The organism is Streptomyces sp. NPDC027189 (assembly GCF_055566975.1).
The window spans coordinates 1-115,343 of record NZ_JBVHRI010000010.1 but is presented as its reverse complement, the minus strand read 5'-3'; the positions used below and the strand labels follow the sequence as shown (position 1 = coordinate 115,343).

Annotated in this window: 92 protein-coding genes and 5 pseudogenes (1 of these 97 running past the window's edge); 48 read left to right on the top strand and 49 right to left on the bottom strand. The window is 71.0% G+C overall.

The window, feature by feature from the left end; all coding sequences use genetic code 11:
• Positions 1-241: the 3' end of an SIR2 family NAD-dependent protein deacylase gene (locus ACZ4RZ_RS24505; RefSeq protein WP_467747547.1), read on the top strand. Its footprint begins 485 nt before the window's first position; 241 of the gene's 726 nt are visible here — the last part of the coding sequence; its start codon lies beyond the left edge, outside the window; its stop codon occupies positions 239-241.
• Between the two features lie 28 nt (positions 242-269).
• Here ACZ4RZ_RS24505 and ACZ4RZ_RS24500 read toward each other — a convergent pair whose 3' ends face one another.
• The 3 genes and pseudogenes from ACZ4RZ_RS24500 to ACZ4RZ_RS24490 form a co-directional block, all read right to left on the bottom strand.
• Positions 270-761 (bottom strand): methylated-DNA--[protein]-cysteine S-methyltransferase, encoded by a 492-nt coding sequence (locus ACZ4RZ_RS24500; RefSeq protein ID WP_467747545.1) that lies wholly within the window; start codon positions 759-761, stop codon positions 270-272.
• A 19-nt stretch (positions 762-780) separates the two neighbouring features.
• A complete protein-coding gene (locus tag ACZ4RZ_RS24495) occupies positions 781-2,262 on the bottom strand; it encodes an AlkA N-terminal domain-containing protein (RefSeq protein ID WP_467747544.1) in 1,482 nt (493 codons plus the stop codon).
• A 138-nt stretch (positions 2,263-2,400) separates the two neighbouring features.
• Positions 2,401-4,403, bottom strand: a pseudogene (locus ACZ4RZ_RS24490) (heavy metal translocating P-type ATPase).
• Positions 4,404-4,460: 57 nt separating this feature from the next.
• Here ACZ4RZ_RS24490 and ACZ4RZ_RS24485 point away from each other — a divergent pair.
• The 3 genes and pseudogenes from ACZ4RZ_RS24485 to ACZ4RZ_RS24475 form a co-directional block, all read left to right on the top strand.
• Positions 4,461-4,823 carry an ArsR/SmtB family transcription factor gene (locus tag ACZ4RZ_RS24485; RefSeq protein ID WP_467747542.1) on the top strand — a complete coding sequence of 121 codons (363 nt, stop codon included), beginning with the start codon at positions 4,461-4,463 and terminating at the stop codon, positions 4,821-4,823.
• 25 nt (positions 4,824-4,848) lie between these two features.
• Positions 4,849-6,003, top strand: a complete 1,155-nt coding sequence (locus ACZ4RZ_RS24480; protein WP_467747818.1) for an MFS transporter — start codon at positions 4,849-4,851, stop codon at positions 6,001-6,003.
• Positions 6,004-6,209: 206 nt separating this feature from the next.
• Positions 6,210-6,746: pseudogene (locus tag ACZ4RZ_RS24475) on the top strand (transposase); the annotation flags it as partial.
• Positions 6,747-6,803: 57 nt separating this feature from the next.
• Here ACZ4RZ_RS24475 and ACZ4RZ_RS24470 read toward each other — a convergent pair.
• From ACZ4RZ_RS24470 to ACZ4RZ_RS24460, 3 genes are all read right to left on the bottom strand, one after another.
• Positions 6,804-7,466 carry a maleylpyruvate isomerase N-terminal domain-containing protein gene (locus ACZ4RZ_RS24470; RefSeq protein ID WP_467747540.1) on the bottom strand — a complete coding sequence of 221 codons (663 nt, stop codon included), beginning with the start codon at positions 7,464-7,466 and terminating at the stop codon, positions 6,804-6,806.
• A 458-nt stretch (positions 7,467-7,924) separates the two neighbouring features.
• Entirely contained in the window at positions 7,925-8,854 is a 930-nt protein-coding gene (locus ACZ4RZ_RS24465; RefSeq protein WP_467747816.1) for a M48 family metalloprotease, read from the bottom strand.
• Positions 8,855-8,859: 5 nt separating this feature from the next.
• Positions 8,860-9,231 carry a BlaI/MecI/CopY family transcriptional regulator gene (locus ACZ4RZ_RS24460; RefSeq protein WP_467747538.1) on the bottom strand — a complete coding sequence of 124 codons (372 nt, stop codon included), beginning with the start codon at positions 9,229-9,231 and terminating at the stop codon, positions 8,860-8,862.
• Between the two features lie 97 nt (positions 9,232-9,328).
• Between ACZ4RZ_RS24460 and ACZ4RZ_RS24455 the strand changes: the two genes are divergently transcribed.
• The 4 genes from ACZ4RZ_RS24455 (at position 9,329) to ACZ4RZ_RS24440 (ending at position 12,791) form a co-directional block, all read left to right on the top strand.
• Complete coding sequence (locus ACZ4RZ_RS24455) at positions 9,329-10,018, top strand: DedA family protein (protein WP_467747536.1); 690 nt, start codon at positions 9,329-9,331, stop codon at positions 10,016-10,018.
• Positions 10,015-10,653: a phosphatase PAP2 family protein gene (locus ACZ4RZ_RS24450; RefSeq protein ID WP_467747535.1), complete on the top strand. Its 639-nt coding sequence runs from the start codon at positions 10,015-10,017 to the stop codon at positions 10,651-10,653. The genes ACZ4RZ_RS24455 and ACZ4RZ_RS24450 overlap by 4 nt, the downstream gene beginning before the upstream one ends.
• A gap of 9 nt (positions 10,654-10,662) precedes the next feature.
• On the top strand, positions 10,663-11,325 hold the full coding sequence (locus ACZ4RZ_RS24445) for a response regulator transcription factor (protein WP_467747533.1): 663 nt from the start codon (positions 10,663-10,665) through the stop codon (positions 11,323-11,325).
• A gap of 161 nt (positions 11,326-11,486) precedes the next feature.
• Complete coding sequence (locus ACZ4RZ_RS24440) at positions 11,487-12,791, top strand: sensor histidine kinase (RefSeq protein WP_467747814.1); 1,305 nt, start codon at positions 11,487-11,489, stop codon at positions 12,789-12,791.
• Here ACZ4RZ_RS24440 and ACZ4RZ_RS24435 read toward each other — a convergent pair.
• The 4 genes from ACZ4RZ_RS24435 to ACZ4RZ_RS24420 all read right to left on the bottom strand — a co-directional run bounded on the left by ACZ4RZ_RS24435 (position 12,772) and on the right by ACZ4RZ_RS24420 (position 16,445).
• Complete coding sequence (locus ACZ4RZ_RS24435; RefSeq protein WP_467747531.1) at positions 12,772-13,605, bottom strand: COG4705 family protein; 834 nt, start codon at positions 13,603-13,605, stop codon at positions 12,772-12,774. The two genes, ACZ4RZ_RS24440 and ACZ4RZ_RS24435, sit on opposite strands and share 20 nt — an antisense overlap.
• 113 nt (positions 13,606-13,718) lie before the next feature.
• On the bottom strand, positions 13,719-13,949 hold the full coding sequence (locus ACZ4RZ_RS24430) for an ATP-binding protein (RefSeq protein ID WP_467747529.1): 231 nt from the start codon (positions 13,947-13,949) through the stop codon (positions 13,719-13,721).
• A gap of 25 nt (positions 13,950-13,974) precedes the next feature.
• Positions 13,975-14,946, bottom strand: a complete 972-nt coding sequence (locus ACZ4RZ_RS24425; protein WP_467747527.1) for a lysylphosphatidylglycerol synthase domain-containing protein — start codon at positions 14,944-14,946, stop codon at positions 13,975-13,977.
• On the bottom strand, positions 14,943-16,445 hold the full coding sequence (locus ACZ4RZ_RS24420; RefSeq protein WP_467747525.1) for a hypothetical protein: 1,503 nt from the start codon (positions 16,443-16,445) through the stop codon (positions 14,943-14,945). Before ACZ4RZ_RS24420 ends, ACZ4RZ_RS24425 begins: the two co-directional genes overlap by 4 nt.
• Positions 16,446-16,641: 196 nt before the next feature.
• Between ACZ4RZ_RS24420 and ACZ4RZ_RS24415 the strand changes: the two genes are divergently transcribed.
• Positions 16,642-17,025: a BlaI/MecI/CopY family transcriptional regulator gene (locus tag ACZ4RZ_RS24415; RefSeq protein ID WP_467747524.1), complete on the top strand. Its 384-nt coding sequence runs from the start codon at positions 16,642-16,644 to the stop codon at positions 17,023-17,025.
• Positions 17,022-17,921, top strand: a complete 900-nt coding sequence (locus ACZ4RZ_RS24410; protein WP_467747523.1) for a M48 family metalloprotease — start codon at positions 17,022-17,024, stop codon at positions 17,919-17,921. Before ACZ4RZ_RS24415 ends, ACZ4RZ_RS24410 begins: the two co-directional genes overlap by 4 nt.
• A gap of 58 nt (positions 17,922-17,979) precedes the next feature.
• Here ACZ4RZ_RS24410 and nicT read toward each other — a convergent pair whose 3' ends face one another.
• Positions 17,980-19,071: a Nickel transporter NicT gene (gene nicT, locus ACZ4RZ_RS24405; RefSeq protein ID WP_467747522.1), complete on the bottom strand. Its 1,092-nt coding sequence runs from the start codon at positions 19,069-19,071 to the stop codon at positions 17,980-17,982.
• Positions 19,072-19,197: 126 nt separating this feature from the next.
• Complete coding sequence (locus ACZ4RZ_RS24400; RefSeq protein WP_467747520.1) at positions 19,198-20,055, bottom strand: COG4705 family protein; 858 nt, start codon at positions 20,053-20,055, stop codon at positions 19,198-19,200.
• 165 nt (positions 20,056-20,220) lie between these two features.
• Here ACZ4RZ_RS24400 and ACZ4RZ_RS24395 point away from each other — a divergent pair, with 165 nt between their 5' ends.
• From ACZ4RZ_RS24395 to ACZ4RZ_RS24385, 3 genes are all read left to right on the top strand, one after another.
• Positions 20,221-20,841 carry a TetR/AcrR family transcriptional regulator gene (locus ACZ4RZ_RS24395; RefSeq protein WP_467747519.1) on the top strand — a complete coding sequence of 207 codons (621 nt, stop codon included), beginning with the start codon at positions 20,221-20,223 and terminating at the stop codon, positions 20,839-20,841.
• Positions 20,842-21,122: 281 nt separating this feature from the next.
• Positions 21,123-21,836 carry an SDR family NAD(P)-dependent oxidoreductase gene (locus ACZ4RZ_RS24390; protein WP_467747517.1) on the top strand — a complete coding sequence of 238 codons (714 nt, stop codon included), beginning with the start codon at positions 21,123-21,125 and terminating at the stop codon, positions 21,834-21,836.
• Positions 21,837-21,907: 71 nt separating this feature from the next.
• Complete coding sequence (locus ACZ4RZ_RS24385) at positions 21,908-22,279, top strand: YybH family protein (protein ID WP_467747516.1); 372 nt, start codon at positions 21,908-21,910, stop codon at positions 22,277-22,279.
• A gap of 10 nt (positions 22,280-22,289) precedes the next feature.
• On the opposite strand, the gene ACZ4RZ_RS24380 is transcribed toward ACZ4RZ_RS24385, so the two are convergent.
• The 4 genes from ACZ4RZ_RS24380 to ACZ4RZ_RS24365 all read right to left on the bottom strand — a co-directional run bounded on the left by ACZ4RZ_RS24380 (position 22,290) and on the right by ACZ4RZ_RS24365 (position 27,200).
• Positions 22,290-22,799, bottom strand: coding sequence for an O-acetyl-ADP-ribose deacetylase (locus ACZ4RZ_RS24380; protein WP_467747514.1), 510 nt, complete (start codon positions 22,797-22,799; stop codon positions 22,290-22,292).
• The gene (locus ACZ4RZ_RS24375) at positions 22,796-24,205 is read right to left on the bottom strand and encodes a phytoene desaturase family protein (protein WP_467747512.1); all 1,410 of its coding nucleotides are present in this window, start codon (positions 24,203-24,205) and stop codon (positions 22,796-22,798) included. The genes ACZ4RZ_RS24380 and ACZ4RZ_RS24375 overlap by 4 nt, the downstream gene beginning before the upstream one ends.
• A 177-nt stretch (positions 24,206-24,382) precedes the next feature.
• Complete coding sequence (locus ACZ4RZ_RS24370; RefSeq protein WP_467747510.1) at positions 24,383-25,228, bottom strand: inositol monophosphatase family protein; 846 nt, start codon at positions 25,226-25,228, stop codon at positions 24,383-24,385.
• A 151-nt stretch (positions 25,229-25,379) separates the two neighbouring features.
• On the bottom strand, positions 25,380-27,200 hold the full coding sequence (locus ACZ4RZ_RS24365) for a gamma-glutamyltransferase family protein (RefSeq protein ID WP_467747508.1): 1,821 nt from the start codon (positions 27,198-27,200) through the stop codon (positions 25,380-25,382).
• Between the two features lie 178 nt (positions 27,201-27,378).
• Between ACZ4RZ_RS24365 and ACZ4RZ_RS24360 the strand changes: the two genes are divergently transcribed.
• Positions 27,379-28,497 (top strand): lipoate--protein ligase family protein, encoded by a 1,119-nt coding sequence (locus ACZ4RZ_RS24360; protein ID WP_467747812.1) that lies wholly within the window; start codon positions 27,379-27,381, stop codon positions 28,495-28,497.
• Between the two features lie 30 nt (positions 28,498-28,527).
• Here ACZ4RZ_RS24360 and ACZ4RZ_RS24355 read toward each other — a convergent pair whose 3' ends face one another.
• The 3 genes from ACZ4RZ_RS24355 to ACZ4RZ_RS24345 are packed head-to-tail and all read right to left on the bottom strand — an operon-like array spanning position 28,528 to position 30,972.
• Positions 28,528-29,160: a DUF4232 domain-containing protein gene (locus tag ACZ4RZ_RS24355; protein ID WP_467747507.1), complete on the bottom strand. Its 633-nt coding sequence runs from the start codon at positions 29,158-29,160 to the stop codon at positions 28,528-28,530.
• Positions 29,161-29,194: 34 nt separating this feature from the next.
• Positions 29,195-29,863, bottom strand: coding sequence for a response regulator (locus tag ACZ4RZ_RS24350; RefSeq protein WP_467747505.1), 669 nt, complete (start codon positions 29,861-29,863; stop codon positions 29,195-29,197).
• On the bottom strand, positions 29,860-30,972 hold the full coding sequence (locus tag ACZ4RZ_RS24345) for a sensor histidine kinase (RefSeq protein WP_467747504.1): 1,113 nt from the start codon (positions 30,970-30,972) through the stop codon (positions 29,860-29,862). Before ACZ4RZ_RS24345 ends, ACZ4RZ_RS24350 begins: the two co-directional genes overlap by 4 nt.
• Positions 30,973-31,412: 440 nt before the next feature.
• On the opposite strand from ACZ4RZ_RS24345, the gene ACZ4RZ_RS24340 reads away from it, so the two are divergent.
• From ACZ4RZ_RS24340 to ACZ4RZ_RS24330, 3 genes are all read left to right on the top strand, one after another.
• The gene (locus ACZ4RZ_RS24340; protein WP_467747503.1) at positions 31,413-32,414 is read left to right on the top strand and encodes a carboxymuconolactone decarboxylase family protein; all 1,002 of its coding nucleotides are present in this window, start codon (positions 31,413-31,415) and stop codon (positions 32,412-32,414) included.
• The gene (locus ACZ4RZ_RS24335; RefSeq protein WP_467747501.1) at positions 32,411-33,247 is read left to right on the top strand and encodes a class I SAM-dependent methyltransferase; all 837 of its coding nucleotides are present in this window, start codon (positions 32,411-32,413) and stop codon (positions 33,245-33,247) included. Before ACZ4RZ_RS24340 ends, ACZ4RZ_RS24335 begins: the two co-directional genes overlap by 4 nt.
• 142 nt (positions 33,248-33,389) lie before the next feature.
• A complete protein-coding gene (locus ACZ4RZ_RS24330; RefSeq protein ID WP_467747500.1) occupies positions 33,390-34,055 on the top strand; it encodes a hypothetical protein in 666 nt (221 codons plus the stop codon).
• A 72-nt stretch (positions 34,056-34,127) separates the two neighbouring features.
• On the opposite strand, the gene ACZ4RZ_RS24325 is transcribed toward ACZ4RZ_RS24330, so the two are convergent.
• From ACZ4RZ_RS24325 to ACZ4RZ_RS24285, 9 genes are all read right to left on the bottom strand, one after another.
• Positions 34,128-35,654 (bottom strand): NCS1 family nucleobase:cation symporter-1, encoded by a 1,527-nt coding sequence (locus tag ACZ4RZ_RS24325; protein WP_467747499.1) that lies wholly within the window; start codon positions 35,652-35,654, stop codon positions 34,128-34,130.
• A 152-nt stretch (positions 35,655-35,806) separates the two neighbouring features.
• The gene (locus tag ACZ4RZ_RS24320) at positions 35,807-36,826 is read right to left on the bottom strand and encodes a TIGR03842 family LLM class F420-dependent oxidoreductase (RefSeq protein WP_467747497.1); all 1,020 of its coding nucleotides are present in this window, start codon (positions 36,824-36,826) and stop codon (positions 35,807-35,809) included.
• 18 nt (positions 36,827-36,844) lie between these two features.
• Complete coding sequence (gene hydA / locus ACZ4RZ_RS24315) at positions 36,845-38,245, bottom strand: dihydropyrimidinase (protein WP_467747495.1); 1,401 nt, start codon at positions 38,243-38,245, stop codon at positions 36,845-36,847.
• Between the two features lie 141 nt (positions 38,246-38,386).
• On the bottom strand, positions 38,387-39,229 hold the full coding sequence (locus ACZ4RZ_RS24310) for a nitrilase-related carbon-nitrogen hydrolase (protein WP_467747493.1): 843 nt from the start codon (positions 39,227-39,229) through the stop codon (positions 38,387-38,389).
• A 145-nt stretch (positions 39,230-39,374) separates the two neighbouring features.
• Positions 39,375-40,931 (bottom strand): PucR family transcriptional regulator, encoded by a 1,557-nt coding sequence (locus ACZ4RZ_RS24305; RefSeq protein WP_467747492.1) that lies wholly within the window; start codon positions 40,929-40,931, stop codon positions 39,375-39,377.
• Between the two features lie 26 nt (positions 40,932-40,957).
• On the bottom strand, positions 40,958-42,208 hold the full coding sequence (locus tag ACZ4RZ_RS24300) for an aspartate aminotransferase family protein (protein WP_467747810.1): 1,251 nt from the start codon (positions 42,206-42,208) through the stop codon (positions 40,958-40,960).
• A 29-nt stretch (positions 42,209-42,237) separates the two neighbouring features.
• On the bottom strand, positions 42,238-43,080 hold the full coding sequence (locus ACZ4RZ_RS24295; RefSeq protein WP_467747491.1) for a nitrilase-related carbon-nitrogen hydrolase: 843 nt from the start codon (positions 43,078-43,080) through the stop codon (positions 42,238-42,240).
• A 160-nt stretch (positions 43,081-43,240) separates the two neighbouring features.
• Positions 43,241-44,842 (bottom strand): hypothetical protein, encoded by a 1,602-nt coding sequence (locus ACZ4RZ_RS24290; protein WP_467747489.1) that lies wholly within the window; start codon positions 44,840-44,842, stop codon positions 43,241-43,243.
• 199 nt (positions 44,843-45,041) lie between these two features.
• Entirely contained in the window at positions 45,042-45,296 is a 255-nt protein-coding gene (locus ACZ4RZ_RS24285; protein ID WP_467747488.1) for a helix-turn-helix domain-containing protein, read from the bottom strand.
• Positions 45,297-45,328: 32 nt separating this feature from the next.
• On the opposite strand from ACZ4RZ_RS24285, the gene map reads away from it, so the two are divergent.
• A complete protein-coding gene (gene map, locus ACZ4RZ_RS24280) occupies positions 45,329-46,096 on the top strand; it encodes a type I methionyl aminopeptidase (protein ID WP_467747487.1) in 768 nt (255 codons plus the stop codon).
• A 15-nt stretch (positions 46,097-46,111) separates the two neighbouring features.
• On the opposite strand, the gene ACZ4RZ_RS24275 is transcribed toward map, so the two are convergent.
• Both ACZ4RZ_RS24275 and ggt read right to left on the bottom strand, forming a co-directional pair.
• Entirely contained in the window at positions 46,112-46,564 is a 453-nt protein-coding gene (locus ACZ4RZ_RS24275) for a DUF4240 domain-containing protein (RefSeq protein WP_467747486.1), read from the bottom strand.
• A gap of 84 nt (positions 46,565-46,648) precedes the next feature.
• Positions 46,649-48,448, bottom strand: a complete 1,800-nt coding sequence (gene ggt / locus ACZ4RZ_RS24270; protein ID WP_467747484.1) for a gamma-glutamyltransferase — start codon at positions 48,446-48,448, stop codon at positions 46,649-46,651.
• Between the two features lie 104 nt (positions 48,449-48,552).
• Here ggt and ACZ4RZ_RS24265 point away from each other — a divergent pair, with 104 nt between their 5' ends.
• Both ACZ4RZ_RS24265 and ACZ4RZ_RS24260 read left to right on the top strand, forming a co-directional pair.
• Complete coding sequence (locus tag ACZ4RZ_RS24265) at positions 48,553-49,449, top strand: hypothetical protein (protein WP_467747483.1); 897 nt, start codon at positions 48,553-48,555, stop codon at positions 49,447-49,449.
• A 236-nt stretch (positions 49,450-49,685) separates the two neighbouring features.
• Entirely contained in the window at positions 49,686-51,260 is a 1,575-nt protein-coding gene (locus ACZ4RZ_RS24260) for an alpha/beta fold hydrolase (protein ID WP_467747481.1), read from the top strand.
• Positions 51,261-51,310: 50 nt separating this feature from the next.
• Here ACZ4RZ_RS24260 and ACZ4RZ_RS24255 read toward each other — a convergent pair whose 3' ends face one another.
• From ACZ4RZ_RS24255 to ACZ4RZ_RS24235, 5 genes are all read right to left on the bottom strand, one after another.
• Positions 51,311-52,201: an amino acid ABC transporter permease gene (locus ACZ4RZ_RS24255; RefSeq protein ID WP_467747479.1), complete on the bottom strand. Its 891-nt coding sequence runs from the start codon at positions 52,199-52,201 to the stop codon at positions 51,311-51,313.
• Positions 52,198-52,842, bottom strand: a complete 645-nt coding sequence (locus ACZ4RZ_RS24250; protein WP_467747477.1) for an amino acid ABC transporter permease — start codon at positions 52,840-52,842, stop codon at positions 52,198-52,200. Before ACZ4RZ_RS24250 ends, ACZ4RZ_RS24255 begins: the two co-directional genes overlap by 4 nt.
• A gap of 16 nt (positions 52,843-52,858) precedes the next feature.
• A complete protein-coding gene (locus ACZ4RZ_RS24245) occupies positions 52,859-53,764 on the bottom strand; it encodes a glutamate ABC transporter substrate-binding protein (protein WP_467747808.1) in 906 nt (301 codons plus the stop codon).
• A 35-nt stretch (positions 53,765-53,799) separates the two neighbouring features.
• Positions 53,800-54,543, bottom strand: coding sequence for an amino acid ABC transporter ATP-binding protein (locus ACZ4RZ_RS24240; protein WP_467747475.1), 744 nt, complete (start codon positions 54,541-54,543; stop codon positions 53,800-53,802).
• 134 nt (positions 54,544-54,677) lie between these two features.
• Positions 54,678-55,118, bottom strand: a complete 441-nt coding sequence (locus tag ACZ4RZ_RS24235; RefSeq protein ID WP_467747473.1) for a DUF6278 family protein — start codon at positions 55,116-55,118, stop codon at positions 54,678-54,680.
• Between the two features lie 266 nt (positions 55,119-55,384).
• Here ACZ4RZ_RS24235 and ACZ4RZ_RS24230 point away from each other — a divergent pair, with 266 nt between their 5' ends.
• From ACZ4RZ_RS24230 to ACZ4RZ_RS24190, 9 genes are all read left to right on the top strand, one after another.
• Complete coding sequence (locus ACZ4RZ_RS24230; RefSeq protein WP_467747471.1) at positions 55,385-56,740, top strand: radical SAM protein; 1,356 nt, start codon at positions 55,385-55,387, stop codon at positions 56,738-56,740.
• A gap of 59 nt (positions 56,741-56,799) precedes the next feature.
• Positions 56,800-56,958, top strand: coding sequence for a hypothetical protein (locus tag ACZ4RZ_RS24225; protein ID WP_189192006.1), 159 nt, complete (start codon positions 56,800-56,802; stop codon positions 56,956-56,958).
• 133 nt (positions 56,959-57,091) lie between these two features.
• Positions 57,092-58,588: a coproporphyrinogen-III oxidase family protein gene (locus tag ACZ4RZ_RS24220; protein WP_467747470.1), complete on the top strand. Its 1,497-nt coding sequence runs from the start codon at positions 57,092-57,094 to the stop codon at positions 58,586-58,588.
• 4 nt (positions 58,589-58,592) lie between these two features.
• On the top strand, positions 58,593-59,309 hold the full coding sequence (locus ACZ4RZ_RS24215; protein WP_467747468.1) for an alpha/beta hydrolase: 717 nt from the start codon (positions 58,593-58,595) through the stop codon (positions 59,307-59,309).
• A 44-nt stretch (positions 59,310-59,353) separates the two neighbouring features.
• Complete coding sequence (locus ACZ4RZ_RS24210) at positions 59,354-60,136, top strand: class I SAM-dependent methyltransferase (protein WP_467747466.1); 783 nt, start codon at positions 59,354-59,356, stop codon at positions 60,134-60,136.
• Position 60,137: 1 nt separating this feature from the next.
• Positions 60,138-61,022: an SAM-dependent methyltransferase gene (locus ACZ4RZ_RS24205; protein WP_467747465.1), complete on the top strand. Its 885-nt coding sequence runs from the start codon at positions 60,138-60,140 to the stop codon at positions 61,020-61,022.
• A gap of 22 nt (positions 61,023-61,044) precedes the next feature.
• Positions 61,045-62,328, top strand: coding sequence for an MFS transporter (locus ACZ4RZ_RS24200; RefSeq protein WP_467747463.1), 1,284 nt, complete (start codon positions 61,045-61,047; stop codon positions 62,326-62,328).
• Complete coding sequence (locus ACZ4RZ_RS24195) at positions 62,312-63,940, top strand: FAD-dependent oxidoreductase (protein ID WP_467747461.1); 1,629 nt, start codon at positions 62,312-62,314, stop codon at positions 63,938-63,940. Before ACZ4RZ_RS24200 ends, ACZ4RZ_RS24195 begins: the two co-directional genes overlap by 17 nt.
• A 197-nt stretch (positions 63,941-64,137) precedes the next feature.
• A complete protein-coding gene (locus tag ACZ4RZ_RS24190) occupies positions 64,138-64,704 on the top strand; it encodes a TetR/AcrR family transcriptional regulator (RefSeq protein ID WP_467747459.1) in 567 nt (188 codons plus the stop codon).
• 68 nt (positions 64,705-64,772) lie between these two features.
• On the opposite strand, the gene ACZ4RZ_RS24185 is transcribed toward ACZ4RZ_RS24190, so the two are convergent.
• From ACZ4RZ_RS24185 to ACZ4RZ_RS24175, 3 genes are read right to left on the bottom strand one after another with little or no spacing between them, the layout of a single operon-like run.
• A complete protein-coding gene (locus ACZ4RZ_RS24185; RefSeq protein WP_467747457.1) occupies positions 64,773-64,982 on the bottom strand; it encodes an acyl-CoA carboxylase epsilon subunit in 210 nt (69 codons plus the stop codon).
• Between the two features lie 15 nt (positions 64,983-64,997).
• The gene (locus ACZ4RZ_RS24180) at positions 64,998-66,572 is read right to left on the bottom strand and encodes an acyl-CoA carboxylase subunit beta (protein WP_467747455.1); all 1,575 of its coding nucleotides are present in this window, start codon (positions 66,570-66,572) and stop codon (positions 64,998-65,000) included.
• Complete coding sequence (locus ACZ4RZ_RS24175; protein WP_467747454.1) at positions 66,569-67,654, bottom strand: 3-oxoacyl-ACP synthase III family protein; 1,086 nt, start codon at positions 67,652-67,654, stop codon at positions 66,569-66,571. The genes ACZ4RZ_RS24180 and ACZ4RZ_RS24175 overlap by 4 nt, the downstream gene beginning before the upstream one ends.
• Positions 67,655-67,836: 182 nt before the next feature.
• Here ACZ4RZ_RS24175 and ACZ4RZ_RS24170 point away from each other — a divergent pair, with 182 nt between their 5' ends.
• Together ACZ4RZ_RS24170 and ACZ4RZ_RS24165 are read left to right on the top strand one after the other, a co-directional pair.
• Positions 67,837-68,442 (top strand): TetR/AcrR family transcriptional regulator, encoded by a 606-nt coding sequence (locus tag ACZ4RZ_RS24170; RefSeq protein ID WP_467747452.1) that lies wholly within the window; start codon positions 67,837-67,839, stop codon positions 68,440-68,442.
• Between the two features lie 274 nt (positions 68,443-68,716).
• A complete protein-coding gene (locus tag ACZ4RZ_RS24165; protein WP_399079212.1) occupies positions 68,717-69,346 on the top strand; it encodes a TetR/AcrR family transcriptional regulator in 630 nt (209 codons plus the stop codon).
• A gap of 148 nt (positions 69,347-69,494) precedes the next feature.
• Here the strand turns inward: ACZ4RZ_RS24165 and ACZ4RZ_RS24160 are convergent, their stop codons facing one another.
• Positions 69,495-70,556, bottom strand: coding sequence for a PhlD (locus ACZ4RZ_RS24160; RefSeq protein WP_467747450.1), 1,062 nt, complete (start codon positions 70,554-70,556; stop codon positions 69,495-69,497).
• Positions 70,557-71,137: 581 nt separating this feature from the next.
• On the opposite strand from ACZ4RZ_RS24160, the pseudogene ACZ4RZ_RS24155 reads away from it, so the two are divergent.
• From ACZ4RZ_RS24155 to ACZ4RZ_RS24140, 4 genes and pseudogenes are all read left to right on the top strand, one after another.
• Positions 71,138-71,392 (top strand): annotated as a pseudogene (locus ACZ4RZ_RS24155) (WhiB family transcriptional regulator); the annotation flags it as partial.
• 302 nt (positions 71,393-71,694) lie between these two features.
• Positions 71,695-72,696: an alpha/beta fold hydrolase gene (locus ACZ4RZ_RS24150; RefSeq protein ID WP_467747448.1), complete on the top strand. Its 1,002-nt coding sequence runs from the start codon at positions 71,695-71,697 to the stop codon at positions 72,694-72,696.
• 38 nt (positions 72,697-72,734) lie between these two features.
• Positions 72,735-73,937 (top strand): glutamate 5-kinase, encoded by a 1,203-nt coding sequence (gene proB, locus ACZ4RZ_RS24145; protein WP_467747806.1) that lies wholly within the window; start codon positions 72,735-72,737, stop codon positions 73,935-73,937.
• A gap of 307 nt (positions 73,938-74,244) precedes the next feature.
• Positions 74,245-74,388 carry an FAD-dependent monooxygenase gene (locus ACZ4RZ_RS24140; protein WP_467747446.1) on the top strand — a complete coding sequence of 48 codons (144 nt, stop codon included), beginning with the start codon at positions 74,245-74,247 and terminating at the stop codon, positions 74,386-74,388.
• 36 nt (positions 74,389-74,424) lie between these two features.
• On the opposite strand, the gene ACZ4RZ_RS24135 is transcribed toward ACZ4RZ_RS24140, so the two are convergent.
• The 5 genes and pseudogenes from ACZ4RZ_RS24135 to ccrA all read right to left on the bottom strand — a co-directional run bounded on the left by ACZ4RZ_RS24135 (position 74,425) and on the right by ccrA (position 79,315).
• Positions 74,425-74,589, bottom strand: a complete 165-nt coding sequence (locus tag ACZ4RZ_RS24135; RefSeq protein WP_467747444.1) for a hypothetical protein — start codon at positions 74,587-74,589, stop codon at positions 74,425-74,427.
• 15 nt (positions 74,590-74,604) lie between these two features.
• A pseudogene (locus ACZ4RZ_RS24130) lies at positions 74,605-75,888 on the bottom strand (glutamate-5-semialdehyde dehydrogenase); the annotation flags it as partial.
• 155 nt (positions 75,889-76,043) lie between these two features.
• The gene (locus tag ACZ4RZ_RS24125; RefSeq protein ID WP_467747442.1) at positions 76,044-76,211 is read right to left on the bottom strand and encodes a hypothetical protein; all 168 of its coding nucleotides are present in this window, start codon (positions 76,209-76,211) and stop codon (positions 76,044-76,046) included.
• A 24-nt stretch (positions 76,212-76,235) separates the two neighbouring features.
• Positions 76,236-77,939, bottom strand: coding sequence for a 3-hydroxyacyl-CoA dehydrogenase family protein (locus ACZ4RZ_RS24120; RefSeq protein WP_467747440.1), 1,704 nt, complete (start codon positions 77,937-77,939; stop codon positions 76,236-76,238).
• The gene (ccrA, locus tag ACZ4RZ_RS24115; RefSeq protein ID WP_467747438.1) at positions 77,936-79,315 is read right to left on the bottom strand and encodes a crotonyl-CoA carboxylase/reductase; all 1,380 of its coding nucleotides are present in this window, start codon (positions 79,313-79,315) and stop codon (positions 77,936-77,938) included. Before ccrA ends, ACZ4RZ_RS24120 begins: the two co-directional genes overlap by 4 nt.
• 262 nt (positions 79,316-79,577) lie before the next feature.
• Here ccrA and ACZ4RZ_RS24110 point away from each other — a divergent pair, with 262 nt between their 5' ends.
• From ACZ4RZ_RS24110 to ACZ4RZ_RS24090, 5 genes are all read left to right on the top strand, one after another.
• A complete protein-coding gene (locus ACZ4RZ_RS24110; protein WP_467747436.1) occupies positions 79,578-80,921 on the top strand; it encodes a cation:proton antiporter in 1,344 nt (447 codons plus the stop codon).
• A 143-nt stretch (positions 80,922-81,064) separates the two neighbouring features.
• Complete coding sequence (locus tag ACZ4RZ_RS24105; RefSeq protein WP_467747434.1) at positions 81,065-82,480, top strand: citrate/2-methylcitrate synthase; 1,416 nt, start codon at positions 81,065-81,067, stop codon at positions 82,478-82,480.
• 101 nt (positions 82,481-82,581) lie between these two features.
• Positions 82,582-83,721, top strand: coding sequence for an acyl-CoA dehydrogenase family protein (locus ACZ4RZ_RS24100; RefSeq protein ID WP_467747433.1), 1,140 nt, complete (start codon positions 82,582-82,584; stop codon positions 83,719-83,721).
• The gene (locus ACZ4RZ_RS24095) at positions 83,718-85,193 is read left to right on the top strand and encodes an amino acid adenylation domain-containing protein (protein ID WP_467747432.1); all 1,476 of its coding nucleotides are present in this window, start codon (positions 83,718-83,720) and stop codon (positions 85,191-85,193) included. Before ACZ4RZ_RS24100 ends, ACZ4RZ_RS24095 begins: the two co-directional genes overlap by 4 nt.
• A 105-nt stretch (positions 85,194-85,298) precedes the next feature.
• A complete protein-coding gene (locus tag ACZ4RZ_RS24090) occupies positions 85,299-85,829 on the top strand; it encodes a flavin reductase family protein (RefSeq protein ID WP_467747431.1) in 531 nt (176 codons plus the stop codon).
• Between the two features lie 584 nt (positions 85,830-86,413).
• Here the strand turns inward: ACZ4RZ_RS24090 and ACZ4RZ_RS24085 are convergent.
• Together ACZ4RZ_RS24085 and ACZ4RZ_RS24080 are read right to left on the bottom strand one after the other, a co-directional pair.
• A complete protein-coding gene (locus ACZ4RZ_RS24085; RefSeq protein ID WP_467747429.1) occupies positions 86,414-87,190 on the bottom strand; it encodes a thioesterase II family protein in 777 nt (258 codons plus the stop codon).
• A 58-nt stretch (positions 87,191-87,248) separates the two neighbouring features.
• Positions 87,249-88,001, bottom strand: a complete 753-nt coding sequence (locus tag ACZ4RZ_RS24080; RefSeq protein ID WP_467747427.1) for a 4'-phosphopantetheinyl transferase family protein — start codon at positions 87,999-88,001, stop codon at positions 87,249-87,251.
• A 244-nt stretch (positions 88,002-88,245) separates the two neighbouring features.
• Between ACZ4RZ_RS24080 and ACZ4RZ_RS24075 the strand changes: the two genes are divergently transcribed.
• The 7 genes from ACZ4RZ_RS24075 to ACZ4RZ_RS24045 all read left to right on the top strand — a co-directional run bounded on the left by ACZ4RZ_RS24075 (position 88,246) and on the right by ACZ4RZ_RS24045 (position 109,231).
• Positions 88,246-88,515, top strand: a complete 270-nt coding sequence (locus ACZ4RZ_RS24075; RefSeq protein WP_189192031.1) for an acyl carrier protein — start codon at positions 88,246-88,248, stop codon at positions 88,513-88,515.
• Between the two features lie 84 nt (positions 88,516-88,599).
• Complete coding sequence (locus ACZ4RZ_RS24070) at positions 88,600-89,958, top strand: NAD(P)/FAD-dependent oxidoreductase (RefSeq protein ID WP_467747425.1); 1,359 nt, start codon at positions 88,600-88,602, stop codon at positions 89,956-89,958.
• Between the two features lie 237 nt (positions 89,959-90,195).
• Entirely contained in the window at positions 90,196-98,895 is an 8,700-nt protein-coding gene (locus ACZ4RZ_RS24065) for a type I polyketide synthase (protein WP_467747423.1), read from the top strand.
• Positions 98,895-104,303: an SDR family NAD(P)-dependent oxidoreductase gene (locus ACZ4RZ_RS24060; protein WP_467747421.1), complete on the top strand. Its 5,409-nt coding sequence runs from the start codon at positions 98,895-98,897 to the stop codon at positions 104,301-104,303. The genes ACZ4RZ_RS24065 and ACZ4RZ_RS24060 overlap by 1 nt, the downstream gene beginning before the upstream one ends.
• A 77-nt stretch (positions 104,304-104,380) precedes the next feature.
• Positions 104,381-106,048, top strand: a complete 1,668-nt coding sequence (locus ACZ4RZ_RS24055) for an NAD(P)/FAD-dependent oxidoreductase (RefSeq protein WP_467747420.1) — start codon at positions 104,381-104,383, stop codon at positions 106,046-106,048.
• Positions 106,049-106,587: 539 nt separating this feature from the next.
• On the top strand, positions 106,588-108,255 hold the full coding sequence (locus ACZ4RZ_RS24050) for an NAD(P)/FAD-dependent oxidoreductase (protein ID WP_467747418.1): 1,668 nt from the start codon (positions 106,588-106,590) through the stop codon (positions 108,253-108,255).
• Between the two features lie 286 nt (positions 108,256-108,541).
• Positions 108,542-109,231 carry a TetR/AcrR family transcriptional regulator gene (locus ACZ4RZ_RS24045; RefSeq protein ID WP_467747416.1) on the top strand — a complete coding sequence of 230 codons (690 nt, stop codon included), beginning with the start codon at positions 108,542-108,544 and terminating at the stop codon, positions 109,229-109,231.
• A gap of 144 nt (positions 109,232-109,375) precedes the next feature.
• On the opposite strand, the pseudogene ACZ4RZ_RS24040 reads toward ACZ4RZ_RS24045, so the two are convergent.
• The 3 genes and pseudogenes from ACZ4RZ_RS24040 to ACZ4RZ_RS24030 all read right to left on the bottom strand — a co-directional run.
• Positions 109,376-110,128: pseudogene (locus ACZ4RZ_RS24040) on the bottom strand (DMT family transporter); the annotation flags it as partial.
• Positions 110,129-110,549: 421 nt separating this feature from the next.
• On the bottom strand, positions 110,550-112,298 hold the full coding sequence (locus ACZ4RZ_RS24035; RefSeq protein ID WP_467747415.1) for an MFS transporter: 1,749 nt from the start codon (positions 112,296-112,298) through the stop codon (positions 110,550-110,552).
• Positions 112,299-113,144: 846 nt separating this feature from the next.
• Entirely contained in the window at positions 113,145-113,732 is a 588-nt protein-coding gene (locus ACZ4RZ_RS24030) for a TetR/AcrR family transcriptional regulator (RefSeq protein ID WP_467747413.1), read from the bottom strand.
• Positions 113,733-114,144: 412 nt separating this feature from the next.
• On the opposite strand from ACZ4RZ_RS24030, the gene ACZ4RZ_RS24025 reads away from it, so the two are divergent.
• Positions 114,145-115,343: 2-oxoacid:acceptor oxidoreductase family protein (locus tag ACZ4RZ_RS24025; RefSeq protein WP_467747412.1), on the top strand; the 1,199-nt coding region annotated here is incomplete at its 3' end.

Here is a 115,343-nt window from a genome sequence, read left to right as displayed (position 1 = left end):
CGACCCGGTGGTGCTGGGTGAGGCGGCCGCCATCACCAAGGCCTGCCAGGTGTTCATCGCCGTCGGGAGCAGTCTGCAGGTGCAGCCCGCCGCCGGGCTCGCCGGCGTCGCCGCCGATCACGGGGCCCGGCTGATCATCGTCAACGCCGAGCCGACCCCGTACGACGAGCGGGCCGACGAGGTCGTACGGGAACCGATCGGCACCGCGCTGCCCGAACTGCTGCGCAAGTTGAGCGACTAGCGGGCTGAACAACTGGTGGGCCGAGCGGCTAGAAGAGGGCCGCTCCGCTCTCGAAATCCAGCAGCCGCTTCTTGCGGTCCAGGCCGCCTCCATATCCCGTGAGGCTGCCGTTCGCGCCGACGACGCGGTGGCAGGGCACGATGATGCCGATCGGGTTCTTGCCGTTGGCGAGGCCGACAGCGCGGGAGGCGCCCGGGTTGCCGAGGGCCTCGGCCAGTTCGCCGTACGAGCGGATCTCGCCGTACGGGATCTTCCGGAGCTGCTCCCAGACGCTGCGCTGGAAGGAAGTGCCGGCCAGGCGCAGTTCGAGCGTGAACTCCTTCAACTCGCCGGTGAAATAGGCCCGTAGCTGGTCTGTCGCCTCGTCGAAGAGCGTGTCGTCGCGCTCGCCGAAGTTCTCCTCGGGCGGGCGATGGCGCTGGCCGACCATGTAGAGGCCGCACAGGACGCCGTCGTCGGCGACGAGCGTCAGGGGGCCGTAGGGGCTCTCGATGACCGTGTGGACCGTGTGCTGTTTCACTGGACGTCCTTGAACGGGCTTATACGGGAAGGAAGTTGATCGGGTGGCTGTCGGTCGCCCACAAGTACTGGACCGCGTACGCGCGCCAGGGGCGCCAGGCCGCGGCGCGGGCGGTCAGGGCGACCGGGGTGGACGGGAGGCCCAACTCCTGGGCAGCGCGCCGGATTCCGAGGTCGGTGGGGAGGAAGGCGTCGGGGTCGCCGAGAGCACGCATGGCGATGACGTCGACCGTCCAGGGGCCGAACCCGGGAAGCGCCAGCAGCTTCGCACGTGCCTCCGCCCAGTCGCTCTCCACCCCCAAATGGAGTGTTCCTTCGGCGAGTTGGCGTACCAGCGTGGTGAACGTGGTGCGGCGGGTACGCGGCATCGCGAGTGACTCGGGATCGAGTGCGGCGAGCGCCGGGGCCGAGGGGAAGAGGTGGGTGAGGCCGCCCTCCGGGTCGTCGACCGGTTCACCGTGCGCGGCGACCAGACGGGCCGCGTGGGTGCGGGCAGCGGCCGTGGAGACCTGCTGGCCCAGCACCGCTCGCGCGGCGAACTCGGCCTCGTCGACCGTGCGCGGCACCCGACGCCCAGGTGCCTTGTCGACGAGCGGGGCGAGCAGCGGGTCGGTGCGCAGCTGGTCGTCGACCGCGACCGGGTCGGCGTCCAGGTCGAGCATGCGACGGCAGCGGCTGATGGCGACGGGCAGGTCGCGCAGATCACTGAGGGTGAGGCGGCACGCGATGTGGTCCGACCGCGGCGTCAGGGCGACGATTCCGTGCCCGTACGGCAGCCGCAGGGTCCGCCGGTATGCCCCGTCGCGCCACTCCTCGACGCCCGGAACGGCGGTCGCCGCCAGGTGGCCGAACAGGTTGTCGGGGTTGAGCGGGGCGCGGAAGGGGAGCCGGAGGCTCAGCACGCCCGGCGTGACTCCCGCCCGCTTCTTGGGCAGGCGGGCGCGCAGCTCGCTCGGCGACAGTGCGAAGACCTCGCGCACGGTGTCGTTGAAGGCTCGAATGGAGGAGAACCCGGCCGCGAAGGCGATCTCCGCCATCGGCAGCGGGGTGGTCTCGATGAGCAGCCGCGCGGTCTGCGCCCGCTGGGCCCGGGCGAGCGCCAGCGGTCCGGCGCCCAGCTCGGCCAGGAGCTGGCGTTCGATCTGGCGGGTGCTGTAGCCGAGCCGGGTGGCCAGGCCGGGGACGCCCTCACGGTCCACGACGCCGTCGCCGATCAGCCGCATCGCACGGGCCACCAGGTCGGCGCGCTGGTTCCACTCGGGCGAGCCGGGGCTGGTGTCCGGGCGGCATCGCTTGCAGGCGCGGAACCCGGCCTGCTGGCAGGCGGCCGCGCTCGGGTAGAAGGTCATGTTCTCCGGCTTCGGCGGCACGACCGGGCAACTGGGCCGGCAGTAGATCCGCGTGGTCAGCACGGCCGTGAAGAACCATCCGTCGAAGCGCGCGTCCTTGGCCTGGACGGCGCGCACGCAGCGCTCGGTATCCGTGTGCATCCCGTTCCGCATGCCTCAAGCATCGGGCACGCGCCGGGTCGGGGCTGGCGAGAATACGACATGTACCTCGCCCGGCCTGCGCCCGGCCCGCACGCCTCCTTCGCCATGATCAAGACCCGTACGTGTCAACAACGCTCGTGATCAATACACCTAGCCCGCGACCGTCTTCCGCCACGCGGACTCCCGCAGCAGCCGCAGTCCATTGAGGCCGACGAGGACGGTGGAGCCCTCGTGGCCCGCGACGCCGAGCGGGAGCGGGAGGTGGCCGAGGAGGTCCCAGAGGACCAGGGCGGTGATGAACGTTCCCGCGACCACGAGGTTCTGGGTGACCAGGCGGCGGGCGGCGCGGGAGAGCCGTACAACTGCGGGGATGGCCGCCAGGTCGTCGCGGACGACGACGGCGTCGGCGGTTTCCAGGGCGAGGTCGGATCCGGCTCGGCCCATCGCGATCCCCGCATGGGCGGCGGCCAGGGCGGGCGCGTCGTTGACACCGTCGCCGACGAACAGCACCTTGCGGTCGGCGAGTTGGAGTACGGCCTCGACCTTGTCCTGCGGCAGCAGGCCGGCGCGCACGTCGGTGATGCCGGTGGCGATGGCCACCCGGGCGGCGGCGAGCGGGTTGTCGCCGGTGAGCAGCGCGGGTGAGGCGCCGGTCAGGGCGGTGAGCGCGGCGACGGTCCCGGGGGCGGCGGGGCGGAGGCGGTCGGTGAGGGCGAGCGTGCCGACGGGCGTGCCGTCGCGTGCGACGAGGACCACCGTGCCGTCGTCGGCATTCGTGTGCGGGACCGGCCGTCCGGCCGTATCGGCACCGGCCTCGGTGTGCGACGCCGGACGGCCGGCCACACCGGCGTCGGTGTGCGGCTGCGGGCGGCCGACCGTGATGACGTGGCCGTCGATCCTGGCGGTGACACCGTGACCCGGCTTCGCCGTGAAGTCGGCGGCGGGTGCGAGGCGCAGGCCGCGAGCCCGGGCAGCGGCGACGACGGCGCGGGCGAGCGGGTGTTCGCTGGGGTGCTCGGCGGCGGCCGCCAGCGCCAGCAGGGCGTCCTCGTCCAGGCCCGAGCCCGGCGCCGGACGTACGGCCGTCACCTCGGGCGCGCCCTCGGTCAGCGTGCCGGTCTTGTCGAGGGCGACCGCGTCGGTCTCGCCCAGGCGTTCCATGGCGAGGGCCGACTTGACCAGGACGCCGTGCCGTCCGGCGGTGGCGATGGCGGAGAGCAGCGGCGGCATGGTGGCCAGCACGACCGCGCATGGCGAGGCGACGATCATGAACGTCATCGCTCGCAGGAGCGCGCCGGTGAGGTCCGCGCCGAAGGCCAGGGAACCGCGAAGACGGCGAGCGTGGCGGCCACCACGCCCACCGCGTACCGCTGTTCGATCTTCTCGATGAACAGCTGCGTCGGCGCTTTGGTCCGCGAAGCCTCCTCGACGAGAGTGACGATCCGGGCGATCACCGAGTCGGCGGGGTCGCGCTCGACGCGGACTCGCAGCGCCCCGGCGCCGTTGAGGGTGCCTGCGAAGACCTCGTCGCCGGGCGTCTTCACGATCGGCAGCGGTTCGCCGGTGATGGTCGCCTGGTCGGCCTCGCTGGTGCCGGCCAGTACCCGCCCGTCGGCGCCCATTCGTTCGCCCGGGCGGATCAGCAGTACGTCTCCGACGGCGAGTTGAGCAGTGGGCACCGACTCCTCACCGTCGGCGGTCACCCTGGTCGCCGTGGCGGGCGCGAGGTCGAGCAGACCGCGCACGGAGTCGGCGGTGCGGGCGGTGGCGAGGGCCTCCAGGGCTCCGGACGTGGCGAAGATGACGATCAGCAGGGCGCCCTCCAGGACCTGGCCGATCGCGGCCGCGCCGAGGGCCGCGACGATCATCAGCAGGTCGACGTCCAGGGTCTTCTCGCGCAGCGCCCGAAGCCCTTCGAGGGCGGGTTCCCAGCCACCGGCGGCGTACGCGATCGCGTAGAGCGGGCCGTACGCCCACCCGGGCGCGCCGCCGAGGTGCAGCGGGAGCGCGAGCAGGAAGGTGATGGTCGCGAGGAGCGCCCAGCGGGCCTCCGGCAGCGCGAGGACGTGGGTGCGGCGGCGCGGGGACGCCGGGGTACGGCGGCGGTCGGTGACGGGCGGCGGGGCGAGAGTGGAAGTCACACGGGGCACCATACAGGATCACATGAAGACTCATTCATATCTTCATGTGCGATGGGTAAGATACCGCCCATGGGTCATGGAGCCGTCACCACCGCGCAGGACGCCACCGAGCGCGTACGTCTGGACGCGGCCAACGTCGCGAAGGTGGCCACCACGCTCCAGGCGCTGTCGACCCCCTCGCGCCTGCTGATCCTCGCGCGGCTGCGCGAAGGGCCGCTCCCGGCAACGGAGTTGGCCGCCGCGGTCGGCATGGAGCAGTCCGCCTGCTCGCACCAGCTGCGGCTGCTGCGCAATCTGGGGCTGGTCGTCGGCGAACGGAGCGGCCGCTCGGTGGTGTACGCGCTGCACGACCACCACGTCGCCGAACTCCTCGACCAGGCGGTCTACCACGTGGAGCACCTGCGGCTCGGGCTCAGTGATACGGCCGAGTGAGGTGAAAGCGGCGCCCGCGCGGCAGATGTGGCCGCTGTACGCCGCCGGGTTCACCACCGCGTTCGGGGCGCACGGCATCGCAGCGAACCTGGGCGCGCACTCGGCGGACCGGGTCACCTCGCTGCTCGTCCTGGGCGGGCTGCTGGCCCTCTACGACGGGGCCGAGGTGCTGCTCAAGCCGGTGTTCGGCACAATCGCCGACCGGATCGGCGCCCGGCCCGTGCTGCTCGGCGGGCTCATCGCCTTCGCCGCCGCGTCCGCGCTGTACGTCGTGGCGGACAGGCCCGGCCTGCTGTGGGCCGCCCGGCTCGGTCAGGGGGCGGCGGCCTCCGCGTTCTCGCCCGCGGCCTCCGCGCTGGTGGCCCGGCTCAATCCGGCGGCCAAGCACGGGCGGGTGTACGGGAGTTACGGCTTCTACAAGTCCATCGGCTACACGCTGGGGCCGCTGTTGGGCGGTGTGCTCGTGTGGGCGGGCGGGCTGCGGCTGCTGTTCGGTGTGCTCACGGTGCTGGGTGCGCTCGTCGCTGTGTGGGCTCTGCTGTCTGTGCCGCGCGTGCCGCCGCTGCCGCGTGCCCGGCAGACCGTGCTCGACCTGGCGCGCCGTCTGGCCGACCCCGCCTTCCTCGCCCCGACGGCGGCACTCGCCGGCGCGACCGCCGCGCTCTCCGTCGGGGTGGGATTCCTGCCGGTCTCCGGTGCGGGCGCGGGCCTCGGCACCGTCGCGACGGGCGCCGCCGTGTCCGTCCTCGCCGCCTGCGCCGCGCTCGTCCAGCCGCGCGCCGGGCGGGCGTTGGACGCGGGTCGGCTGACCGCCCGCACGGGGATCGGCGCCGGGTTGCTGACCGCCGCCGCGGGGCTCGGCTGCGCGACGATTCCCGGGCTGACGGGCGTACTGCTCGCGGCGGCCCTGATCGGTGTCGGCACCGGCCTGATCACTCCGCTGGGCTTCGCCGCCTTGGCATCGAGCACACCTCCGGAGCGGCTCGGACAGACGATGGGCGCCGCCGAATTGGGGCGCGAGCTGGGGGATGCGGGCGGGCCGTTGCTCGTCGCGGGGGTGGCCACGGCGGCGACATTGACGTACGGGTACACGGTGCTCGCCGTGTTGCTGGCGGTGGGGCCGGCCGTGGGCGTGCTGCTGGGGAGCGGTGTGGGCCGTGGGCGTCGGGACCGCGGCTAGCGCCAACGCCATGGCTTTGGTCGGCGGCGTACTCTGCCGCCAGGGCTTCGTGGGTGGTGCCGGTGGCGGAGAGCGTCCTGGAGAGCGTTCACGGCCAGCGGCGCCCAACCTGCTGTGGCGGTTGTCGGCCAACCGGGTCCTGCCCGTGCAGGACCGACTGCCCGACGGCTCCTGGCTCAGCCGCCTGCATGCAGGCACCGACGGCTGCGGGCGCGGGCTGGGCCGGGCAGGGGCACCCCGATCGTGCGCCCGCCACCCACCACCGCACCCACTGGGTGCGCTACTTCCACGGCTGTTACTAGGTCGGCGACGACACCCTGTGGGGCGTCAACCCCAGTGGGGCGTCAACCGCTGCAAGAAGGGCGCCGCGAACGCGCCGGCCGCGCTGAAGTCGATCCGTGTCGCCCGACCCGACCCCAACCCGGCGGTGCACCGATCTACGTGATCCTGGACAACCTGTCCGCCCACAAGGGCGCCAACATCCGCCGCTGGGCCAGGAAACACCGGGTGGAACTCTGCTTTACCCGACCTGCGCCTCGTGGGCGAACCCGATCGAGGCCGACTTCGGCCCGCTGAGGCAGTTCACCATCGCCAACTCCAACCACACCGTGCAGATACGGGCCCTGCACGCCTGCCGACGTTGGCCAAATGCCAACACCCGCAACCGCGACGTGCCGGCCGCCGAGCGCAAGGAACGCGCTCGCATCCGAAGCGAGAAAGGCATCCGCCGGGGTGGCCGACCGCCCCAGCCGCGGCCTGACCACCAGTCCGACGAACCTCCCTCTGCCGCTGGAGACGTCTCAGTCCTGTGCCCGGGGTGTGCCGTGCCAGCGCCAGGTGGTCAGTCGAGGGCGTCCGGGTAGTTCGGCGCGTCCGGTGGCCCACAACAGGGTGGGCCAGGGATCGGTGGATTCCGGGGCGTCCGGAAACAGCCGAACGAGCACTCGCGCGCACAGATCGGCGGGTGGGCTCCAGGCGAGCCCGAGCCCTTGCGCCAGGTCGTGCGTGTGCACCAGCGTCTCCACGATCCCCATCGCGGCGAAGCCCTCGGGATCCGAAACGCCGAAGACGTGGTGAGCGCGGGCCTGCGGAGGCGTCGTGCGCACCATGGCGACCAGCAGCGCGCCGCTCGATTCCAGCACCTGCAACAGACCGACGGGCCCCGCCTCACGGTTCGCGTGAATGGCGTTCGCCGGGCCGCCGGGCCGCCGGCTCTCCCACACGAAGGGCACCTCGCCATCCAAGGGCGGTGTTTTGAGACCCAGTTGCGTAGCGTAGGCGAAGAGGTCGTCGCTGAGGTGCTCGACGGTCTCCCAGCAGTCCCATTCCAGCGAACCCGCCTTACCGTCCCACGCGGCCGGGGGCGCCTCGCGGAGGACTGCCACAGCGAGCTGCACGGCAAGGTCGAGGTCGTCCGCGGTGACAGGGGACGAGGAGAAGCCAATAGCGGCTGATCGGGACATGGCCGGACCGTACCGCGGCCGGACGGACCCGCGCCCTCCCTTTGATGATCAGAGAACGGGTCCCGGCGGACCGGCTGCGGCGGTTCAACGCCTCGTTACGAGACGGGGACCCGGGCGGGGATGCTGCTGTCGGCGACGGCGGCGGGCTGTCCGTCCAGGCGTTCGGTGCCGTGCCGCTGCTGGTGTTCAAAGCCGCCACCTTCATGGCCTCGGCGCTCTGCGCCGCCGCGATGGGGCGCCGCCCGGACCGGGCGCGGACTGCCACCACCGCCGGGGACCAGGCGCCGGTCCCGGCCGCAACGCGCGGGTCGCTGCGTGTGCGCCTTGCGGGGCCCTCACCGGCTCGAGCGCGAGCGGCTGGCCAAGGTGTTGGATGACCCGGCACACAATCGCGCCTGGCCGCGATCAGGGTGGCTCTCAGGGCGGCGGCCCACACCCGAAGCCGTCCGCCCGAGCCGTCAGCGGGGCTCCTCGCCTTGCGCGACCTCCACCTCGTGATGGAAGGCGAGTACGCCGGCCGCAGAGGCGCCGGCCGAAAGGGTCGCGCAGACGGCGAGGAGCAGGGCGATCCAGGAGGCGGCGCGGCGGTGGCTCGGGGGCGCGGCGAGGAGGGCGGCGACGCGCCGGGGGACGGGGCCGGTGGTGGCCGCGGGGGCGAAGTCGGGGCGGGCGGATTGGGACGCCCGGGTGGCCAGGGCGGCGCGGGCGATGGCGCGGGCGATCAGGCGCCGGTCCCCCACCGCGACGGCGGCGGCCTCGTCGGCGACGCGCTCGGCGGCGAGCGCGATGGCCGCCCGGACCGGGCGCAGACCGGGGTGGCAGTGCGCCGCGAGTTCGGCCGCGACGAGGAAGCGGTGGTGGCCGCCGGCGTTGTGGGCCCGCTCGTGGGCGAAGAGGGCCTCGCGTTCGTCGGGGCCGAGGCTGCGGAGCATCGCGGTGGTGACGACGATGCGGTGCGGGCGGCCCGGCAGGGCGTACGCGTCCGGGTGCGGCGACTCGACGACGCACAGGTCGCCCGCGGCGGGCCGGCTGTCGGCCTGGGTGCGGGCGGTGCGGAAGGCGCGGAGCTGGCGCAGGGCCGAGCGTCCGAGGGTCCACGCGCCGACGGTCAGGGCGCCGGTGGCGGCCGCCGCGGCGGGCAGGACGACCAGGTCGGACGCGGTACGCAGGGGGTGGATGAGGTCACCGAGGCCCGCGAACACGGGCAGCTTGAGCAGGCCCGTCAGGACCAGCGCGCCGAGCGCGGCGACGGACGCCCCGGCGAGCACCACGACCGCGAGGGTCAGGGCCCACAGCGCGGTCACGGGTACGAGACGGTCGAGGCAGCGGCGGGCCAGCGCCGGCACCGCGAAGGGCACCAGCAGCGGGATCAGCAGCAGGGCCGTCATCGCCGTCATTCCTCACCTGCTTCCAGCAGATCGCGCAGGAGACGCTCGTCGTCGGGGCTGAGCTGGGCCACGAACCGGGCCAGGGCCGTCTCGCGGTCGTCGTCCCGGTCGAGTTCGCTGTGCATGCGCCGGGCGGTGAGACCGTGCGGGTCCTGGACGGGGAAGTACGCGTAGCCCCGGCCCTGCCGCTCGCGGCCGACGATGCCCTTCTCGTGCAGCCGGGACAGGATCGTCGTCACGGTCGTACGCGCCAGGCCGGAGTCCAGCTCCATCTGTACACGCCCGGGTGTGAGCGGTGCCCCGGCGGCCCACAGTGCGGCCATCACACTGGCCTCGAGCTCGCCCGCCGGTCGGCGTTCGTCCTTCGCGCTGGTCATGGGAACGATCCTCACCCCGCCATCGTCTACAGTTCAGTAGACCGTCTACAGGATTGTAGTCACCCGGGTGCGTCTCGAACGTTCCCGCCCGTCCAGTATGAGAGGGCCCGCGACCATGGCCGCACCTTTGTTCACAGCGTCACAGCTCGCCGTGAATATTCTCAGCGCGCAGTCCCTGCTCGCCGCCTTCGGTGTGCTGGGTGTAGGCGTGGTGATGTTCGCGGAGACCGGGCTGCTGATCGGCTTCTTCCTGCCCGGTGACTCCCTGCTGTTCACGGCGGGCCTGCTGTGCACCGGATCGGGCCACGGCGGTCTGAAGCTGTCGCTGGTCCCGCTCCTGGTCGCCGCCGCCGTGGGCGCGCTGGCCGGATCGCAGTGCGGTTACCTGATCGGGCGGAAGGCGGGCGGGGCCCTGCTCGCCCGCAGCAGCTCGCCCCGTCTGCACGAGGGGGCCCAGCGCGCCGAGGAGCTGCTGGAGCGCTACGGATACGCGAAGGCGATCGTGCTGGCCCGCTTCGTGCCGGTGGTGCGTACGGTGCTGAACCCCATGGCGGGCGCGCTGCACGTGCCCGTGCGGACCTTCACCCTGTGGCAGGTGATCGGCGGACTCGTCTGGAGCATCGGCCTCACGCTGGGCGGATACGCGCTGGGCTCGTCGATTCCGAACGTCGACCGCTATCTGCTCCCGATGATCGCGCTGATCGTCATCGTGTCCCTGATCCCGCTCGCCGCCGAGCTGTACCGCTCCCGCCGGGCGGCCACCGCGGAGAAGGGAGCCCAGGGGTGATCCTGGCCTTCGACGGCTCCTCGATCGACGGCTCCGCCTACACATATGTGGTGAACCTCGCCCAGGACTCCCCCTCGTGGCTGGACAGTCTGGTGTCGGCCTGGTCGACGTACGGTCTCGGGCTGTTCGCCGTGCTCATGCTCCTGGGCTGGTGGCAGGCGCGCCGGGTGAGCGCCCGGGCCGCGCTGATCGCACTCGCCATACCGGTGATCGTGGTGGTGGCATACGCGGTGAACTCGGTGTTCAAACTGCTGGTGCGCGAGGACCGGCCCTGTCAGAGCCTGCAGGTGAAGACGCTGGAGGCGTGTCCGGCCCCCGGCGACTGGTCGTTCCCGAGCAATCACGCGGTCATCGCCGCCGCGGCCGCGGTGGCCCTGCTCTTCGTCTCCCGTCGCCTCGGCACTGTCGCGGTGGTAGCCGCCTGCGCGCTCGCCGCGTCCCGCGTCTGGGTGGGCCTGCACTACCCGCACGACGTCGTGGCCGGAGTCCTCGTCGGCACGCTGATCGCGATGCTGCTGACAACGGGACTGCACCGGGTCACCGAGACGCCGGCTCACCGACTCACCGGCTCGCGGCTGAGGCCTCTGCTGATAGCGCCACCACTCGCAGAGGCGACGCCGTACGAGACCAAGTGAGGGAGAGACATGCGGCACAAGATCCTGGTCGTCGAGGACGATCACGCTCTGCGTGACGTCCTGCTGCGCGGTCTGCGGGACGAGGGCTTCGACGCCGTGCCCGCGCAGGACGGCGCGACCGCGCTGCGGCTGGCCGGGGACGACGTCGACGCGGCCGTGCTCGACGTAGGGCTGCCCGACGCGGACGGACGGGACGTGTGCCAGGCGATCCGGGCCAACGGCTTCCTGTCCCCCGTCATCTTCCTGACGGCCCATCACCATCTCACGGACCGCCTGGCCGGCTTCTCGGCCGGGGGCGACGACTATCTGCCCAAGCCGTTCCATCTGACGGAGCTGGCCGCCCGGCTGCGGGCCGCCCTCAAGCGCACCGGCTCGGTTCCCACCGCGACCGCGGGTGACCTGATCCTCGACCCGGTGGGGCACAGCCTCACGGTCCGTGGCACCCGAGTCGGCCTGACTCCCACGGAGTTCCGCCTGCTGGCCGCGCTGATGGCGGCGTCCGGGGACATCGTGCGCCGACGGGAGCTGATCAGGGCGGGCTGGCCCGAGGGCGCGCAGGTCAGTGACAACACGCTCGACCAGTATCTGACCCGGCTGCGCCGCAAGCTCAGGGACAGCGGCAGCGAGCTGACCGTCACGACCGCGCGCGGTATCGGACACCGTCTGTCATGAGGGCATCCGTCTCCCGGAAGGCGTTCATCCCCCGGAGGGCATCCGTCTCCCTGAGGGCGTCCATCTCCCGGTGGTGGCCACACTCCTCCTGGCGAGTGCGCTCCCGGTGGTGGCCGCGTACGCTGCGCGGTCGGCTCTCCCTGGTCGCGCTGACCACCGCCATGCTGCTGATGGTGATCCTCACCGTCGCGTTCAACACCGTCGTACAGCGCCACCTCCAGCACCAGGCGGACGACGAACTGCGCACGCGGGCCGCCGCCGTCGCCGCGACCGTCGACACCAGCGGCCCCCGGGTGCGCGTCCCGGAGACGCCGGGCGAGGAGTTGCTCGACACGAACGTATGGATCTACGCGGGCGGCCGGCTCCTCGAAAAGCCTCCCTCCGCCGCCGCCACCGGCCCGTTGGCCCGCGCCGCCGACCGGCTCGCCACGCGCGGCGGCAGACAGTGCGTCACCGCCCACAGCCACGGCCCCGTCCGGCTGTGCTCACGACCGGTGCCCGGCGACAAGGGTGCCGCGACCGTCGTCACCGCACTGGACCTTTCCCCCTATCGCAGCTCCGCCGAGACTCTGCTCCTCGCCTCGATCGCGCTCGACGCCGTCATGCTCGCCTGCACGTACGCGCTGACGCGCCTGGCGGTGGGGCGCGCGCTGCGACCCGTACGCACCATGACCGAGCACGCCACGCAGTGGAGCGCCATAGCCTCCGAGGAACGCTTCGGGAGCGTGGTCCGGCCCACCGAACTGGCCCAGCTGGGCGGGTCGTTGGACGCGCTCCTGGACCGCATCCGCGCACTGCTGCGCCACGAGCAGCAGCTCACCCGGGAGCTGTCGCACGAACTGCGCAATCCGCTCGCCCGGATCATCGCGGAGCTCGACTGGTGGCAGGCCCGTCCCCGCTCCGCCGCCGACACCCGGAGCACGCACGAGGCCATCGCCGACGCCGCCCGGTCCATGCGCACGATCTGCGACACCCTCCTGGACGACGCGCGCGACAGCGCGGCCGCCGCGCCCGGCACCACCGACGTGCTGCCCGTGCTGCGGCGGCTCGCGGACCGCGCCGCCGCGACCGAGAAGACCGAGAAGACCGAGAAGGTGGAGGTCGTCGTCACCGGACGGGACGCCGAGTTGTCCGCCGGGGTGCCGGACGCCCTCCTGGAACGCATCGTCAGTCCCCTGCTCGACAACGCGCTGCGGCACGCGCGGGCGCGGGTCGAGCTCCGGGCCTGCGCCCGCCCCGGCGGCGTACGCGTCGAGGTCACGGACGACGGACCCGGCGTACCCGCGTCGTTCGCACCGCAGCTCTTTCAGCCGGGGCGCCGCGCCGATCCCGGGGACGGACACGGCGGAGCGGGCCTGGGGCTGCCGCTCTCGCGACGCCTGGCCCGCTCCGCCGGCGGCGAGGTGCACCACGACGAGCGGCACACCTCGGGCGCGAGGTTCGTGGTCAGCCTCCCTGCGGGGTGAGCCGCTCGGCCTCGGCGACGTCCCGGCGCGTCACCGAGAGGTACACGACCAGGCCGAGGATGACCGCGAGGAACAGCACGCTGGTGACCACGGTGCCGAAGCCCAGGCCGCCGTCGCCGGTCGGCTGCGAGAGGTAGTCGCCGATCGAGGCGCCCAGCGGGCGGGTGAGGATGTACGCGATCCAGAAGCTCAGCACGGCGTTCAGGCCGAGCGCGAAGTGCGCGACGGCGACCGCGGCGATGGCGAGGCCGAACAGGACGGCCGAGACCCAGTAGCCGAGGGCCATGCGTTCGGCGACCAGGTCACCGGCCGCGGTGCCCAGCGCGAAGGTGAACAGCACGGCCAGCCAGTAGTAGGCCTCGCGGGACAAGGTGTCGATGCTGTGGATGGACAGGGTCCGCTCGCGGCGGTACCAGACGAAGAAGACGACGGCGAGGGCGACGGCGAACACGGCGGTGCTGGTCTCCAGCGGCACGCCCAGGTTGTCGGTGAGGTTGTCGCTGATCAGGGTTCCGACGACGCTGATCAGAGCCACGGCGAGCCAGTAGACACCGGCCTTGTAGGTCCTCGTGCGGAACTGGACAACGAGGACCACCGCCAGCAGCGCGCTCATCAGCAGCGACACGCCGGTCAGGCCCAGGCCCAGCTTCTCGTTCAGGAGGTCCGCCGCGGTCTCGCCGACCGTCGTGCACAGCACCTTGATGATCCAGAAGTACGCGGTGACCTCGGGAACCTTGTTCCAGCGGATGCGGCGGCCGGGGGCGGCCTCGGTACGGCCGTACGCAACGGACGTCTCGGAAGTCTCGGATGTCATGGGACCGGACCCTGCCAGCCGATATCTGAATACATCCTGACTACCAGACCCGCCCTGGCTGCGGTCGTGGCCACCTGCCCGGCCCTGGCCCTCCGCGCGGTCCTGGGTCCTGGCTACCCGACCCTCTCCTCCTGGCGGACGGGGACGAGGAGGGTGAACGTCGTGGGGTCGCCGCTCGCCAGAAACAGCCTGCCGCCCAGCGAGACCGCCAGATCGCGGGCGAGGGCGAGACCGATGCCCGTACCGCCCGTGCCGTCGCCCGTGTGCCCGCGGGCGAAGAGGCGGCCCGGTTCGGTGTCGAGCCGCCACGGATCACCACCCTGCACGGGCACGGCTACCGTCACGAACTCACCTGAGCCGTACGGCGGTTCACAGCACCCGGCGGCGCACCAGCACCCCCAGCGCGACCAGCCCCGGAAGCAGCGGCAGCCATACCGTCAGCAGCCGGTAGCCGAGGACCGTCGATGCCGCCGCGCTGCCCGGTGCTCCGGCGAGGGTGAGGGCCAGGGCGAGTGCGGCGTCCAGGGAGCCGAGGCCGCCGGGGGTGGGCAGCAGGACGGCGGCACTGCTCGCGGCGAGGTACGCCAGTGCCACCTGGGCCGGGGGCAGCGGCAGGTCGATGGCCTGGGTGACGGCGATGACCACGGCGGCGTGCAGCGCGGCGAAGGCGAGCGAGCCGCCCCACAACGCGGCCGCCCGCGCGGGGACTTCGTGCACGGCGCGGACTTCCGTCAGCACGGCTCGGAGCGCGCGCCGCAGCGGCCCCGACAACAGGACCATGGCGGTGGCGACCACCGCGACGGCCACCGCCCATGCCGTCGCGGAGACGCGCGGGAAGCGGAGCGCACCGGGGCAGGCCGGCGCGAGCGCGGCGATCAGGCAGCCTCTGACCACGGTCCCCGCGGTGGCCTTGACCGCGAGAGCGGTCGCCGACCGGGTGACGGGCAGCCCGCACCGGGTCAGGAAGCGCAGATTGACGGCACCCGCCCCCAGACCGGCGGGCAGGACGTGGTTGGCGGCGGAGGCCGCGAACTGCACCGCCACCAGGCGCCGGGCGGGCAGCGACCGGGCCACCGCGCCCTGCTGGGCGAGGGCCGAACACGCCCAGGTCGCCAGGGTGGCGGCGGTCGCCACGAGTAGCCAGCCGCGGTCCGCGCCGGCCAGCCGGCCGGCTCCGGTCTCGATCAACGGCCAGTGGCGCCGGGCGAGATACACCGCGCACACCACCACACCGAGCGTGACCGCGGCGTGCCAGGAGACGCGTCTGCCGACGGACACCGGCCTCCTGGTGGACGGCGGCCCGTCGACGGTTGTCGAAGAGGCGCCGGGCGGGACGGTCATACCGCTCCGCCTCCCGCCCCTGGTGCGACATAGACACGCAGGTCACCGGCAGGATGCACGGCCCAGTCGCGGGCGTACGCGGGCGGCCGTCCTCCCGGGGTCGTGAGCACACCGACCGGCTCGCGCCGACCGGACCGCACGATGTCCGTCTCGGTGGTGTTGGCGTTGTGGCCACTGGTCGCGACGGAGGAGCAGCCGGCGTAGTACGCGATCGGGACGGCCTCGTACCCGGTCAGCAGGCAGGGCGGCCGTACGCCGAGCCGGTGCAGCTCGGCCGCCGTGGCCGCCCAGGCTCGGTGGGAGGCGGTGGTGCGCTGCACCGTGGCCCGCAGGACCGCGAATTGGACCGCCAGGTGCCCGGCGAGGCCGAGCGCCACCAGGGTCACGGCCACCGGGCGCCAGGCCCGGTTCGGGGTGGTGACCAGGTGGACGAGAGCATCGGCTACGGGGATCGCGAGGAGTGCGTAGACGGGGAGCAGGAAGCGCGGGGCGGCGTATCCGATCATGAACAGATACGGGATGCCCGACGTCGTGGCGCAGGCCAGGAGCAGCAGCGTGCGCCCGGCGCGCCGGGCCTTGACGGCGACGACCAGACCGAGGACGGCGAGCAGCGGCAGCACGAACCACCAGACCATCACCGCCGGGTTCGGCATCGCCCCGGTGCACGGGCGGCACAGAGCGCGTCCGCCCAGACTGCGCAGTTGGTCGCCGACGGCGAAGTTCCAGCCCAGGCCGCCCTGGATGCGGGAGGCGTCCGCGAGCCGTTGGCCCAGGCTGCCGTAGCTGACGTACGCCTCGGCGACCCACTCGCCCGCTCCGGCCGCCAGACCCGCGACGAGCGGGATCAGCAGCCGGGGACGACGCCATCCGCGGACGGCCACGACGAGGACAAGCAGCGGCAGGGTCGCCCAGACCGCGTCGGTGGGCCGCATCCACGCCATCAATGCGGCGCTCAGGCCCATCCCCCAAAGCGCCGCCCGGTCGGAACGGTCCGCCCGGGCGCGCAGGAAGCAGCCGACGCAGGCCAAAGCGCCGATCGCGACCCAGTAGTTGGGCATGGCCTGCGGACCGTAGAACAGGGTCACCCACAGCGTCGCGAACAGGGCGCCCGCCGACGTCAGCACCCGAACCGGGAACAGCCCTCGCCAGGCACGCAGCGCCAGGTACAGGCCGAGTCCGGACAGCAGGGCGAGGTAGATGCGCAGCAGCGTCGTGGACGACGACCAGGAGGCGATCGGCGCCACGAGCAGCGGGACGCCGCGGGCGCGCGGTGCGCTGAAGAACGCGGCGGGGGCGTGCGGGCTGACCTGGCTGACGTACACGGTCTCGTCCCAGCCGAGGCCCATTCCGGGGCCTACGAGGATGAGTTGAGCCAGGGTGAACGCGGCGGCCACCAGTGCCGGCCACTGCTCGCCGCGGAGGCGTCTCGAAGCGCGGGCAGTCGCGGGCGGGCCGTGGCGCCTGGCACCGACGAGCCGGACGTTCGAGGTCTTGGCCATCGTCCACCCTTCAGCCCTACAAGCTGTAGGGTTCCTCCACCCTACAAGACGTAGGGTGGAGGGGGGAGTCGGGAAACAAGGGGGAGTCGGAAAAACACGGCCAAATTACCGTGCACCGGACGGAGATGCAGTTCGGGAGTGGCATCCGGGGTCCAGCCCCCGTGGCCGCGCCCCTACGCGCTGTAAGGTGGCGAGCATGGCTGGCACAGGCCCCCACGGCAGAACGGAACGGCGCAGCGCCGGCGAGTTGGAGAGCGAAGTCCTCGCCGCCCTCTGGGCCACCGAGGACGCCCTGACGCCCGCCGAGATCCATGCGGAGATCGGCGGCGGTCTCGCCTACAACACCGTGCACACCATCCTCAAGCGCCTGTACGACAAGGGCCTGGTGCTCCGTGACGTGGACGGCCGGCGCGGCGCCTACCGGCCCGCCAAGAACGCGGCCGAGCTGACCGCCGCGGCCATGCACGAGGCCCTCGACCGCGGCCCCGACCCGATCGCGGCCCTCCAGCAGTTCGTCACCGGGCTGAGCCCCCAGGAGGAAGAGGCCCTGCGCGACCTCCTCGGGGGGAACGGGCCATGAGGATCGACGTCTACGCTCCGCTCGTCCTGTCGTTGCTGCTCCCGGCAGTCGCGCCACAGGTGGCCAGGCGGGTGTCGCCGGCCCTGGCGGCGCGCGTCCTCACCGTCGCCGCCGCGCTGACCGCGGCCGCCTCCACCTGGGCGCTGTTCCTGCTCGCCGCCACGCTGATCAACCGGGCCCCGTCGGTGGCCGCGGAGGCCAGCGAGGAAGGCCGCGCACTGCCCGAGCCCGTCCCGGAGACCATCGCCGTCGTGGCGGTCGCCGCCCTCGGCGTGATCGCCTTCCGGCTCTTCCATGCCGTACGAGCGCACTACGCGACCCGCCGGGTGCTGCTCCGGCTGTGCGAAGGGCACCCGCCCGACAGCGAACTCATCGTCGCCGCGTCCTCGACCCCCCACGCCTTCGCGATACCCGGTACGCCGGGCCGGATCCTGGTCACGGCCGCCATGCTCGCGGCGCTGGAGCCCGCGGAGCGGCGCGTCCTGCTGGCCCACGAACGCGCCCATCTCGTCCACCGGCACTCGGCGCTGGCCATCGCCGTCGCGCTGTCGGCCGCGGCCAACCCGCTGCTGGTGCCCGTGCGCACGACCGTCACGTTCCTGCTGGAGCGCTGGGCCGACGAGGTGGCCGCGGGCAGCGTCGGCGACCGTCGTACCACCGCACTCGCCCTGGCACGCGCCGCCCTCATCTCCCAGCGCGCCCGCGCGGGGTGCGCCCTGCACTTCTCCGAGCACGCCGTCACCCGCCGGATCGCGGCGCTGCAGACGGCTCCGCCGCCCGACCTGTGGCCCATCGGGGCGGCCGTCCTGGCGCTGGGCGCACTGTCGGCGCTCGGTGCGGTCGACGCGACCGGTGACCTGCTGCGACTGCTGGCCGAGACGCTGCCCGGCTGGTAAGCACGGGCCGCGGCCGTGGTCTTCGCGGGCTCGGTCGGCGGGCCGCTCCGCGGGACGGTCAGTCTGCGGGCTGTTCCGCAGGGCGGCGCAGGCCGGCCGTCCACTTCTCCTCGATGCGGCCGAGCTTCCACACCAGCAGGGCGACGACCCAGGTGGCGAAGAACAGGCCGACGATGACGAAGCCGATGACGTTCAGGTCGAGGGCGCCGACCCAGTCCCAGAACGCGCCGTGCAGATGCAGCTTCTCCGCGAGCAGGCCGAGGAGTTCGACCGTGCCGATGATCAGGGCGACGGCGACGGACAGACCGGTGATGGTGAGGTTGTAGTAGACCTTGCGCACCGGCTGGGAGAAGGCCCAGCCGTACGCGAAGTTCATGAACGAACCGTCGATCGTGTCGAGCAGCGACATGCCCGCCGCGAACAGCACGGGCAGGCACAGGATCGCGTACCAGGGCAGTCCTGACGCGGCGCCCGAACCGGCGAGGACCAGCAGGGCGATCTCGGTGGCCGTGTCGAAGCCGAGGCCGAAGAGCAGGCCCAGCGGGTACATCTGCCACGGCTTGGTGATCGACTTCATGACGCGCCCGAGGAGGCGGTTCATGAAGCCGCGGTTGTTCAGCTGCTCCTCCAGCGCCGCCTCGTCGAAGTGGCCGGAGCGCATCTGCCGGAAGACCTTCCAGATACCGGCCAGGATGACGAGGTTGATGGCGGCGATGACGTAGAGGAAGGTCCCGGAGACCGTCGTGCCGATCAGCCCGGTGACGTCGTGCAGTTTGGAGTTGTCGTCGCGCACCGGGCCGGCCAGCGCCTTGACGCCCAAGGAGAGCAGCAGCGTCAGTCCGAAGACGATGCTGGAGTGGCCCAAGGAGAACCAGAAGCCGACCGAGAGTGGACGCTGTCCCTCGTTCATCAGCTTGCGGGTGGTGTTGTCGATGGCCGCGATGTGGTCCGCGTCGAAGGCGTGCCGCATGCCCAGCGTGTAGGCGGTCACGCCGATACCGACACCGAACGACTTCGCGCCGAGGCTGTAGTGCTCCGGCGCGACGACGGCGACGAGCGTGAACCAGCCGATCACGTGCAGCGCGAGAATGAAGGCGCCCATCCCGCCGAGCCGGCCCCACTCCTGCCGCGTGAGCGACGTACGACGCATATTTCGGGCCTTCTTTCAGGGTGGGAGCCGCGCACTGCCACCCTGATGCTCACCCATATCACCTGCAATCTGTTCGCAGTAAAGCTTCGGCCAGCAGTTCCCCAGCCGCGCCAGCCACGTGACCGGCTACGACCGCCGCTCCTTGAGGTGGGCGTAGCCCATGAGGCCGACGAGGATCGCGAGGAGCACGGCAGAGGAGCCCACGGTTCCGAGGTCGAGGCCGCCCTTGGCGACCGGCTTGGTCAGGAAGTCGCCCGCGGTGGCGCCGAGCGGGCGGGTGAGTACGAAGGCGAACCAGAACAGGAGGACATTCGGCACGAACGGCACGCGCGTCAGCGCGAGGAGTCCCGCGAGCACCCCTCCCACGAGCAGCGCGCCGCCCGCGTAGCCAAGTCCTGAGCTGTCGGACAGGAAGTCGCCCATGGAGGTGCCGAGCGTGTTCGACACGAGGATCGCCGACCAGAAGAGGGCCTCGCCCCGGAAGGTCACGATGTCGCGGATGACGAAGGTCTGCCCGGTCAGCTTCCAGACGACGAAGATGGCGATGAGCAGCGAGATCAGGATCGCGGCACCCGCGGGATACCCGAGCCCGAGGCCCTGCGGACCCCAGCCGAGCGAGGTGGCGCCGGCGGAGAGGTACTTGGCACTGGCGTCCCGGTTCATGAAGTCGGACATCGTGGTGCCGGCCATGCTGGTCGACAGGATCACGGTCCAGTAGAAGAACGGGTTGTACCGCCGCGACTTCAGCTGTACTACCAGCGTGATCACGAAGATCAGAAACAGCAGGACAGTGGTGAGGAAGTAGCCCAGCTTGAGGGTCTGGGCAAAGAGGTCGCCCGCCGTCTCGCCGAGCGTCGTCGCGGCGATCTTCATGACCCAGAAGGCCAGGGTCACCTCGGGCAGCTTCTTCATCGCATACGCGCCGGGATCGGCGACATGCGGATCGGTGACACTCGGACCAGTGACGAGTTCCGACTTGTCCATTGTTCAGTTCTCCCGTGGGGGGTATGGCGCGCACGCCTTGAGCGGCGTGATCATCAACGTGGCAGCCGCTTCCTGAACGCATCCTGAACGCGTGGATCAGCCCATGGCCAACACCCCGGCCGGTCTGGTATGCGGGTGATAGTCGACCGGTCGTACACTCGCTTCATGGGACGGACCAGCGACGCCAGGGAGAAGATCCTCAGCGCCGCGCAATCGCTCATCGAGCTGCGCGGCTACTCGGCCTTGGGCGTGGCCGAGATCTGCAAGACGGCCGGCGTGCCCAAGGGCAGCTTCTACTACTTCTTCGATTCCAAGGAATCGCTCGCCCTGGCCGTGATCGACGAACACTGGTCCGGTCAGAAGCGCACCTGGACTCGCATCCTGAACAGCGACGAGGAACCTCTGCGGCGCCTGTTCCGGCTGTTCGAGGAGACGGAGGCCGCCCAGCGTGCCGACCAGCAGAGCTGCGGCACCGTCTCGGGATGCCTGTTCGGGAATCTCACCCTGGAGATGAGCAACCAGACCGAGGCGATGCGCACACGGCTGCAGGAGATCTTCGACGCGCAGGTCGAAATGGTCGAGGCGGTCATCGCCGAAGCCCTCGAGCGCAAAGAGGTGACCGCGACCGACACGCGGCAAGCCGCACAGGCGCTGGTCGCCCAGCTCGAGGGGCAGGTGCTGTTCGCCAAGCTCTACAACAACACCCAGCAGCTCAGCCCGCTGTGGGTGAACTGCCTGGCCCTGCTCGGTGCTCGCGCACCGCGCGACGCCGTGGCCAACGCCTGACCGATCGACTCCCTCGAGGGCCTGCCTCTCCCCTTCCTCCGGTAACTGCGCCGCGCTCGCTTCTCCCGTACACCGCCCGCAAGGCCCGCGCCCGGCCCGACCCTGCCCCACTGAGATGGACTGGAAGGCTGCGCCTACCAGGTGGGAGGCAGCCGGTCCTGGCCCCGACCCACTTGACCTTTGACTTCTGTGCGCGGAGACGCCTAGGGTCAAATAGTCGACCGGTCGGCTAGTAGCCGGATCGATCGAGAAACGCCCACCTCATCTCGGAGAAGGTCATCATGAGCTCTCAGGACCAGAAGGTCGCAGTCATCACCGGTGCCTCGCAGGGCATCGGCGCCGGCCTCGTCGAGGCCTATCGCAAGCTCGGCTACGCGGTCGTCGCCACCTCGCGCGGGATCGCCCCGTCCAACGACGTGGACATCCTGACCGTGCAGGGCGATATCGCCGACCCCGCCACCGCCGAGCGGGTCATCGCCGCCGGCGTCGAGCGGTTCGGTCGTATCGACACCCTGGTCAACAACGCGGGCATCTTCGTCGCGAAGCCGTTCACCGACTACACCCAGGACGACTACGCCGCGGTGGCCGGTGTGAACCTCGCGGGCTTCTTCCGCATCACCCAGCTGGCCATCGAGCACATGCTCGCCCAGGGCGCCGGCCATATCGTCAACGTCACCACCAGCCTGGTCGACAACGCCGACTCCAACGTGCCTTCCGTGCTTGCCTCGTTGACCAAGGGCGGCCTGCAGTCCGCCACCAAGTCCCTCGCCATCGAGTACGCGACGCGCGGCATCCGCACCAACGCGGTCTCACCGGGCACCATCAAGACCCCCATGCACTCCGAGGAAACCCATGAGGCTCTCGCCGCCCTGCATCCGGTCGGCCGGATGGGTGAGCCGAGCGACATCGTCGACGCGGTGATCTACCTGGAGAACGCCCCGTTCGTCACCGGCGAGATCCTCCACGTCGACGGCGGCATGAGCGCCGGTCACTGACCCCGCACGGCATCGCTCGCACGGCGCGGCCGCAAGGCCGCGCCTCCGATTCCACCGACAGGAGAACCCTGATGAACAGCACGACAGACAACGAAGCGATCCTGCGCGGCGTCCTCGACCCGTGGAAGTCCGCCGTCAACCGGCACGAACCGCAGCAGGTCGCCTCCCGGTTCACCGAAGACGCGATCTTCCAGGGACTGCACCCCTACAGCGTGGGAAGGCCTGGTATCGCCGCCTACTACGACTCCCAGCCCCTCGGGTTGACGGCCGAGTACCGGGTTCTCGAAACCCGACGCCCGGCCGACGACCTCGTTCTCGGCTACCTGAGCGTCGACTTCTCGTTCACCGACCGGCCCACCCTCAACGTCAACCTCGGCGTACTGGTGAAACGCCTGGAGGACGGCTGGTACATCAGCCACTACCAGGTCTCCAAGCTCGACTGACTCTCCCCGCTCAGCCGACCTGTGCGGCAAACGCCTCGTACGCCGGCTCGTCGAAGAGGACGAATCTGACCTCCTCGACCGCCGTCTCGGTGGCCCGCACGGTTTCCACCGCGATACGAGCGGCGTCGTCCATCGGCCACCCGTAGATACCGGCGGAGACGGCGGGAAACGCGACCGTACGAGCGCCGAGCTCGTCGGCCACCCGCAGCGATTCCCGGTAGCAGGAGGCCAGCAGCTCCGACCGGTCCTCCCCCTGGGCATATCGCGGGCCGACGGTGTGGATCACCCACCGCGCGTCCAGCTCGCCCGCAGTGGTGGCGACCGCCTGTCCGGTGGGCAGGCCCTTGCCGTAGTGGCCGGCGCGGAGTTTGCGGCACTCGGCGAGGATGGCGGGGCCGCCACGACGGTGGATGGCTCCGTCGACGCCTCCGCCGCCGAGCAGCGAGGAGTTCGCCGCGTTGACGATGGCGTCCGCGGTCTGCCGGGTGATGTCGCCCTGGACCAGCGTGATCGTGGTCATGACTGCCTCAGCCTCCTCCAGACGGCCTTCGCCGCGTTGTGCCCCGACATGCCGTGCACGCCGGGCCCCGGCGGGGTGGCCGCCGAGCAGAGGAAGACGGCCGGGTGCGGGGTGCTGTACGGGAACAGGGACAGTTTGGGGCGGAGCAGGAGCTGGAGCCCGGAGGCGGCGCCGCAGGCGATGTCTCCGCCCACATAGTTGGCATTGCGGGCGGCGAGCTCGGGCGGGCCCGCGGTCGCGCGCGCCAGTACGCGGTCGCGGAAGCCCGGCGCGAACCGCTCCAGCTGCCGCTCGATGGCGTCCGTGAGGTCCCCGGTCCAGCCGTTCGGAACATGCCCGTATGTCCAGAAGACCTGCTTGCCGTCAGGCGCTCTGGAGGGGTCCACGACGCTGGGCTGCACGGTGATCAGGAAGGGCGCGTCGGGGGCACGGCCCTCGCGGGAGGCCGCCCGCAGCGCGGTACTGATCTCCGCCCAGCTCGCCCCGATCTGCACGGTCCCGGCGGTGCGCGCCTCCTTGGCCGTCCAGGGCACGGGCCCGTCCAGCGCGTAGTCGATCTTGAAGACGCTCGCCCCGTACCGGTAGCGCTCGTAGTACCGTCCGAAGCCCGCGATCCGGGCCAGGGCGGTGGGCGAGGTGTCGAAGACATACGCGCGCGCGGGGGGCAGGTCGTCCAGGCGCTTGACCTCGTAGTCGGTGTGGACGGTGCCGCCGAGGTCCTTGAGATACGCGGTGAGCGCGTCGGAGATGGACTGGGAGCCGCCGCGCGCGACGGGCCAGCCACCCGCATGCGCGGCCAGCGCGAAGACCAGGCCGACGGCGCTGGTGGCGATGCCGTCGAGCGGGGCGATCACGTGCGCCACGAGCCCGGCGAACAGGGCCTTGGCACGCTCGTCACGGAAGCGTCGGGTCAGCCAGGTCGACGGCTGCAGTCCGGTGAGGCCGAAGCGGGCGAGGGTGACCGGGTCGCGGGGCAGCGCGGTCAGCGGCAGTGACATGAAGTCATGCGCCAGCGTGTCCCACCTCGGCAGGAACGGCGCGACGAGCCTGCGGTACGCGCCGGCGTCACGCGGTCCGAACGAGGCGGCCGTCTCGGCCACCGACCGCGAGAGCACCGCCGCCGTGCCGTCGGGGAACGGGTGCGCCATGGGCAGCTCGGGGTGCAGCCACTCCAGCCCGTACCGCTCCAGGGGCATCGCCTTGAACGCGGGCGAATTTATGCCCAGCGGGTGCGCCGCCGAGCACGGGTCGTGCCGGAAACCGGGCAGCGTCAGCTCTTCGGTGCGCGCTCCCCCGCCCACGGTGTCCCGCGCCTCGAACACAGCCACGGAGAATCCCCGGCGGGCCAGCTCCACGGCAGCCGTCAGTCCGTTCGGCCCCGCACCCACTACGACCGCATCGAGCATCGACGGCACCTTCGGACTCCTTTGTCAGCCGACGGCCACTGAGGATCAGGATATGCCGGAGGACTGACAGCCTTGGCGGCGCGGGTGGTTGAGAACGGAGGCCTCGCCGGGGCACGAGCCGTACCCCGCCTGGGAACGGGCGCGGGATCTCTTGATCAGGCCCGGCCCGCCATTCGATCAGGCTCCGGCCGCCAGCAGTGCCGCCACCCGGCGGGCCGTGGCCTCGTCCCGGGCCGCCGTGAACGGCAGCGCGTTGCCCCCGGTCACGCGGAACGGCTCGCCCGTGCGGGTCAGGTGCGCGCCGCCCGCCTCCTCGACCAGCAGCAGTCCCGCCGCGTGGTCCCAGGCGGCCTCCCAGGAGAAGGCGGTGGCGTCCAACTCGCCGCGGGCGATGGCCAGATACTCCAGCCCTGCCGAGCCGCACGGGCGCGCGACGACTCCCTCGACGTACAGGCCGAGGAGCGCGCGCTTCTGCTCGTCCGTGGTGTAGTCGGGGTGGGACGTGGCGATGTCCAGGTCGCGGCCCGGCTCGGGCGAGCCGGAGCGCAGCGGCACGCCGTCGAGCACGGCGCCCCGGCCGCGTATCGCCGTGGCGAACTCGTCGCGCGCGGGAGCGTACGTCCAGGAGGCGAGCACGACGCCGTCCAGCGCCAGCGCGACCAGCGTGCAGAAGCCGGAATCGCCGTGCACGAACTGCCGCGTTCCATCGACGGGGTCGACGATCCAGACCGGCGCCGTGCCGCGTATGGCGTCATACGTCGCCGGGTTGGCGTGCACCGCTTCCTCGCCGACCACGACCGAGCCGGGCAGCAGTTTGGCGAGGGCCTCGGTGAGGTTCTCCTCGGCCTTGCGGTCGGCGTCAGTCACCAGGTCGTGCGGGCCGGACTTCTGGTCTATTTCGTGCGCGGCGAGCTGCCTGAAGCGGGGCATGATCTCGGCGGCGGCCGCCTTGCGGACTGCTTCTTCGACGTCGGACGTGCGCTGGGCGAGAAACTCGTCGATGGTTTCGATGTCTTCGATCACGGCTCCATGACAGCACGCGCCACTGACAATCCCCACCCGCCCGGTGTACTCCGGGTGGAATCGCCATGAATTCCAGGGATCGGAGGTCAGCGATGCCGGCTTCCGGGATCAGTGATCCCAGGGGGCCCGCTGCGATGCCGGCGGTCGGAGATCAGCGTCCGACCGCGTACCCCTGCATCCCGCGCGGATTCGCCGCCGCCGACAGCACACCCGTCCGCGGGTCCCGGGCGACCGCGCACAGCCGCCCCTCGGACCAGGCGTCGGCGACCAGGACGTCGTGGCCGCGGCGGCGCAGCTCCTCGACGACCGCCGCGTCCATGCGGGACTCGACGGTGAGGCTGCCGGGGCGCATGCCGCGGGGATAGAAGGAACCGGGGAAGCTGTCGTTGTGCCAGTTCGGGGCGTCGATCGCGCCCTGGAGGTCGAGGCCGCCGCGCACCTCGGAGCGCAGTGCCACCGCCAGGAAGAAGTGCGTCTGCCACTGGTCCTGCTGGTCGCCGCCCGGGGTGCCGAACGCCATGACCGGCACGCCGTCGCGCAGCGCCAGCGAGGGGGTCAGCGTGGTGCGCGGGCGACGACCCGGCGTCAGGGAGTTGGGCAGTCCCTCCTCCAGCCAGGCCATCTGAAGCCGGGTGCCGAGCGGGAAGCCCAGCTCGGGCACGACCGGGTTGGACTGCAGCCAGCCCCCGCTCGGGGTGGCGGCGACCATGTTGCCCCAGCGGTCGACGACGTCGAGGTGGCAGGTGTCGCCCCGGGTGCCGCCGTCCGGTGCCACGTCGGGTTCCGGGGACCTCCGGGCCACGGTCGGTTCACCGGCGCCCGGTACCGCCAGGGCATCGAAGCCCCGCTCCCCGGCGGCCACCACGCGCGCGTGCTCGCTCAGCCGCGGAGTGCGCCCTCCGGGGCTGCCGGGGCGCAGCTCGTACGACGCCTTGTCGGCGACCAGCGCACGGCGGGCGGCGTTGTACGGCTCCGAGAGCAGCGCGTCGAGCGGTACCTCGGCGGCGTCCCCGTACCAGGCCTCGCGATCGGCCATGGCGAGCTTGCAGCCCTCGACGAGGAGGTGGACGTAGTCGGCGGAGCCGTAGCGCGGCAGCTCGGCCGGCAGCAGCGCCAGCTGCTGCAGGAGGACCGGGCCCTGGCTCCAGGGGCCCGCCTTGCACAGGGTCCAGCCCCGCCAGTCGTACGTCGCCGGTGCCTCGTAGGCCGCGGACCAGGCCGCCAGGTCGGCGGCCGTCAGGGTGCCGGTGTGTCGCTCGCCAGTGGTGTCCATGGTGGGCCGCCCGGCCTGACGCACCAGGGCCTCGGCGATGAAGCCGGAGCGCCAGACCCTCCGGGCGGCCTCGATCTGAGCCACGCGGTCCGTCTCTTCGGAGACCTCGGCGAGAAGGCGTCGCCAGGTCGCGGCGAGGGCCGGATTGCGGAACAGCTCGCCGGGGCTCGGCGCCTCGCCGCCCGGCAGATACACCTCCGCCGACGAGGTCCACTCCGTCTCGAACAGCTCGCGCACGGTCTCGACCGTCTCGCCGACGCGCTCCACGGGCGCGTGTCCGTCCTCGGCATACCCGATGGCGTACTTGAGGACGTCGGCGAGCGGCTTGGTTCCGTGGTCGCGCAGCAGGAGCATCCAGGCGTCGAACGCACCCGGCACGGCGGCTGCGAGCGGCCCGGTGCCGGGTACGAGATCCAAGCCGAGCCCCCTGTAGTGGGCGATCGTCGCTCCCGCGGGCGCGACCCCCTGTCCGCACAGGACCCGCACCTCGCCGCCCACCGGGGCGAGGATGATCGGGACCTCGCCCGCGGGTCCGTTGAGGTGGGGCTCGACGACGTGCAGGACGAATCCCGCGGCGACGGCGGCGTCGTACGCGTTGCCGCCGTCCTCCAGGACGGCCATCGCCGACTGCGAGGCGAGCCAGTGCGTGGAGGACACCATGCCGAAGGTGCCCTGGAGCGTCGGTCGGGTCGTGAACATGCCTGCCACCTCGCCGTGCGGAGCGATCAACCTCGGCCCCGACTATGACACTTGCGCTTACGGGACGGCAGAGCGGAAGCCCCGCACCACACGGACCCGGCCCGGAAGGACCGGAATGATCGGAATCATTCGCCCGGGATGGACGTTGGTCCTCGTGGAACGGAACGGAGGCGGATCGGTGCACGGTGAGTACAAGATCCCTGGCGGCAAGCTCGTCGTGGTGGATCTGGAGGTTGAGGGCGGGGTGCTGCGCCACGCGCGCGTGGCGGGTGACTTCTTCCTCGAACCGGACGAGGCGCTGGATGCAGTCGACCACGCGCTAAACGGCGCCCCGGCCGACACCGACGCGGCAGGCCTGGCCGCCCGCATCGACGCCGCGCTGCCCGAGGGCACGGTCATGTACGGGCTGACCTCGCAGGGCATCGGAATCGCGGTGCGCCGGGCGCTCGCGCACGCCACCGACTGGACGGACTACGACTGGCAGCTGATCCACGAAGGCCCGCAGTCCCCGGCGCTGCACATGGCCCTGGACGAGGTGCTGACCGCCGAGGTCGCCGCGGGCCGGCGCCCGCCGACGCTGCGCGTGTGGGAGTGGGGCGCCCCGGCCGTGATCATCGGCAGCTTCCAGTCGCTGCGCAATGAGGTCGACCCGCGGGGCGCGGCGCGCCACGGCATCGAGGTCGTGCGCCGGATCTCCGGCGGCGGCGCGATGTTCGTGGAGCCGGGCAACACCATCACGTACTCGCTCTCCGTGCCCGAGGCGCTCGTCCAGGGACTTTCCTTCCAGGACAGTTACGCGTATCTCGACGACTGGGTGCTCGGCGCCCTCGGCGACATGGGGATCAAGGCCTGGTACCAGCCGCTGAACGACATCGCCACGGACCAGGGCAAGATCGCGGGGGCCGCCCAGAAGCGTGTGGTCGGGTCCGCAGACGGGGGCGGGCCCGCAGGGCCCTCGGTCGAGGGTGGTGGTGGGCGACGGGCGGGAGGGCCCGGCGCCGTGCTGCACCACGTCACCATGTCGTACGACATCGACGCCGACAAGATGCTCGAAGTGCTGCGCATCGGCCGGGAGAAGCTCTCCGACAAGGGCACGAAGAGTGCGAAGAAGCGGGTGGATCCGCTGCGCCGGCAGACGGGGCTCGCGCGCGAGGCGGTCATCGAGCGGATGATCGACTCGTTCCGCGGCCGGTACGGGCTGGCGGACGGCAAGGTGACACCGGAGGAGCTGGGCCGGGCCGAGGAGTTGGCGCGGTCGAAGTTCGGGTCCCTGGAGTGGACGGCACGGGTGCCGTAACGCCCGGCCGGGGGGTGTGCCCTGAGGGGCTCAGGACGGAGGTGTCCAGGCCGTCGTGCCGAGCGTGTTCTCCGGGCCGATGTCGAGGGGCTCCTGAAGACGTATGTTCACAGTGTCGCGCCCCTTGTCCGGGGCGACGCGGAGGTACGTGCCGTCCTCGGCAGCCATCCGCCAGTACAGGACCGCGTGCGCGGTCTCGCCCGGGGCGAGCTTGAACGGTTCGGGACGGGGGCTGTCCGGCGCCATGGACACCTGGTCCGTCCCCTCGACGGTGTGTACGCCGGTGAGCGGGGCGCCCGTCTCGTCGAGGACACGGACGGAGGGGTAGCCGTTCACCATGCGGCTCGTCTTGCCGCAGTTGGTCAGGGTGAGCGTCATGCCGCGCAGTCCCATGGCCGCGTCGACACGTCCGGCGTCGATGCGCACACCGGACGGCGGGCAGCCGCGCGCCTGTTGGACCGGAACGGACGGTGACGGTTCGGGGGCCGCGGAGGCGGAGGCGGTCGCGGGCGGCGGGGCGGCCCGGGTCTGCGTCGGGGTGGGCCTGCGCTCGGGGTTGCGCTCGCGGTCCAGTTCTGCGGAGAGTCCGCAGCCGCTCGTGGCCAGCGCCAACAGGCAGGCGAGGGCGGCGGGGCGGGTCCACTCGAGGCGTATCGCGATCACGCGCCGATGATGGCACGGGGCCTGGCGGAAGCTGTCACTCCGCGTGTCCGCGCGCCGTCACCAGGCCCGACTCGTAGGCGAACACGACCAGTTGGGCCCGGTCGCGGGCGCCCAGCTTCGTCATCGCCCGGCTGATGTGCGTCTTGGCCGTGAAGGGGCTGATGACCATGTGCACGGCGATCTCCTCGTTGGTGAGGCCGCGCGCGGCGAGTGCGGTGACCTCGCGTTCGCGGCGCGTGAGGTGCTCCAGGCCCGGTGCGGTGGCCCGGTCCGGCGGCCGCGCGACGAACTCGCCGATCAGGGTGCGCGTCACGGACGGGGACAGCAGCGCCTCTCCGTGGGCGACGACCTCGATAGCCTGCAGCAGGTCGGCGGGCTCGGTGTCCTTGAGCAGAAAGCCGCTGGCACCGGCCCGCAGCGCCTCGAAGACGTACTCGTCCAGGCCGTAGTTGGTGAGCATGACGACGCGCACGCCGGACAGTTCGGGGTCGGCGGCGATACGGCGGGTCGCCTCGATGCCCGTCATCACGGGCATTTGTACGTCGACGAGGGCGACGTCGGGCACCTCGGCCCTCACGAGAGCCAGCCCCTGCTCTCCGTCGGCGGCCTCGCCCACCACCTCGATGCCTTCCTCGGCGTCGAGCAGGGCGCGGAAACCGGCCCGCATGAGGGCCTGGTCGTCGACGAGCGCGACCCTGATCACGACACGTCCTCCGGTATGCCCAGGGGCAGTTCGGCCCGCACCGAGAAGCCGCCCTCCGCGCGCGGGCCGGCCTGCAGGGTGCCACCGAGGGCCGTGACCCGTTCGCGCATGCCGGTGAGGCCGATGCCGGGTCTGGGCGGCCGGGCCGGCGGGGCGACGCCGTCGTCGTCCACGCGGATCGTCAACTCGCAGGGTGCGTAATCGAGTTCGACGGTGACCTTGGCGGGGCCCGCGTGCCGGGCGACGTTCGTCAAGGCCTCCTGGACGATCCGGTACGCGGCGCGGTCCACGGTCGCCGTGAGCGCGCGTTCCTCGCCGGTCACCCTCAGATCCACGGCGAGACCTGCGGCGCGAGCTCGCTCCACGAGAAGCGCGGGGGTGCCGGCCGGCTCGTCGGTGCGCAGCACCTCCAGTGTGGCGCGCAGTTCGCGCATCGCCTCGCCGCCCGCCTCCTGGATGGCGAGCAGCGCGGGCGGCACCTCCTCGCCACGCTTGCGCGCGAGGTGGACGGCGACGCCCGCCTGGAGCTTGACGATCGAGATGCTGTGCGTGAGCGAGTCGTGCAACTCCCGGGCGATCCGGAGCCGTTCCTCGCCCGCGCGCCTCAGTGCCGCCTCCTCGCGGGTGCGTTCCGCCTCCAGCGCGCGCTGTTCCGTCTGGCGCAGGTATGCCTGCCAGTTGCGGTCGGCGAGGCCCGTCACCACGGCGCACAGGAACCAGCCCGCGAGCAGGAGCGTCCGCTCGACGATCTCCTGTGTCGTGGGGCCCACGGTCACATATCCCGCCAGGAACACGGCACTTGCCAGCGCCGCCACGGCTCGGTGGCCCGCGCGGGCTGCCGTGTGTACGGCGGCCAGGACGGGGAGGGCGGAGAGGGAGCCGGGTTGGGCGTGGACGACGTACGCGGTCGTGGCGGTCGTGCTCGCCGCCAGTACCGCGCGCGGCGCCCTGCGATAGGCCGCGAGGGCCAGGGAGCCGAGGCCGATCAGTGCGTAGTCGACGGGGGTCGTGCCGTCGTCGAAGGCTGCCGCGGTCACGACGAGGGCGCCGATCACGATCGCGAGGGTCGCGTCGGTCAGGCGCCTGCGGGTGACCTGGTCCAGCTGCATGTTCGGCACCTTATGCGGCTGGGCCGACAGCCGCGTCAGACCTGTGGATGGCTGCCGGGGTACTCCCGGCGCAGTAGGTCGCGCTGCCCGCGGCCCCGGTGGCGGTAGCCGGTATTGCCTTCGGGTGTACGACGTCCGCGGGTGCCCTCCTGGGCCAGGGTTTCAAGGGCACCCGGCGCTGTCGGCTGTGACCACCCTCCCCAAGGTCTCGGCTCCGCTCGAGCAGGGGACCCCATCGCCCTGCGGAGCGACGGCCCACAGCGCTCGACCGCCCACAGCACTCGACGGCCAACGGGCGCGGCCGACGGCCGGCCACCAATCGCCCACCGCCGACCGACAGCCGCCGACCGACCGCCGACAGCCCACAGCCCACAGCCCACAGCCCACAGCCCACAGCCCACAGCGCTGAACAACCACCCACAGCACCCCGGAGGCACCCCATGTCCAACCCCTTCCGCCACACCACCCCGCCCCCGCCCAAATCCGCTACCGGCGTCACCGCGGCCGTCTACGCCCAACTCGCCGAAGACTTCGGAATCGAGCGCGCGGTCACCTTCGTCGTGCTCTCCTCCGCGCCCGAAATCATGGCCGCCGCCTGGGCGTTGATGCGCGAGTCGCTCATCGCGGGCGACGGGGACAGGACCGGGAAGGAGCTCGCGGCGCTGGGGGCGTCCCAAGCCAATCGGTGTCCGTTCTGCGTGGACGCGCACACGATGTTGCTGCATGCCACCGGGGACCACTCCCTCGCCGAAGCCATGGTGCGCGGTGAGACCCCTGCCGACGAGCGGCACGCGCGCGTGCTGGCGTGGGGCAGGGCGAGCCGGACCCCTGGGGCGGCCGAGTTGACGCCGTACCCCTTCCCCGGCGCCCACGCCCCCGCCTACATCGGCACCGTCCTCTCCTTCCACTTCATCAACCGGATCGTGTCGGCCCTGCTGACCGAGAATCTGCTGCCGGGCAACGTCCAGCGCTTCCGGGCCGTCCGGAGTCTCGCGGGACGGTCCGTCGCCAGGACGGTGCGCCGACGTCCCCCTGCCGGGGCGGGCTTGGCGCTCCTCGACGACCCGGGTCCCGGGCCGGGCTGGGCGCAAGGAACCACCGTCGGCCCGGCCTACGCCGCACTGCGCGACGCCGCCACCGCCGGAGCGGGACTCCTGGACGAGGACGACCGCAACCTCGTACGGGAAACGCTCCAGGCGTGGGACGGCACCCATCCGCCGCTCGCTTGGGACGAGCTCCCGGACCGTTCCCGCCCCGGCGCGCGTCTCGCGCTGCTGGCCGCCCTCGCCCCGTACCGCATCACGGACGAGGACGTGACGGCCTGGCGCAAACCGATCCACACCGACCACTGCCTCGTGCACCTCGTGGCGTACGGCGCGTTCGCCGCCGTCGACCGCATCGAGAGCGCCCTTCCCGTCCGCACCGCCAAGGAGACCTCGTGACCCGCACCGCCAACACCGTTCAGGCACAGGCCTGGAACGGCCCCGTCGGCACCCATTGGGCCACTCACCAGAAGCGTTATGACGCGATGGTGTCGGGCGTGAACGACGCGCTGTTCGCGGGCGCGGCCATCGCGGCGGGCGACCGCGTCCTCGACGTCGGCTGCGGAGCCGGAGCGACCACGCGAATCGCCGCCCGGCTGGCCGCGAGCGGACATGCCGTGGGGGTTGACATCTCGGCGCCCCTGCTCGACAGGGCACGGGCGATCACCGCCACCGAGGGCGTCCCTAACGTCGCGTACGAGCTTGCCGACGCGCAGATCCACCAATTCCCGCCCGCCGGCTACGACGTGGTCATCAGCCGGGGCGGCGTGATGTTCTTCGCGGACCACGCGGCCGCCTTCCGGAATCTGGCGAGGGCATTGCGGCCGGGAGGGCGACTCGCGTTCGTTTGTCCGCGGCCGGCCGGGCCGGATGTCGAGGAGTCGCGGGCCCTCAGTCTGTTCGGCGAGCTGCTGGAGGGGCCGGACGCCGACACCGTCGCCGCGCAGGTCGCTATGGCGTCACTGTCCGACCCAACACGGATCCGCGAGGTGCTGAGCGGGTACGACGACGTGACCGTGACCCCCGTCGAGACGCAGACGGTGTGGGGTCGCGACGCCTCGGACGCGGTCGAATTCATCCTCTCCCGCACGCCGGGGCGGACGGTCGCCGCCGACACGCGCGCGGCTTTGGAGGACACCCTGCGCCCGTACGAGACGGATCGCGGCGTCCGCCTGCGGGCCGCGGTGTGGCTGGTGACAGCGAGGGCGACCACCAAGGATGCCGCGCGATGACCCACGCCCCGTCAACCGTGAGCCACTGTCACCGCACAGGCACGGAGCGAGTTTGCACTTCCGCCCCACAGGGACTCATGTGACACTGGCGTCCCGTCCGCAGTGCGGACCCCTCCGCACCGTCCCCCACGAGAAGTGCGCCTTGCGTTCTCTTCCTCTGCCGCTCGCTCTCACCGCGCGCCTGCTGCCGGTCGCCGTGCTCGCCTCGGCGGGCTGGGCCCTGACGTCCGGTCCGTTCGCGGCGACCCCCACCGCCGCCGAGCACAAACCCACGCAAAAGACAACCGATACGCCATCCGCGCCATCGACGTCCGCGGCCACCAAGACGTACACCGCGTCGCCCGCGCCCTGCGGCGGCGTGGCGGAGGCGACGGTCAAATCCCTGGTCCCGGGCGCCAAGACGGCCGGGCAGGAGATCGCCTCGACCGACAAGTCGGTGCGTCGCACCTGCTCCTGGAACGCGCTGAAGGGGTTCGACTACCGCTGGCTCGACGTCTCGTACGAGATCAAGGAGACGGACGAAGCGGCAGAGAAGTCATATAAGCAGCGCGTGGCGGACAAGAGCGGCGGCGGGGCGGTCCCCGGACTCGGCGACACGGCCTACTCCGTCGTGAATCTCACCACCGAGGACAAGCAGCAGACGCGCGAGGGAGTGGTGATGGCCCGCGTGTCCAACGCGCTGGTCGTCATCACGTACAACGGCAGTGACTTCGAGACGAAGAAAGCGCCGGGTACGGACGAGATCAACAAGGGCGCCATCAAGGCCGCCAAGGACGCGGTGGCCGCGCTGGAGAAAAGCCGGCAATAGCCCGGCGGAACGCAGTAGAGCCGACCCGGACGAAGCGGTCGGCTCTACCCAAGGGCACCTAAGTCGGGTATGTCAGACAGTGGCCTTCTCCTTGCCCCGCAGCAGCATCAGCACCACGTACAGAACCATCGACGTACCGAGTCCGACCGCCCACCCGTAGTCGGCCAGCGACTTTAGTGCCGGGATGGGCCGGCCATCGATCAGCGGATGGAAGTCGGCGCCGCCGATGGCCAGGACGCCGCCGGTGACGAAGGCGACGACGGCCCGCCAGTTCCAGCCACCGTCGTACCAGTAGCGGCCTCCCGTGCGGTACAGGTCGGCGAGGTCTAGCTTGGTGCGGCGCAGGATCCAGTAGTCGGCGATGAGGATGCCCGCGACCGTGCCGAGCAGACCACCGACCAGACCGAGCCAGGTGAAGATGTACCCCTGCGGGTCGGAGTACAGCTTCCAGGGGAAGATCAGCACGCCGAGGACGCAGGTGGCGAGGGCACCGGTGCGGAAATTGATCTTCCGGGGCGCGATGTTGGAGAAGTCGAAGGCCGGCGAGACCAGGTTGGCCGCGATGTTCACGGACAGGGTCGCGACCAGCACGGTGACCAGCGCGTAGAGGAGGCCGAAGACGTTGTCGGTCTTGGCGGCCAGCTGGACCGGGTCCCAGATCGCCTTGCCGTACACGGCCTGCGAGCCCGAGGTGACCATGACCGACAGGAAGGCGAAGAGCGTCATCGTGGTGGGCAGACCGAGCGCCTGGCCCCAGGTCTGCGCCTTCTGGCTCTTTCCGTAGCGGGTGAAGTCCGGGATGTTCAGCGACAGCGTGGACCAGAAGCCGATCATGCCCATGAGCGAGGGCCAGAACAGCTTCCAGAAGTCGCCGCCCCAGCCCAGCTTGGAGGGCTGGTCGAGCAGCGGGCCGAAGCCGCCCGCCTTGCTGCTCATCCACCACAGCATCACGCCGGCGCCGATGAGCACGAAGGGCGCCGCCCAGTTCTCGAAGCGGCGGATCGTCTCCATGCCCCGGTAGATGATGGCGACCTGGAGCACCCAGAAGAGCGCGAACGACAGCCACATGGTCCAGGCGTAGCCGCCGACCTCGGAGGCGTTCTTCCAGCCGTCGCCGAAGAGCTTTCCGGCGAGGAAGTAGATCGCCTCGCCGCCGATCCAGGTCTGGATGCCGAACCAGCCGCAGGCCACCAACGCCCGTACGACGGCGGGGAGGTTGGCGCCGCGGACGCCGAAGGAGGCGCGGGCGAAGACGGGGAAGGGGATGCCGTACTTGGGTCCGGCGTGCCCGGTGAGCAGCATCGGGACCAGCACGATCAGGTTGGCCAGGGCGATGGTGAAGACGGCCTGCTTCCAGTCCATGCCGACGGCTATCAGACCGGAGGCCAGCGTCCAGGAAGCGGTGTTGTGGGCCATGCCGACCCACAGCGCCGAGAAGTTGTACGTGGTCCAGGTGCGCTTCTCGACCGGGACCGGCAGCAGGTCCTCGTTGGCGTAGGGGCCGCTCGGCGCGGGCGCGTCGGGGGCTATCTCCACGCGTCCGTCGGCGAGCGTGACTTGAGCGGCGGGTGGGCTGTCCGGGGGGACGGTCTCGGTCATGGGCAGGCCAATCAGATGAGGAGTGACGGGAAAGGCCGTGCGGGTGACGCCGTGGGGGGAGGTGCGGGTGCGGCCGGTCCCCTTCCCGGGACGGCGGGAAGGGGACGTTCGGGGAGGGAGCGGGAGCCGCGGTGGGGCTGGGCTTGGCGCGGTCAGCGGTTGATGGCCGGGATGACCGTCGACCCGTAGGCGTCGATGGTGGCTTCCTGCGCGTCGTGCATGTCGTACACCGCGAACTGGTCGACGCCGAGTTCGCGCAGCGCGTTCAGCTTCTCGATGTGCCGCTCGGCCGTGCCGATCAGGCAGAACCGGTCGACGATCTCGTCAGGCACGAACGCGGTGTCGGGGTTGTCGGCGCGCCCGTGGTGGGAGTAGTCGTAGCCCTCACGGGCCTTGATGTAGTCGGTGAGTTCGTCGGGTACGGCGGCGGAGTGCTCGCCGTACTTGGAGACGAGGTCGGCGACGTGGTTGCCGACCATGCCGCCGAACCAGCGGCACTGCTCACGTGCGTGGGCGAGCGCCTCCGGCGAGTCGTCCTCGGTGATGTACGCGGGCGCGGCGACGCAGATCTTGACGTCGGAGGGGTCGCGTCCGGCCTCGACGGCGGCGTTCTTCACGGCCTTGACCATGTACTCGGTCAGGTACAGATCCGCGAGCTGCAGGATGAAGCCGTCGGCCTCCTCACCGGTCATTTTCAGCGCCTTCGGGCCGTACGCGGCCATCCAGACCGGGAGTTCGGCGCCGGGCTTGACCCACGGGAACTTGATGACGGTGCCGCCGAGGTCGGCCTCGTCGCCCCGCCCGAGCGCCCGGATCACCTTCATCGCGCCGCTGATCCGGGCGAGCGTGTTGGGCTTGCGGCCGGCGACGCGCATCGCCGAGTCGCCGCGCCCGATGCCGCACACCGTGCGGTTGCCGTACATGTCGTTGAGCGTCGCGAAGGTGGAGGCGGTGACCTCCCAGGTGCGGGTGCCCGGGTTGGTGACCATCGGGCCGACCGTCAACTTCTCGGTGTTCGCGAGAATCTGACTGTAGATCACAAACGGTTCCTGCCACAGCACGGCGGAGTCGAAGGTCCAGCCGTAGGTGAAACCGTTGCCCTCGGCCCGCTTCATCAGGTCGATGACGCGGGAGGCAGGGGGGTCGGTCTGCAGCACGAGTCCGAAGTCCATGGCGCCACTCCTAGTCGATCAGAGAAGGTACTGACAGGTGGAGCGGGGGGTGTAGACGCCGTGGCCCGCGCGTCCGGTGAACTCCCGCTCGGTGATGACCAGTTCGCCGCGCGAGAGCACGGACTCGACACGGCCGGTGACGCGCTTTCCCTCGTACGCCGAGTAGTCGACGTTCATGTGGTGCGTCTCGACCGACATGACCTGCTCGGCATGCGGGTCATAGATGACGATGTCGGCGTCGGCGCCGGGCGCGATGGTGCCCTTCTTCGGATACAGGCCGAACATCCGGGCCGGGGTCGCGCAGGCGATCTCGATCCAGCGGCGACGCGAGAGGTGCCCGTCGACGACGGCCTGATGGAGCAGGTCCATGCGGTTCTCGACGCCCGGAAGGCCGTTGGGGATCTTCGAGAAGTCGCCGCGGCCGAGCTCCTTCTGGCCCACGAAGCAGAAGGGGCAGTGGTCGGTGGAGACGACCTGGAGGTCGTTCGTGCGCAGTCCGCGCCACAGCGCCGCCTGGTGGTCCTTGGGGCGAAGGGGCGTACTGCAGACGTACTTCGCGCCCTCGAAGTCGGGCTCGGCCAGGTTGTCGGTGGACAGGAACAGGTACTGCGGGCAGGTCTCGCCAAAGACGTTCAGACCCTCGTCGCGCGCCCGTGCCAGCTCGGCGACTGCCTCCTGCGCCGAGACGTGCACGACGTACAGCGGGGCGCCCGCGACCTGCGCGAGCTTGATGGCGCGGTGGGTGGCCTCGGCTTCGAGCAGTGCCTTGCGGACCTCCCCGTGATAGCGGGGATCGGTCTCGCCACGGGCGAGCGCCTGCTCGACCAGCACGTCGATCGCGATGCCGTTCTCGGCGTGCATCATGATCAGACCGCCGTTCTCGGCGGAGCGCTGCATGGCGCGCAGGATCTGGCCGTCGTCGCTGTAGAAGACGCCGGGGTAGGCCATGAACTGCTTGAAGGAGGTGACGCCCTCCTCGACCAGCAGGTCCATCTCCTTGAGCGTCTCCTGGTTCACGTCGGAGACGATCATGTGGAAGGCATAGTCGATGGCGCACTTGCCGTCGGCCTTGGCGTTCCAGGCGTCCAGGCCCTCGCGCAGCGAGTGGCCGACGCTCTGCACCGCGAAGTCGATGATGGTGGTGGTGCCGCCCCAGGCCGCGGCCCGCGTGCCCGTCTCGAAGGTGTCTGAGGCGAAGGTGCCGCCGAACGGCAGCTCCATATGGGTGTGGGCGTCGACGCCGCCCGGGATGACGTACTTGCCGGTGGCGTCTATGGCCCGCTCGGCTGTCCACGACTCGGCCGCCGGGGTGCCGGTCGCGGCGAGAGCCGCGATCCGGCCGTCCTCGATCAGGACGTCGGCGTGGATCTCGTCGGACGCGGTGATGACGAGGCCACCACGGATGACGGTACGGCTCATGCTCCCTCTCCTTCCGGTCGTGCGTGCACTGAGGGAATCCCGCTCCTGTTGAAAACTGAGGTCAACGCTGTTTCCTTATAAGGAAGACGGTGCCGCGGGCCCGGCCCCATGACCGGGCCCGCGGACGGCGCGGGACGACGGTCAGGGGGCGGTCAGCGGCTCGTACGCGTCGGGACGGCGGTCCCGGTAGAACTGCCAGCGATCGCGTACCTCGCGCAGTTTGGCCATGTCGAGGTCGCGGACGACGAGTTCGGTCTCCTTGTCGCTCGCCACCTCCCCGACGAACTGGGCCTCCGGGTCGACGAAGTACGACGTCCCGTAGAAGTCGTTGGAGCCGAGCTCCTCCACGCCCACGCGGTTGATCGCGCCCACGAAGTACTCGTTGGCGACGGCCGCCGCCGGCTGCTCCAGCTGCCAGATGTAGGAGGACAGACCGCGTGAGGTGGCCGACGGATTGAATACGATCTCGGCACCCGCGAGACCCAGCGCACGCCAGCCCTCCGGGAAGTGGCGGTCGTAGCAGATGTAGACGCCGATCTTCCCGACTGCGGTGTCGAAGACCGGCCAGTCGGCGTTGCCCGGACGGAAGTAGAACTTCTCCCAGAAGCCCTCGACCTGCGGGATGTGGTGCTTGCGGTACTTGCCGAGGTACGAGCCGTCCGCGTCGATCACGGCGGCCGTGTTGTAGAGGACGCCGGGCTGTTCCTCCTCGTACATCGGCAGGACGAGGACGATGCCGAGTTCCTTGGCCAGTGCCTGGAAGCGCCGGACGATCGGGCCTTCGGGGATCTGCTCGGCGTACTCGTAGAACGCCTTGTCCTGGACCTGGCAGAAGTAGGGTCCGTAGAACAGCTCCTGGAAGCACAGGACTTGGGCGCCCTGCGCGGCCGCGTCGCGGGCCGCCTGCTCGTGGACCTGGATCATCGATTCCTTGTCGCCGGTCCATGCGGTCTGGAAGACGGCGGCGCGGATCACTCTGCTCATCGGGACCTCCGGTCGCTCGGTGTGCGAGGAGCCTAGAAAGCCCGTGGAGCGGGTTTGAGTTGCACCGTGTCACGTCTGGAGCGCTGTGCCGTTCCACGGTGTCACCCCCGCGTCGTCCCATGTTTCACCTGTGTCGTCCGGTGTTTCACCGTTGTTGCGCGTCGTGCGCGAGCAGCGCGATGTGTACGGATGCCGCCTGCTCGAAGTCGTCGAGGTCGACGCCGAGACGGGCCTCTATGGCCTCCAGACGCCGGTACAGGGCGGGCCTGCTGACGTGGTGGAGTTGCGCGGTGCGCGACTTGTTGCGGCCGGTCGCGAGATACGTCCGCAGCACGGGCAGCAGCTCCGACTCGGCGTCAGCACCGCACAGCAGGCCGTCCAACTCCCGCTCGGCGAAGGACTGGACGTGCGGATCGTCCCGCAACAGCCTGACCAGACCCCGCAGATGCACGTCCCGCAGGCGTACGAGCTCCGGCTGGTCCTGGTCGACGGGTGCGTCGGCGGCGGCCTCGGCGACGTGCAGGGCCTCGCGCAGGCCGGCGGGGACGTCGTCCCAGGCGGTACGGAGAGAGGCCGCGGCCACCGTCGTACGGGCGCCGCTCTCGTGGCGCAGCCGCAGCGCGAAGTGCGCGGCCAGCGCCTCCCCGTCCTGGTCACGAGCAAGGCTGAGCAGCACGGCGGTGGCCCCGTCGGCCAGCTCGGCGACGAGTCCGGGAAGTCCCAACAGGCGCAGCACACGGTCCAGTTGGGCCGGGTCACCGTCCCGCACCACCAGCGGCACGAACGCCCGCCGGTTGACGGGCAGCCCGGCCGCGCGCGCCCTCGGCAGCAGCTGCCGGGCCGGTACGACACCGCTCACGAGGTCGGTCAGCAGGCTCTGCGCGGACTCCTCCTCCCAGGTGAGCGCGGAACCGCCGAGCATCCGGTGCAGGACCAGGGACTCGGCGGCCCGGTCGGCGAGCAGCCGACCGGTCGCGCCGTCGCCGCGGTATCCGCACAGCACGATGCGGCCCCAGCGCTCGCCGCGCCCGCCCAGCTCGGCGCGGATCCAGCCGTCGCCCTCGCTGCCGCCCGCCTGCCGGGCGATGCGCTCCCAGTCGCGCAGCACGTCGTCGACGGCGGACCGCTCCCCCGCCGTGGCGAGGACCCGGTGGGCGAGGTTGGTGACGACGACGGGGCAGGCGGCGTGCCCGGCGATCTCGTCGAGCATCCGCTGCAGCGGGGCGCCCGCCGTGATGAGTCCGGTGAGCGCTGTCCGTACGGCCTCGGACAGACTCACGGCCGCGAACTTGCTTCTGACCAGCCTGGACTGGACCTCCTCCGTCAACTCTGCGAAGGGGAAAGGCCGGTGGAGCACCACCATGGGCAGCCCGCAGCGCTCGGCCGCCCGGCGCATCACCTCCGGCGGCGCCGGGAAGGCGCGGCCGAGTCCGAGGACGACGGCCGCGGCCTCCGCGCGGTGCAGCGAGCGGATGTACTCGGCCTGTGCGTCGGGGTCGCCGGCGAGCAACACCCCGGTGGTGAGCACCATTTCGCCGCCACTGAGCATCACGCCCACGTCGGCGGCCTCGGCGACGTGCACCCAGCGCACGGGCCGGTCGAGATGGCCCGCGCCGGCCACCACCTCGGGCTCTCCGGCGAGCACCCGGTCCAGGGTGAGGACCTGGCGTACCGACAGGGCGGGTTCCAGGGCGGTGGTCATGGCGACGTTCCCTTGCTCAGGTTCTCTTACTGGGTACACCTCAGCGCGCGCTCGAGAATCGCCGCGCCCTCCTCCGCCTCCGCCACGGTGAGGGACAGCGGCGGTGCGATGCGCAGCACGCTGGTGTTGTGACCGCCGCCCTTGCCGATCAACAGGCCTTCTTCGCGGGCCGCTTCCTGCACGGCCGTGGCACCCTCCGGGTTCGCCTCGTCGGTGCCGGGCTTGACCAGCTCGACGCCGATCATCAGGCCGCGCCCGCGCACCTCCCGGACGCCGTCGAGCTGCGCGGCGACCGCCCTCAGCCGCTCGATGAGCAGACCGCCGACGCGCCGGGCGTTGCCCTGCAGGTCGTGTTCGAGGAGGTACGTGAGGTTCGCGAGCCCCGCCGCCATCGTGACCGGCGAGCCGCCGAAGGTGGAGATGGAGTTGGAGTCGAGACAGTTCATGATCTCGGCGCGGGCGACGACGCCGCCGATGGACATACCGTTGCCGATGCCCTTGGCGAAGGTCAACATGTCCGGCGGGCCCGCCGCGGCGTGCGCCTGCCAGCCCCAGAAGTGCTCGCCCGTGCGGCCCCAGCCGGTCTGCACCTCGTCGGCGATCCAGAGGATGCCGCGCTCGTCCAGGACCTCGCGGAAGGCCGCGTACAGGCCGTCGGGCGGCGTGGTGAAGCCACCGACGCCCTGGATGGGTTCGGCGATCAGGGCCGCGGGCGGGCGGATGTGGCCGAGCAGGTCCTTCAGGTCATCGACACAGGCCGCGATGAACTCGGCGTCGCCGAGATCGGCGTACGGGCCGCGCGTGCGGACGCCACCGTGGACGTACAGCGTCTGGAGCGGCGAGAGGGAGGTCGGCGACCAGCCCTTGTTGCCGGTGATGCCGACCGCGCTGAACGAGCGGCCGTGGTAGCTGTTGCGCATCGCCAGGATCTGGTTGCTCTGCCGGTAGGCGGTGGCGAGCAGCAGGGCCGTGTCGTTGGCCTCGGTGCCGGAGGTGGTGAAGAAGACGCGCGCGTCCGGGATGCCGGAGAGCTGGGCGATCCGCTCGGCGAGGTCGACCATCGGACGGTTGAGGTAGAGCGTCGAGGAGTGGATGATCCGCCCGGCCTGCTCGCTGACGGCCTTCGTCACCTCGGGCAGCGCGTGCGCGGTCATCGTGGTGAGAATGCCGCCGAAGAAGTCGAGGTACCTGTTGCCCTTGGCGTCCCAGACGTGCCGGCCCTCGCCATGGGTGATCTCGATCGGGTCCTCGTAGTAGAGGGCGAGCCAGTCGGGCATGACGGCCTTGTGGCGCGCGTACAGGTCGGTCACGGCTGCACCAGCCCGTCGTACGCGTCGGGTCGGCGGTCGCGGTAGAACGCCCACTGCTGCCGGACTTCCTCGATCAGGTCGAAGTCGAGGTCGCGGACGAGGAGTTCCTCGGCCTTGTCGCTCGCCGTCTCCCCCACGAACTGCCCGCGCGGGTCGACGAAGTACGACGTCCCGTAGAAGTCGTTGTCCCCGTACTCCTCCTCGCCCACACGGTTGATCGCCGCGATGAAGTACTCGTTGGCGACGGCCGCGGCGGGCTGCTCCAGCTGCCAGAGGTAGGCGGACAGGCCGCGGGAGGTGGCGGACGGGTTGTAGACGAGCTGGGCGCCGTTCAGGCCGAGCTGTCGCCAACCCTCCGGGAAGTGGCGGTCGTAGCAGATGTACACGCCGATCCTGCCGACGGCGGTGTCGAAGACGGGCCAGCCCAGGTTCCCCGGTTTGAAGTAGTACTTCTCCCAGAAGCCCTTCACCTGGGGGATGTGATGCTTGCGGTACTTGCCGAGGTACGTGCCGTCGGCGTCGATCACGGCCGCGGTGTTGAAGTAGAAGCCGGACTGCTCCACCTCGAAGACGGGCACGACGATGACCATGCCGGTCTCGCGGGCGAGCTCCCGCATCCGGGTGACGGTGGGCCCGTCGGGCACGTGCTCCGCCCAGCGGTAGTGCTCGGGCTCCTGGACCTGGCAGAAATAGGGAGCGTTGAAGACTTCCTGGAATCCGATGACCTTGGCGCCCTGCCGGGCCGCCTCGCGGGCGTGTTCCTCGTGCTTGGCGACCATGGATGCGGTGTCGCCTGTCCAGGTGGCCTGGACCAGAGCGGCACGTACGACGTTGGCCATGAGCTGCTCCTTCGACGGGACGTCAGAGAGCCTCTACGCCCGTAGACAAAGGGTGTAGAGGCTCGAAAGTAAGCCCACCGGAGAGCCTTGCCAAGACCATCGTCGTTAACCCGCTGAGTCGATCACGTTTCGCACTCCTGTGGGTGAGTCACGGATCCGGTCACGCGGTGAAGCCTGCGACCCGCAGAGCGTGTACGAGGTCCCAGTGGCGCTCGTCCGAGACGCCCCGGGCGGCCTCCAGGAGGAGCGGCACGAGCCGCTGCGGGTCCGCTTCCACGCTGCGGGCCGCTTCCTCCGGGGTGCGCACGCGGACGTACGCGCCGAGCAGCGCGTCGATTTCGCGCCGGCGCCCCTCCTCGGCGAGGCCCAGCACGGCGGCCCCGATCTCCGGCGCGGGCCGGGCGACGCCCTGGCGCAGCATCTGCTGCCCGTCGGCCGTCCGGCCCGCCGCGACCAGCGCGTCCGCGGCGGCGACCAGCCGGTCGGCGGGGAGCGAGGCCGCCTCCCACAGCAGGGTGGCCCAGTCGGCGTCCAGGCCCGCGCGGTGCAGCTCCGCGGCGAGCAGCGGGAAGCGGCCGGCGGGCCAGTACGCGGCCTCGACGAGGACGGCGTGCGCCTCGCCGCTCCTGCCCTCGCTCCGCAGCCGTATCAGCGTCTCGACGGTCTCGGCGGTGGCCCGCCGCGCGCCGTCGTCCTGCGGCTCCATGCGCGGCTGGGCGGGCTCCTCGGCCGCTCCCGCGAAGCGGGCGCCTCGGGGGGTACGGCCGCCGCGGGCGGCCGGGGCGGGCGGTGACACCTCCGGTACGACCATGGGGGCCGCCTCCGGCTCCATCATTCCGGCGAAGCGGGCGCTGCCTCGGGGGCGGCGCTTGGAGCGTTGCTTGGGGGTGGCGGGGGTCGGCTCCGGGGCCCGGGCCGGGGGCCGTTCGTGGTCGCCCTGTGCGTCGGGGGCGTACGCGTCGCGACGTGGGGCCGCCGGACGGTCCGGCGACGCCTGGTCCGCGAAGGGGGAGCGTGCGGCGCTGCGCTCCGGCACGGCCGGGTCGGCGAGCGGGGAGCGAGGGCCGGTCTGCTCGGGAATGGTCGAACGGTGGTGGGGGGACGACGGCCCTGGGGTGGCGCCTTCACCAGGACCCCGCCAAGCGGTGGGACGACCCTCCGCATTCACCCCGCCCTCGGGCTGCCGTACCCGGAACACGTCCCCGGCGGGCCCGGCCGTGAAGTCCAGTGCGCCCTGCCCGTGGGTGTGCTGGAGACGGCGGTCGAGGTTCGCCATGCGGTGGCGGAGCTCGGTGCAGCGGGCCGTGGCGCGTTCGTGGTCGTCGTGGGCCCAGGCGAGGTCGAGCCGTATCGACTCGACCTCCTCCTGGGAGCGGGCCGAGTGGAGCAGCCGGCCCAGCTCGGCCTGGCGCTCGACCGCGTAGCGCTGTTCGCGGAGCATCACGTCGAGGCGGTCGCCGAGGGCGTCGCGGCCTCCGGGCCGGGCGTCGTATGCGGCGAGCGAGGCGCCGTGCAGGGCGCGGGCCCGCTCGGTCTCCTGGGCGGCGGCCCGGTCGCCGTACTCCACGGCGAGGTCCTGGAGGAGCGCCTCCACGACGTCCCAGGGCGGGACTTCCCAGCCGTCCAGGCAGGCCCGCATGCCGTCGGGATCGCGCTGCCAGAACACTCCGCACCAGCCGCCGCCCTGATCGAGCCGTTCCATCAGCTCGTTCAGGTACCTTGCGAACTCCCGCACTTGACCCGGGAGTTGTTCTACAGCCATCACACGACTCCCCGCCCGACTGGAGTGCTCCGGTCCGGTAGAAAACACCAGCCGTGTTACGGGACGGCTACAGGGAGTTTTCGGGCCGGACGCAGAGACCTCCGGGATGGATGACACCGGTGTGCGGCCCTCCAGGGACGCAGCTGTCAGGAGACCCTACTCGCCTCCCCCGCCCGTTGGTCGGCGACCGGACCTCATCTCACGCCACGCGGGCCAACGCGCACCGCACCACGAGGTCGTCCATCGACAGCCCGAGCGCCCGCGCCAGCGCCGCCACCGTGAAGAAGGCGGGGGTGGGCGCCCGCCCGGTCTCGATCTTGCGCAGCGTCTCGGCGGAGATCCCGGCGACCGCCGCGACCTCCGCCATGCTGCGGTCACCGCGGGCGTCGCGCAGCAACCGGCCGAGCCGCTCGCCGCGTTCGCGCTCTTCGGGGGTCAGGGGGGTGCGCACCATGCCACCATTCTAATACCGGTATAGTAATTGGCATGGTGGAACTGAAGACGGACACATCGATCGACGAGATGTACGCGGCGGGCCAGGTCGTGGGCAGGGCACTCACGGCGGTACGGGAAGCGGCCGGCGTCGGCGTCTCACTCCTGGAGCTGGACGAGGTGGCGCACCAGGTCCTGCGGGATGCGGGCGCGAGCTCCCCGTTCCTCGGCTACCGCCCCTCCTTCGCACCCACCCCCTTCCCCGCGGTCATCTGCGCCTCCGTGAACAACGCGATCGTGCATGGCATCCCGGACGGCTACCGGCTGCGCGACGGCGACCTGGTCTCCATCGACTTCGGCGCCGAACTGGGCGGCTGGGTGGGCGACTCGGCGATCAGCTTCATCGTCGGGAGGCCGCGCGCCGCCGACGTACGCCTGATCGAGACCGCGGAGCGGGCCCTCGCGGCCGGCATCGAGGCCGCCGCCGTCGGCAACCGCATCGGCGACATCGCGCACGCCATCGGCACGGTGTGCCGCTCGGCGGGGTACGGCATCCCCGACGGCTTCGGCGGCCACGGCGTGGGCCGCCGCATGCACGAGGACCCGTCCGTCCCGAACGAGGGCCGTCCCGGACGCGGCCTCCCCCTCCGCCACGGCATGGTCCTCGCCATCGAGCCCATGCTCATCGGCGGCGGCACCAACGGCTACCACGCGGCGCCCGACGGCTGGACCCTCCGCACGAACGACGGCTCCCGCGCGGCCCACACCGAGCACACAGTGGCCATCACCGAGGCGGGGCCACGCATCCTGACGGCGCGCTGACTCCCCACACGCTCGCTATCTCGGTGCGCCCAACCAGCCCTTCGCGTTGGAGTACGACTCGAAGTCGTAGCGGGTCCGCCGGTCCCACTCCTCGCCCGATATTCGCTCGTAGGCCTCGTCCGGCACGTAGAGCAGGCTCTCGGCCGACGCAGGGCCGGCCGCGTACGGAATGAAGCGGGAGGGGTCGATCAGCACTCGTTCGTACTCGGCGCGCCCCGCGGCGACGACGGCGGCACGCGTGTAGAGGAACTGGTCCCCAGACAGCTCCCGGCCCTTCGGCTGCACCCCGAACTGCCAGCGGTCCAACCGGTACAGGGCCCACGACAGCTGCTCGGCGAAGCCGATGGCCGCATGCAGCGGGCAAGCGACGAGCATGCCGATCAGGCCTGCGGCAAGCCCGGCCCCATCAGGGTCGGGTGCCGCGGGCCGACACTGCTCGATCAGCCGCCAGAAGGCGCTCTCGTTCATGCCCGCAAGGATGGCGCACGGCACTGACAGTCGGGCGGGCAGCGCCCTGACCTGCCAGAACGCTGCCCGCACGGCTGCTGACCGCTATGACGCGGGCCGCACCACCATCGCGGAGCCACCTCCGCGCCGCACCTTCTCCGCGGCGGCGAGCCACTTGCCGTTCGGGAGGCGTTGGACGCCGGTCGCAGCGCCGATTTCCGGGTTTTGGCGGAAGGCGTGGCCGATGGACTCCAGTTGGGCCTTCAGAGGGCTGTTCCACAGGGCCGGTTCGAGTTCGGTGGTGGTCTGGTTGCGCTGGCTGGCGCGGGGGGCTGCGATCGCGTCCACCAGGGGCAGCCTTCGGTCCAGGAACTCCGTGAGCGTCTGCAGCACGGTCGTGACGATGGTCGCGCCGCCCGGCGAACCGAGCGCCACCACGGGCCGGTCGGCGCGGTCGAGCACGATCGTCGGTGAGATGGACGAGCGCGGCCGCTTGCCGGGACCGGGCAGGTTCGGGTCGTGGACGTCCGGGCTCGCGGGTGTGAAGGAGAAGTCCGTCAGCTCGTTGTTGAGGATGAAGCCGCGGCCCGGGACCGTGATGCCGCTGCCGCCGGTCTGCTCGATGGTCAGCGTGTACGCGACGACGTTGCCCCACTTGTCGGCCACCGTCAGGTGTGTGGTGTTCTCGCCCTCGTACGTCGTCGGGGCGGCCGTTCCGGCGGTGGAGCAGGCCGCCGGGTCGCTCGGATCACCCGGCGCCAGCGGGCTCGTCAGCACCGCGTCGTCCTTGATCAGACATTCCCGCGAGTCCGCGTACTTCTGCGACAGAAGTCCCTTGGTCGGTACGTCCTCGAAGGCCGGGTCGCCCACCCAACGGCCCCGGTCCGCGAACGCGATCCGGCTCGCCTCGATGTAGCGGTGCAGGTACTGCGCCTCGCTCGCCTTCGAAAGGTCGCTCTTCTCAAGGATGTTGAGCGCCTCGCCGACCGTGGTACCGCCCGAGGAGGAGGGCGCGATCGAGTAGACCTTCAGACCGCGGTACGTGGTCCGGGTCGGCGCCTGCTGCTTCGCCTCGTACTCCGCCAGGTCCTCCAGGGACAGCTTGCCCGGGCGCGCGTTGTAGCCCGAGCTCGGACCCACCGGCGGCTTGTTCACGGTGTCGACGATCTCCTGGCCGAGGTCGCCGTCGTAGATCGCGTCGACGCCCTCCTTGCCCAGCTCCTCGTACGTACGCGCCAGATCGGGGTTCTTGAACGTCGAGCCGACGACCGGAAGCGCGCCGCCCGGCAGGAACAGCTCGGCGGTGTCCGGGAAGTTCTTGAAGCGGGACTGATTGGACTCGGTCTGCGAGCGGAAGGTCGCGTCGACCGTGAATCCGTCGCGGGCGATGCGCTCGGCGGGCTTCAGCACGCTGCCCAGCTGCCTGCTGCCCCACTCGTCGAGAGCCGTCTGCCAGGTGGCGGGCGTGCCCGGCGTACCCACGCTCAGCCCGCTGGTGACGGCGTCCGCGAAGGCGAGCGGCTTGCCGTTCTCCAGGAACAACCCGGAGTCGGCCGTCAAGGGCGCCGTCTCGCGGCCGTCGATCGTGTGCACCGTACGCGACTTGGCGTCGTAGTAGACGAAGTAGCCTCCTCCGCCGATGCCGGACGAGTAGGGCTCGGTGACGCCGAGGGCCGCCGCGGTGGCGACCGCCGCGTCCACGGCGTTGCCGCCCTTCTTCAGGACCTCGATCCCGGCCGCGGAGGCGTCCGCGTCGACGCTCGCCACGGCGCCGCCGTAGCCGACGGCGACCGGGACCTTCTCAACTGAAGCGCCGGTGGAAGACGGCGGCGCCGCCGCGCCGACCGACACCACCGCGGCCGAAACCGCCAAGACCGCCAGATTCCGCGCAAGAGGGCGACGCATCCGTACCTCCAGTCAACAGCCGTCCGCGCAGCGTAACTGCACTGCCATGCCCGCGTCAGGACCCCCTCGAACACCGGTCCGCAAGCCCGCTAACATGCGCGCCCATGAATGACGACGTGCGCAACATCGTCCTCGGCGTGGCCGCCGCCGGCATCAGTGCCGCGCTCGGCTGGCTCGCCCGTACGTATTTGTGGAGGCGCAAGCTCCGCCGCAAACAGGCGTTCTTCGGGCTGCCGGACAACTCCGAGTCGCTGCTCGTCGTCAACCGCGACGCCGGCAGCACCGACCTCGCAGTGCACCGCCACGACGTGTTCGCACTCCTTGAACTCTCCGCGCTCATCAAGGACTGCGGCGCGCACGCCGAGGTGATCACCCAGGACGCGGCCCGGCAGGGCTTCGGCGAGCGGACGGAGTTCTGCGTCGGCGGCCCGGGGTCGAATCGGCGTATGGCTGCCCATATGGACGCCATGCTGCCCGGGGTGCGCGTGAACACCGACCCCGAACCGGGCCCGGATCGGGCCCGGCAGGGCTTCGGCGAGCGGACGGAGTTCTGCGTCGGCGGCCCGGGGTCGAATCGGCGTATGGCTGCCCATATGGACGCCATGCTGCCCGGGGTGCGCGTGAACACCGACCCCGAACCGGGCCCGGATCGATTGGCGTTCCAGATCGGCAGCGAGCGCTACCGCATGGAGCCCGGCCTGACCGAGTACGTACTGCTGGCACGGCTCACGGCCGGGCAGCCCGGCCTGACCCGGCCCGTCTTCCTCTTCTGCGGCCAGCGCGCGATCACCAACCAGGCGGCGACCCGCTATCTCGCCCGCAATCACGAACGTCTCGCGCGCAAGCACGGCGACAAGTCCTTCGTCCTGCTCCTGAAGGTCGTGAACTCCCAGGCGTACGGGCCCGACGTCGTCGAACTCGTCGCGGACGTCACCCGGGCCGCCCAGACCCCGCTGCCCACACCCGCGCCCCCGCGCAGTTCGCATCGCGCGACTTCATGACGTCCCGTACGAACGCGACCTGAGGAGCAGAGGGCAACTCACTGGAACGAACAGTTCGACTTGCGCACGAAATGAGTACTTCAGCGCGTCACGGCGCACCGATCGGCGTCTCTTCACTCACTAAATGAACACCTCAACAATCGTTACCCGCACGTAACTTACCGACGGGTTACTTCCGGTAAGCGACCGAGGTTACCGTCGGGTCACTTTGCGCTGACACGAGTGAGGAGTGACCCGTGGGACACGGTCGCAACGCCCTGCGTACGTCCGCCGTCGGTGCCGTCTCCGCGACGCTGATCGCCACCGCCGGCCTCGGTATGGCCCCCGCCGCCCAGGCCTCCACCGGCGCGACGAGCCTTCGCTTCGTCGACATCTCCGGAGACGGCGGCACGGTCCTCAAGGCCAACGTCGTCACACCCGCGGGCGCCGACGGCACCCGCGACTACCCGCTCATCGTGCTGCCGACGAGCTGGGGCCTGCCGCAGGCCGAGTACCTCGTACAGGCCCAGAAGCTCGCGAACTCCGGCTATGTGGTGGTCAGTTACAACGTCCGAGGTTTCTGGCAGTCCGGCGGCGAGATAGAAGTGGCAGGCCCCCCGGACGTTGCGGACGCGTCCAAGGTGATCGACTGGGCGCTGGCGAACACCCCCTCCGACGCACAGAAGGTCGGCATGGCCGGGATGTCGTACGGCGCCGGCATCAGCCTGCTCGCCGCCGCGCACGACAAGCGGATCAAGGCGGTTGCCGCCCTCAGCGGCTGGGCCGACCTCATCGACTCGATCTACTCGGGCCGCACCCAGCACGCCCAGGCGGCCGCCCTGCTGGACGGCGCCGGAACGATCACCGGCCACCCCAGCGCCGAACTCCAGCAGATCTTCAAGGACTTCTTCGCCTCCGACCTCTCCAAGGAACAGGAGATCATCGCCTGGGGGAAGAAACGTTCCCCCGAGACCTACATCGATCAGCTCAACGCCAACGGGGCGGCGATCATGCTGGCCAACGGCTGGGGCGACACGATCTTCCCGCCGAACCAATACGTCAAGTTCTACGAGGAGCTGACGGGACCGAAGAGGCTGGAGTACCGGCCCGGCGACCACGCCACCGCCGAGGTGACCGGACTGTTCGGACTCCCCAACGACGTGTGGACGGACACCGGCCGCTGGTTCGACCACTACCTCAAGGGCGAGGACAACGGCATCGATCGCGAGCAGCCGGTCCAGCTCAAGTCCCGTTCCGCGGGCGGCTACGAGGGCTACCCGGACTGGAAGTCCGTCGGCCCGACCACGCAGAAGATCGCCCTGGCCGGCACCAAGACCATCCACACGAACGTCGACTCGGGCGCGGACGGCGGGGTCATCTTCCTCTCCAGCATCCTCGACCAGCTCGCCCAGCTGCCCCCGATGGCGTCGATCCCGCTGCTGCCGCGCTACTGGGCGGCCGTATGGCAGTCGGAGAGGTACCCGAGCGCCCAACAGGTGCGCGGCACCGTCAAGCTGCACACCACGGTCACCGGCACCAAGGAGAGCGGCACCCTCGTCGCCTACCTCTACGACGTGGGCCCGCTCGGCCTCGGCAAGCTGGTCAGCAACGCGCCGTACACCTTCCACGGGCAGACGCCCGGAAAGCCGTTCGGTCTCGACCTGGAGCTGTACTCCACGGCCTACGACGTCCCGGCAGGGCATCGACTCGCCCTGGTCGTCGACACGGTCGACCCGCTCTACATCGAGCACAACCCGTCCGGCGCGCAGCTGACCTTCTCCTCGCCGGAGCACGACCCCTCATTCGTGTCGGTGCCCCTGCGCGAGCAGTGATCTCCGGCTGCCGCCGTCCGGGTCTGGCCCTGTGAGCTGCTGCTTTCCCCCTACGGTCGCGGGGCTGTGGGGGGAGCCCCACCCGGCAGCAGCGTCCCTGGTTCGGCCGGTGCCACTTCCACGGCCTCGGTCTTGGGACTGCGCCGCTCCCACCGGGACACCCACTGGGCGAACCAGGAGAGCAGCATGCACATCCCGATGTAGATCGGTGAGATCACCATCACCACAGGGATGAACGGCAAATCGTAGTCGAGGTTGGAGGCGATCAGTTTCCCGGCGTGGAGGAACTCCTCGTAGGTGATGAGATAACCGAGCGAGGTGTCCTTCAGGGCCACCACGAGTTGGCTGATGATGGCGGGCAGCATGGCACGCACGGCCTGCGGGACGAGGACGTACGTCATGACCTGGGTCTTGCGCATGCCGAGGGCGAACGCGGCCTCCCGCTGGCCGCGTTCGACGGAGTTGACGCCCGAGCGGAAGACCTCGGCGAGCACCGAGCCGTTGTAGAGCGTCAGCCCCGCGACCAGAGCGGGCAGCGGCTGCACCTTCAGCGCCACGAAGATGAAGAAGATCATCACCAGCACGGGCATGGCCCGGAAGAACTCGACGACCAGCGCGGAGATCCAGCGCACCGGACGGTGGTCGGAGAGCCGTCCCGTCGCTAGCACGGTACCCAGCGCCAGCGAGAGCACCGCGGCCATCGCGAAGGCCTTGAGTGTGTTGCCCAGGCCCCGCAGCAGCAGCTCCTGAATGCCCTTGTACTCGAAGGGCATCCACTTCGTGTACGTGAACTGCTCGGTGTCGAAGAGGAGATACAGGATCCAGCCGATCAGGGCGAGGATCAGAACGGTGGACACGACCCCGTACATCCGGTGCCGCTGGCGGGTCTTGGGACCCGGGACGTCGTAGAGGGCGGTGGACTCGACGGTGTTGGCGGTCATCGGGGTACTCCCCAGCGCTTTTCGAGGACGTTGAAGATCGCGCTGATGGTGAGGGTGATGATCAGGTATCCGACGGCGATCCAGAAGAAGGTCCAGACGATGTTGTAGCCGAGTTCGCTGAGTGTCTTGTAGGTGCCGAGCAGTTCGTTGACGCTGAACGCCCCTGCGATCGCCGAGTTCTTGGCGAGCGCGATGAGTGTGGAGCCGACCGGAGGGATCACCGATCGGAAGGCCTGGGGCAGGACGACCACGGACAGTGTCTGGTTGAACGTCATACCAAGGCTGCGGGCGGCCTCGCCCTGCCCCTTGGGCACGGTGTTGATCCCGGAGCGCAGCGCCTCGCAGATGAAGGCCGAGGTGTAGCAGCCGAGCGCCAGGACCGCGAACACCTGGAAGGGCAGCACGAGTCCGAAGCGCGGCAGGCCGAGCAGTACCGCGAAGAACAGCAGGGTGAGCGGGGTGTTGCGCAGCACCGTCACCCACACCGTGCCGAAGGCCCGCAGGGAGCCGACCGGGGCGACCCGGAACGAGGCCATCACGAAGCCGAGCACGAGGGCCAACGCCGAGGCGTATACGGTGAGTTGGACCGTGCCGAGGAATCCTTGGGCGAAGGTGGAGAAGTTCTCTGTCAGTACGTTCATGCGGCCGCTCGTCCCTTCAGCTCGCCGGGTAGCGGTCGATCGGGGGCGGGGTGGGCGCCGGCACGCCGGACAGCCCGAGCGTCGCCTCGTACGCCTGCTTCCAGTCGCCGTTCTTCTCGCGGGCCTCCAATGCGTCGTCGAGCGCGAACCGCAGCGCGCTGTCGCCGCGCGGTACACCGATGCCGTACGGCTCCTCGGAGAACGGCTTGCCGACGACCTTGAGTTCGTCGGGCACCTTCGCCGCGTAGCCGATCAGGATCGCGTCGTCGGTGGTGACGGCGTCGACCTGGTAGGTGAGCAGGTTGTCGACGCACACCGAGTACGTGTCGTACGCGACGAGCGTCGCTTTCGGATAGTCGGTCTTGATGCGCTGGTACGGGGTCGAACCGGCCGCCGAGCAGACGCGTTTGCCGGCGAGGTCCTGGGGGCCGTGGATGTCGTTCTCGTCCTTGCGCACCAGCAGGGACTGGCCCGCCATGTAGTAGGGGCCCGCGAAGCCGACCAGCTTCTTGCGCAGGTCGTTGATGGTGTAGGTGCCGACGTAGTAGTCGACCTGGCCGTTCTGCAGGGCCGTTTCACGGTTGGCGGAGGCGATCGTCTTGAAGCGGATCGTCTTCGGGGCGAAGCCGAGGGAGGCCGACATCATCTTGGCGATTTCGGTGTCGAAGCCGGAGTAGGTGCCGGTGGCCGGGTCCTTCTCCCCCAGGTACGGCTGGTCCTCCTTGGCGCCGACGGTGAGGTAGCCGCGCTTCTTGGCCCGCTTCCAGGTGGGCGACTCCGGGAGCTGAAATCCTTGGTCCACTTGGTAGTTGGGCAGTTTCTCGGCGGCGGGGCCCTTGACGGGCGGGCTGCCCTCCTTGCCGCAGGCGGTGACGGCGGCCGTGGCGATCAGTGCCGTGAACGCCGCGAGGGCACGGCACATACGTGTCGTACGGATCATGCGGTGCGCTCCCCCGCTCAGTGCTTGAGGATCTTGGAGAGGAAGTCCTTGGCGCGGTTGCTGCGCGGGTTGGTGAAGAACTCCTCGGGGGTGCGGTCCTCGACGATGCGGCCGTCGGACATGAAGACGACCCGGTTGGCGGCGGAGCGCGCGAAGCCCATCTCGTGGGTGACGACGACCATGGTCATGCCGTCGCGGGCGAGTTGCTGCATGACCTCAAGGACCTCGTTGATCATCTCGGGGTCGAGCGCCGAGGTCGGCTCGTCGAAGAGCAGCGCCTTGGGGTCCATGGCGAGGGCGCGGGCGATCGCCACGCGCTGTTGCTGTCCGCCGGAGAGTTGCGCCGGGTATTTCGGGGCCTGCGAGGCGAGGCCCACGCGGTCCAGGAGTTCGCGGGAGCGCTTGTCGGCCTCCTCCTTCTTGCGGCCGCGGACCTTGACCTGAGCGAGTGAGACGTTCTGCAGGACCGTCTTGTGGGCGAAGAGGTTGAAGGACTGGAAGACCATCCCGACCTCGGCACGGAGCCTCGCGAGGGCCTTGCCCTCGGCCGGGAGCGGCTGACCGTCGAGCTTGATCGTCCCTGACTCGATGGGCTCCAGACGGTTGATCGCTCTGCACAGTGTCGACTTGCCCGACCCCGACGGGCCGATGATCACGACCACCTCCCCCTTGCCGACGGTGAGGTTGATGTCCTGCAGGACATGCAGCTCCCCGAAGTGCTTGTTCACGTCATGCAGCTCGATCAAAGGATCGACAGCCATGCCCAGCCCTACCCACTCTCAGCTGTGTCGCAGTCGCCGCAAACTATCCAGGCAAGAACGGACTTAATGCACGACACGCACTTTTCGGGCATTAGCCGTATTTACGACGGCTGAATCGCTGTCGAACCCATCGACTATCCCTCGGCGACCTCCGCGTAGAGCTGCGAGAGCTCGGGTACACCGCTGGACGCCCACGCGTGACCGCCCGCGACCACATCGATCTCGCGGCCGGAGGTCAGCCGCACCACGGGCTGGCCGTTGGGCCAGATCTCCCAGGCCGCGCCGGGGACCGTACGCACCATCACCGTGCCGAGGTAGAGGCCGGCGTCATTGCCGAGCCAGGGCAGACTCTCCTCGTCGTCGCGCCAGCGCGGGAGCAGTTGGTCCAGGGCCTCCAACGAGGCCGCCGAGTCGTCGAGTTCGACTCCCGCCTGATGCGCCTGGGAGCGCAGCAGCTCGCACTCGGAGAGCAGTTCGGCGATGCCCTCGGGATCGCTCTCGCCGTCGGAGAACACCGCGACGCCGAAGGCGAGGCCGCGCTTCTTGCGCCAGTTGCCCAGGAAAGGGATGTTCATACACCCAGCGTGTCACCCACTCCGCCGGTCGCACCACAGGCGCGCGGAGTTGCCTGGTCAGCGCGGACCTGACCGGCACGGGCCGGGCCCCCGCAGCGGTTCCCCTGCGCCACCGCCCGCCATCGCCGCCCGCACGGGCCGCCACTGCGGCCCGCACAGCACACCTTGCCAACGGTATTCATCCTCCGTAGAGTTCATCACAACATGAGTTCAACATCCGTTGACTTACATGTTCCGCCATCCCATGACCAGGAGAGGCAGGGCCCGTGCAGAAGATTCCCTTCCAGGTGAACGAGGGCGGGATCGTCGCTCTGCTGCCGAACGGGCATGTCGAGTTCCTCGCCGCGACCGCACGGGAGTTGATCGAGCGTCACAATTCCGGCCGGGCGGTGACCGCCGCCGAGCTGATGCACCACGCGCTCGCCGACCCGCTGGTGACGCTGGACCGGTTCCATCTGCCCGCCCCGGCCATCGCCTTCGTGGAGACCACGAACCTCTGCAACCTGCGCTGCCGGCACTGCTACGCGGACTCCGCGCTCAAGCGGCCGGACGAGATCTCCACGCCCCGTGTCAGGCAACTCCTGGACGACTTCGCGGAGATGGGCGTGCTTCAGGTGTTCCTGACGGGTGGTGAGATCTTCTCGCACCGGGACGCGGTCGAGATCATCCAGCACGCCCGCAGCAAGCCCTTCAGTACGCAGATCTTCACCAACGGTCTGCTGGTCACCGAGGAGAAGCTGGCCCGGATCCCGGCAGGGCAGTCGTTCTTCATCAGCTTCGACACCGCCGATCCCGAGCGCACCGTCCGCGGCAGGATGGACTTCCCCAAGCTCCAGCACGCGTTCGAGATGATGCGCAAGCACGGGCATGTGTTCCGCACCGCCATCTCCGTCCACCGCAACAACATCCAGGACGCCGAGGAGATCTTCGAGTGGTGCGCCGAGCGTGGGTATCCCCGCCCCCAGTGGCTGGAGACGCACCCGGTGGGCCGGGCCCTGCTCCACCCGGACATGCTGCTGCGCCCCGAGGACGTCGACGAGGTCTTCGAGGTCTACCAGCGGTGCATGGACCGGTACTCCACCGAGCCGGACCAGGAGCCGGTCGAGACGCCCGCCGGTCCGGCCCGGCGCGCCGCCGACGAGATCCGCGGGGTCGACACCATCCAGTTCTGCCAGCGCCTGGAGCGCGCGGTGGGCCAGGAGAAGTGCGGCCGCTCGGTCGTCTACGTCAACAGCCGCGGCGATGTGTACCCGTGCAGCAACTGCATGTCGGGGCAGCTCTACAAGGCCGGCAACACCACGGAGAAGTCGTTCGCCCAGATCTGGGAGCACGGCTTCGACGAGTTCCGTGACATCCGCTTCAGCGACCACTCGGTGTGCGGCTCGTGCCCGGTGGCCGCGGAGGACATCTGGTGCCAGTTCCGCTGCCCGCCGCTGGCCAAGAACATCACCGGTGACACCAGGGGCTGCGGCGCCACCGAGTACCTGCAGGAGTTCACGCTGCGCTCCGGCCGCTACTGGCGCGCCCGCAAACAGCACAACGTGCGCCTGACCCTGACGCCCCGTCAGTCAAGCCCGGCCGACCCGACAGCCCCCAACCGACTCCCGCTCCCGACGCAGTGAGCGGGTTCCTGTCCCACGGCGGCGCGACCGCTGCCGCCTCCACCGAAGGGAAGGCAACCATGCCCGAAGAGAAGAAGGTCATCCGCATTCACCTGGAGCCGGGGCAGGAGGGCGTGACCCTGAGCGCCGTCGGAGCCGCCTCGGCCACCGCGCCCGCCGAGACGCTGGTGGAGGCCACCAACATCACGGAGGCCACGGTCATCGAGGTCGAGATCTGACCACACGCCTTTGCCGGCAGGTGACGAAGCGGTGTACCACTTCCCGGCCCGTTGAGGGGCGGGCCGGGAAGGCCCGCCGACGGCAAAGGCTCGCTCGGCATCCGTTCTTCCCGATTCAGGAGACGAGGTCGCGATGAGCAAGACGGCTGCTTCGGCCGGCATCACAGCACTGCGCCCCGGCACGGGCACCGCGCCGCGCCCCGGTACGGGACTCGCGCGGCTGCTCAGGGAGAACCCCGCGCTGCGGATCGGCCAGGACGAGTACAACATCAACGTGACGGCCAACTACGGTGACCAGCTGTCGATTTCGGACACCGCCGAGGCGCTGCGGACCCATCCGGGAGCCGGCCGGCCCGCCCATCTCTACTTCCATGTGCCACTGTGCGCGTACATCTGTCACTTCTGCAACTACGTCAAGCGCAAGGTCGCGGACGGTCCCGAGGGCGAGGCGGCGCCGCGGATCTGGACGGATCTGCTGCTGGACGAGTCCGGCCGGCGCCTCGCCCACGCCCCCTGGCTCGCGCACGCCCCCATCGAATCCGTCTATCTGGGCGGCGGCACCGCCTCGCTGCTCGGCACGGAGCAACTGCGGCACCTGCTCGACCACATACGCGCCCACTACACCGTCGCCGACGACTGCGAGATGTCCCTCGAGGGCAACCCCGACAACTTCCAGCGGGATGAGCTCGCCGAGGCCTGCGCCATCGGCTTCAACCGCTTCAGCGTCGGTGTGCAGTCCTTGCAGAGCGAGGTCAACGCGTTCGCGGGGCGCGGCCACGACGCGGCCATGTCACTGCGGGCCATCGGCAAACTGCGGGCCACCGGGAAACCGTTCAACGTCGACATGATGTTCGGGCTGCCGCACCAGACGCCCGGCAAGGTCGCCGACGACATCCGGCGCCTGATCGACCTCGACGTCCCCACCATCACCATCTACCGGCTGCGCAACGCCGACCGGGCCAAGATGGGCATCGGCAACCGGGCGCTGTGGAACGTCGAGAGCGTCAAGACCCGGCTGCGCGAGGAGCACCTGTTCCCCTCGCTCGGCGAGACCTACGCGATGCGCGAGGCCATCGTGGAGCTGCTGCTCGACGGCGGCTACCACCCGAGCCCGTGCGGCTGGTGGAACCGGCCCGGCGTCTACCCCGACGGCAACATCCCCCGGGTTTCCCGGAACAAGTGGCAGCGGCACGACTCGATGATCGCGTACGGCCCCGGCGCGTACGGCTGGCTGACCGGCGACGGGGACACCGTGGTGCAGACCCACAACATCGCCGACATCTCCGGGTACGCACGCCGCCTCAAGGACGGCCCGGGGCTGCCGCTCGCCTCAGGACGGCGACTCGCGGGCTACCAGGCGATCGGGATGGTGCTCGGCTTCGCGTTCAAGGCGAACCAGCCCATCGACGCGGGCCGCTTCCGGCGGCGGTTCGGCGTCGAGCTCTTCCGTGACGAGCCGTTCGCGGGGGTCTTCGCAGACCTCATGGACCGCGGTCTCGTCGAGCCGGTGCCCGGCACCCCGGACAGCGTCGCCCCCACCCTGGACGGCGAGGCGCTCCACGAGGAGATCATCAGCGTCTACTTCCACCAGCGCATCGGCGGCTTCGCCGAGGCCGTCTGCCACAGGTGATCCGATGAACGTGCATCAGCGCACCCAGTGGCACAAGGACCCGGACGGGGCGCGGTACCGCATGCGCCGGTCCTTCCCGGCAGAGCCGGCGAACGCCACCGTGCTGCTCGCCGCGTCCGGCACCGTCTCCATCCTGGACGGGCAGGGCCGCGACGACCGCCTCCTCGACCACCTGACCGGGCGGCTGGTCGCCGGGGGCGCCCAAGTGCTCACGTGTGACATGCCCGGCCACGATCCGAACTCGCCGTCCACGGCGGACGATCAAGGCGTACGGGCCGCACGGCTCTCCCAACTCCTGGACGCACACGCGCACGTGCTGGTCCAACCACTCGCCCTGCTGGGGTTCTCGCTGGGCGGGCAGGCCCTGCTGCGTCTGCTGCGCTCCGGTGAGCCCCGACAGGCGGAACGGGTGGTGCTGGTCGGCACCGTGGTCGAGGAGGACGTCTTCATCAACTCCCTGGTCGCCTCCATCGATCTGGTCTACGGCAGCCTCGATCTCGTCGGATACGTGACCGACTCGGACGACGAGAAGCTGCCGCCCGCCGTGTTCGCCCCGGACATGTACGGCCAGTGGTCGGCGAGCCGGCTGGTCGGCCGGCGCTCCTTCGAGGTCCGCGTGCATCTGCTCGAAGGGCTCGGGCACACCCTCCACCCGTGCGGTCCGGGCCCCTCCAGGGACCCGATCCCCGCGCTCACATCCCTGATGAGCACCGCTCAATGACGGTTCGTCGGCAGATCCAGTAGAGGAAGAAGGCGGCGCAGGACATGCTCTCCAGCCAGCGATTCGACAAGATCGCCGAAAACTTCGCGACCAGTGAGGTGCACCGGTCCAGCCCCACGATGGAGGCGCTGCACGAGACGCTCGGTCCGCAGACGGGCAGCGAGATCTGCGATGTCGCCTGCGGCGCCGGCCACTTGGCGCTGTCGTTCGCCGACGAACTCCCGGCCCGTCTGGTCGCCGTGGATCCCGCGCCCAACATGCTGGCGTCCGTCCACAAGCTCGCCGCCGAACGTGGCCTCACCGTCGACACGGCGGAGGCGTACGCCGAAGAACTCCCCTTCCCCGACGCCTCCTTCGACCTCGTGGTGTCCCGTCTGGCTCCGCACCACTTCCGCGACATGCCGACGGCGGTGGGCGAGATGGCCCGGCTGCTGCGCCCCGGCGGACGGCTCGCCGTCATCGACCTGGAGGGGCACGAGGACCCCGACATCGACGCGCTGAACCACGAGTTGGAGATGCTGCACGATCCGACGCACCAGCGCAGCTACACCCTCACGGAGTGGATCGGCTTCCTGCAGCGCGCCGGGCTCAACGTACCGGTGGCCCGGGGCTCGCAGTCCGAGAGCCGTACCGGGGTGCCCATCAGGCGCTGGTGCGAGATCGCCTCGTCCGGCGCCGAGGCGGAGCGGGCGATCCGGGCCCGGCTCGCCGAGGCGCCGGCGCCGCATCGGGAGGCGCTCGGGATCCGCCAGGACTGCGACGAGTTCTACATCCCGGTGCGCACCTGCATGGTGATCGGCGTCAAGCCGCTCGGCGGGGTGCGCTGACATGCCGGTGATCAGGCTCTTCTCGCCCGCCCCAAGCCCCGGAGCGGCCGCACTCGGGGAGTTGGCCGATTCCGTGACCGCGCTGCTCGGGATTCCGCGCGGCCACTGCTGGCTCTGGTGGCAGCGACTCGCACCCGACGGCTTCCACCGGCCCGAGTGGCGCGCGGGCGAGGCCGCGCCGGCTCCGGTCGGCTTCGTCGTCTGCAAGGAGAGCTACAGCAAGTCCCAGGTGCGTCAGCTGCTGCGGCTGCTCCAGGACCGCCTCGGTGATCTTCTCGAGGTACCCCGCGAGGAGGTCTATCTGACGGTGCAGCGCGCCGTCGCGGGTGAGTTGCTCGTACGGGATCAGGTGTGGTCTCTGGACGGGGATGCCGCCGGGACGGCCCTGGCCGGCGCAGACGGAGGGACTGACATGACCGGTGACGCGATCACGGATCTGGTGCCGATCGCCCATGTGCACAACGAACGGCGTGCGCTCATCGACGACAACTGGGGCGAGGTGGCCTCCGTCATCCGGCTGGACGCCGAGCGGTTCACCACGGACGCGCTGCTCTCCCTCGACTCCTTCTCCCACCTCGAAGTCGTCTTCCATTTCCACCGGGTGCCACTGGACAAGGTGCAGGAAGGCGCCCGCCATCCGCGCAACAACCCGGAGTGGCCGCTCGCCGGCATCTTCGCCCAGCGCGGCAAGAACCGCCCGAACCGCATCGGGGTCTCCCGCTGCCGCCTGGTCAAGACCGACGGCCTCGATCTGCATGTCGTCGGGCTGGACGCCGTCGACGGCACCCCCGTGCTCGACATCAAGCCGTATCTGCGGCAGTTCGGACCGCGTGAGGAGGTCGTCCAGCCGGGGTGGGTGGACGACCTGATGCGCAACTACTACTGAACTCCTACCGAGTGAGGGCGACATGACACAGGCAGCGGAACGGGCGCGGCGCGGGCCGCCGTCCGGTGCGGCGGCCGCTCTGCTCGTCGCGGTGTTCATCGACGCCCTCGGCAGCGGGCTGTACATGTCCGTGTCGGTCATCTTCTTCACCCGGTATCTGCGTCTCAGCGGCGGCGAAGTGGGCATCGGGCTCTCCGTCGCGGGTGCGGTGTCCTTCTTGTCCCTGGTGCCGATCGGGGTCCTGGCGGACCGGGTCGGCCCGCGGCGCATGCTGATCGGCGCCCATCTGGTCCGTGCCGCGCTGCTCACCTGCTACCCGTTCGTGTCGGGCTTCGCGCCGTTCCTGCTCGTGGTCTCCTTGCTCGCGGTGGCCGACCGCGCGGCCTCTCCCCTGGTGCAGGGACTGTTCGGTACGGCGGTCGGCAAGGAGCAGCGGGTCCGGGCCATGGGGCGCGCGCGGTCGCTGCAGAACCTCGGGCTCGCGCTGGGCGGCCTCGTGGCCGGTGCGGCGCTGGTCCCGGACAGCGACAGCGTGTACGTGGGCATCGTGTACGCCAACTCGCTCTCGTTCCTGCTGGCCGCGGCTCTGGTGGCGCGGCTGCGGACGGCGGCCGACACCACGCCGGGCGGCGGGCGGCCGCTGCCGTGGAAGCAGCGGATCAGTGTCTTCCGGGACCGGCGCTTCGCCCTGCTCACAGCACTGAACTCGGTGGTGAGCCTGCATGTCACCGTCCTGACGGCCGGTGTCCCGCTGTGGGTGCTGGCCCATGACCGGATGCCGCGGGCGGCCATCGCCTGGACTCTGGTGCTGAACACGGTCGTCGTGGTGCTCTGCCAGGTGCGGGCCACCCGCGGTATCGAGACCGCCGAGGACGGTGGGCGCGCGCTGCGGCGCAGTGGTCTGCTGCTCGCCGTGTGCTGCTGCGGGCTCGCGGTCACCGGGGCGGTGCCCCCGGGCGCCGCCGTGGCGTTGCTGCTGGGCGCCGTCGCGTTCCAGGCGTTCGCCGAGATGTACCAGCAGGCCGGGGCCTGGGCGATCTCGTACGACCTGGCGCCGGAGGACCGGCGGCAGGTGTATCTGGCCTTCTTCAGCCTGGGGAACGCGGCGCGCAATACGTATGGGCCGCTGGTCATCGCCTTCCTCGTGGTGCAACGGGGCGCGGTGGGCTGGCTGTTGCTCGGCGCACTGGTGCTGGGTGCCGGCACGTGGGCGGCCCGGTTCAGTCGGTCGCTCGCCGCGCCCGCTCCCCTGTCGTCGTCACCCGTGCCCCACGTCCAAGGAGGAATCCGTGGCCATCGCTCCTGAACAGTCCGTCATCGTCGTCGGGGCCGGGCCCACCGGTCTCGCCCTGGCCTGTGAGCTGGCCGCCGCGGGCGTGTCCTGCACGGTCCTCGAACGCCGTCTCGCGCCGTCGACCCGGTCCCGGGCCATGGGCCTGTACAGCAGGACCATGGAGGTGCTCGATCTGCGCGGTCACGCCGACGGGCTGGTGGCCCTCGGCCGGCCGGTCAGCCGGATGGTGCCCGCGCGCGGGGCCCGCGTCGACTTCGCCGAGCTCGACACCCGGTTCCCCTGTCTCAACGTCATCCCGCAGAGCCGTACCGAGGAGGTGCTGCAGCAGCGGGCTCTCGCCCTCGGGGTCACCATCGAGCGGGACGCCGAGGTGTTCGGGCTCGCACAGGACGGCTCGGGCGTCACGCTCCAGGTGCGGACGGGCAGCGGGGAGTGGGAGGAGAGCACCGACTTCGTCGTCGGCTGCGACGGCGCCCACAGTGTCGTACGGGAACTCGCCGGGATCGCGTTCCGCGGTCGTACGTACGGGATCGCGCCGATCCTCGCCGATGTGCGGCTGCGCAAGCCGCCGCCGGACGATGTGCTGATCCTCTCCGGCGGGGGCGGGGTCATGGTTTCGGTGCCGTACGGCGACGGGCTGTACCGGATCGCGGTGGCGCGGCGGGACCGGCCGTGGACGCGGGAGCCCGTGACGCTGGAGGAGCTGAGCGAGGTGCTCACGCGGGCGCTGGGGTTCGATCCCGGGCCGCACGAACCCGAGTGGCTGGCCCGGTTCAAGATCCATCAGCGGATCGCGGACCAGTACCGGCTCGGGCGGGTGCTGCTGGCCGGAGACGCGGCGCATCTGCACTCGCCGCTCGGCGGGCAGGGGCTCAACCTCGGCATCCAGGACGCCGTGAATCTCGGGTGGAAACTCGCCGCGGAGGTGCAGGGGTGGGCGCCGGTCGGGCTGCTCGACTCGTACGAGGCGGAGCGGCGGCCGCAGGCGGAGCGGATTCTGCGGGCCACCGACCGGGCGACGCGGGTGGCCACCACCGCGTCGTCGGCGGTGACCGCGGTGCGTCGCATCGCCATGGCGAAGGCCCTCTCGTACCGGCGGGTTCGGAAAGTCGCCGGGGAGGCGATCTCGGGGCTGCGGAACGGGTACGCGGCGGGGCGTGGGGCGCGAGTGCCTGGGGGTGGCTTGCGCGGTCTTTCGGTGCGGGCGGGGCAGCGGGTGCCGGATCTTGCGGTGCCTCGGGTCGGGGCGGCGCCGGTGCGGCTGTACTCGCTCATGCGGGACGGGCGGTTCGTGCTGCTCGATCTCGGGGAGGACGGGGCTTGCGCGGCGGTCACCGAGGCCTGGGGGTCGCGGGTGAGTCCGGTGCGGGTCTCCTCTCCGGTGCCTGAACTCCCTGGCGTGGGTGCGTTGTTGGTACGGCCCGATGGTTATGCGGCCTGGGTCGATGGTGACCAGGACCCGGGCGGGCGGCAGGAGCGGGTGCAGCTGGCGCTGCATCAGTGGTGCGGGGTGGAGGGGCCGGCTCCGCAGCGGGTCGCCGCGGTGGCGGGCGGTGAGGTGGGCGTGGTGCCGGGGACGGCCGCGGCTGCCCCGCAGGAGCCCGCTTCTATTGAACAGGCCTAATTCGCCGGCCGGTCGGTGGTGGGTCGAGGCCGAGCCGGTACATCCGCCCGTCGCCGGCGGATCAGACGTTGCCTCATGGGGAGCCGTTTCCAGATCCGAGCGTAAGCGACGGGCATTCGATGTACCGGCACGGCTCCTCCCGTGCGTTCGCGGGTGCGGGTGCGGGTGGTGGGGCGTGACTGACGAGGAGGGGCGTTGTGGAGCAGCGCGTGACGTCTCGGTCATTGCGTACGCGTGAGGCGATTCTGTATGCCGCGCGAGTGCATTTCGCCGCTGACGGGTATCAGCGGGCGACCATACGGGCCATAGCCTCGACCGCGGCCATAGATCCCTCGATGGTCATGCGGTACTTCGGGAACAAGGAGCGACTGTTCGAGGCCGCGCTCGATGTCGATCTGGGGCTGCCCGATCTGACGGGGACGCCGGTGGAGCGGCTGCCGCACGCTCTCATTGCGCACTTCCTCGCGCCGTGGGAGCAGGATGCGGCCGAGGGGTCCCTGCGGCTGCTGCTTCGGTCGGCCGCGACCAATGAGCGGGCCGCGGAGCGGCTGCGCGGTGTGCTGCACGAGCAGCTGACGAGCAGTCTGAAGGGGGCGCTGGGCGCCGAACGCGCGGCTGCGGGGAGCGGGTTGGTCGCCGCCCAGTTGTTGGGAGTGGCGTTCGCCCGGTATCTGCTGCGGCTGCAGCCGATTGCCGAGTTGTCCGTGCAGGCCTTGGCCGATCTCGTCGCCCCTTCGATGAGGGCTGCGCTGGCCAACCTCTGATACGCCCTTGTACGACATGACGGCGCCCGTTGCCTGGGGAGCAACGGGCGTCGGCCTTGTGTCGATTGTCAGTTGCGCCAGCTCAGGGGGGAGCGGTAGGGGGTAGTGGGCAGGGGGCGTTCCCAGAGGGGGACCACGGTCGTCGGTTCCGATTCCTCGGTGGCCGTTGTGGCTCGGGCCAGGAGGACCGCGGTCAGAGCCGCCAGTTCCTCGGCGGGGAGCTCGCCGCCCTTGACGACGCGGACCAGGGGCGGGGCTGCTTCGGTGGCTGTGGTCATGGTGATCCTTCGGGTTCACTGAGGCGGGTTGCCGTGTTTGCGGGCCGCCAGATCGGCGTGCTTCGTGCGCAGCATGCGCAGGGATTCGATGAGGACTCGGCGGGTGTCCGCCGGATCGATGACGTCGTCGAGCAGGCCGCGTTCGGCGGCGTAGTACGGGTGCATCAGCTCGGCCTTGTACTCCTTGACGAGCTGGCGGCGGGTGGCCTCGGGGTCGTCGGCCGCCTGGATGCGGCGGCGGAAGATCACGTTGGCGGCGCCTTCGGCGCCCATGACCGCGATCTCGTTGGAAGGCCAGGCGTACGAGAGGTCGGCGCCGACGGAGCGGGAGTCCATGACGATGTACGCGCCGCCGTAGGCCTTGCGCAGAATCAGGGAGATCCGGGGGACGGTCGCGTTGCAGTAGGCGTAGAGGAGTTTCGCGCCGCGGCGGATGATGCCGTTGTGCTCCTGGTCGACGCCGGGCAGGAAGCCGGGTACGTCGACCAGGGTGACCAGCGGGATGTTGAACGCGTCGCACATCTGCACGAAGCGGGCCGCCTTCTCGCTGGCGTCGATGTCGAGGACGCCGGCCAGGACCAGGGGCTGGTTGGCCACGATGCCGACCACCTGGCCGCCGAGGCGGGCCAGCGCGACGATCACGTTGGCCGCCCAGCGTTCGTGGATCTCCAGGTATTCGTTGTCGTCGACGATTTCCTCGATGACTCGTCGCATGTCGTACGGGCGGTGGCCGCCGGCGGGGACGAGGTCGAGGAGCGGGTCGCAGGGGCGGTCCGGAGGGTCCTCAGGGAGCTCGGCGGGGGCGGTCTCGCGGTTGTTCTGCGGGAGGAGCGAGAGGAGATAGCGGACTTCTTCGAGGCAGGTTTCCTCGTCGTCGTAGGCGAAGTGCGCCACGCCCGACACCTCGGCGTGTATGTCCGCACCGCCCAGCCCGCCCAGTGTCACTTTCTCCCCGGTGACCGTCTGGACCACGTCGGGGCCGGTGATGAACATCTGCGAGGTCTCTCGGACCATGAACACGAAGTCCGTGAGGGCGGGGCTGTAGGCCGCGCCGCCCGCGCACGGGCCCAGCATCACGCTGATCTGCGGGATCACTCCGGAGGCGCGGGCGTTGCGGCGGAAGATCCCGCCGTAGCCGGCGAGCGCGGTGACGCCCTCCTGGATCCGGGCGCCCGCGCCGTCGTTGAGCGAGACGAGCGGGGCACCGGCGGCCATCGCGCGGTCCATGATGCGGTGGATCTTCTCCGCGTGCGCCTCGCCGAGGGCGCCGCCGAAGATACGGAAGTCATGGGCGTAGACAAAGACGGTACGGCCGTGGACCGTGCCCCAGCCGGTGATCACGCCGTCCGTGTGCGGCCTGCGGTCTTCGAGGCCGAATCCCGTGGCGCGGTGGCGGCGCAGGGGCTCCACCTCGTTGAAGGAGCCTTCGTCGAGGAGGAGTCCTATGCGTTCGCGGGCTGTGAGTTTGCCCTTGGCGTGCTGGGATGCCGTCGCCTTCTCGTCCGGCCCCTGGCGGACCCGCTCGCGGAGCCCGTGCAGTTGGGCGACCCGTGCCCTGATGTCGGGGGCAGCCGCGTCGTCGGCGGTCACGGCGCCAGCGGGCCGACGCGGTCGCCGGCCGTGAGGAGGTGCGGGACCGCGGGGAGCGCGCCGAGTGCGCCGGCGGCCTCGCGGGCGTCCATCGACCAGTTCAGCAGCGCGATGCCGAGGCTCATCCCGCCGCCGAACGCGGCGAGTACGACCAGGTCGCCGGGCGCGGCCGCGCGCCTGCGGTTCATCTCGGCGAGGGTGATCGGGACCGAGGCGGCGCCGGTGTTGGCGTAGCGCTCCAGGGTGAGGTGGAGGGCGGCGCGGTGCAGGCCGAGGTCGGGCCAGAGTTCGGCGAGCATGATGCCGTTGGCCTGGTGCGGGACGAAGTGCTGTACGGCGTCGGCGGGGACGGCGGCCCGGCGCAGCAGCCGGTCGATCTCGTAGGGGAGGCTGCGGGTGACGAAGTCGCGTACGCCCCGGCCGTCCATGCGGAAGTAGTGGTCGCCGTCGGCCAACGTCTGCGGCGAGGGCGGGCGGCGGCTGCCTCCCGCGGTGACCTCGATGAGGCGGTGCGCGTCGCCCCTGGAGACCAGGGAGATCTCGCGCAGGCCGAGGCCCGGGGCGACCGGGCCGAGGACCGTCGCCCCGGCGCCGTCCCCGAAGAGGGCGGCTGTGCGGCGGTCGCTGTAGTCGAGGATGCGGGAGTAGATGTCGGCGCCGATGACGAGGCCGTGCCGGGGTTCGCCGGCGGCGGCGCCGCTCAGCAGCTTCTGCACCGTCTTGAGGGCGTACACGAAGCCGCTGCACACCGCGTTGACGTCGAAGGCCGCCGCGTGACGGGCTCCGATGCGGTGCTGGACGAGGGCGGCCGTGGCCGGTTGCGGATGGTCGGGGGTGGACGTGGCGACGACCACGTACGCGAGTTGATCAGCCGTCAGACCAGCGCTCTGCAGGGCACGTTGGGCCGCTGAGACGGCGAGGTCCGAGGTGGCCTCGTGCGGGGCGGCGCGGCGCCGCTCACGGATTCCGGTCTTGCGGACGATCCACTCGTCGGTCACGCCGGCGCCGTGCCCGATCTCCGCGTTGCTGATGATGGCCTCGGGCAGGTAGGAGCCCACTCCGATGATGCCGATGGACTGCACGATTCCTCCTCGGGCAGCGGCGAGCCACGACTTAACTCACCAGGCGTTGAAATCATCGCAGAGCGGCTTGACAAATTCAACACCAAAAGAGTTCACTGAAGCATGAATTAATCGAGCGGCAGTGCGGCGCCGCACCCGTCGCACACCGGTCAACACGCCTCACACCAACGGGAGATGCAGTCATGACCGTCACCAGCGCAGGGGCCACGGCCGAGACCCGGGCCGAGGCGACCCAGGCCCTGATCTCCGCGGGCCGCACCCTCTTCACCCAACTCGGCTACCGGCGGACCGACTTCGCGGACCTGGCCTCGACGGCCGGCCTGACAGAGGAGTTCGCCCGCGAGCTGCTGCCCGACAAGGCCGCGGTCTTCGACGCCCTGATAGAACGGACCGTCAAGGTGGCCGGAATCCTCCGCCCCGCGGTGACCGAGGGTGTCGACGAGGACCTTCCCGTGCGCCTCGCCCGCACCTATCTGGCACTCTGGGAGCCCAACGAGGAGGACTCCCCGATGGTCGAGCTGTACCGGGTCGCACTGTCCGACAAGGAGGCCTCCCAGGTGCTGCGCGAACGCATCTCCAAGACCCTGAACGGCCAGGTCGACCGCGAGCTGCCCAGCGGGGACGCCGAGCTGCGGACCGCGCTCTTCGGCGCGCAGCTGGGCGGCGTAGCCTTCGTACGGCACCTCATACAGGTGGACGCCGTCGCCGCGGCGGACCTGGAGACGGTGATTGCGACGATCGCGCCCGGACTGCGGCAGACTCTGCTCGGAAGCGACGCCACGCCGTAACCGTGTCTCGCGGTGAAAGAGACCCGATGGGGAGTCGAATTCCATGCCAACGGTCGGATACCACCACGGAGTTGCTGAGTGCCACCTGTGGATGGAATCCCGGGGAACCGACTGGTAGGATACTTTTCACTACACAGTGAATTACCCGCTCACGGAACCCCCGAAGTGCAGTGATCCCATGACATCCACGCGTGCAGACGGTTCGCCCACCCCCGCCCGAAAGTCCGGCTCCCCTCGGCGGGCCGCCTCCCCCGCGGCAAAGAAGCCGCGTCCGGTGCGTGCGCGCAGCGGACGTCGGCCCGGGGACAGCGGCACGAGAGAACAGATCCTGGAGTCGGCGCTCCATCTCTTCGCCGAACGTGGCTACGCCAGGACGACCATCCGCGCGATCGCGGAGGACGCCCAGGTGGATCCGGCGCTGGTGCACCACTTCTTCGACAACAAGGAGGGGGTGTTCGACGCCGCGGTCAACTCGCCGCTCAGCGTCGCCTCCATCTTCGACCAGCTGCCTCCGTCCATGGTCGGCGACGGTACGTCGGAGGCCTCCTGGCTCGCCCGCACCTATCTGGAGTTCTGGGAGAGCGAGGAGACCCGTTACGGCATGACCGCCATCTACCGGGCCGGCCTCGCCGACAGCGCCACTTCCGAGACACTCCGCGCCCGCGTGGAGGAAAGCACCAAGAAGTGGGCGGCGACCTCCGGGTACAAGGACCGCCCGGACGCCGAGACCCGCGCCACCCTGGCGTCGAGCCATCTGATCGGTCTCGCTCTCATGCGCTATGTGCTCAGGGTCCACCCACTGGCCGAGATGGACTTCGAGGAGTTCCTCGCCTGGGTCGTCCCGTCGCTGGAGATGCGTCTGTCGACCGACCTGGAACCCCGCAGGACGCAGGCGAAGGACTGACTCCGTCCACCCGGCGGTCCGCCGGGCGAGCGGGAGCGCTGTGTCCGGCGGACCGCCGGACATGCGAAAGCCGGCGGCTCCGGACCGGAGCCGCCGGCTCAACCATCGTGCGAGCATGGCCATTTCACTGCGCCGCGCAGCTTCCTCATCAGCCCCACGGGCGCCAGACGGCCCGCACGGCGATCAGGGACACGCCCGGACCCGCCGAGAACAGCAGCCCGTGATCGCCGTCGGCGGGCGACTTGGCGAAGGTCCGCTCCAGGACGTCGAGGACCGAGACCGACCCCACATTGCCCACCTCCCGCAGCGAGTCGCGGGCGAGGTCCACCATCTCGGGACGGCAGCCGAGGCCGCTGACGACGGCGTCCAGGATCCTGGGACCTCCGGTGTGCGAGACCACGAAGCGCGGCGCGGGATCCGTACCGGGCGGCGCGATGCCCTCCAGCCACGCCAGCAGACGCGACGTCCCGCCCTCGATCGTGTGCCGCAGCCCCGGCGAGTTGTGGGCGTGCAATCCGTCGCCGTCCAGATGAGTGCCCACCATGTGATGGCTGTTGGGATGGACGTACTCCCAGGAGTCGGTGAGCTCCATGCGGGGCCCGTTCGCCTCCGCGCGCACGACACAGGCGCCGGCCGCGTCGCCGAACAGCCCCTTCAGGATCATGCCGTCCAGGGCGGCGTCGCCCCGGTGCATGTAGTGGCTGAACACGTCGGAGCAGACCACGAGGATCGTGGATTCCGGGCGGGCGGCGGCCATCTCCATGGCACGGGCGAGGGCGAAAACCCCTCCCGCGCAGCCCACTTGGCTGACCGGTATGCGACGGACCGAGGGAGGCAGGCCGAGCCTCTCCATCAGGATCACATCGAGCCCCGGCATCGTGTGCCCGGTGGCGCTGAGGACGACCAGACCGTCGATGTCGGCGGCGGCCAGTCCCGCTTCGAAGAGCGCCCCGAGTGCGGCTTTCTCCGCCAGCTCCAGGCTGTCCAGCAGATGCGTACGCGTCCGCTCCGCCAACGAGGGGGCGGGGAGAAACTGCTGCTCCAGCGGGCGGGTGTACCAACGCGTGCGCACGGTGGTGGACCGAATGACACGCAGGGCGTCGGGAAGACCGGGGTGATCGGGGTACAACTCCGTGATCCAGTCAAGCAGTTCATCGGTGGTCACCTGATGGCGAGGCAGGGCGACGACAGGAGCGCTGACGACGGACATGGGACCTCCAAGAGCTCTCGGACAGGTGCGAACTGAGAACGAGCCCGCTTCGAACGGCGAAACACCACCCCGGGTCACCCGAGTCCGGTGACGACCGTCGGTGCGTTCGACAGCTCTCGCCAAGGAAGTCTGCGCACGCGAAACACCCCCAGGTGTCTGATCGTGCTCCCCCCGTTGGGAGCGCCGTACAGCGCGGATGAAATACGTCGAGCTCGATGGCGCGTGACGATCAAGAGCGTGGTTCCTGGGCTCACCGCCGTGCGGGCGCGCCGCGAACGGTGGGGGTGTCCGGGCAGAGCCCTGGGCACGTCCGTCTGCGCTGCCCGAGGCCCCGTGCGGTGGGCCTGGCGGGTGAAGCCAACGTGACCGTACGCCAGCGGAGTTGGTGCCAGCAAGCCCCTATTTCAACAAGCGTGGAATCCACCGGAGGACCGTCACGTCTTCAACTTTTGCCCACATCCAGGGCCTTGGCACGCACCCTCCGGGCGCAGATCTCAACAAGCATTGAAATCATTACCTGTTGAGTTTATTCTCGGTCTGTGCGAACCGTCCACGCCCACACCGAGGAAGGGCCGACCGCCATGCACGCACCGGCGCACCACCGTGCGGACACCGACCCCTGGGTGGAGCGCGCGGCCTGCCGTGATGCCGACCCCGAGACCTTCTTTCCGCCCGCCGGAGGCACGGACGACGAACGGGAGGCGGCCGCCAAGCGGTTGTGCGCCGGCTGCCCCGTGGCCAAGGACTGCCTGCGCGAAGCCCTGCTCAACGGGGAGAGCACCGGGATCTGGGGCGGCCTCAACGTCCGCGAGCGCCGGGAGCTGCTGCGGGTCGCCGCCACCCTCGGCACGATCAGCTCCGAGCTCGCCGCGTTCTTGGCGAACGGAGGCCGGCGGATCGATCCGCACCCACGCCAACGCCCGGCGTACGTGTGGTTCCTGCGCAGGCGCGGCTGGAGTCCACAGCGGATCGCCGGCGCGCTGGGACTGACCTCCGGCCAGGTTCAACAGGCCTGGCGCACCGCCCAGTCGGCGTCCGCGTACGTCCGCACCCCCGAGTCGCGCGTTCAAAGGCCTCGCGTCCCAAGGCCCCGTACCCGCAGGACGGGAGCGCTCGCCGCCGACCGTGGCCGGGTGTCATGACCGCCCTCGCCCTCGCCGAACCGCGCCGCCTGGTGCGTTCGGTGACCACGGACGACGGCGCCCAGATCGCCGTCTACGACCACGGTGATCCCGACGCCCCGACCACCGTCCTGTTCTGCCACGGCTGGACGATGTCCGCCCAGGACTGGCGGCCGCACATCGACGCGCTGACCCGTCCGCGCCAGGGCTTTCCCGCGGTCCGCGCGGTCAGCTACGACCAGCGGGGTCACGGCCGCTCCACACGCGGCGGCGCCCCGCTCGACATGGCGCTGCTCGGCCGTGACCTCGCCCGGGTGCTCGCCGAGGCGACCCGGGACGACGCGCCCGTGGTCGTCCTCGGCCACTCCATGGGCGGCATGGCCATCCAGCAGCTGGCCGCCCGTCAACCCGCCCTGTTCGGGGCCCGGGTGACGGGCGTGGGCCTGATCTCGACCTGTCTGAACGAGGTGGCCGAAGGCCTGACCGTACCCGTCGCCCGGCGCGGCGCGGCCGTACGACGGCTCACCCGGGCCCGCGAGCGGATCGCCGACGGACTGCTGCGCTCGCCCCGGTCGGCCAGGACCGTGCACCGGCTGCTCACGGGGCCGCTGTCGCACCCGAACACCGCACCGCTGTGGCGCGCGGTGTTCGGCGCGGGACCCCACACCGATTCGGTCCGCGAGGGCGCCCGCGCCTTCCGGGACATTCCCGCGATGGCCATCGCCGAGTTCTACGCCGCCCTGACCACGCACGACTGCGCGGGCCGACTCGGTGCGCTGGGCCGGGTGCCGACACGGATCCTGGTCGGCGCGCTGGACTGCGTCACCCCGCCCGCGCAGGCCCGGCGGCTGGCCGACGACATACCCGGCGCGGTACTGCAGACCGTGCCCGGCCAGGGCCACGACCTGCCGTACGAACGCCCCGTCCTCGTCGTGGAAACCGTCCACGCGTTGCTGCGCGAGACGCCCCGGATCGTGCCGTCCGGAGACCTCGCCCTGTCCGCCGCCGCAGCACGGTGAACGGCCCCGCGCACACCGGCCCGACCGGTGAGCAGCCCCTGCGCACAGATGTCCTGACGGCGCGTCGGATCGTGGTCAAGGTAGGTTCTTCGTCCCTCACCACGGCCACCGGGGGCCTCGACTCGGACCGGGTGGACGCCCTCGTGGACGTCCTCGCGCGGACCCGGGCGACGGGCACCGAGGTCGTGCTCGTCTCCTCGGGCGCCATCGCCGCCGGGCTCGCTCCGCTGGGCCTGAGCGAGCGGCCCCGCGACCTGGCCAGGCAGCAGGCTGCGGCCTGTGTGGGCCAGGGTCTCCTGGTCGCCCGCTACACCGCCTCCTTCGCCCGCTACGGACTGCGGGTCGGCCAAGTCCTCCTCACCGCGGACGACATCAGCCGGCGCACCCACTACCGCAACGCCTTTCGCGCCCTCGCCCAGGTCCTTGCCATGGGCGCGGTGCCGGTGGTCAACGAGAACGACACCGTGGCCACCGCGGAAATCAAGTTCGGCGACAACGACCGGCTCGCCGCCCTGGTCGCGCATCTCGTCCGGGCCGACCTGCTCGTCCTGCTCTCGGACGTCGACGGCCTCTACGACGGCGACCCCGGCAGGCCGGGATCGCAGCGGCTGCGAGAGGTCCGCGGTCGCCAGGACCTGGCGGGCGTGGAGATCGGCAGCGCCGGCCGCTCGGGGGTCGGTACCGGCGGCATGGTCACCAAGGTGGAGGCGGCGCGCATCGCCACCGACGCCGGTATCCCCGTCGTGCTCACCGCCGCGCGGCACGCCACGGATGCCCTGGCCGGGCGCGAGACGGGTACGTTCTTCCACCGCACCGGGGAGCGGGCCGCCGACCATCTGCTCTGGCTGGAGCACGCCAGCAGCCCGCGCGGCGCGGTCCGGCTCACCGCGCACGCGGTCTCGACCGTCGCGCAGCGCCGGGGGCCGCTGCTCGCGGACGGGGTGACCCGCGTCGAGGGGGACTTCGTCGCCGGTGACCCGGTGGAGCTGCAGGACGAGAGCGGGCGAGTGGTCGCCCGCGGGCTCGTCGGGCTCGACGCGCGCGAACTTCCCCGGCTGCAGGGGCACTCCACCCGAGAAGTGGTCCACCAGGACGACCTGGTGCCACTGGTGACCGCCGCGCTCCCCACGCCCCCCGCCCCGCCGCCACCGACCCGCGTCAGGATCCGCATCCACTCCGCGGAGGACTACGCCCGCTCATCACCGCAGACCAGTGGAGCCCGTGCCCAGGCACGACCGTGACCGGGGCCGACGCGGGCGTGGTACGGCGAACCCGCCCACCGGGGTGCCGATCTCGTCGGGATGGGCGCCGCCCCGGCGGCACGACTGCCCGCAGCGATGTCGGCTGGGCCGGTACGGCAGCAGGCCCCCACGCACCCGCAGTCGCCCGCGCGCGGAAGGGGCCGTGCAGGTACATCGAATGCCCCTCGCTCACGGGAGGCAGGTTCAGCGGCACAGCGGACGCCCGCACTGCGACGGGAGGATGTACCGGCACGGCCCCGACCCCACGGCCACAGGTGGGCGAGCCGGGCCCAGTGAACTTTCGGGTGTGTCCGAGTGGGCGCACTCACCGGCCGGCGGGCAGGGGCTCGACACCGGTGTCCAGGACGCGACGCGAACTGCCGGCGCCCTGGTGCGGCACGCCGAAGGCGACGGCCGCCCCTCGGGGCTGACCGCCGCCTTCCACCGCTGAGGGGTCCCGCCGACGCGGGACCCCTCAGCCGGTCGATCAGTCGATGCCACGGACGATGTGGAACTCGGCCGGGTCGTCGTCGACTCCGGCCAGTCCCGGCCAGTGTCGGGGCGCTGCCGCGGTGTGCCGTTCCCGGCGCGGCTCCTCCTCGTACAGCAGCCGGCCGGACGGATCCGTCGCGGTGATGATGCGTACGTACATGACCGGACCTCCGATCTAAGGCAGCGGGGCGGCGGCTCCGCCCCGGATGTGCCCGTCGCCCACGAGGACGTACTTGGTGGTGGTCAGCGCGGTCAGCCCCATCGGGCCGCGCGCGTGCAGCTTCTGGGTGGAGATGCCGAGTTCGGTGCCGAGCCCGATCTCCCCGCCGTCGGCGAAGCGGGTGGAGGCGTTGACGGCGACGACCGCGGTGTCCAGGGCCGCGACGAACCGGCGTGCGGCGCTCTGCGAGTCGGTGACGATCGCCTCGGTGTGCCCGCTGCCGTACCGGCGGATGTGGTCGACGGCCGACTCCAGCGAGCCGACGATGGCGGCGGCAAGGTCGAGGGAGAGGTACTCGCGTCCCCAGTCCTCCTCGGTGGCGGGCACCACCGTGGGGTCGAAAGAGCGCACCCGCTCGTCCCCGTGCACGGCCACTCCGTGGGCCGCCAGCGCGGCCAGGGCGCGGGGCAGGAAGGCGGGAGCGACCCTCTCGTGGACGAGCAGCGACTCGGCGGCGTTGCAGACGGATGGGCGCTGTGCCTTGGCGTTCAGCAGGATGGCCAGCGCCTTGTCCAGGTCGGCGTGTTCGTCGACGTAGACATGGCAGTTGCCGACGCCGGTTTCGATGACGGGGACCGAGGAGTCGCTGACGGTGGCCTGGATGAGCTCGCGGCCGCCGCGCGGGACGAGAACGTCCACCAGGCCCCGCAGGGACATCAGTTCGTGGACGGAGGCGTGGGTCGAGCCCGGGACGAGCTGCACGGCGTCGACCGGAACGGCGGTGTCCGCGAGGGCTTCGCGCACGGTCGCGACGAGGGCCGCGTTGGTGTGCCGGGCGGTCGAAGAGCCGCGCAGAAGGACCGCGTTGCCGCTCTTGAGGCAGAGCGCGGCGGCGTCGACGGTCACGTTCGGGCGTCCCTCGTAGATCATGCCGACGACGCCGAGGGGTACCCTGATCCGGCGTACCTCCAGGCCGTTGGGCATCACGGAGCCGCTCGCGACCTCACCGACCGGATCGGCCTCGTCCGCCAGGGCACGCGCCGTTCCCGCGAGCGCTTCGAGCTGCTGCTCGGAGACGGTGAGGCGGTCCAGCACGGTCGCCGACCGCCCGGCCTCCCGGGCCGCCTCCACATCCTGCCGGTTCGCCGCGAGGATCTCCCCCGAACTCCCGCTCAGCCGACGGGCAATGGCCATCAGCGCGGCATCCCGCTCGCCACCGGTCGTGGTCGACAACCGCGTGGCCGCGACACGAGCGGCCAGCGCCGCGTCGCGCACGGTACCGGCGCCGGTGGCTGCGACAGGGCCAAAACCGGTACCAGCACTCGCGCCCGGCCCAAGGTCCGAACCCGACCCAGAACCCGAACCCGGCCCAAAGCCCGAGCCCGCGCCAGAACCGGAACCAACCCCAAAACCAGACCCGGTACGAGCACCCCCAATCCGCGACGCCGCGCCGCTCACTGCTCGCCCCCGTCCACCGCCACGGGATCCCCGCCGTCCACCCCGTCCCCCGGCGCCGGTCCCCCCAACGCCCAGGCCACGTCGACGCAGCCGGTCAGCTCCGCGAGCATGGCCCAGCCAAGAGCATCGGCGGAGGCGGTTCGCTCGGAGTTCGTGCTCGTCATCTGCTGTCTCCTTGAGTGGGGCGGTCAGCCGTACACCCGGAATCCGGCGCCGGACTTGCGTCCCGCCCGGCCGGCGGCCACGAGGTGTCCCAGCAGAGGTGCGGGGACGGTACGGGGATGACGGTCCGCGTCGTGCAATACGCGCTGGATGCTCAGCGAGATGTCCAGGCCGATGATGTCGAGCAGTTCGAACGGGCCGAGCGGGTAGCCGCAGCCCAGCTTCATCACGTCATCGATCTCGTCGGCCGTGGCGTAGTGACTCTCCGTCAGACGTACGGCGCCGTTCAGGTACGGGAAGAGCAGCGCGTTGACGATGAAGCCCGGACGGTCCATGCACTGCACCGGATGCTTGCCGAGCTTCAGGCACAAATCCCGTGCCACATCGACGTGTTGGGGCGCGGTCTCCAGCGAGGGGATCACCTCGACGAGCCGCATGAGCGGGGCCGGGTTGAAGAAGTGCAGCCCGACCACGTCCTCGGGGCGCCCGGAGGCCAGCCCGCATTCGATCACTGGCAGGCTGGAGGTCGTGGTGGCCAGCAGCGCGCCCGGCCGGCAGAGCTCGCCCAGCGTGCGGAAGAGCCGCTTCTTCACGTCCAGGTCTTCGGCGATGGCCTCGATCACCAGGTCGCAGTCGGCCAGTTGGGCGAGATCCCCGCTGGGGGTCAGCCGCTCCAGGGCGGCGTCGCGCTCGGCCTCGGCCAGCTTGCCGCGCCGTACGGCCCGGGCCGTCGACGCGGCGACGGCCTCCCAGGCGGCCTTGGCGCGTTCGTCGCTGCGGCCGACCAGCACGGTGGCGACGCCGCCCTTGGCGAAGACCTCCGCGATGCCGGTGGCCATGGTGCCGGTCCCGACGATGCCGACCGTACGGAACGGCGTTCGGGCGGGTGACCGCCGCTCGGCGGAGGACGTGCTGCCGTCGGATTCCCGGTAGTCGTAGAAGCCGCGTCCGGACTTGCGCCCGAGGAGCCCCGCGAGCGCCATGTGCCGTAGCCGGCGGGCGGGTTGGAGCGTCGGCTCGGCCCAGCGGGCGGCGAGAACGTCGAGGATGTCGCAGGCGGTGTCCGTGCCGATCAGGTCGAGGAGTTCGAGCGGCCCCAGGGGCAGTCCGCAGCCGTAGCGCATCGCGGCGTCGATGTCGTCGCGCCCGGCGAGCCGCTGGTCGTACATCGTGACGGCCTGGTTGAGGAAGCCGAAGAGGAGCGAAGTGGAGATCAGTCCCGCCCGGTCGCCCACGGTCACGTGTCCGAGTCCGATGACCTCGGCGAGGTCGCGGGCCTGCTCCACCGCCGACTCCTCGGTCATCACCGTACGGCCGATCTCCGCGAGGCCCGCCGTCGGCAGGGGCAGGTGGAGGCCGACGAATCGGCCCGGGCGCCCGGAGGCGGCCGCGAGGTCGGTGAGCGAGAGGGCCGCGGCGCTGCTGGCCAGGACGGTCTCGGGCGGACAGGCCCGGTCGAGGGCGCGCAGCACGTCGACCTTGGTGTCACGGTGCTCGGGCACCGCCTCCAGCACGGTGGCGGCCGGGGCGAGTTCCTCGAAGCGGCGCACGAGACGGATGCGTCCGCGAGCCTCGGGTGTCCGGTCGAAGAGCTGCCGCAGCCGCTCCCCCGCCCGCTCTCCGGAGTCGAGTACGAGGACGGACTGCCCGGCGGCCGCGGCCCGGCCGGCGAGTGCGCCGCCGATGGTCCCGAGGCCGACGACGCCGACCGTGCCGTGCCGTGCGCTCATGCCGCGACCTCGCTCAGGACGGGCGCCGCGGTCTCGGGCCGCTGGGTGCGGAAACGGTTGATGGCGCACTCGTGGCGGGCGCGGAACTCGGGGGCCGTGATGCCCAGCCCCTCGGTGGGTGCGAGGCAGCGCACCCCGACCTTGCCGTGATGTTCGTTGCGGTGGATGGACTGGACGGCCTGGGCCACCTCGTCGAGGGCGTAAGTCCGCGAGAGCGTCGGGTGGATGCGGCCCTTGGCAATGAGACGGTTGGCCTGCCAGGCCTCGCGGTAGTTGGCGCAGTGGGAGCCGACGATCCGCTTGAGACTCATCCAGAGGTAGCGGTTGTCGTACTCATGGGTGTAGCCGGCCGTGGAGGCGCAGGTCACGATGGTGCCGCCCTTGCGGGTGACGTACACGGAGGCGCCGAAGGTCTCGCGGCCCGGGTGCTCGAAGACGATGTCGACGTCCTCTCCCCCGGTCAACTCCCTTATGCGCGCGCCGAACCGGCGCCACTCCTTGGGGTCCTGGGTGTGCGGGTCCCGCCAGAAGCGGTAGCCCTCCTCCTTGCGGTCGATGATCAGCTCGGCGCCCAACTCGCGGGCCAGCGCCGCCTTTTCGGGCGAGGAGACCACACAGACGGGGTTCGCTCCGCCGGCCAGCGCGAGCTGGGTGGCGTACGAGCCGAGGCCGCCGACGGCGCCCCAGACGAGAACGTTGTCGCCCTGCTTCATGCCGGCGCCGTTGGGGGTGACCAGCTGGCGGTACGCGGTGGAGTTGACCAGCCCGGGCGAGGCGGCCTCCTCCCAGGTGAGGTGTTCGGCCTTGGGCAGCAGCTGGGTCGACTTGACGAGGGCGAGTTGGGCGAGTCCGCCGTAGTTGGTCTCGTATCCCCAGATGCGCTGCTCGGGGTCGAGCATGGGATCGCCGTGGCCCTCCGCATGCTCCAGTTCGACGGAGACGCAGTGCGCCACCACCCGGTCGCCGATGCCCCAACGCCGTACTCCGGGCCCGCACTTGAGGACCACGCCCGCCAGGTCGGAGCCGATGACGTGGTACGGCTGGTCGTGCCGGGCGGCGAGACCGCCGAGGCGCGCGTAGCGCTCCAGAGCCGCGAAGGTGGGAACGGGCGAGAACAGCGCGCTCCAGACGGTGTTGTAGTTCACCGCGCTCGCCATGACCGCCACCAGCACTTCTCCCGGTCCTGGGGCGGGGGTCGGCACGTCCTGAATGTGGATGGAGTCGGCGGGACGCCGGTCGCGCAGCTCCACCCCCTCGAACATCCCCGCCTCCTCCTTGTGCAGGACCGCCGCCCGGAAGGACTCGGGGACTCCCAGAGCCGCCACATCGGACGGCACCGAGTCCGGGGACTCGATCACCTCCACCAGTTCGCGCATGGTCAGGCACCACCTTCCGCGGTTCACACTCGACAAGAACTCAACAACCAGTGAACTCAACAAGTAAGGAGTTTCGCATGAACCCGAAACCCCGGCAAGCCCCGACTGCTCACCCCCGCAAGCCCCTTGACTCCGCGTCGGACACCCCGCCGACGCCCCTTGTGTACGCGCCGCCCCGCATGCAAAACTCATCATCAGTTGAGTTCAACGTTCAGTGAATTAAGTTCAATGTCCGACGAGTTTCGATGCCGGAGGAGATGCCGTGACGCATCCGCACGCAGCCGAAGCACTGCAGGCCACCGCCATCGCCGGCATCGCCGGCATCCTGATCGCTGGTACGGTCCTCGCACAGCTCGCCCGACGCGTACGCCAGCCAGCTGTCATCGGCGAGATCACGGCGGGAATCCTGCTGGGTCCCAGTCTGCTGGGACTGCTCCCCGGAAATCCGACACAGCGTCTGTTTCCGGACGAGGTACGCCCATTACTCTCCATGGTTGCCCAACTGGGCTTACTGCTCTTCATGTTCACCGTGGGGTGGGAGCTCGACTGGACGACCATGCGGCGCAGGAAGAGCTCCGTCGCCGGAGTGACCGCGGGCAGCATCCTGGCCCCGATGGTGCTCGGCTTCGGGGTCGCCGCGGTGATCTACCACAGCCACTCGCACGTCAACGGGGAGAAGGTGCCGTTCAGTTCGTTCGGCCTGTATCTGGGCGTCAGCATGTCGATCACCGCGTTCCCGGTGCTGGCCCGGATCCTCAAGGACAACAACCTCAGCCGCACGAAGATCGGCGCGCTCGCGCTGACCAGCGCGGCCTTCGGCGACGTACTGGCCTGGTGCCTGCTGGCCGGGGTGGTGGCGATCGTGACCGCCTCCGGTCCCTCCGGTTTCACCGACACCCTGTGGATGTCGGCCGGTTACGGTGCCGCGATGATCGTCGTGGTCCGCCCGCTGCTGGCACGCGGCGTCGCCTGGATCTCCAAGCGCGGCACGGGCGTCCATCTGGCCACGCTGGTCACGGCGGGCCTGCTGCTCTCCGCGTACACCACGTCGAAGATCGGCATCCACCCCATCTTCGGCGCCTTCGCCTTCGGTCTGGTCATGCCCCGCAAGCCGCAGGCCCTGCTGGAGGAGAAGATGCTGCGCCCGCTGCAGCACGCCGGTGAACTCATGCTGCCCGTCTACTTCATCGTCACCGGACTCTCGGTCGACGTCGCGGCCATGTCGCTCACTGCCTGGGGTGAACTGGGCCTGATCCTCGCCGCGGCCATCCTCGGCAAGCTGCTCGGCGCCGGGCTGCCGGCCAAGTCCTTCGGGCTCGGCTGGCGGGAGTCGACGGGCGTCGGCGTCCTGATGAACACGCGGGGCCTGACCGAGCTGATCATCCTCGGCGTCGGCCTGAGCCTCGGGGTGCTCGACCAGACCCTGTTCACCGAAATGGTCCTCATGGCGCTGATCACCACGGCCATGACCGGCCCGCTCCTCCCGTTCCTCTTCCCCCGTTCCCGGATGGATCTGATCGCCACGCCCGCCCGGGCCGACTCGGCCACCTCGCTGGTCCGGATGCCCGAGCCGGCCGGCGGGCAGACCTCGGACCTGGCCGGATAGCCGGATCCGGCCACACACGTGGCGCGTCGCGCAGTCGGTCAGGGCCCGCACCCGGATCCGGCCGCACACCGGGGCCGCGACGCCACACATCACCCCCCTTCGTCGCTCGGCACCCGCAGGACAGGCGACGCTCAGACAAGGAGATGGCCCAGGTGCACCCCGTCATCAGCACTCTTTCCCGCGTCTTCGACATGCCGTCGGAGTTCATCGGCGACGAGATGCAGCTTCGCGCCGTGGCCAGCTGGGACAACCTCACCGCCGTGGAACTCCAGGTCCATCTGGAGCACGAGTTGGGCACCACCCTCGACGACCATCTCATCGAGCACATCGAGTCGGTCGGACAGTTACGTGCCTTCTACGACGAACGGCTCTCCGAACTGTCCCACATCAAGGCCCCGCCGGACGCGTCGTCCATCGCCCCCGCGCTGCCGGGCCCGGTGCCGTCGGCCGTCGAGCAGGAGCTGACCGACATCTCGGAGGTGGTGGTCGGCGAGACGGGGATCTCCGAGGTGGACCCCGTCCGCGGGCGGCTGGCCTACCGGGGTTATCCCATCGAGGAGTTGATCGGCCGGGTGACCTTCGAGGAGGTCGTCCATCTGCTGATCCGCGGCTGGCTGCCGGACGCCGAGGAGCTGAGCGCCTTCAAGACCCGGCTCGTCGCGGCCCGTGAACTGCCGCCCATGGTCGCCACGAACCTGGTGCTCAACGCCAACTCCAGCACCTCGTCCGTGCTGCGCACCGCGGTTCCCGCACTCGGCGTCGCCGCGGAGGCGAACGCCGACCCGGCCGCCCACATCGACCTGCGCGAGCGCCTGGTCGCGCGGATCCCGACGATCTTCGCGACCCAGCAGGCGGCCCGCGCCGGGCGGCGGCTGCCGAGCCCCGCGCCCGAGCTCTCGCACGCCGAGAACATCCTCTACATGCTGGGCCTGCCCCGCGATCCGGAGCGGGTACGCCTTGTCGACCTCTGCCTTGTCCTGCAGGCCGAACACGGCTGCAACGCCTCGGCGTTCGCGGCCCGGGTCGCGGCCGGCACGGGCGCCGACACCTTCGCCACCATCACCGTCGCGCTCGCCACGTTCACCGGGCCGCTGCACGGCGGCGCCGCTCACCAGGTGATCGACCTGGCCCGCGAGGACGGCAACCCGGACACCACCGCCGCCTATCTGCGCGGACGGGCCGACCAGGCCTCCGCCGCCCGGGCCAGGCCCGGCTCGCACGCCGAGGAGGACCCCCGGGTCAGGCCGCTGCGCGAGGCGGCCCGCCGCTTCAACGCGGGCCCCGGCAGCGACCGCATCCTGCAGGTCCTGGACGCCGTACGGGCCGCGGCCCACCCGTCGAAGGGGCCCCGCCCCTATCTGACCGTGGACTGCTACGCCGCCGCGATCTACCACCTGCTGGGCATGCCCTCCGACCTGTTCGTCCCGATGTTCGCGGCCGCCCGGGTGCCCGGCTGGCTCGCCCACGTCGAGGAGCAGCGGGCCCAGCAGGGGCGCATCCATCCACGGCTGCGCTACGTCGGCCCGCGGAACCTGCGCCACTTCCCCGAGCACAACTGACCAGCGATCCGATGAGAGGCGGTCCTCGAACGCCCGGCCGGGGTTCAACGACCGCCTCTCGGGGAGGGCGCGCCCCCTTCCCCGTACCCCCAGGAGCAGATGTGGAGTTCGGCTGGAACGAGGGCCAACAGGCCCGCTACGACGAGATACTCGAGGCGACCCGGGCCGCCTTCCCCGCTCCGCCCGGCGCGTGCCACGGGTTCTACACCCGCAAGGACTGGCTGCGGCTCGGGGATATCGGCATGCTCGGCTCCTGCCTGCCCGAGGAGTACGGCGGGCAGGGACTCGGCGCGCTCGACACCGCGCGCGTCGTGGAGGCCGTGGGCCGTGGCTGCGCCGACACCGGGCTGGTGTTCGGTGCGGCGGCGCACACCTTCGCCTGCGCCGTGCCCGTCGCGCGGTTCGGCACCGATGCCATACGCCGGCGGCTGCTGCCCGAACTGGCCTCGGGCCGGCTGATCGCGGGCAACGCGATGACGGAGCCGGAGGCCGGATCCGACTCCTCGCGGCTCGGCACGATCGCGACGCCCTCCGACGGCGGGTTCGTGCTCAACGGCACGAAGAGCTTCGTCTCCAACGGACCCGCCGCCGATGTGTACGTGACGTACGCGACCGTCAATCCCAAGATGGGCTTTCTCGGTGTCACCGGCCTGGTCGTCGACCGGGACACGCCCGGCGTCGTCGTGGGCAAGCCCTACGAGAAGATGGGCATGCACTCCTGCCCGGCCGGCTCGGTCACCTTCGAGGACTGCTTCGTGCCCGAGGAGCAGGTGCTCGGCGGTGTCGGCGCGGGTGCGGCGATCTTCCAGCACTCCATGGGCTGGGAGCGCGCCTGCCTCTTCGCGCTCTACGTCGGGCTGCTCGACCGGCTCCTGGAGCAGTGCGTGACGCACGCCCGGGAGCGCCGTCAATTCGGGCGCAGGATCGGCGAGTTCCAGTCGGTGTCCAACCGGATCGCCGACATGAAGCTGCGTCTGGAGAGCGCCCGGCTGCTGCTGTACCGCGCCTGCTGGTCGATGGACCAGGGCGATCCCTCCGTGCTCGAAATCGCCCTGTCGAAGCTGGCCGTGTCCGAGGGCGTGCTGGCGTCCGCCACCGACGCGGTCCGGATCTTCGGCGGCCGCGGCTATCTGCGCGAGGACGGCATCGAGGCCGCGCTGCGCGACGCCGTGCCCAGCACGATCTTCTCGGGAACCTCGGACATCCAGCGTCAGTTGATAGTGAAGGAGATAGGCCTGTGAGGCTCCACCAGCTCGTCATCGACTCCGCCCGGCGCGCCCCGGACGCCCCGGCCGTGCGCTCGTCCCAGGGGGTGTTCAGCTACCGGGAGCTGGACGACCTCGCCGACCGGTACGCGGCCGCGCTGCACCGGCGCGGCGTGCGCCCCGGCGACCGGGTCGTGCTGTGGACCCACAAGACCCTGGACGCCATCGCCCTTATGCAGGGCGCGCTGCGCATCGGCGCGATCTACGCACCGGTCAGCGCCAACAACCCGGCCGCCCGCGTCCAGCGCATCGCCGCCAGCTGCACACCCGCCCTGGTGGTCGCCGACGCCGACGGCATCCGGCGCGCCGCGGACGTCGGCTGGGACGATGCCCTGCCGCTCGCCTCCTTCGCCGAGGTGCGTGAGGAGGCCCCGGCCACGGACGCCCCGGCGCCGTACGAGAACGAGCCGGACGAGCCGGCGTACATCCTCTACACCTCCGGCTCCACCGGCGAGCCCAAGGGCGTCTGCATCAGCCACAAGAACGCCCTGTCCTTCATCCGCTGGGCCGCCGAAGAGGTGGGGGTCACCGCGGACGACCGGCTGTCCAACCACGCGCCGTTCAACTTCGACCTGTCCGTCTTCGACCTGTACGCCACCTTCCTGGCCGGCGCCTCGGTCGTCCTGGTGCCCGAGGGCCTGGCGTACGACCCGGCGCAGCTGGGCGCGCTGCTGCGCCGCGATCGGATCACCGTCTGGTACTCGGTGCCGTCCGCGCTGGTCCTGATGATGCAGCGCGGCGAACTGCTGACCGGCGAGCCGCCTGCCGATCTGCGGGTGTGCGTCTTCGCCGGAGAGCCGTTCCCCGTCCAGCAGGTCCACGAGCTGCGCAAGGCGTGGCCGGACGTGCGGATGCTCAACTGGTACGGGCCGACCGAGACCAATGTGTGCACCAGTTACGAGGTCACCGACCGGGATCTGGGCAGCACCCGTCCGCTGCCGATCGGCACCGCGGTCAGCGGCGACCGCATCCGGCTGCACCCGCCGCGCGAGCGCGAGGGCGAGATCGTGGTCAGCGGTCCGACGGTGATGCTCGGCTACTGGGGCCGGGAGCCGCAGAAGGGCGCGTACTTCACCGGTGACATCGGCCGGATGGGGCCCGACGGAATGCTGGAGTACGTGGGCCGGCGCGACCACATGGTCAAGGTGCGCGGGCATCGCATCGAGCTCGGCGACATCGAGGCGGTGATCGCCGCCAACCCCAAGGTGGCCTCCGCCGCGTGTGTCGTCGTGGGCAGCGGTCTGGACGCGAAGATCCACGCCGTGGTGGTCCCGGAGGGCCCGAAGGGTCCCGGGCTGCTCGAACTCAAGCGCGAGTGTGCCGACCGGCTGCCCCTCTACATGGTGGTCGACGCGGTTCATGTCGTCCCCGAACTGCCGCTGACCGGCAACGGGAAGACGGACCGTCAGGCCCTGCTGAACCAGATCACCGCCGTAGACGCGCGGTGAGCGCCGGTGCCAGACGTCCGGCCCATCCCCGTGACAGCCACCCGGTGAACCCCGATGACCTCCGCGGCCCTGACCCGCCTCGGCCTCAGAGACGAGGACCTGCCCATGTCTGAACGACTCAGCACTCCCGACACCCTGTTGGACCAGGTGGACCTCCACACCTTCCGTTCGGTGATGGGGTCCCTGCCGACCGGAGTGAGCGTCGTCACCAGCCTCACGGCCGATGGCGAGCCGCGCGGCCTCACCTGCAGCGCGGTGTGCAGCGTGTCGGCCTCGCCGCCGCTGCTGCTGGTCTGCGTCAAACAGCCCAGCGCGACCCTCGAAGCCATCCATCAGAGTTCGGTCTTCGCGGTGAACTTCCTCTCCACCGGTATGACCGAGACGGCCCGCACCTTCGCGTCGCCGGTGCCCGAGCGGTTCGAGGGCGTGCCCTGGTCCGCGGGCAAGCGCACCTCCGCGCCGCTGCTCGACAACACCGTGGCATTCGCGGAGTGCATCCTGACGAGCAGCCACCTGGCGGGCGACCACCAGGTGCTCATCGGCCGCCTGGTGCACGGCGACGTCTCCACCGCCCATACACCGCTGGCCTATTGGCGGGCCCAGTTCTCGGAGGTACGAGCACACCCCGCCGCCTGAGACGGCCCGTTACGCCGCCGGCCCTCGCCCTGTTCTTCAGGGGCGGGGGCCGACAGCGTGGGCGCGTTCACGGTTCGCCTACCAGCGGTGGGTGGGGCGGGGCCGTGCCGGTACATCCGCCCGTCGCGTGGCGTGCGTACTGCTCGGGGTTGCAGATGGTTCGACTTGGCTGTGCGGAGCTGTAAGCGACGGGCGGTGATGTACCGGCACGGCCCCTTCCGTGCGTGGGCGGCTGCCGGCCGTGCTCGCCACAGACCTCCCTCGCTGCAGGCCGTTCTGGCTGAGGGACAGTCCCTCCCGTGCGTACAGCAACTGCGGACCTCCCGCGCTGAGGGACCGCCATTCACCATCCGACGGCGACTGCGGGCCGTCCTCGTCGCAGACCTCCCGCACTACGGGACGACCCCTCCCCTGCCCACAGCGACCGCGGGCCGTCCTCGTCGCAGACCTCCCTCGCTGCGGGCAGCCGTGCCATAGGGGGCGGCACGGGTGGACGCAGCGGCGCCCCGTCAGCGCCGGGGTGCGAAACCCACCCCGAGCCCAGCCGCTGCGCCGGGCGCGTGGTGCGGGTGCGGGACGACGGGTCAGCCCGTTGTCGCGGGGTCCGGCAGCGTCCGGAGTACGCCGGCCACGTACGCGTGGAACGCCGGGTCGTCCAGCAGGAAGTGGTTGCCCGGCAGCCACTCGATGGCGACGTCGCCGGCGCCGTGGTTCTCCCAGTCGCGCAGGCCCGGATCGTCCACCATCGGGTCCTCCACGCCCGCGCACACCCACAGGGGGCAGGCCAGCGGCGGCCCGGGCAGCGGGGTGTACGTCTCGGAGATGGTGAAGTCGGCGCGCAGGACCGGGGTGAACAGCTTGACCAGTTCCGGGTGTTCGAAGAGCTGCGGCGGGGTGCCGCCGAGGCGGCGCACGGACTCCAGGAAGGCCGGGGCCGACAGGGTGTGCAGGTCCGGCAGGGTGCGCCGCGCGGTGGGACCGTTGCGGCCGACCAGGACGACACCGGCCGGTGGGCGGCCCAGGGCGCTCCAGTACCGGCCTGTCTCGTACGCGAACGCCGCCCCCATGCTGTGCCCGAGCAGGACGTACTGCCCCGTGGTGTGCGGGGCGGAGCCGCGGATCAGGTCCTCCATGACCGTGCCGAAGTCCTCGCGGAGCGGCTCGGCCATCCTGGTGCCGTGTCCCGGCAGTTCCAGCAGGGTCATGCGCGCGGCATCGGGCAACGCCGCCTCCAGGCTCGCGAAGGCCCGTGCGGCGCCGCCCGCGTGCGGCAGGCACAGCAGCGCGGGACGGCCCTGGCGGTCGCGGCCGGGCGCGGACGTGGCGGTGCTCGGTCCGGGGGTGCTGCTCAACTGCTGCATGGCGGGGTCTCCTTCGTGAGGTGGGAGTTCGTGGTCGATGTCTCCGGCGTGAGGGACTCTAGGGTTTGGCCGGCGACGGCAACTCGGGCCGCTCACCGGGTTCGAGGGCGAAGCTCCGTACGACGTCCCCACCGCCGGCGACCGCCACGGCAGCCCTGAACTCCGGCCCGACGTCGACGAGTCGGAGGTTCCACGTCCGCGCCGCCGAACCGGGCGCCGACTGCACCCGTACCGGCCCCGAGCGTCGCGCATCGGGAGTGACCCTGACCGCGGTGAGATCGCCGGCCAGGCCGCTGCCGAGCGCCTTGAGGACCGCCTCCTTGCACGCCCAGTGGGTGAACAGCCCACTGTTCAGGGGGCCTTCGCGGTCCGCGGGCCAGTGCTCCGCCTCGATGTCGGAGAGGACCTGACGGCGCAGCCCCGCGGGATCCCTGAGTGGCCTGATCCGTTCGACGTCGACGCCGGTGGGTCCGTCACGGCTCACGGCCACCAGGGACATCCCTTCCGCGTGCGCGAGGCTGACCCTGAGCCCGGGGTCACCGCATACGTAGGGCTTGCCCAACTTGCCCACCAAGAAGGCGACTTGGGACGCCATGAGACCGGCATACGCGGCCGTCACCGCTCGCAGCGCGGCATGCGCCGAGGCGTACAGCGCGCGCTGCGAGGGCACCATGTGCCGCCACCGTCGCAGCTCGTCCGGCGAGAGCAGTTCCAGACAGCGCCACAGCGCCTGCTCGGAACCGGGGCCGGGCTCCCGTACCGCCCAGACATGCACTTCTCCGGCGGGCGGCCCGAGCCGGCCCGCAGTCACCGATCGAGCCCTCGCTCGGGGCACCGTCGGAGTCATCACCTGAGCCATCACTTCGGGCATCGCATCTCCAACCACTCGGCCATCACTGCCCGTTGGCCTCTTGACGATGAACTCAACACTAGTAGAGTTCATCAGGAAATGACATCATCAGATGTTGAAATCAACGGGCGTTGAACTCCATCGGATCCCCCGTTGAACCCCGGCGGGACCACCCGCCCCTCAACGCATCTCCAGGAGGTACGGCGTGGCCAGTGACCGCGACGAACTGATCACCCAGCTCACCGAGTTCATTCAGGAGCGGCTGCTCGCGGAGCCCGATGCCCAGGGCATCGCCCCGGACACCCCGTTGCTCGAGTGGGGGATCCTCACCTCGATCAACACCGCTCAGCTGCTCACCTTCATCCGGGACGAGCTGGGAACCAACATCCCGCCGACCGAGCTGACCGGCACCAACTTCCAGAACCTGGACAGCATCACCGACCTGCTGCTGTCCCTCCGTACGCCCGCTCACTGACCAGGGCCTGCGACCTGACCCGCCGCACCGGCCCTCGCGGCCACGGCACAGCGCATCCACCCGAATTCGCGACAGGAGATCACGTTGTCCGAGACATCGGCGAACTACGACTACGACATCGGCATCATCGGCGGCGGACCGGCCGGCTCCACCGCCGCCTCCTACCTCGCCAAGGAGGGGCTGTCCGTGGTGGTCTTCGAATCGGAGACCTTTCCGCGCGAGCACGTCGGCGAGTCGCTGGTCCCGGCCACGACGCCGGTGCTCATCGAGACCGGCGCCATGGAGAAGGTCGAGGCCGCGGGCTTCCCCAAGAAGTACGGTGCCGCCTGGACCTCCGCGGAGGACCGGGACATCGACCACATGGGCTTCCAGGGTCTGGACCACGACTTCCGCGCCGCCGAGGTGCTGTTCAGCGAGCGGGACCAGGCCGGCGTCGACCGGGACCACACCTTCCACGTCGACCGCGGCAAGTTCGACCAGATCCTGCTCCAGCACGCGGAGAGCCTGGGCGCGAAGGTCTACCACGGCGTCCGCGTCAACCGCGTCGACTTCACCGACCGCGACCGCCCGGTCATCCAGGCGAAGGTCGGCAACCAGCCGGTCGGTGTCCCCGTCCGCATGGTCATCGACGCGAGCGGCCGCCGCACCATGATGGGCAGCCAGCTCAAGGTCAAGGAGCCGGACCCGGTCTTCAACCAGTACGCCGTGCACACCTGGTTCGACGACTTCGACCGCAAGGCGCTCGCGGTCAACAAGGACCAGGCGGACTACATCTTCATCCACTTCCTCCCGCTGGAGGACACCTGGGTCTGGCAGATCCCGATCACGGACACCATCACCTCCATAGGTGTCGTGACCCAGAAGGCCCGGTTCAAGGAGGCCAAGAACGACCTGGAGACCTTCTTCTGGGACACCATCGGCAGCCGCCCCGCCCTCCAGGACGCGCTGAAGAACGCCAAGCGGGTCAAGGAATTCAAGGCGGAGGGCGACTACAGCTACGCGCTCACCAAGATCGCCGACGACTCGCTCGTGATGATCGGCGACGCGGCCCGGTTCGTCGACCCGATCTTCTCCAGCGGTGTCAGCGTCGCCCTCAACAGCGCGCGCCTGGCCGCCGCCGACATCATCGCGGCGCACAAGGCCGGCGACTTCCGCAAGGAGCGGTTCGACGGCTACGTCAACACGCTCCGCGGCGCGGTCAACAACTGGTACGAGTTCATCTCGATCTACTACCGCCTCAACATCCTCTTCACGGCGTTCGTCCAGGACCCGCGCTACCGCCTGGACGTCCTCAAGATGCTGCAGGGCGATGTGTACGACGGGGAGCCCAAGGCCCTCGCCGCGATGCGGGAGATCGTCGAGGCCGTCGAGAACGACCCCAACCACCTCTGGCACAAGTACCTGGGGACGCTTAAGGCACCCTCCGCGGCGGCCAAGTTCTAGGCCCCGGGTCCCGGGGGCCGCTTGGGCCCGCACCGGCGGACCGGGGCCGGACAAGGCCCTGTCCAGCCGGGCGTACAGGCCCTCGCCGGCCGGGCGTACCTGCCCCGTCCGGCCGGGAGGCACCACGGCAGCCGACCGCTGCCGGGCACGACCCGGGTGGCGTGGACGCCCCTCCCGCCACCCGGACCCGGACGTCCGTCCGCACCATCCGTCTGTCGCACTCCTGGAGGGGGATCCATGCCCGCCCGCAACGGAATCAGCACCGATCCGGCCATAGCCCTTGTCGGCATCGGGTGCCGTTACCCGGGCGGGGTGGTCGATCCCGCGTCCTTCTGGCACGTCCTGCGCGACGGCGTCGACGTGATCGGGGAGATCCCTCCCGAGCGCTGGGGCCCCGAGTACATCAGTGAGGACGGGGCCGCACCGGGCACCGGGTACTGCCGTTACGCGGGAGTGCTGCCCGGGCTCGACCGGTTCGATGCCGACTTCTTCGGCATCTCGTTCCGCGAGGCACGCGAGATGGACCCGCAACAGCGGCTCCTGCTCGAAGTCTCCTGGGAGGCCCTGGAGCACGCCGGGCTCACCAAGCCCCGGCTCTCGGGCTCCCGTACCGGCGTGTTCTTCGGCATGCTCGGGATGGACTACACGCTGCTGCACTCCAAGACGCGCGGCGTGAAGGGCATCGACCCGTACTACGCGAGCGGCAAGGAGTTCAGCTTCGCGCCCGGCCGGGTCGCCTACACCCTGGGGCTGCACGGCCCCGCGCTCGCCGTGAACACCGCGTGCTCCTCCTCCCTGGTGGCGGTGCACCTGGCCTGCCGCGCGCTGGCCAGTGGCGAGGCCGACACCGCGCTCGCGGGCGGCGTCAACGTCCTCGCCGCCCCCGAACTGTCCATCTTCATGAGCAAGGTGCAAGCCCTGTCGCCCACCGGGCGGTGCAAGCCGTTCGCCGCCGACGCGGACGGCATCGTGCGCGGCGAGGGCTGCGGTGTCGTCGTACTGAAGCGGCTCGACGACGCGCTCGCCGACGGCGACCAGGTGCTCGCGGTGATCCGGGGCAGCGCCTTCAACCACGACGGTCGCAGCGCGGGCCTGACCGTCCCCAACGCCTCCGCGCAGGCAGCCCTGTTGCGGGAGGCCCTGCGGCGCGCGGATGCCACCCCGGACGAGGTCGCGTTCGTCGAGACACACGGCACCGGTACGCCACTCGGCGACCCGATCGAGGCCTTCGCGCTGTCGGAGGTGTTCGGCCCCGGCCGTGACCCCGGGCGCAAACTGCACATCGGCTCGCACAAAGCCAACTTCGGGCACACGGACGCGGCCGCCGGTGTCGCCGCCCTGATCAAGACCGTGCTGACCGCACGGCACCGGGTCGTCCCACCGCAGCTGCACCTCGGCACGCCCAACCCCGCCATCCCCTGGACCGACGGGCCGCTGAGCATCTCCGCCGAGGCCAGGCCGCTGGAGGCGACCGAGGACACCCTCTTCGGCGTGAGCGCCTTCGGCCTCAGCGGCACCAACGCCCATCTGCTGCTGTCCGCGCCCCCCGAGCAGACCCCCGAAGCGAGTGCGCCCGAGGCGGACGCCCCGCGGGTGCTGCTGCTCTCGGGCTCCACGGAGGCCGCCCTCCAGGAACGCGCGCGCGACCTGGCCGGCACCCTCGACGGGGAGCGGCCGCTGGCCGACGTCCTGCACACCGCGGCGGTACGGCGCACCCACCACGAGGCGCGCGCCACCGTGATCGGCGCCGACGCCGAGGAACTGCGCGCCTCACTGCTCGAACTGGCCGAGGGCAACCCCGACGAGCGCACCGTCAACGGCACCGCCGAGCCCCGGCGGCGCCACCGCACCGTCTTCGTCTTCTCCGGGCAGGGCTCGCAGTGGCGCGGCATGGGCCTGGACCTCTGGGACCGCGAACCGGTCGCCGCGGCCAGCCTGGAGCGCAGCGAAGCCGTCCTGCGCGAGGCCGGCCTGCCCGGTCTGCGCGAGCTGCTCGGCGACAGTGATCTCGCCGCCACCGAGCTGGCCCAACCCGCTGTCGTGGCACTGCAGTTGGCGCTCGCCGAGGTCTGGCGCTCGCGCGGCGTGGAACCGTCCAAGGTCATCGGGCACAGCCTCGGCGAGATCTCCGCCGCGTGTTTCACCGGCGCCCTCGACCTGCCCACGGCGCTGGACCTCGCCGTGCGGCGCGGGCGCATCATGGCCGCCGCCGCGGGCACTGGGCGGATGCTCGCGGTGGCACTGTCCGAGGAAGAGGCGGTCGAGGCCGCCGCCGGCACCGGGCGGGCCGTCACGGTCGCCACGGTCAACGGGCCCACCTCGACGGTGCTCGCCGGCTCCGAGGACGACCTGACCGCGATCGCCTCGCTGCTGCGCGAGCGGTCCGTCACCGCGCGGTTCGTGCCCGGCGACTACGCCTTCCACAGCCCGGCGATGGCGCCCTTCGCCGAGGAACTCCACGCGGAACTACGCGACTTGGCGGCGGTGGCCAGGCCCGAGGCCTTCGTGTCGACCGTGTGGCCCGACGAGCCGCCGGCCACGCTGGACGCGGCGTACTGGGCCGCCAACGTGCTGCGCCCGGTGCGCTTCTGGCCCGCCGTTCGCAACCTGCTCCAGGACATGGGCGCCGACTTCATCGAGATCGGCCCGCACCCCACCCTGGTCCGCCCACTGACCGATGCCCTGAAGGCGCTGCGACGCCAGGGCGTCGCGGTCGGATCGCTGCGCCGGGACACCGACGGGCCCGCGACGCTGCTCTCCTCGCTCGCCGAACTGCACTGCGCGGGCGCCGAGGTCCGCTGGGCCGATCTGGTCCCGGGCCGGCTCACGGAGCTGCCCCGGCACCCGTGGCAGCACGAGTCGTTCTGGCTGCCCGAGGTCACGCCCGGCACGCAGTACGCCCCGGGCGCGGTGCCCGACGCGCAGGTCGTGCCCGCCCGGCTCGCCGTGCAGCTGCTCGACCCGTCGGGCAAGCCCCTCGGTCCCGCGCAGCAGCTCGAACTGAACGGCACGCCCACTGGCGCGCCCATGACTCCGCCGGAGCCGCTCGGCTCCGGCGGTGCCGCCCCGGTCCTGGCCCCAACCCCCCTCGGGGCCGACCGGGAAGCCGACTCGTCCGCCACCGCCCCGTACCATCCCCCGGCGGGAGCGGTGGCGGACGGGACCGGAACCTCCGCGAGTACGACGGAGTCCGGGAACACCCCCGGCACCATCGACGCGAGCGCCACCGACGCGGGCGCCACCACCGCCATCGCGTCCGACGCGGCGAGCACCGACCGCGAGCGCCGGTCCCTGATGCGGCTGACGTCCGAGACGCTGGCGGAGACCCTCGGCCAGGACCCGGGTCGTCGCATCCCGCCCCGGCGCGGCTTCGCCGACCTCGGTCTGGACTCGCTGAGCATCGTGGAGTTCGTGGACCGCCTCGGACTGCGGATCGGCCTCGACATCCCCCTGTCCACCCCCTTCGAACGCCCCTGCCTGGACGAGCTGGTCGACCATCTGCTGCCGCAGGTGCTCGCGAAGAGGACACCGCAGGCGCCGACCGCGGAACCGGCTCCCGCGGTGGAAGCCGCACCTGTGAAGGCCCCCGCCGACGACCCGATCGTCGTGGTCGGCATGAGCTGCCGCTTCCCCGGCAGCCCCTCGGTTCGCGACTACTGGCAGCTCCTGCTCGACGGCCGCGAAGTGATCCGCGACGTGCCCTCGGACCGCTGGGACGGCCAGGCGTTCCTGTCCGACGGGCCGTGGACGCCCGGCACGATGACCTCGCTGCGGGGCGGCTACCTCGACGACGTACGCGGCTTCGACGCGGCGTTCTTCCGTATCTCGCCCCGCGAGGCCCGCAGCCTCGACCCGCAGCACCGGCTCTTCCTCGAAGTCGCCTACGAGGCCCTGGAGGACGCCGGGGCGACCCGGGACCGGCTGCGCGGCTCCGCGACCGGCGTGTTCGTCGGCATGAACAGCTCCGACCACGCCCAGCACATCGGCAGCCATCTCCAGGACGTGGACCTCTACTACGGCACCGGCAACTCCTTCGCCGGGGCGTCCGGACGGCTCTCCTACTTCCTGGGGCTGACCGGGCCCAGCATGGCCGTGGACACCGCCTGCTCGTCCTCGCTGACCGCTGTGCACCTGGCCATGCAGAGCCTGCGCCAGGGCGAGAGCGACCTCGCGGTGGCCGGCGGTGTCAACGTGATCCTCAGCCCGGTGATCCCGGTCGCGGTCTCGGCCGGCGGCGCCCTCTCCCCCAGTGGCCACTGCCGGACATTCGACGAGGCGGCCGACGGCTATCTGCGCGGCGAGGGCTCCGGAGCGGTCGTACTGAAGCGGCTGTCGACCGCGCTCGCCGACGGCGACCGGATCTACGCGGTGCTGCCCGGCAGCGCGGTGAACCAGGACGGCGCCAGCAGCGGACTCACCGTGCCGAACGGCACCGCGCAGCGGGCGCTGATCGAACAGGCCCTGGAGCAGGCCGGGTTGAGCGGCCGCGACGTCGGTTACGCCGAGGCGCACGGCACCGGCACCCCGCTCGGCGACCCCATCGAACTGCGCGCGCTCGCACAGGCCTTGCGCCCCCAGGGAGCCGACGGCACACCGCTCCTGGTCGGCTCCGCCAAGCCCAACATCGGCCATCTGGAGGCCTCGGCCGGAATGGCCGGGCTCATCAAGGCGGTCCTGTCGGTGCACTACGGGCGGATCGCCCCGCACATCGGCGTGACCACCATGCCGACCCGCCAAGTCGCCTGGGAACAGCTGGGGTTGGAAATCGCCACGGGCGCGGAGCGATGGCCGGAGGACGGGCGGCGGCGGATCGCGGGTGTCAGCTCCTTCGGCTTCACCGGCACCAACGCGCACATCCTGGTGGCCGAGGCCCCGGCTCCCGAGGAGACGGGCGGCGAGCCGCCGGCCCGCTTCGCGCTGCCGCTCTCCGCCGCGCAGGAGTCGGCACTGCCCGACGCCGCGAAGCAGTACCTCGCGCTGCTGGAGTCGGGAGACGCGAGGACCCTGGCGGACCTGGCGTACACGGCGTCCGCACGCCGCAGCCATCTCGACCACCGGGCCGTCGTGGTCGGCCAGGACGTCGTCGGCGTCCGCTCGGCCCTGCGCGCCGTGACCAAGGGCGAGGAGCACCCCCAGGTCCTCACCGGGACAGCGGAGTTGGAGCGCTCCTGTGTCTTCGTCTTCTCCGGGTTCGGCTCCCAGTGGGCCGGGATGGGACGGCAACTCCTGCGGAGCGAGCCGGTGTTCCGGGACGCGGTGCTGGCCTGCGAGGAGGAGATGCGGAAGTGGATCGCCTGGTCCCCGCTGGCCTCGCTGCGCGGTGAGCCGGACAGCCGCCCGTTCGACGAGGGCATCCCACAGGAACTGATCTTCATGGTGCAGGTCGGCCTGGTCGAGCTGTGGCGCAGCTGGGGTGTGGTGCCCGAGGCGGTCGTCGGGCACAGCATGGGCGAGGTCGCCGCCGCCTGGGCCGCCGGGGCGCTGACACTGGCGCAGGCCGCGGAGATCCTGTGTCTGCGCTCGCGGCTGCTCGACACGCTGGTCGGCACCGGTGGTTCGGTCGTCGTCGGGCTGCCCCGCGAGGAGTTGGCGCCGTATCTGGTCCTGTACGAGGACAAGTTGGGCATCGCCACGATCAACGGCCCGCGCACCACGGTCGTCGCTGGTGACGTGGACGCCCTGGAGGAGCTCGCCGAGGAGCTGACCGAGGCGAATGTGTTCGTCCGCCGGGTCAAGGTGCCGGTGGCGCCGCACTCGCCGCTGATGGAACCGCTGCGCGAGCGGCTGGTGTCCGGGCTCGCGCACCTGGTGCCCTCCGAGACCCGTGTCCCGATCTACTCCTCCGTGGCGGGCGGCGAGGTCGCGGGCTCCGCGCTCACCGCCGAGTACTGGGGCCGCAATCTGCGCGACACCGTGCTCTTCCAGGACGCGGTGAGCGCGGTCGAGGACCCGCACGACCGGGTGTTCGTCGAGGTGTCCCCGCATCCGGTGCTGGTCTCCGGCACCGAGGAGTCCCTGCAGGCCGCCGGGGTGGAACGCCCGGTGGTGCTCCCCTCGCTGGTGCGCGACGAGGACGAGGTGGGCACGCTGCTCACCAGCTTGGGCACGCTGCACGCGCAGGGCACCCCGGTCGACTGGGCGGCCTTCGCCGGCCGCGGCCGCGCGGTGGTCGATCTGCCCGGCTATCCGTGGCAGCGCAAGGAGCACTGGCTGCCGGACACGCCCGTGGACCGCGCCACCGGATCGGGCGCCCTCGTCGGCGCGCCGGTGCGGCCGACGACCGCCGCATGGACGGCGCTGCTTCCGGTGACGGTCGACGGCACCCGCAGCCCCTGGCAGATCAGCGGCTCCGGATCCCGTACGACGGTGTCGGCGCCCGCGCTGCTGGAGGCGGCCCTCGCCGGCGCCGCGGCGACGGGCTCTCCGGCGCCGGCGCTCGACGACGTACGGTTCGGCACTGCGCCCCGCGCGGACGCGGAAGGCCGGGCCGACCTGCAGGCCGTGGTCGACACCCGGCAGGGCACGGTCGTGCTGCGCCCGCTGTCCGGGGACGGGGACGGTCACGGACCCGCGCTGAGCGCGTCGACCGATGCCTCGACCCGGCCAGCCTCGGACGCTCCCGGCCTCGGTCGACTGGCCGACGACGAGCCCCTCCGGGCCACGCTGGCCGACCGCTTCCCAGGGCTCGGGGTGCGGTCGGCCGGCAGTGGCCGGGGTGGTGCTGAGGTCACCGTGGACCTGCCCGACGGAGCCTCCCGCCACCGGCTGCCCGCCGATCTGCTGCGGCTGGCGCTGCACTTGGTCGCGGGCGGCGCCGCGGAACCGTCCGAGGCGGAGCCCCTGCCCGCCGCCATCGCGTCGGTCCGGGTCAGGGCCGCGGTCGAGAGCACCGTACGGGTGTCCCGGGGTCCGGTTCGCGCGGGTGCGGACGGGCAGCCCGAGGCGGACGTGACCGTGTTCGACGCTGCACATCGTGCCGTGGTGGAGCTGACCGGGCTGCGCCTGGCCGCCGACCCCGAACCGGCCGCGGCGGACGCGGACCGGGACCGGATGGCGAACCTGCTGTACCGGATGGAGTGGAACGCCGCGGGCCAGCGCCCGGCCGGCCGGGACGGCGCGCAGGTCGCGCCCGCCACACGCTGGCTGGTGTGCGGTGACACCGAACACCTGGCGGGCACGGTGGCCGACGCGCTGCGGGCCGCGGGCTGCGAGGTGCGCCGGGTGCGCTCGGTGGACGTACCGGGCGGCGAAGGTCTCGTCCTGAACCCGGCGGACCGGACGGAGTGGGAGACGCTGCTCGCGGTGCACGCGAACGAGGGCACCACCGGGATCTGCGACCTGTGGCCGCTGGAGGACCTCGACTCGCGCCCCGGCGGCTGGCGGGTCACCACCGCGCTCACCGCGGCCCTGGCCAACGCCGAGGGAACTCCGCCCCGGCTGTGGCTGGTCACCCGGCACGCCCTGCTGCCGGCCGGCCACGAGGGCTTCCCCGACGGCAACCAGGGCGCCCATGCCGGGCTCGGCCGCACCCTGGCGATGACCCGCCCCGAGGCCTGGGGCGGCCATGTCGACCTGAGCCGGGGCAGCGCCGAGGAGCTGCGCACGCTGGTGACGCGGCTGTTGTGCGCGCCGGGCGACGAGCACATACGCGTGGAGCACTCCTCGGTTCAGGTCGGCTCGCTGGTGCGCGCCGACGCGCCGGACCGGGCCGGGAAGCGGCCCCTGTCGGCCGAGCGCTGGCATCTGGTGACCGGCGCGGGCGGCGCCCTGGTGCCGCCCGCGGTGGACTGGCTGGTCGGCGCGGGCGCCCGGCGGATCGTGCTCGCCGACACGGAACCCGACCAGGCCGAGCGGCTGTCCGTCGAGGACCGGGTCGCCGAGTGGCGTGCCGCGGGGGCCGAGGTCCGCACCGTACGCACCCAGGGCTCGCGGGACGAACTGACCGCACTGGTCGAGGAGTTGCGGGCAGACACCGGGATCGCGGGCGTGTTGTGCGCGGCGGCTCCGGAGCTGGCGACCCCGCTGGAGGAGACCACCGAGGCCGCGCTGCGGGCCGAGTGGAACCGCGCCGAGACGGCCGAGCTGCTGCACCGGCTGACCGCCAAGGACCCGGTACGCCTCTTCGTCCTGCTGGGTTCGGTGCCGGGCACCTGGGGCGGCGCCGTCACGGGTGCGGCAGCTCCGTCCGACTGGTCGCTGCGGGCGCTGGCGGCGCGGCGCAGGGCGAGCGGGCTGCCGGTGACGCACATCGAGCTGATGCCGCTCGAAGGCAGTCAACTCCTCGACGAACGGACGACTTTACTGCTGAAGTCGAGTGGGGTCGCCCCACTGCGGGAGCGGGACCTCGTGAGCGCCCTCGACCTCCTTGCCTGGGACCACACGGTGCACGCGTGCGTGGCCGACGTGGACTGGGAGCTGTTCGGGAGCGCGCTCGCCGACGCCCCGCACCGGGAGCTGTTCCGTGCGGTCCTGGGCGCGGCGCGGCAGACCGGCGGCACCGAGTTCGTGGCCGGGCTGCGCTCGCTCGACCCGGTGCAGCGCCGGGACCGGATGCTCGACTGGGTGTGCGCCCAGGTCGCCGGGGTGCTCGGCCTGTCGGAGGACGAACTCCACGCCGACCAGGGCTTCTTCGAGCTCGGGATGGACTCGGTCATGTCGCTGACGCTGCGGCTGCGGCTGTCCCGCGAGCTGGAGACCGAGCTGTCCTCGACGGTGGCCTTCGAGCACCCGACCGCGGTGGCGCTGACCGCGCATCTGCTGGAGCAGCTCGGCCATCCGGCCGCCGGCTCCGAGGGCGCCGCCGCGGATCCGGTCGAACTCGACGAGACCGGGGCCGAGCCCGCCGACGACCTGGACGACCTCGACGACGACGAACTGCTACGCCAGTTGGAGGCGGAGATCTCCGACTCACGGGCGCTGGGATTTGAGGAGAACTGATGACGAAGAGCCAAGCCGAGCAGCCGAGCCAGGAGGTCCTCCGCGGCCGGCTCAAGGACTCCCTCGGCACGATCCGCAGTCTGCGCGCCCGGGTCCAGGAGCTCCAGCAGCCACAGCCGCTGGCCGTGATCGGTCTCTCCTGCCGGCTGCCGGGCGGCGCCACGCCCGAGGAGTTCTGGCAGTCCCTGGCCGACGGCCGGGACTCGACGTCGCAGTTCCCCGAGGAGCGCCACTCCATCGCCGGTTTCTACAACCCGGACCCGGACCACCCGGGCACCGCGTACACGCTGTCGGGGAACTTCCTCGAAGGCCCGGTGGACACCTTCGATCCGACCGTCTTCGGGATCTCGCCGCGCGAGGCCGCGGGTATGGACCCGCAGCAGCGGCTGGTGCTCGAACTGGCCTGGGAGGCCATGGAGAACGCCTGCCTGCCGCCGAGCGAGCTGGAGGGCAGCCGGGTCGGCGTCTTCCTGGGTGCCAGTACGAGCGACTACGTCCGTATGCGGCAGCAGAAGGGCTCGATGGCGGACGTCGACGCCTATCAGCTGATCGGTGAGCCGAGCTTCCTGGCCGGCCGGATCTCGTACACCTTCGGCTTCCAGGGTCCCAGCATGGTCATCGACACCGCTTGCTCCTCGTCGCTGGTGGCGCTGGAGCAGGCCGTCCTGTCGCTGCGGTCCGGTGCGTGCGACATGGCGCTGGTCGGCGGCGTGAACCTGATGCTCTCCCCGTACGGCTTCGTCCTGGTCAGCAAGTTGCGGGCGCTGTCGCCCGACGGACGCTGCAAGACGTTCGACGCCTCCGCGGACGGCTACGCCCGTGGTGAGGGCGGCGCGCTGTTCGTGCTGAAGCGGCTCAGCGAAGCCGAGGCCGCCGGGGACCGCGTGCTCGCGGTGGTCCGGGGTGTGGCGACGGAGCACGACGGGCGCAGCAGCGGGCTGACGGTCCCGAACCCCGCCGCGCAGCAGAACGTCATCACCTCCGCGCTCAAGGACGCCGGGGTCTCCCCCGCCGAACTCACCTATGTCGAGGCGCACGGCACCGGCACACAGCTGGGCGACCCGATCGAGCTGAAGGCCCTGAACGCGGTCACCAGCACCGGCCGACCGGCCGAACGACCGCTGCTCGTCGGCTCGGTGAAGACCAACATCGGCCATCTGGAGCCGGCCGCCGGCGCGGCGGGCCTGCTGAAGGTCGTCCTGGCCCTCCAGCACGACACGCTCCCGAAGCATCTGCACCTGAACAACCCGAACCCCCAAGTCCCCTGGGACGCCATCAACTTGAAGGTCACCACCGAGGACACCGGCTGGCCGGACGGGCCCCGGATCGCCGGGGTGAGCAGCTTCGGCGCCAGTGGCACCAACGCGCACACCGTGCTCGCCGAGGCGCCGCAGCCCGCGCCCCGCGAGGGCACCCCGCGCGAGGTGGGCCTGCTCACCCTCAGCGCCAACAGCACCGAGGCGCTGCGCGCGATGGCCGGCGCGTACGAGAGCCGGGTGCGGGCGGCGGACGCGCGCACCCTGTCGGACATCTGCTACTCGTCGCACATCGGGCGGGCCCGGATGAAGCACGGGCTCAGTGTGACCGGCGACCGCGAGCAACTCGTCGCCGGGCTGGCCGCGTTCGCCGCCGGTGAGCGCGCCGACCAGGTCACCACGCACGGCCCGTCGGGCGCGAAGGCGCGCCGGCTCGGCTGGCTGTTCACCGGCCAGGGCTCGCAGTACGCCGGGATGGCCGCCTCCCTCGCGGCCGCCGAGCCGGTGTTCGCGGACGCGCTCGCCCAGGTGGTCGAGGCGCTCGACCGCTACTTGGAGGAGCCGCTCGGCCCCGTCCTGTCCGACGGCGAGCGCATCAATCGCACGGGCTTCACCCAGCCTGCCCTGTTCGCCGTGGAGTACGCGCTGGCGAAGATGTGGGAGTCGTGGAGAATCCGGCCGACCGCGCTGATCGGGCACAGCCTGGGCGAGATCACCGCCGCGTGCGTCGCCGGGGTGCACTCCCTCGACGACGCCGCCAAGCTGGTCACGGCCCGCGCCCGGCTGATGGAGGCGCTGCCGGCGGGCGGTGTGATGGAGACCCTGGTCTGCGACGAGGAGACGGTCCGCGCGGCGATCGCCGAGGCCCGTCCGGTGCCGCGGGTCGCGGTCGCGGCGGTCAACGGGCCGACGGACGTGGTCCTTTCGGGCCCCGAGGACGAGGTCGCCAAGGTCGTCGACGTACTGGCCGGACGCGGCGTCAAGCACCGCAGGCTCGTCGTCTCGCACGCCTTCCACTCCCCGCTGATGGCCCCGATGATCGACGAATTCCGCGAGGTCACCGAGACCCTGACGTTCCATCAGCCGAAGTACCCGATCATTTCCAACGTCACAGGCCGCGAGTGGGGGCCCGAACAGCTGCGCCCCGCCTACTGGTCCGAGCACGTGCTCGCGCCGGTGCGCTTCTACGCCGGCGTCACCACGCTGTACGAGACGGGGTGCCGTACCTTCCTGGAGCTCGGCCCGGCTCCGGTACTCCTCGGTCTCGGCGCCCGCTGCCTGCCCGAGGACGGCGTCGGCTGGATCCCGTCGCTGCGCCGGGACCGCGAGGACACCCACATCGTGGGCCAGGCCCTGGGCGCGCTGCACCACCGCGGCGTACCGGTCGACTGGACCGCGGTGCACCGCGAGGAGAAGCCGCGGCGCACCTCGCTGCCCAGCTACCCCTGGCAGCGCGAGCGGTACTGGTTCAACGACGACGCGCAGGGCGGCGCCCCCGAGTACGCGGCCGACGACGCCCCAGGGGCGCTCTTCGAGGGCCATCTGCTGTCCGGCGCGCCCACGTTCTCGCCCCAACTCGACGAGCTGTCCGAGGTGTTCGTGCAGACGGGCCCGGACGGCCGCCGGTCCGTGTCGGCGGGCGGCTTCTGCAACTGGGCGCTGGCGGGCGCCGCGAAACTGCCCGGCGCGCAGCCCCGGCTCGTGGACCGCTTCGTGGTGGGCGAGCCGCTGCTTCTCGACCCCGAGCACCGGCCCGCGCAGATACGGGTATATGTGCTGCCCCAGGACGACGAGGGCCGCTCGCTGTTCCTCTGCTTCTCCCGGCACGGCGTCGACTCCGCCGAGAGCGGCAGCTGGCGGCTGCATGCCCGCGGTGTCCTGGTGCGCCGCCCCACGGACACCCGGCGTGCCGACGGCGGCCTCGATGCCGTACGCACCAGGTGCGTGCCGGTCGACCCGGCCGACATCGTGGTGCCCGGCTGGGCCGAGCCGGTCCTCAACGAGGTCTACCAGGGGCCGGGCGAGGTGCTCGCCGAGGTCAACCGCGCCGCCGAGGAGCTGCCCCGCGGCGCCCTGCTCGACCTGACGCTCGGCCTGCTGCGCCAGTCGGAGAAGGCCCCGGGGGCCGGTGGGGCACCGGTGCCCACGGCGGTGCCCGAGGGCACCCGCCGCTACATCCACGGCTGGCTGGACCCGGCCGAGGAGGACGGCGAACTCCGCGGCGGCCTGGAGATCCTCGGCTCCGACGGCAGCGTGCTGATCATGATGCGGGACGTCCATCTGCGGTCGTCGACCCAGCCCGCCCAGGAGGTCCCGCGCAGCGCGCGGGCGGAAACCGTGTGGGAGCAGGTCTGGCGTCCGGCCGACCCGGAGGCGTTCGATGAGCGGAGCCTGCGCGACGAGCGGGTGCTGCTGGTCGGCTCGGGCGGCACGGACACGGGGCTTGTGGAGGCCGTGTCCAAGCAACTGATTCTGCGCGGAGCGGTGGTGACGCAGGCCGAGCCGTCCTCGAAGGCGGTCCTGCGGGCCCTCGACGCGGGCCGGCCGTACGGACATCTCGTACTGCTGAGCGGCCTGGAGCTGCCGGTGGCCGGGTACGACGCCGAGTCCGTGGGGCAGGCCAGGGCCGAGGCGGAGCACGTCTTCCTGGCCGCCACCCGGCAGCTGGCCGTCGACGAGGCCGCCACCCAGCTGTGGGTGGTGACCCGCGGCGCCCAGTGGACCGGGCCCGAGCAGAGCGAGATCTGCCTGCCCGCCGCCCCCCTGTGGGGCCTGGGCAAGGTCGCCGCCCTGGAGCACCCCGAGCTGTGGGGCGGTCTCCTCGACCTGGATCCGGCGGGCGAGCCGGACGAGGCGGAGCGGATCGCCGACCTGCTGGCGACCCCGAGCGCCGAGGATCTGACGGCCCGGCGCGGCGGCATCGTCCTGGTGCCCCGGCTGGTGGCGGCCGGCTCGGGCGACGAGTCCGCGAAGCGTCCGGCGCCGCACCTGAGCGACCTCGGCAGCTATCTCGTCACCGGCGGCCTCGGCAGCCTCGGCCTGCTGATCGGCGAGTGGCTCGCCCGCAACGGCGCGGGCACCGTCGTGCTGGCCGGCCGGACGGGTCTGCCGGACCGCTCCGCCTGGGACGAGCCGCACAACGACACCACCGCCGCCAGGATCGCCGGGGTGCGCCGGATCGAGGCCCAGGGCGCCGATGTACGCGTGGTCGCGCTGGACACCGCCGACGAGACGGCGCTGCGCTCCCTGACCGACCAACTGGGTCTGTCCGGGCGGCCGTTGCGCGGCGTGGTGCACGCGGCGGGCCTGTCGGAGCCGCAGTTCCTGCGGGAGAGCGACCCGCAGACGTACGACCGCTGCCTGCACGCGAAGGTGGACGGCACCTGGGCGCTGCACAACGCCACCGTCGACCAGGACCTGGACCTGTTCATCTCCTTCTCCTCGATCGCCTCGGTCTGGGGCTCGCAGCACTTGGCGGGCTACTCGGCGGCCAACGCCTTCCTGGACTCCTTCGCTTACTACCGGCAGCTGAAGGGCCTGTCCGCCACGACGGTCAGCTGGGGACCGTGGGCGGCCCGGTCGGGGCTGGCGGACGACTCGGTGATGGCGTTCCTGCGCTCCATCGGGCTGCACCAGCTCAACCCCGACCACGCCCTGGACCTGCTCGGCGAGGCCGTGGTCGACTCGGTCGCCCACCGTACGGTGTGCTCGGCGGACTGGACCCTGTTCCGCGACCTGATGGAGGCGCGGCGGGAGCGGCCCATCCTCAGCGAGATCCGCAGCGCGCCGGCCGCGCACCAGGCGCAGGACGCCGAACTGGGCGCGCTGACGGCCCGGTTGCTCGGCCTGAGCCGCACCGAACGCGGTGCCGAGCTCAACGAGTACATCCGCGTCCAGCTCTCCGAGATCCTGCGCCTGGAGCTGGACACCCTCACCGAGGACACCCGGCTCGCGGACATGGGCCTGGACAGCCTCATGGTGATGGAGCTGATCAGCCGCTGCCGGGACGATCTGGGCCTGGAGATCAACAGCCGTGACTTCTTCGCCTGCCCCGGCATCCACTGGGGCTCCTTCCTCCACGAGCTGATCGAGGAGAGGTACCCGGCCACCACTGTCGCGTCCGGCCCCGAGGGGCCGACGGACCAGGCATGACCGCCCGGGGGCCTTGGCCGCGCGGCCCGGGCCCCCGGCACCACAACTCCGCCCCGACCTCTGGAGGAACGAGCATCATGCAACCGCTGCCCGCGTCCGGCTCGCCCGACAAGGCCGTCCATGACGTCGCCATCCTGGGCGCCGGAATCGCCGGCTCCATCCTCGCGGCCGTCCTGAGCCGCAACGGGGTGAAGACGGTCCTGATCGACGCCGGCACCCACCCGCGCTTCGCGGTGGGCGAGTCCACCATCCCGTACACCTCCGTGATGCTGCGGATCCTCGCCGCGCGTTACGGAGTGCCGGAGATCGCGCATCTGAGCCACTTCTCCACGATGCGCTCCAAGGTGTCCTCGAACTCCGGCCAGAAGCGCAACTTCGGCTTCGTCTACCACCGCGAGGGCGAGGCCCAAGTCCCCGGTGAGATCAACCAGTTCGTGATTCCGGTGGCGCTGTCCACCGAGTCCCACATGTTCCGCCAGGACGTCGACGCCTACATGTTCAACGTCGCGGTGCGCTACGGCGCCGTGCCACGCCTGGGCACCCGGGTGTCGGACGTCGAGGTGGACGGCTCGGGGGTTACCCTCGCGGTGGAGAACGGCCCGGCGATCCGTGCCCGGTACGTCGTCGACGCGGGCGGTCACAACTCGCCGCTGGCCAAGAAGTTCGCGCTGCGCGACGAGGTGCCCCAGCAGCGCACGCACTCGCGGACCCTCTTCACCCACATGGTCGGGGTGCGCCCGTTCGACGACTGCCCGGCCGGGCGCAAGCACGACAACCCGAGCCCCTGGCACCAGGGCACCCTGCACCACGTCTTCGACGGCGGCTGGGTGTGGGTCATCCCGTTCGACAACCACCGGGGCGCCACCAACCGGCTGTGCAGCGTCGGTCTGACCCTGGACCCGCGCAAGCACCCGAAGACGGATCTGCCGCCGGAGCAGGAGTTCGCGCAGTTCCTGGAGCGGTTCCCGGACGTGGCCCCGCAGTTCAAGCACGCGAAGGCCGCCCGCCCCTGGGTGTCCACCGGGCGGCTGCAGTACTCCTCGCACCAGGTCGTCGGCGACCGCTTCTGCCTGACCTCGCACGCCGCGGGCTTCGTGGACGCGCTGTACTCGCGCGGACTGACCAACACCACCGACGTGGTCAACTCGCTCGCCTGGCGGCTGATCGAGGCGGCCAAGGACGACGACTTCTCCGCCGAGCGGTTCGGGCACATCGAGACGCTCCAGCAGGGCCTCGTGCGCGCGCACGACGAGGTGGTGGCGTCGTCCTTCACCTCGTTCCGCGACTACGGGATGTGGAACGGCACGTTTCGTATGTGGGCGCTCGGCACGGTGCTCGGCACGCTCAACGCGCAGGACGCCCTCGTACGGTTCCAGCGGTCCAAGGACCCGTTGATCTGGCGCGAGTTGGAGGCGCAGCCGCACCCCGGCGCCCTGTTCCCGGCGAGCGTCGGCTTCAACAAGATCACCGATGCCGCCTGGGCCGCCTGCCGGGACGTCGAGGCCGGTCTGATGACGCCCGACCGCGCCACCGGCGAGCTGTTCGACCTGTTGCAGGACGACGGCTACGCGCCGCCGCCGTTCGGTCTGCACGACCCGGCGAACCGCTTCTACAACCCCAACCCGGCCCGCATGATCCGCACCATGCACTGGGCCAAGCGCGGATCGGCGGCCGCGGACACCGGCCCCGTGGTGGCCGGCGCGCTCGGCGGCTTCCTGCGCTCCCGCTTCCGCAGGCACTCATGAGGGAGGACGGGCCCATGCCCCGGAACGAACACACGGAACGACCACCCATCCTGGGCCCCGCCCAACCGGCGGACCAGAGCTGGGCGGAGGGCGCCGATACGGTGGCGGCGGCCGAGTCGGCCCTGCCGTACGAGCCGGCCACGGAGACCGCTCCGGCGGTCGACCACCCGCGCAGGACGAACAGGCCCGCCAAGCCGACGCCCACACCGAGCCGGCTCGCCGAGCCGAGTGCCGCGCCTGCTCCGGCTCCTGCTTCCGCTCCAGCTCCCGCTCCCGCTCCCGCTGCTACTGCTACTGCTACTGCTACTGCTACTGCTGTGGGCAGTCGTCCCGCAGGGCGGGACGGGTGGGCACAGCCTGCAGCTGCGGGTGCCGTTGCACCACCCAAGACAGCCCGGCCGGCCGCACCGAGCCCGAAGACCGCTCGGCCCGCGGTACCTACGCCCAAGGCCGCCCGGCCCGCCGTACCGACCCCCAAGACGGTCCGGCGCACCGAACCGACGGGCGAGGCGGTGCCGCCCGCCGGTTCCGCGGCAGGAGTGGCTGCTGCCGCGGACACGGAGGCCGCACCCGGCCGTCCCGGGAACCCGGCACCACGGCACACCGTCGCCATCCTCGGCGCCCACCTCGGCGGCGGCATGCTCGCCGCGATCCTGGCCCGCGCCGGGATCGACGTGGTCCTGGTGGACTCGCCGCATGACGCCACCACCCCGTCGGGCGAGACGACGGTCCCGTACACCGCGGAGGTCTTCGAACTGCTCGCGCGCCGTTACGGCGTGCCCGAGCTGTCCGCGCTCGGACACTTCGGAGAGCTGCCCGCCGAGGTCCGCAGGACCTCGGGGATCAAGTCGAGCATCGGCTTCGTGTACGCGCGCCCGGGCGCACCCGTACGGCCGCACCACGTGGTGCAGTTCAACGTGCCCAGCGAGCACGGCGAGTCGCATCTGTACCGGCCCGACGTCGACGCCTGGGTGCACCGGCTCGCCGTGGGCTACGGCGCCAAGGTGCCACAGGGGCGCTCGGCGTTGAGCGAAGTGCGCGGCGAAGCGGGCGACTTCACCGTCGAGCTGGCCGACGGCAGCAGCATCGGTGCGACGTTCGTGGTCGACATGTCCGGGCCCGACGCGCCGATGCTGCGGCGCCTCGGTCCCGATCCGGCGCTGCGCCCGCTGCGGCACTCCTCGCGGGTACTGACCGCGCGTCTGCGGGGCGTACGGCCGCTGGAGCGACGGGTGGACCCGGGCAAGGGCGGCACCCCCTGGACGGGCGGCACGACCCAGGTGGTCTTCCCCGGCGGCTGGATCCAGCTCGTCCCGTTCGGCGAGGAGCGCACCGGCGAGACCACGCTGACCAGCGTGGCGGTGAGCCTCGACGCCAAGTTGTGGCCGCAGCGATCGGCCTCGCCGGAGGACGACTTCCAGCAGCTAATACGCCAATTCCCGGACTTGGAATGGCAGTTCGGTGAAGCGACCCCGGTCCGCCCGTGGACGGGCTCGGAGCCGTGGCAGTACGGCGCCAACGCCGCCGTCGGCGAAGGTTTCGTCGTCCTCGAACGCTCCGCCGTCCGCTGCGACTTCACGCTCTCCAGGGACGTCACCCTGACCGCCGAACTGGTCCACGAGGCGGCCGCGCACCTCATCTCCGCGGCGGGCAGCGGCGACTGGTCGGTGGAGCGTTTCCGCCCCCTCGAGTCGTTCCAGGCGTCGCTGATCGAGCACGGGGACAAGCTGCTGCGTACGGCGCTGTCGGCCACCACCGACTTCCGGCTCTGGAACGCCTTCTGCCGGGTCTGGCTGCTGCACTCCATGTTCGCCGCCCTGTCCCTCAAGCGGGCCCGCAACGACGCGCTGGCCCGTCCCGGACGGCCGGACCAGTGGCGGGAGTTGGAGCGCTACCGGGGCGCGGGATTCTGGTTCCCCGTCTATCCCGGGTTCGTCGCCCTGTTCGACGACATGGTCGCCGCTGCACGGCAGGTGGCCGACAATCGGCTGGCACCGGGCGCGGCGGCCGAGCGGATTTTCGGCCAGTTGGACAGCGCGTCGTTCGTCCCGCCGCTCTTCGCCTTCGGTGATCCCACCGACCGCTACTACAACTTCACGCCGCTGAAACGGGTCAAGGTACTGCTGTGGGCCAAGCGCAGGGCACCGTACATGGTCCAAAGGGTGCTCACCCGGGGGGCCACCGTCCTGCCCGACGTCGAACGGTAGACAGGGACTTCACAGGCAACTGAAAGAATTCGGGCAGGGAACCGCCGCCCCGCACAGGCTCGCCCGCGCGGGCCGGGGACGGCGGTTCCTTGTCGCGTCGGCGCGCGCGGGGCACGCGACGGCGCGATCCGCTGATCGAATCCGGCCAGCCACCGCACCGGTTTCGCGAGGGGGACTCGACACCGCAACGGACTGCCGGAATGCTCCCTACCGGGGAGTCTTCCCATGTGGGATGCTGATATCGTCGATTTCCTGCACACATGAATTAGTACCCGGAGGGGGACTGGTGAGCACCGGAAACGGGATCCCCTGCGCCACGCAGGCGGACGCACAGCAGGGCGTTGGCGCCCGCCGCGGCCGGTCGCCTTCGCGCGGCGGCGGCCGGCGCCCGGGACAGAGCAGCACCAAGGAGCAGATCCTCAACGCCGCGCTCGAACTCTTCGCGGCCAAGGGCTACTCGGGCACCACCATGCGAGGCATCGCCCAGCAGGCGCAGGTCGACCCGGCCCTCATCCACCACTTCTTCAGCAACAAGGAAGGCGTGTTCCAGGACGCGGTCTCGTCCCGGCTCGATGTGTCGGCCCTCTTCGACTCCCTGACGGACACGGACGCCGAGCCGGTCCTGGAGCGCCGCGGTGAGCGGGTCGCGCGGACGTTCCTGTCCTTCTGGGAGGACGAGTCGACCCGGCCGGCGCTGATCGCCATCTACCGGACCGGGCTGTCGGACGAGGCGACCTCGAAGACCTTCCGGGACCAGATCGAGGACAGCTTCGCGGCCTGCGTCCGGCGCATCGCGCCCGAGAACAGCGACCGCACCCCCGCCTTCGCCTCACTGGTGTCCGCGCAGCTCGCCGGCCTCGTGATGCTGCGGTACGTCCTCCAGACGGAGCCGCTGGCCTCGCTCGACTTCGAGGAACTCATCGAGTGGTTCGTGCCCGCCATCGAGGTGCACTTCGACCGGCTGTCCCAGGGATAGCCGCCACTCCGGGACGGTCGCCGCGGAGTGCGTATGGGCCTCGGGGCGCGTGTGGGCCTCGGGGTACACATGTGCCTCCGGGCGCGTGCGGGTCTTGGAACGCGCGTGGGCCAGCACGAAGACACCCCGCCCCGCCGCGGCCGCCGCGGCAAGTCCCGCCAGGGCGCCGGGGATTCCGGTGGCATAGCGGTCCCCGAGGACCACGACACCGATGACCGCCGCGAACACGGGATTGACCAGGGTCATGGTGGCCAGCGGTGCCTCCAGCCCGCCCCGGTAGGCCAGTTGGCACAGGACGAGGCCGCCCAGCGCCAGGCAGATCACGCCGATCGTGAGAACGACGGCCGAGACCGGCAGCCGTAGCGCGCCGTCGTCCGTCAGCTTCAGCACCGCGGTCTGCGTCAGCGCCGACGCGGCACCGAAGGCGACGCCGGCGGCGACGGCGTACCACAGGCTGGTGGTCATCGTGCGACGGCCCACTGCGGCGGCCACCGTGGAGATCGCGAGCACCCCGACGGTCAGACCGACGACGCCCGCCGTCTCCGCCGGCGCGAGCGTCCGGCTCGACTGCGCGGACCGCGTGAGGAAGAGCAGTCCGGCGACACCGGCCACGGTGAAGGCGATGCCGGAGCACTGGGTTCTGGTCATACGTCGTCGCAGTACGGCCGTGGACAACAGCGGAGCCGCCACCAAGGTGAGCACGCCGAGCATCTGCACGGCGACGAGCGAGCCGAAGCGCAGCGCCGCCGTGTGCAGCGCCGCCCCCAGCATGTTGAGCAGCAGCGACACCCACCAGGCCGCGCCGCGCAGTACCCCGCGGCGTCCCCGCTCGCTCACGTACGAGGCCACCGCCCGCTGTGCGACGGCCGCACCGGCGTACGCCAGGGCCGAGGCCACGCCGAGCGCGAGAACCGAGAACACGGTTCGTCCTTTCACCGCGGGGGGCACGGGTGTTGGGGGCTGGGAGGCCGGGGCGAAGTCGGAGGCGCGGGCGCGCCCTCACAGCGGGCGGCCGGCGTCGAGAGGGAAGGGGGGACCGGGGCGCACCTCCCCCGGCCCCCGACCCTCGTTGCTCGGTCGTTCCTCAACGGCGTACGCGTGTCGTTCCTCAACGGCGTACGCGTGTCGTTCCTCAACGGCGTACGCGTGTCGTTCCTCAAAGGTGTACGCGTGTTGTTTCTCAACGATGTACGCGGTGTTGTCAGCGGATCCCGGCCGGGGCGAGCGATGTGCCGACATCGCTCGCCCGGCCGGCGCGGGCGCCGTGCCCGTGCGTCCATGCGCCCATGCGCCCAGACCTACGGGCGTACGGGCCCGGTCAGGCGCCCCCGGGAACGTCCAGGACGTCCTCGGGACGGACCTTCGGCAGGGCGAGGACCAGCAGGCAGGACAGACCGAAGCAGCCGATCTGCCAGAACACGACCTGCTCGAAGCTGTCGCCGAAGTTGGACTTGCGCGCCTCGGGCACGGCCTTGCCGATCACCGCGGCCTGCACCTTCGCCTTGGTCTCCGCCGGCACGGGCGCGTTCGCCATCTGCTTCTCGATGGCCGCGCAGCTCGCCGGAGTCGCGGTCAGGTCCTTCTGGTTCATCTTGTCGTGGAAGCAGGTCTGGAAACCGGCGGTGACCTGCGCCTGCTGCTCCGAGGAAAGGCCGGCCGCCGCCAGGTCGCTGCGCAGCTCCGGCAGCGCCGTTCGGCTGGCACCGTCGGCGTTCGAGCCGAGCAGCCCGTAGAAGAGGATGCCGGCGACCGCGATACCGATCGCGATGCCGACCTGCTGCACGGTGGCGAGCATGCCGGACGCCGAACCGGCCTCACGGGATCGGATGCCGGCCAGGATGATCCCGGTGCACGGAGCGAGGAAGAAGCCACCGCCGAGTCCGGCGATCATCAGCGAGGGGATCAACTGGTAGCCGTGCAGGTCCGATCCGGCCCACTGCAGCGTGCCGATCACCCCGGACATGCCGACGAGCAGCAGCCCGGTGCCGACCGCGAGGGTCTTGGTGCCGAGCCGCTTGACCACGGCCGCCGAGCGCGCGGAGCCGACCGCGATGAGCGCGGCAAAGCCGAGGCTGACCAGGCCCGCGGAGATCGGGGTGTAGCCGAAGCCGATCTGCAGGCTCATGAAGAAGACCATGAAGAACGACGGGATACCGGCGAAGAACACCACGCTGATCACGAGCCCGACGGTGAACGACCGTTCCTTGAAGAGTCCGCTCGGTACCAGCGGTGACCTGTCGGCCAGCTTCGACAGCTTGTTCTCGTACACGAAGAACTCGGCGAGCACGAGCGGGCTCAGCACCAGGAGCACCAAACTCCAGCCCGGCCAGTCGTGTTCACGGCCGATGACCAGCGGCAGGATCAGACTGAAGAGTCCGGCGCTGAGGATGACCGCACCGGTGACGTCGAGCCGTCGTGCGCCGCCCCCCGAGGACTCCGGGATCTTGGCCAGGCCGAGCAGCAGGGCGATCAGACCGACCGGCAGGTTGACGTAGAAGATCGCCCGCCAGTCGGTGTTCATGATGTTCAGCTCGATCAGCCAGCCGCCGAGCACCGGTCCGAGCACCGTACCGAGTCCCACCGAAGCCCCGTACATGGCAAGCGCCTTGGGGCGTTCCTTCGCCGAGAACGTGACCTGGATGATCGACAGCACCTGCGGGAACATCAGGCCGGAGCACATGCCCTGGAGCACCCGGGACGCGATCAGGAAGGTCGAACTGGGGGCCGCGCCGCACAGCGCCGAGGCGAGGGTGAAGCCCAGCATGCCGATCAGGAAGATCTTGCGGCGGCCGTAGATGTCGCCGAGCCGGCCGCCCGTCACCAGCACACAGGCGAACGCCAGCGAGTACACCGCGACGACCAGCTGGATCTCGGCGAAGGTCGAGCCGAGGTCGCTCTGCAGCGAGGGCAGGGCGACCATCGTGATCGTGGTGTCCAGCATCTGCATGAAGATGGCGGACAGCGTGACGGCGAGGATCACCCAGCGCGCCGGGTTCGCGACGGACCCCGGGCCGGGCGAAGTGCCGGGCGGGGCCGCCGCCTTCACGCCCGTGTCAATCGATTCCATGTTTCCTCCTTGGGTCCGCCGTCCGCTGACAGCACCCCGCGAGTTATTCATTCTCCAATGAAGTCTACGAGTACTGAATTCCAAACCGCAAGCTCGATGACCCTGTTCCGGACAGGGCGGTCCCACTCAACAGTGGTGCGAGCGCGACCTGTTGACGTGCGGTGACACCTGCGGAATGGTCAGAAGCGGCTGCGTCCTGGGTAGTTCCGGATCACGCGGGAGCGGCCGAGTCTGACGCCTCGGCAATCACGTGCGACTCGTACGGTCATCGACTGATGAACAGGAGGACACCGGGGGGCCGTTCGCTGTTCGGGAGCGCGAAGGGGATGCGGAAGTGACCCACAGGTCGTCGGCCCGGCAACGGTCGAGGGCGAGCACGGCCCGCTTGCGCCCTGCGCCTTCGCTCCACTTCCGGTCTCAGTACGCCTTCGAGACTGAGCGGAAGAACACGCTCACCTGCGCGGACAGGTACAAGCACAGCTGGAGGCCTCGATGGAGCGCCTGGGCCTGCACAGATTGCCGCTCACGCTGCCGGAACCCCGGGGCACGGGAGCCAGGCCGGCGAAGCCGGCCAGTCGGGCCCGGCACTGCCGAAGGCGCTCAGGCCCCCGTCGGTCGCGGCGATGAACTCCGCCCCGGAGCGGGACCCATGCCCGGCAGCCTGAGGATCACCCCGGCGTCCTGGTGCCGGCGGGACCGGGCCTCGACCCGGGCGTCCAGCGCGGCGACCCCTCGTTGTGGGCCATCACGGTTACCGGGAGTGCTCAGACTCCAAGAAAGCCTGAAACAGGGCACGTTGATAACACGCCCGACATGACCTCAAACGCCTGTCGCCACGAGCGCACCTCACTTGCTCCGATCAGAACCAGCGACCCCCGCCGGATCGGCGACCAGAAGCGCGGCCACCGCCGGCGCGAGCGCACGCACCAGCTCGGCGGAGTCGCCGTCCTTGGCCAACTCGGGTGGCAGCAAGCCCATGTGACGTGACGTCATCACACCCACGAGCAGACTACTGATCAGCGCGAGCCTGATCTCGTCCGCCCCGGCGATTCCCTCCGGGACCAGGGACTGAGTGAACCTCTCCCGAGCCGCGGGCAGATCGAGCGCGGAGCGCAGCACACCCAGGATGCGCCGTCGCTGCACGGGGTCGCCCCAGTCGGTCACCGCGTGACGCAGCAGCCACTCCGCCGCGCCGTGATCCCGTCGCCCGATCGCCTCCCGGAACAACTCGGCCGGTCTGACGGTCTCCGCGACGACGGCGTCGTAGAGCGCTTCCTTGGAGGCGAAGTAGTGCCCGATCAGCGCGGGGTCACAGCCCGCGTCCGCGGCGACGGCGCGCAGCGAGGTGTTGCGGTAGCCGAGTTCGGCGAAGAGATCCGCGGCAGACCGCATGATGGCCTGGCGGGTACCGGGTGTGCCTCTGGTTTCGGCCACGGCGGCACTTCCTCTCGATCACGAGTCCCCCGAAGGACGTGCTTCCCGCCCGGTCTCGACACGGGTGTCCGCAACGACGGGACAGCGTGACGCCGAGCCCCACAGCAATTCATTCAGCCATGAAGTCTACACTCAGTGACTTCTTGGGTCAAAGCTTTCCGTGCATCGGCAAGGATCCTCAACACCCCTGCCCCATCAGGCTTTTGGCACCGTACCAGCACAGGTGAGCGACACCCGGAGGGCTCGCCGATCCATGGGCGCGTCAGCCTCGGCCACACAATTCAACGCCCATTGAAATTAGTCCCCGATCCCCCTACGCTCGCAGCGGGCGCCCAACCCTCGTTCAGTGCGACGGCTCTGCGGGTGCATGCCCGCGCACGCGCATTTCCGCCCCAGGGAGAGGCACTTGCAGGTGACGAAACAGACGGATCAGCTCGACCGGGTCATCATCCGTTTCTCGGGTGACTCCGGCGACGGCATGCAGCTCACTGGTGATCTGTTCACCTCACAGACGGCGTCCTTCGGGAACGACCTGGCGACGCTGCCCAACTTCCCGGCCGAGATCCGCGCCCCCGCAGGCACCCTGCCGGGCGTGTCCAGCTTCCAGCTGCACTTCGCCGACCACGACATCCTCACGCCCGGCGACGCGCCCAACGTCCTCGTCGCCATGAACCCGGCCGCCCTGAAGGCGAACATCGGCGATGTGCCGCGCGGCGGTGAACTCATCGTCAACACCGACGAGTTCACCAAGCGGGCGATGCAGAAGGTCGGTTACGAGAGGAGTCCGCTGGAAGACGGTTCGCTGGACGGCTACCACGTCCATCCCGTCCCCCTGAACACCCTCACCGTGGAGGCGCTCGCCGGCTTCGGGCTGGCACGCAAGGACGCGGACCGCTGCAAGAACATGTTCGCGCTGGGCCTGCTGAGCTGGATGTACCACCGGCCCACCGAGGGCACCGAGAAGTTCCTGCAGACCAAGTTCGCGAAGAAGCCCGACATCGCCGCCGCCAACATCGCCGCGTTCCGCGCCGGTTGGAACTTCGGCGAGACCACCGAGGACTTCGCCGTCTCGTACCAGGTCGCGCCCGCGGCGGAGACGTTTCCGGCGGGGACCTATCGGAACATCTCCGGGAACCTGGCGCTGTCGTACGGCCTGATCGCGGCCTCGACCCAGGCGGACCTGCCCCTTTTCCTCGGCTCGTACCCGATCACCCCGGCCTCCGACATCCTGCACGAACTCAGCAAGCACAAGAACTTCGGCGTACGGACCTTCCAGGCCGAGGACGAGATCGCCGCCGTCGGCGCGGCGCTGGGCGCCGCGTTCGGGGGTTCGCTGGCCGTCACCACCACCTCCGGCCCCGGCGTCACACTCAAGGCGGAGGCCGTCGGCCTGGCCGTCTCGCTCGAACTGCCGCTGCTGGTCATCGACATCCAGCGCGGCGGCCCGTCGACCGGTCTGCCGACCAAGACCGAACAGGCGGACCTGCTGCAGGCCATGTACGGCCGCAACGGCGAGGCCCCGGTCCCGGTCGTCGCACCGCGCACCCCCGCCGACTGCTTCGACGCCGCCCTCGAAGCCGCCCGCATCGCGCTGACCTACCGCACCCCGGT

Bases quoted from the DNA above. Each gene is read 5' to 3' on its own strand.
- ACZ4RZ_RS24465 (WP_467747816.1), bottom strand. From the start codon at position 8,854: ATGACGGCCCTGCTGCTGATCCCGCTGCTGGTGCCCTTCGCGGTGCCG.
- ACZ4RZ_RS24035 (WP_467747415.1), bottom strand. From the start codon at position 112,298: ATGGAATCGATTGACACGGGCGTGAAGGCGGCGGCCCCGCCCGGCACT.
- ACZ4RZ_RS24185 (WP_467747457.1), bottom strand. From the start codon at position 64,982: ATGACCACAGCCACCGAAGCAGCCCCGCCCCTGGTCCGCGTCGTCAAG.
- ggt (WP_467747484.1), bottom strand. From the start codon at position 48,448: ATGCGTCGCCCTCTTGCGCGGAATCTGGCGGTCTTGGCGGTTTCGGCC.
- ACZ4RZ_RS24340 (WP_467747503.1), top strand. From the start codon at position 31,413: ATGTCCAACCCCTTCCGCCACACCACCCCGCCCCCGCCCAAATCCGCT.
- ACZ4RZ_RS24455 (WP_467747536.1), top strand. From the start codon at position 9,329: ATGAGAGGGCCCGCGACCATGGCCGCACCTTTGTTCACAGCGTCACAG.
- ACZ4RZ_RS24395 (WP_467747519.1), top strand. From the start codon at position 20,221: ATGGGACGGACCAGCGACGCCAGGGAGAAGATCCTCAGCGCCGCGCAA.
- ACZ4RZ_RS24495 (WP_467747544.1), bottom strand. From the start codon at position 2,262: ATGCGGAACGGGATGCACACGGATACCGAGCGCTGCGTGCGCGCCGTC.
- ccrA (WP_467747438.1), bottom strand. From the start codon at position 79,315: ATGCGCGAACTGGTGGAGGTGATCGAGTCCCCGGACTCGGTGCCGTCC.
- ACZ4RZ_RS24105 (WP_467747434.1), top strand. From the start codon at position 81,065: ATGGCCCAGGTGCACCCCGTCATCAGCACTCTTTCCCGCGTCTTCGAC.
- ACZ4RZ_RS24275 (WP_467747486.1), bottom strand. From the start codon at position 46,564: ATGAACGAGAGCGCCTTCTGGCGGCTGATCGAGCAGTGTCGGCCCGCG.
- ACZ4RZ_RS24255 (WP_467747479.1), bottom strand. From the start codon at position 52,201: ATGACCGCCAACACCGTCGAGTCCACCGCCCTCTACGACGTCCCGGGT.
- ACZ4RZ_RS24415 (WP_467747524.1), top strand. From the start codon at position 16,642: ATGGCTGGCACAGGCCCCCACGGCAGAACGGAACGGCGCAGCGCCGGC.
- ACZ4RZ_RS24485 (WP_467747542.1), top strand. From the start codon at position 4,461: ATGGGTCATGGAGCCGTCACCACCGCGCAGGACGCCACCGAGCGCGTA.
- ACZ4RZ_RS24125 (WP_467747442.1), bottom strand. From the start codon at position 76,211: ATGACGAGCACGAACTCCGAGCGAACCGCCTCCGCCGATGCTCTTGGC.
- ACZ4RZ_RS24200 (WP_467747463.1), top strand. From the start codon at position 61,045: ATGACACAGGCAGCGGAACGGGCGCGGCGCGGGCCGCCGTCCGGTGCG.
- ACZ4RZ_RS24065 (WP_467747423.1), top strand. From the start codon at position 90,196: ATGCCCGCCCGCAACGGAATCAGCACCGATCCGGCCATAGCCCTTGTC.
- ACZ4RZ_RS24325 (WP_467747499.1), bottom strand. From the start codon at position 35,654: ATGACCGAGACCGTCCCCCCGGACAGCCCACCCGCCGCTCAAGTCACG.
- ACZ4RZ_RS24440 (WP_467747814.1), top strand. From the start codon at position 11,487: ATGCTGCTGATGGTGATCCTCACCGTCGCGTTCAACACCGTCGTACAG.
- ACZ4RZ_RS24445 (WP_467747533.1), top strand. From the start codon at position 10,663: ATGCGGCACAAGATCCTGGTCGTCGAGGACGATCACGCTCTGCGTGAC.
- ACZ4RZ_RS24365 (WP_467747508.1), bottom strand. From the start codon at position 27,200: ATGTTCACGACCCGACCGACGCTCCAGGGCACCTTCGGCATGGTGTCC.
- ACZ4RZ_RS24055 (WP_467747420.1), top strand. From the start codon at position 104,381: ATGCAACCGCTGCCCGCGTCCGGCTCGCCCGACAAGGCCGTCCATGAC.
- ACZ4RZ_RS24345 (WP_467747504.1), bottom strand. From the start codon at position 30,972: ATGCAGCTGGACCAGGTCACCCGCAGGCGCCTGACCGACGCGACCCTC.
- ACZ4RZ_RS24390 (WP_467747517.1), top strand. From the start codon at position 21,123: ATGAGCTCTCAGGACCAGAAGGTCGCAGTCATCACCGGTGCCTCGCAG.
- ACZ4RZ_RS24160 (WP_467747450.1), bottom strand. From the start codon at position 70,556: ATGTCCGTCGTCAGCGCTCCTGTCGTCGCCCTGCCTCGCCATCAGGTG.
- nicT (WP_467747522.1), bottom strand. From the start codon at position 19,071: ATGCGTCGTACGTCGCTCACGCGGCAGGAGTGGGGCCGGCTCGGCGGG.
- ACZ4RZ_RS24380 (WP_467747514.1), bottom strand. From the start codon at position 22,799: ATGACCACGATCACGCTGGTCCAGGGCGACATCACCCGGCAGACCGCG.
- ACZ4RZ_RS24240 (WP_467747475.1), bottom strand. From the start codon at position 54,543: ATGGCTGTCGATCCTTTGATCGAGCTGCATGACGTGAACAAGCACTTC.
- hydA (WP_467747495.1), bottom strand. From the start codon at position 38,245: ATGAGCCGTACCGTCATCCGTGGTGGCCTCGTCATCACCGCGTCCGAC.
- ACZ4RZ_RS24170 (WP_467747452.1), top strand. From the start codon at position 67,837: ATGACCGTCACCAGCGCAGGGGCCACGGCCGAGACCCGGGCCGAGGCG.
- ACZ4RZ_RS24060 (WP_467747421.1), top strand. From the start codon at position 98,895: ATGACGAAGAGCCAAGCCGAGCAGCCGAGCCAGGAGGTCCTCCGCGGC.
- ACZ4RZ_RS24480 (WP_467747818.1), top strand. From the start codon at position 4,849: ATGTGGCCGCTGTACGCCGCCGGGTTCACCACCGCGTTCGGGGCGCAC.
- ACZ4RZ_RS24265 (WP_467747483.1), top strand. From the start codon at position 48,553: ATGAATGACGACGTGCGCAACATCGTCCTCGGCGTGGCCGCCGCCGGC.
- ACZ4RZ_RS24285 (WP_467747488.1), bottom strand. From the start codon at position 45,296: ATGGTGCGCACCCCCCTGACCCCCGAAGAGCGCGAACGCGGCGAGCGG.
- ACZ4RZ_RS24375 (WP_467747512.1), bottom strand. From the start codon at position 24,205: ATGCTCGATGCGGTCGTAGTGGGTGCGGGGCCGAACGGACTGACGGCT.
- ACZ4RZ_RS24460 (WP_467747538.1), bottom strand. From the start codon at position 9,231: ATGACCAGCGCGAAGGACGAACGCCGACCGGCGGGCGAGCTCGAGGCC.
- ACZ4RZ_RS24210 (WP_467747466.1), top strand. From the start codon at position 59,354: ATGCTCTCCAGCCAGCGATTCGACAAGATCGCCGAAAACTTCGCGACC.
- ACZ4RZ_RS24215 (WP_467747468.1), top strand. From the start codon at position 58,593: ATGAACGTGCATCAGCGCACCCAGTGGCACAAGGACCCGGACGGGGCG.
- ACZ4RZ_RS24135 (WP_467747444.1), bottom strand. From the start codon at position 74,589: ATGTACGTACGCATCATCACCGCGACGGATCCGTCCGGCCGGCTGCTG.
- ACZ4RZ_RS24150 (WP_467747448.1), top strand. From the start codon at position 71,695: ATGACCGCCCTCGCCCTCGCCGAACCGCGCCGCCTGGTGCGTTCGGTG.
- ACZ4RZ_RS24310 (WP_467747493.1), bottom strand. From the start codon at position 39,229: ATGAGCAGAGTGATCCGCGCCGCCGTCTTCCAGACCGCATGGACCGGC.
- ACZ4RZ_RS24400 (WP_467747520.1), bottom strand. From the start codon at position 20,055: ATGGACAAGTCGGAACTCGTCACTGGTCCGAGTGTCACCGATCCGCAT.
- ACZ4RZ_RS24250 (WP_467747477.1), bottom strand. From the start codon at position 52,842: ATGAACGTACTGACAGAGAACTTCTCCACCTTCGCCCAAGGATTCCTC.
- ACZ4RZ_RS24090 (WP_467747431.1), top strand. From the start codon at position 85,299: ATGTCTGAACGACTCAGCACTCCCGACACCCTGTTGGACCAGGTGGAC.
- ACZ4RZ_RS24420 (WP_467747525.1), bottom strand. From the start codon at position 16,445: ATGGCCAAGACCTCGAACGTCCGGCTCGTCGGTGCCAGGCGCCACGGC.
- ACZ4RZ_RS24235 (WP_467747473.1), bottom strand. From the start codon at position 55,118: ATGAACATCCCTTTCCTGGGCAACTGGCGCAAGAAGCGCGGCCTCGCC.
- ACZ4RZ_RS24295 (WP_467747491.1), bottom strand. From the start codon at position 43,080: ATGGCCAACGTCGTACGTGCCGCTCTGGTCCAGGCCACCTGGACAGGC.
- ACZ4RZ_RS24290 (WP_467747489.1), bottom strand. From the start codon at position 44,842: ATGGCTGTAGAACAACTCCCGGGTCAAGTGCGGGAGTTCGCAAGGTAC.
- ACZ4RZ_RS24220 (WP_467747470.1), top strand. From the start codon at position 57,092: ATGAGCAAGACGGCTGCTTCGGCCGGCATCACAGCACTGCGCCCCGGC.
- ACZ4RZ_RS24205 (WP_467747465.1), top strand. From the start codon at position 60,138: ATGCCGGTGATCAGGCTCTTCTCGCCCGCCCCAAGCCCCGGAGCGGCC.
- ACZ4RZ_RS24435 (WP_467747531.1), bottom strand. From the start codon at position 13,605: ATGACATCCGAGACTTCCGAGACGTCCGTTGCGTACGGCCGTACCGAG.
- map (WP_467747487.1), top strand. From the start codon at position 45,329: ATGGTGGAACTGAAGACGGACACATCGATCGACGAGATGTACGCGGCG.
- ACZ4RZ_RS24425 (WP_467747527.1), bottom strand. From the start codon at position 14,946: ATGACCGTCCCGCCCGGCGCCTCTTCGACAACCGTCGACGGGCCGCCG.
- ACZ4RZ_RS24470 (WP_467747540.1), bottom strand. From the start codon at position 7,466: ATGTCCCGATCAGCCGCTATTGGCTTCTCCTCGTCCCCTGTCACCGCG.
- ACZ4RZ_RS24120 (WP_467747440.1), bottom strand. From the start codon at position 77,939: ATGAGCGCACGGCACGGCACGGTCGGCGTCGTCGGCCTCGGGACCATC.
- ACZ4RZ_RS24385 (WP_467747516.1), top strand. From the start codon at position 21,908: ATGAACAGCACGACAGACAACGAAGCGATCCTGCGCGGCGTCCTCGAC.
- ACZ4RZ_RS24245 (WP_467747808.1), bottom strand. From the start codon at position 53,764: ATGTGCCGTGCCCTCGCGGCGTTCACGGCACTGATCGCCACGGCCGCC.
- ACZ4RZ_RS24305 (WP_467747492.1), bottom strand. From the start codon at position 40,931: ATGACCACCGCCCTGGAACCCGCCCTGTCGGTACGCCAGGTCCTCACC.
- ACZ4RZ_RS24320 (WP_467747497.1), bottom strand. From the start codon at position 36,826: ATGGACTTCGGACTCGTGCTGCAGACCGACCCCCCTGCCTCCCGCGTC.
- ACZ4RZ_RS24300 (WP_467747810.1), bottom strand. From the start codon at position 42,208: ATGCCCGACTGGCTCGCCCTCTACTACGAGGACCCGATCGAGATCACC.
- ACZ4RZ_RS24410 (WP_467747523.1), top strand. From the start codon at position 17,022: ATGAGGATCGACGTCTACGCTCCGCTCGTCCTGTCGTTGCTGCTCCCG.
- ACZ4RZ_RS24225 (WP_189192006.1), top strand. From the start codon at position 56,800: ATGCCCGAAGAGAAGAAGGTCATCCGCATTCACCTGGAGCCGGGGCAG.
- ACZ4RZ_RS24085 (WP_467747429.1), bottom strand. From the start codon at position 87,190: ATGCAGCAGTTGAGCAGCACCCCCGGACCGAGCACCGCCACGTCCGCG.